The 113,356-nt window shown below is 56.7% G+C and carries 111 protein-coding genes, 3 tRNA genes, 1 pseudogene and 1 other annotated feature (1 of these 116 cut by a window edge); of the genes and pseudogenes, 52 read left to right on the forward strand and 63 right to left on the reverse strand.

Annotated features, from left to right (window positions below; all coding sequences use genetic code 11):
* From UTO39_RS09740 to hpaG, 14 genes are all read right to left on the reverse strand, one after another.
* Positions 1-191, reverse strand: a 191-nt coding sequence (locus UTO39_RS09740; protein WP_316045185.1) for a GTP-binding protein, incomplete at its 3' end; no start/stop codon positions are given.
* A 10-nt stretch (positions 192-201) separates the two neighbouring features.
* On the reverse strand, positions 202-405 hold the full coding sequence (locus tag UTO39_RS09745) for a YbdD/YjiX family protein (RefSeq protein WP_003856610.1): 204 nt from the start codon (positions 403-405) through the stop codon (positions 202-204).
* Between the two features lie 77 nt (positions 406-482).
* Positions 483-2,636: a carbon starvation CstA family protein gene (locus UTO39_RS09750; protein WP_061099346.1), complete on the reverse strand. Its 2,154-nt coding sequence runs from the start codon at positions 2,634-2,636 to the stop codon at positions 483-485.
* 191 nt (positions 2,637-2,827) lie between these two features.
* On the reverse strand, positions 2,828-3,745 hold the full coding sequence (locus UTO39_RS09755; RefSeq protein WP_320727077.1) for a WYL domain-containing protein: 918 nt from the start codon (positions 3,743-3,745) through the stop codon (positions 2,828-2,830).
* Between the two features lie 177 nt (positions 3,746-3,922).
* A complete protein-coding gene (locus UTO39_RS09760; RefSeq protein WP_320727078.1) occupies positions 3,923-4,435 on the reverse strand; it encodes a 4-hydroxyphenylacetate 3-monooxygenase reductase subunit in 513 nt (170 codons plus the stop codon).
* 17 nt (positions 4,436-4,452) lie between these two features.
* Entirely contained in the window at positions 4,453-6,015 is a 1,563-nt protein-coding gene (gene hpaB / locus UTO39_RS09765; RefSeq protein ID WP_058678933.1) for a 4-hydroxyphenylacetate 3-monooxygenase, oxygenase component, read from the reverse strand.
* Between the two features lie 178 nt (positions 6,016-6,193).
* Positions 6,194-7,126, reverse strand: a complete 933-nt coding sequence (hpaA, locus tag UTO39_RS09770; protein ID WP_266179343.1) for a 4-hydroxyphenylacetate catabolism regulatory protein HpaA — start codon at positions 7,124-7,126, stop codon at positions 6,194-6,196.
* A complete protein-coding gene (gene hpaX, locus UTO39_RS09775; protein WP_320727079.1) occupies positions 7,098-8,444 on the reverse strand; it encodes a 4-hydroxyphenylacetate permease in 1,347 nt (448 codons plus the stop codon). Before hpaX ends, hpaA begins: the two co-directional genes overlap by 29 nt.
* Before the next feature lie 21 nt (positions 8,445-8,465).
* Positions 8,466-9,263, reverse strand: coding sequence for a 4-hydroxy-2-oxoheptanedioate aldolase (gene hpaI / locus UTO39_RS09780; protein WP_320727080.1), 798 nt, complete (start codon positions 9,261-9,263; stop codon positions 8,466-8,468).
* A 10-nt stretch (positions 9,264-9,273) separates the two neighbouring features.
* Positions 9,274-10,077 carry a 2-oxo-hept-4-ene-1,7-dioate hydratase gene (gene hpaH, locus UTO39_RS09785; protein ID WP_061099339.1) on the reverse strand — a complete coding sequence of 268 codons (804 nt, stop codon included), beginning with the start codon at positions 10,075-10,077 and terminating at the stop codon, positions 9,274-9,276.
* Between the two features lie 130 nt (positions 10,078-10,207).
* On the reverse strand, positions 10,208-10,588 hold the full coding sequence (locus UTO39_RS09790; protein WP_320727081.1) for a 5-carboxymethyl-2-hydroxymuconate Delta-isomerase: 381 nt from the start codon (positions 10,586-10,588) through the stop codon (positions 10,208-10,210).
* A 9-nt stretch (positions 10,589-10,597) separates the two neighbouring features.
* Positions 10,598-11,449 carry a 3,4-dihydroxyphenylacetate 2,3-dioxygenase gene (gene hpaD, locus UTO39_RS09795; protein ID WP_061099337.1) on the reverse strand — a complete coding sequence of 284 codons (852 nt, stop codon included), beginning with the start codon at positions 11,447-11,449 and terminating at the stop codon, positions 10,598-10,600.
* Between the two features lie 2 nt (positions 11,450-11,451).
* On the reverse strand, positions 11,452-12,918 hold the full coding sequence (gene hpaE, locus UTO39_RS09800) for a 5-carboxymethyl-2-hydroxymuconate semialdehyde dehydrogenase (RefSeq protein ID WP_320727082.1): 1,467 nt from the start codon (positions 12,916-12,918) through the stop codon (positions 11,452-11,454).
* Positions 12,915-14,192 (reverse strand): 4-hydroxyphenylacetate degradation bifunctional isomerase/decarboxylase, encoded by a 1,278-nt coding sequence (gene hpaG, locus UTO39_RS09805; RefSeq protein ID WP_320727083.1) that lies wholly within the window; start codon positions 14,190-14,192, stop codon positions 12,915-12,917. Before hpaG ends, hpaE begins: the two co-directional genes overlap by 4 nt.
* 271 nt (positions 14,193-14,463) lie before the next feature.
* On the opposite strand from hpaG, the gene hpaR reads away from it, so the two are divergent.
* Both hpaR and tsr read left to right on the forward strand, forming a co-directional pair.
* Positions 14,464-14,904: a homoprotocatechuate degradation operon regulator HpaR gene (hpaR, locus tag UTO39_RS09810; protein WP_023334396.1), complete on the forward strand. Its 441-nt coding sequence runs from the start codon at positions 14,464-14,466 to the stop codon at positions 14,902-14,904.
* A gap of 83 nt (positions 14,905-14,987) precedes the next feature.
* Positions 14,988-16,652, forward strand: coding sequence for a methyl-accepting chemotaxis protein (tsr, locus tag UTO39_RS09815; protein ID WP_266179336.1), 1,665 nt, complete (start codon positions 14,988-14,990; stop codon positions 16,650-16,652).
* Positions 16,653-16,677: 25 nt separating this feature from the next.
* On the opposite strand, the gene UTO39_RS09820 is transcribed toward tsr, so the two are convergent.
* The 18 genes from UTO39_RS09820 to UTO39_RS09905 form a co-directional block, all read right to left on the reverse strand.
* Positions 16,678-17,205: a GNAT family N-acetyltransferase gene (locus UTO39_RS09820; RefSeq protein ID WP_320727084.1), complete on the reverse strand. Its 528-nt coding sequence runs from the start codon at positions 17,203-17,205 to the stop codon at positions 16,678-16,680.
* Positions 17,206-17,234: 29 nt separating this feature from the next.
* On the reverse strand, positions 17,235-17,708 hold the full coding sequence (locus UTO39_RS09825) for a hypothetical protein (RefSeq protein WP_061099332.1): 474 nt from the start codon (positions 17,706-17,708) through the stop codon (positions 17,235-17,237).
* Between the two features lies 1 nt (position 17,709).
* The gene (locus tag UTO39_RS09830) at positions 17,710-18,450 is read right to left on the reverse strand and encodes a winged helix-turn-helix domain-containing protein (protein ID WP_320727085.1); all 741 of its coding nucleotides are present in this window, start codon (positions 18,448-18,450) and stop codon (positions 17,710-17,712) included.
* Between the two features lie 127 nt (positions 18,451-18,577).
* Positions 18,578-19,534, reverse strand: a complete 957-nt coding sequence (locus tag UTO39_RS09835) for a spore coat U domain-containing protein (RefSeq protein ID WP_320727086.1) — start codon at positions 19,532-19,534, stop codon at positions 18,578-18,580.
* Positions 19,525-21,816 (reverse strand): fimbria/pilus outer membrane usher protein, encoded by a 2,292-nt coding sequence (locus UTO39_RS09840; RefSeq protein ID WP_320727087.1) that lies wholly within the window; start codon positions 21,814-21,816, stop codon positions 19,525-19,527. Before UTO39_RS09840 ends, UTO39_RS09835 begins: the two co-directional genes overlap by 10 nt.
* On the reverse strand, positions 21,737-22,513 hold the full coding sequence (locus tag UTO39_RS09845) for a fimbria/pilus periplasmic chaperone (protein ID WP_320727088.1): 777 nt from the start codon (positions 22,511-22,513) through the stop codon (positions 21,737-21,739). Before UTO39_RS09845 ends, UTO39_RS09840 begins: the two co-directional genes overlap by 80 nt.
* A gap of 2 nt (positions 22,514-22,515) precedes the next feature.
* The gene (locus UTO39_RS09850) at positions 22,516-23,013 is read right to left on the reverse strand and encodes a spore coat protein U domain-containing protein (RefSeq protein WP_320727089.1); all 498 of its coding nucleotides are present in this window, start codon (positions 23,011-23,013) and stop codon (positions 22,516-22,518) included.
* 32 nt (positions 23,014-23,045) lie between these two features.
* A complete protein-coding gene (locus UTO39_RS09855; protein ID WP_320727090.1) occupies positions 23,046-23,585 on the reverse strand; it encodes a helix-turn-helix transcriptional regulator in 540 nt (179 codons plus the stop codon).
* Entirely contained in the window at positions 23,582-24,220 is a 639-nt protein-coding gene (locus tag UTO39_RS09860; RefSeq protein WP_320727091.1) for an EAL domain-containing protein, read from the reverse strand. Before UTO39_RS09860 ends, UTO39_RS09855 begins: the two co-directional genes overlap by 4 nt.
* Before the next feature lie 180 nt (positions 24,221-24,400).
* Positions 24,401-26,692, reverse strand: coding sequence for a phosphatidylglycerol--membrane-oligosaccharide glycerophosphotransferase (gene opgB, locus UTO39_RS09865; protein WP_320727092.1), 2,292 nt, complete (start codon positions 26,690-26,692; stop codon positions 24,401-24,403).
* A 268-nt stretch (positions 26,693-26,960) separates the two neighbouring features.
* Entirely contained in the window at positions 26,961-27,443 is a 483-nt protein-coding gene (locus tag UTO39_RS09870; protein ID WP_061099324.1) for a DUF2501 domain-containing protein, read from the reverse strand.
* Between the two features lie 84 nt (positions 27,444-27,527).
* Entirely contained in the window at positions 27,528-28,265 is a 738-nt protein-coding gene (gene dnaC, locus UTO39_RS09875) for a DNA replication protein DnaC (RefSeq protein ID WP_061099323.1), read from the reverse strand.
* Positions 28,262-28,807 carry a primosomal protein DnaT gene (gene dnaT, locus UTO39_RS09880; RefSeq protein WP_061099322.1) on the reverse strand — a complete coding sequence of 182 codons (546 nt, stop codon included), beginning with the start codon at positions 28,805-28,807 and terminating at the stop codon, positions 28,262-28,264. Before dnaT ends, dnaC begins: the two co-directional genes overlap by 4 nt.
* A 148-nt stretch (positions 28,808-28,955) precedes the next feature.
* Positions 28,956-29,384 (reverse strand): organic hydroperoxide resistance protein, encoded by a 429-nt coding sequence (locus UTO39_RS09885; RefSeq protein WP_013095463.1) that lies wholly within the window; start codon positions 29,382-29,384, stop codon positions 28,956-28,958.
* 84 nt (positions 29,385-29,468) lie between these two features.
* Positions 29,469-29,921 carry a MarR family winged helix-turn-helix transcriptional regulator gene (locus UTO39_RS09890; RefSeq protein ID WP_028015419.1) on the reverse strand — a complete coding sequence of 151 codons (453 nt, stop codon included), beginning with the start codon at positions 29,919-29,921 and terminating at the stop codon, positions 29,469-29,471.
* A gap of 41 nt (positions 29,922-29,962) precedes the next feature.
* Positions 29,963-30,604, reverse strand: a complete 642-nt coding sequence (locus UTO39_RS09895) for a TetR family transcriptional regulator (RefSeq protein ID WP_266179327.1) — start codon at positions 30,602-30,604, stop codon at positions 29,963-29,965.
* Positions 30,605-30,671: 67 nt separating this feature from the next.
* A complete protein-coding gene (locus UTO39_RS09900; RefSeq protein WP_020885295.1) occupies positions 30,672-31,145 on the reverse strand; it encodes a threonine/serine exporter in 474 nt (157 codons plus the stop codon).
* Positions 31,136-31,912 carry a threonine/serine exporter ThrE family protein gene (locus UTO39_RS09905; protein ID WP_061099320.1) on the reverse strand — a complete coding sequence of 259 codons (777 nt, stop codon included), beginning with the start codon at positions 31,910-31,912 and terminating at the stop codon, positions 31,136-31,138. Before UTO39_RS09905 ends, UTO39_RS09900 begins: the two co-directional genes overlap by 10 nt.
* Positions 31,913-32,323: 411 nt before the next feature.
* Between UTO39_RS09905 and UTO39_RS09910 the strand changes: the two genes are divergently transcribed.
* Together UTO39_RS09910 and bglJ are read left to right on the forward strand one after the other, a co-directional pair.
* Positions 32,324-33,061 (forward strand): LuxR C-terminal-related transcriptional regulator, encoded by a 738-nt coding sequence (locus tag UTO39_RS09910; RefSeq protein WP_061099319.1) that lies wholly within the window; start codon positions 32,324-32,326, stop codon positions 33,059-33,061.
* The gene (gene bglJ / locus UTO39_RS09915; protein ID WP_061099318.1) at positions 33,058-33,693 is read left to right on the forward strand and encodes a DNA-binding transcriptional activator BglJ; all 636 of its coding nucleotides are present in this window, start codon (positions 33,058-33,060) and stop codon (positions 33,691-33,693) included. Before UTO39_RS09910 ends, bglJ begins: the two co-directional genes overlap by 4 nt.
* A 38-nt stretch (positions 33,694-33,731) precedes the next feature.
* Here the strand turns inward: bglJ and UTO39_RS09920 are convergent, their stop codons facing one another.
* Positions 33,732-34,190 (reverse strand): YbaK/EbsC family protein, encoded by a 459-nt coding sequence (locus UTO39_RS09920; RefSeq protein WP_023331967.1) that lies wholly within the window; start codon positions 34,188-34,190, stop codon positions 33,732-33,734.
* A 328-nt stretch (positions 34,191-34,518) separates the two neighbouring features.
* Here UTO39_RS09920 and UTO39_RS09925 point away from each other — a divergent pair, with 328 nt between their 5' ends.
* Entirely contained in the window at positions 34,519-35,865 is a 1,347-nt protein-coding gene (locus tag UTO39_RS09925; RefSeq protein ID WP_061099317.1) for a PTS sugar transporter subunit IIC, read from the forward strand.
* Between the two features lie 97 nt (positions 35,866-35,962).
* On the opposite strand, the gene fhuF is transcribed toward UTO39_RS09925, so the two are convergent.
* Together fhuF and UTO39_RS09935 are read right to left on the reverse strand one after the other, a co-directional pair.
* A complete protein-coding gene (fhuF, locus tag UTO39_RS09930) occupies positions 35,963-36,751 on the reverse strand; it encodes a siderophore-iron reductase FhuF (RefSeq protein ID WP_320727093.1) in 789 nt (262 codons plus the stop codon).
* Positions 36,752-36,845: 94 nt separating this feature from the next.
* Positions 36,846-37,910, reverse strand: a complete 1,065-nt coding sequence (locus UTO39_RS09935; protein WP_061099315.1) for a GGDEF domain-containing protein — start codon at positions 37,908-37,910, stop codon at positions 36,846-36,848.
* A gap of 216 nt (positions 37,911-38,126) precedes the next feature.
* Between UTO39_RS09935 and UTO39_RS09940 the strand changes: the two genes are divergently transcribed.
* Positions 38,127-38,396: a DUF1435 domain-containing protein gene (locus tag UTO39_RS09940; protein WP_266179324.1), complete on the forward strand. Its 270-nt coding sequence runs from the start codon at positions 38,127-38,129 to the stop codon at positions 38,394-38,396.
* Between the two features lie 41 nt (positions 38,397-38,437).
* Here the strand turns inward: UTO39_RS09940 and UTO39_RS09945 are convergent.
* The 4 genes from UTO39_RS09945 to rsmC form a co-directional block, all read right to left on the reverse strand.
* Positions 38,438-38,524, reverse strand: a tRNA-Leu gene (locus UTO39_RS09945).
* Between the two features lie 33 nt (positions 38,525-38,557).
* Positions 38,558-38,644 (reverse strand) — tRNA-Leu (locus UTO39_RS09950).
* Between the two features lie 28 nt (positions 38,645-38,672).
* Positions 38,673-38,759: transfer RNA gene (locus UTO39_RS09955), tRNA-Leu, on the reverse strand.
* Between the two features lie 174 nt (positions 38,760-38,933).
* Positions 38,934-39,962 carry a 16S rRNA (guanine(1207)-N(2))-methyltransferase RsmC gene (gene rsmC / locus UTO39_RS09960; protein WP_320727094.1) on the reverse strand — a complete coding sequence of 343 codons (1,029 nt, stop codon included), beginning with the start codon at positions 39,960-39,962 and terminating at the stop codon, positions 38,934-38,936.
* 102 nt (positions 39,963-40,064) lie between these two features.
* Here rsmC and UTO39_RS09965 point away from each other — a divergent pair, with 102 nt between their 5' ends.
* From UTO39_RS09965 to UTO39_RS10000, 8 genes are all read left to right on the forward strand, one after another.
* A complete protein-coding gene (locus tag UTO39_RS09965) occupies positions 40,065-40,478 on the forward strand; it encodes a DNA polymerase III subunit psi (protein ID WP_041911296.1) in 414 nt (137 codons plus the stop codon).
* Complete coding sequence (gene rimI / locus UTO39_RS09970) at positions 40,447-40,890, forward strand: ribosomal protein S18-alanine N-acetyltransferase (RefSeq protein WP_320727095.1); 444 nt, start codon at positions 40,447-40,449, stop codon at positions 40,888-40,890. Before UTO39_RS09965 ends, rimI begins: the two co-directional genes overlap by 32 nt.
* A 19-nt stretch (positions 40,891-40,909) precedes the next feature.
* Positions 40,910-41,587: a pyrimidine 5'-nucleotidase gene (gene yjjG / locus UTO39_RS09975; protein WP_061099311.1), complete on the forward strand. Its 678-nt coding sequence runs from the start codon at positions 40,910-40,912 to the stop codon at positions 41,585-41,587.
* A 91-nt stretch (positions 41,588-41,678) separates the two neighbouring features.
* Positions 41,679-43,268, forward strand: coding sequence for a peptide chain release factor 3 (gene prfC, locus UTO39_RS09980; protein ID WP_320727096.1), 1,590 nt, complete (start codon positions 41,679-41,681; stop codon positions 43,266-43,268).
* Between the two features lie 300 nt (positions 43,269-43,568).
* The gene (gene osmY, locus UTO39_RS09985; RefSeq protein ID WP_028015434.1) at positions 43,569-44,186 is read left to right on the forward strand and encodes a molecular chaperone OsmY; all 618 of its coding nucleotides are present in this window, start codon (positions 43,569-43,571) and stop codon (positions 44,184-44,186) included.
* Between the two features lie 127 nt (positions 44,187-44,313).
* The gene (locus UTO39_RS09990; RefSeq protein WP_003856556.1) at positions 44,314-44,475 is read left to right on the forward strand and encodes a DUF1328 domain-containing protein; all 162 of its coding nucleotides are present in this window, start codon (positions 44,314-44,316) and stop codon (positions 44,473-44,475) included.
* Positions 44,476-44,595: 120 nt separating this feature from the next.
* The gene (locus UTO39_RS09995) at positions 44,596-45,648 is read left to right on the forward strand and encodes a patatin family protein (protein WP_151413465.1); all 1,053 of its coding nucleotides are present in this window, start codon (positions 44,596-44,598) and stop codon (positions 45,646-45,648) included.
* A complete protein-coding gene (locus UTO39_RS10000) occupies positions 45,645-46,427 on the forward strand; it encodes a TatD family hydrolase (RefSeq protein WP_320727097.1) in 783 nt (260 codons plus the stop codon). Before UTO39_RS09995 ends, UTO39_RS10000 begins: the two co-directional genes overlap by 4 nt.
* Here the strand turns inward: UTO39_RS10000 and UTO39_RS10005 are convergent.
* Both UTO39_RS10005 and UTO39_RS10010 read right to left on the reverse strand, forming a co-directional pair.
* Complete coding sequence (locus UTO39_RS10005) at positions 46,422-47,282, reverse strand: YjjW family glycine radical enzyme activase (RefSeq protein ID WP_320727098.1); 861 nt, start codon at positions 47,280-47,282, stop codon at positions 46,422-46,424. The genes UTO39_RS10000 and UTO39_RS10005 overlap by 6 nt on opposite strands.
* Positions 47,257-48,792 carry a YjjI family glycine radical enzyme gene (locus tag UTO39_RS10010; protein WP_320727099.1) on the reverse strand — a complete coding sequence of 512 codons (1,536 nt, stop codon included), beginning with the start codon at positions 48,790-48,792 and terminating at the stop codon, positions 47,257-47,259. The genes UTO39_RS10005 and UTO39_RS10010 overlap by 26 nt, the downstream gene beginning before the upstream one ends.
* Before the next feature lie 262 nt (positions 48,793-49,054).
* Here UTO39_RS10010 and deoC point away from each other — a divergent pair, with 262 nt between their 5' ends.
* From deoC to deoD, 4 genes are all read left to right on the forward strand, one after another.
* Entirely contained in the window at positions 49,055-49,834 is a 780-nt protein-coding gene (deoC, locus tag UTO39_RS10015; RefSeq protein WP_061099306.1) for a deoxyribose-phosphate aldolase, read from the forward strand.
* A gap of 109 nt (positions 49,835-49,943) precedes the next feature.
* Entirely contained in the window at positions 49,944-51,266 is a 1,323-nt protein-coding gene (gene deoA, locus UTO39_RS10020; RefSeq protein ID WP_320727100.1) for a thymidine phosphorylase, read from the forward strand.
* 53 nt (positions 51,267-51,319) lie between these two features.
* A complete protein-coding gene (deoB, locus tag UTO39_RS10025; RefSeq protein WP_028015441.1) occupies positions 51,320-52,543 on the forward strand; it encodes a phosphopentomutase in 1,224 nt (407 codons plus the stop codon).
* A 135-nt stretch (positions 52,544-52,678) separates the two neighbouring features.
* Positions 52,679-53,401, forward strand: coding sequence for a purine-nucleoside phosphorylase (gene deoD / locus UTO39_RS10030; RefSeq protein ID WP_010427122.1), 723 nt, complete (start codon positions 52,679-52,681; stop codon positions 53,399-53,401).
* A 42-nt stretch (positions 53,402-53,443) separates the two neighbouring features.
* Here the strand turns inward: deoD and UTO39_RS10035 are convergent, their stop codons facing one another.
* The 8 genes from UTO39_RS10035 to UTO39_RS10070 form a co-directional block, all read right to left on the reverse strand.
* Positions 53,444-54,148, reverse strand: a complete 705-nt coding sequence (locus UTO39_RS10035) for a DUF1120 domain-containing protein (RefSeq protein ID WP_320727101.1) — start codon at positions 54,146-54,148, stop codon at positions 53,444-53,446.
* 115 nt (positions 54,149-54,263) lie between these two features.
* Positions 54,264-54,821, reverse strand: coding sequence for a hypothetical protein (locus UTO39_RS10040; RefSeq protein ID WP_320727102.1), 558 nt, complete (start codon positions 54,819-54,821; stop codon positions 54,264-54,266).
* Positions 54,818-57,214, reverse strand: coding sequence for a fimbrial biogenesis usher protein (locus UTO39_RS10045; RefSeq protein ID WP_407065105.1), 2,397 nt, complete (start codon positions 57,212-57,214; stop codon positions 54,818-54,820). Before UTO39_RS10045 ends, UTO39_RS10040 begins: the two co-directional genes overlap by 4 nt.
* 33 nt (positions 57,215-57,247) lie before the next feature.
* Entirely contained in the window at positions 57,248-57,937 is a 690-nt protein-coding gene (locus UTO39_RS10050) for a fimbria/pilus chaperone family protein (RefSeq protein WP_320727103.1), read from the reverse strand.
* An 84-nt stretch (positions 57,938-58,021) separates the two neighbouring features.
* On the reverse strand, positions 58,022-58,738 hold the full coding sequence (locus tag UTO39_RS10055) for a DUF1120 domain-containing protein (RefSeq protein WP_320727104.1): 717 nt from the start codon (positions 58,736-58,738) through the stop codon (positions 58,022-58,024).
* A 244-nt stretch (positions 58,739-58,982) separates the two neighbouring features.
* Entirely contained in the window at positions 58,983-59,693 is a 711-nt protein-coding gene (locus UTO39_RS10060) for a DUF1120 domain-containing protein (protein WP_253540638.1), read from the reverse strand.
* Between the two features lie 229 nt (positions 59,694-59,922).
* Positions 59,923-60,939, reverse strand: a complete 1,017-nt coding sequence (lplA, locus tag UTO39_RS10065) for a lipoate--protein ligase LplA (RefSeq protein ID WP_151413471.1) — start codon at positions 60,937-60,939, stop codon at positions 59,923-59,925.
* Between the two features lie 39 nt (positions 60,940-60,978).
* Positions 60,979-61,623 carry a YtjB family periplasmic protein gene (locus UTO39_RS10070; RefSeq protein ID WP_061099298.1) on the reverse strand — a complete coding sequence of 215 codons (645 nt, stop codon included), beginning with the start codon at positions 61,621-61,623 and terminating at the stop codon, positions 60,979-60,981.
* A 117-nt stretch (positions 61,624-61,740) separates the two neighbouring features.
* On the opposite strand from UTO39_RS10070, the gene serB reads away from it, so the two are divergent.
* From serB to nadR, 3 genes are read left to right on the forward strand one after another with little or no spacing between them, the layout of a single operon-like run.
* Positions 61,741-62,709, forward strand: a complete 969-nt coding sequence (gene serB / locus UTO39_RS10075) for a phosphoserine phosphatase (protein WP_151413472.1) — start codon at positions 61,741-61,743, stop codon at positions 62,707-62,709.
* 11 nt (positions 62,710-62,720) lie between these two features.
* Positions 62,721-64,106 (forward strand): DNA repair protein RadA, encoded by a 1,386-nt coding sequence (gene radA / locus UTO39_RS10080; protein ID WP_003856523.1) that lies wholly within the window; start codon positions 62,721-62,723, stop codon positions 64,104-64,106.
* A gap of 35 nt (positions 64,107-64,141) precedes the next feature.
* Entirely contained in the window at positions 64,142-65,374 is a 1,233-nt protein-coding gene (nadR, locus tag UTO39_RS10085) for a multifunctional transcriptional regulator/nicotinamide-nucleotide adenylyltransferase/ribosylnicotinamide kinase NadR (RefSeq protein ID WP_045259507.1), read from the forward strand.
* Between the two features lie 100 nt (positions 65,375-65,474).
* Here the strand turns inward: nadR and UTO39_RS10090 are convergent, their stop codons facing one another.
* Positions 65,475-66,476, reverse strand: a complete 1,002-nt coding sequence (locus UTO39_RS10090) for a zinc-binding alcohol dehydrogenase family protein (protein WP_320727105.1) — start codon at positions 66,474-66,476, stop codon at positions 65,475-65,477.
* Between the two features lie 108 nt (positions 66,477-66,584).
* On the opposite strand from UTO39_RS10090, the gene UTO39_RS10095 reads away from it, so the two are divergent.
* Positions 66,585-67,484, forward strand: coding sequence for a LysR family transcriptional regulator (locus UTO39_RS10095; protein ID WP_320727106.1), 900 nt, complete (start codon positions 66,585-66,587; stop codon positions 67,482-67,484).
* A 90-nt stretch (positions 67,485-67,574) separates the two neighbouring features.
* Here UTO39_RS10095 and ettA read toward each other — a convergent pair whose 3' ends face one another.
* Positions 67,575-69,242, reverse strand: coding sequence for an energy-dependent translational throttle protein EttA (gene ettA, locus UTO39_RS10100; RefSeq protein ID WP_061099293.1), 1,668 nt, complete (start codon positions 69,240-69,242; stop codon positions 67,575-67,577).
* 226 nt (positions 69,243-69,468) lie between these two features.
* Between ettA and sltY the strand changes: the two genes are divergently transcribed.
* Both sltY and trpR read left to right on the forward strand, forming a co-directional pair.
* The gene (sltY, locus tag UTO39_RS10105; protein ID WP_320727107.1) at positions 69,469-71,406 is read left to right on the forward strand and encodes a murein transglycosylase; all 1,938 of its coding nucleotides are present in this window, start codon (positions 69,469-69,471) and stop codon (positions 71,404-71,406) included.
* A 55-nt stretch (positions 71,407-71,461) separates the two neighbouring features.
* Positions 71,462-71,791, forward strand: a complete 330-nt coding sequence (trpR, locus tag UTO39_RS10110) for a trp operon repressor (RefSeq protein ID WP_061099291.1) — start codon at positions 71,462-71,464, stop codon at positions 71,789-71,791.
* Here trpR and yjjX read toward each other — a convergent pair.
* Positions 71,782-72,297 (reverse strand): inosine/xanthosine triphosphatase, encoded by a 516-nt coding sequence (gene yjjX / locus UTO39_RS10115; protein WP_041911281.1) that lies wholly within the window; start codon positions 72,295-72,297, stop codon positions 71,782-71,784. The two genes, trpR and yjjX, sit on opposite strands and share 10 nt — an antisense overlap.
* A gap of 49 nt (positions 72,298-72,346) precedes the next feature.
* Between yjjX and gpmB the strand changes: the two genes are divergently transcribed.
* Entirely contained in the window at positions 72,347-72,994 is a 648-nt protein-coding gene (gene gpmB, locus UTO39_RS10120; protein WP_008502057.1) for a 2,3-diphosphoglycerate-dependent phosphoglycerate mutase GpmB, read from the forward strand.
* On the opposite strand, the gene robA is transcribed toward gpmB, so the two are convergent.
* The gene (gene robA, locus UTO39_RS10125) at positions 72,991-73,860 is read right to left on the reverse strand and encodes an MDR efflux pump AcrAB transcriptional activator RobA (protein WP_061099290.1); all 870 of its coding nucleotides are present in this window, start codon (positions 73,858-73,860) and stop codon (positions 72,991-72,993) included. The two genes, gpmB and robA, sit on opposite strands and share 4 nt — an antisense overlap.
* A 211-nt stretch (positions 73,861-74,071) precedes the next feature.
* On the opposite strand from robA, the gene creA reads away from it, so the two are divergent.
* Positions 74,072-74,542, forward strand: coding sequence for a protein CreA (gene creA / locus UTO39_RS10130; protein ID WP_014882476.1), 471 nt, complete (start codon positions 74,072-74,074; stop codon positions 74,540-74,542).
* 51 nt (positions 74,543-74,593) lie between these two features.
* Here creA and arcA read toward each other — a convergent pair whose 3' ends face one another.
* Positions 74,594-75,310: a two-component system response regulator ArcA gene (gene arcA, locus UTO39_RS10135; protein WP_003856501.1), complete on the reverse strand. Its 717-nt coding sequence runs from the start codon at positions 75,308-75,310 to the stop codon at positions 74,594-74,596.
* A 95-nt stretch (positions 75,311-75,405) separates the two neighbouring features.
* On the opposite strand from arcA, the gene yjjY reads away from it, so the two are divergent.
* The 7 genes from yjjY to UTO39_RS10170 all read left to right on the forward strand — a co-directional run bounded on the left by yjjY (position 75,406) and on the right by UTO39_RS10170 (position 82,217).
* A complete protein-coding gene (gene yjjY, locus UTO39_RS10140) occupies positions 75,406-75,546 on the forward strand; it encodes a protein YjjY (RefSeq protein WP_085928893.1) in 141 nt (46 codons plus the stop codon).
* Positions 75,547-75,945: 399 nt separating this feature from the next.
* Positions 75,946-76,632: a tRNA/rRNA methyltransferase gene (locus tag UTO39_RS10145; protein ID WP_320727108.1), complete on the forward strand. Its 687-nt coding sequence runs from the start codon at positions 75,946-75,948 to the stop codon at positions 76,630-76,632.
* Positions 76,633-76,842: 210 nt separating this feature from the next.
* Positions 76,843-76,911, forward strand: coding sequence for a thr operon leader peptide (gene thrL, locus UTO39_RS10150; protein ID WP_015572623.1), 69 nt, complete (start codon positions 76,843-76,845; stop codon positions 76,909-76,911).
* Positions 76,850-76,967, forward strand: a sequence feature (Thr leader region). It overlaps the preceding gene by 62 nt.
* A 24-nt stretch (positions 76,968-76,991) precedes the next feature.
* Positions 76,992-79,454 (forward strand): bifunctional aspartate kinase/homoserine dehydrogenase I, encoded by a 2,463-nt coding sequence (gene thrA / locus UTO39_RS10155; protein WP_320727109.1) that lies wholly within the window; start codon positions 76,992-76,994, stop codon positions 79,452-79,454.
* Position 79,455: 1 nt separating this feature from the next.
* A complete protein-coding gene (thrB, locus tag UTO39_RS10160) occupies positions 79,456-80,385 on the forward strand; it encodes a homoserine kinase (RefSeq protein ID WP_061099287.1) in 930 nt (309 codons plus the stop codon).
* A gap of 3 nt (positions 80,386-80,388) precedes the next feature.
* On the forward strand, positions 80,389-81,675 hold the full coding sequence (thrC, locus tag UTO39_RS10165) for a threonine synthase (RefSeq protein ID WP_266179303.1): 1,287 nt from the start codon (positions 80,389-80,391) through the stop codon (positions 81,673-81,675).
* A gap of 248 nt (positions 81,676-81,923) precedes the next feature.
* Positions 81,924-82,217, forward strand: coding sequence for a DUF2502 domain-containing protein (locus tag UTO39_RS10170; protein ID WP_061099285.1), 294 nt, complete (start codon positions 81,924-81,926; stop codon positions 82,215-82,217).
* 32 nt (positions 82,218-82,249) lie between these two features.
* Here the strand turns inward: UTO39_RS10170 and yaaA are convergent, their stop codons facing one another.
* Both yaaA and UTO39_RS10180 read right to left on the reverse strand, forming a co-directional pair.
* Complete coding sequence (yaaA, locus tag UTO39_RS10175; RefSeq protein ID WP_061099284.1) at positions 82,250-83,023, reverse strand: peroxide stress protein YaaA; 774 nt, start codon at positions 83,021-83,023, stop codon at positions 82,250-82,252.
* A 66-nt stretch (positions 83,024-83,089) separates the two neighbouring features.
* On the reverse strand, positions 83,090-84,520 hold the full coding sequence (locus tag UTO39_RS10180) for a sodium:alanine symporter family protein (RefSeq protein WP_061099283.1): 1,431 nt from the start codon (positions 84,518-84,520) through the stop codon (positions 83,090-83,092).
* A 262-nt stretch (positions 84,521-84,782) separates the two neighbouring features.
* Between UTO39_RS10180 and tal the strand changes: the two genes are divergently transcribed.
* From tal to UTO39_RS10195, 3 genes are all read left to right on the forward strand, one after another.
* Complete coding sequence (gene tal / locus UTO39_RS10185; RefSeq protein WP_003856481.1) at positions 84,783-85,736, forward strand: transaldolase; 954 nt, start codon at positions 84,783-84,785, stop codon at positions 85,734-85,736.
* 110 nt (positions 85,737-85,846) lie between these two features.
* Positions 85,847-86,434 carry a molybdopterin adenylyltransferase gene (gene mog, locus UTO39_RS10190; RefSeq protein WP_320727110.1) on the forward strand — a complete coding sequence of 196 codons (588 nt, stop codon included), beginning with the start codon at positions 85,847-85,849 and terminating at the stop codon, positions 86,432-86,434.
* 122 nt (positions 86,435-86,556) lie between these two features.
* Entirely contained in the window at positions 86,557-87,879 is a 1,323-nt protein-coding gene (locus UTO39_RS10195; protein WP_116342423.1) for an MFS transporter, read from the forward strand.
* On the opposite strand, the gene satP is transcribed toward UTO39_RS10195, so the two are convergent.
* The gene (satP, locus tag UTO39_RS10200) at positions 87,856-88,422 is read right to left on the reverse strand and encodes an acetate uptake transporter (protein WP_320727111.1); all 567 of its coding nucleotides are present in this window, start codon (positions 88,420-88,422) and stop codon (positions 87,856-87,858) included. The two genes, UTO39_RS10195 and satP, sit on opposite strands and share 24 nt — an antisense overlap.
* A 296-nt stretch (positions 88,423-88,718) precedes the next feature.
* On the opposite strand from satP, the gene dnaK reads away from it, so the two are divergent.
* The 4 genes from dnaK to nhaR all read left to right on the forward strand — a co-directional run bounded on the left by dnaK (position 88,719) and on the right by nhaR (position 94,171).
* A complete protein-coding gene (dnaK, locus tag UTO39_RS10205; protein WP_028015465.1) occupies positions 88,719-90,632 on the forward strand; it encodes a molecular chaperone DnaK in 1,914 nt (637 codons plus the stop codon).
* A gap of 87 nt (positions 90,633-90,719) precedes the next feature.
* Entirely contained in the window at positions 90,720-91,865 is a 1,146-nt protein-coding gene (dnaJ, locus tag UTO39_RS10210) for a molecular chaperone DnaJ (RefSeq protein ID WP_061099278.1), read from the forward strand.
* A gap of 172 nt (positions 91,866-92,037) precedes the next feature.
* A complete protein-coding gene (nhaA, locus tag UTO39_RS10215; RefSeq protein ID WP_061099277.1) occupies positions 92,038-93,213 on the forward strand; it encodes a Na+/H+ antiporter NhaA in 1,176 nt (391 codons plus the stop codon).
* Positions 93,214-93,271: 58 nt separating this feature from the next.
* Positions 93,272-94,171, forward strand: coding sequence for a transcriptional activator NhaR (gene nhaR, locus UTO39_RS10220; protein WP_028015467.1), 900 nt, complete (start codon positions 93,272-93,274; stop codon positions 94,169-94,171).
* Between the two features lie 57 nt (positions 94,172-94,228).
* Here nhaR and rpsT read toward each other — a convergent pair whose 3' ends face one another.
* The gene (gene rpsT, locus UTO39_RS10225; RefSeq protein WP_003856458.1) at positions 94,229-94,492 is read right to left on the reverse strand and encodes a 30S ribosomal protein S20; all 264 of its coding nucleotides are present in this window, start codon (positions 94,490-94,492) and stop codon (positions 94,229-94,231) included.
* Positions 94,493-94,605: 113 nt separating this feature from the next.
* On the opposite strand from rpsT, the pseudogene UTO39_RS10230 reads away from it, so the two are divergent.
* The 8 genes and pseudogenes from UTO39_RS10230 to UTO39_RS10265 all read left to right on the forward strand — a co-directional run.
* Positions 94,606-94,812: pseudogene (locus tag UTO39_RS10230) on the forward strand (DUF2575 domain-containing protein); the annotation flags it as partial.
* Positions 94,813-94,819: 7 nt separating this feature from the next.
* Positions 94,820-95,746 (forward strand): bifunctional riboflavin kinase/FAD synthetase, encoded by a 927-nt coding sequence (ribF, locus tag UTO39_RS10235; protein WP_266179296.1) that lies wholly within the window; start codon positions 94,820-94,822, stop codon positions 95,744-95,746.
* Positions 95,747-95,791: 45 nt separating this feature from the next.
* Positions 95,792-98,608: an isoleucine--tRNA ligase gene (ileS, locus tag UTO39_RS10240; protein ID WP_266179295.1), complete on the forward strand. Its 2,817-nt coding sequence runs from the start codon at positions 95,792-95,794 to the stop codon at positions 98,606-98,608.
* The gene (gene lspA / locus UTO39_RS10245; RefSeq protein WP_061099274.1) at positions 98,608-99,108 is read left to right on the forward strand and encodes a signal peptidase II; all 501 of its coding nucleotides are present in this window, start codon (positions 98,608-98,610) and stop codon (positions 99,106-99,108) included. The genes ileS and lspA overlap by 1 nt, the downstream gene beginning before the upstream one ends.
* A gap of 57 nt (positions 99,109-99,165) precedes the next feature.
* A complete protein-coding gene (fkpB, locus tag UTO39_RS10250; RefSeq protein WP_003856450.1) occupies positions 99,166-99,615 on the forward strand; it encodes an FKBP-type peptidyl-prolyl cis-trans isomerase in 450 nt (149 codons plus the stop codon).
* A 1-nt stretch (position 99,616) separates the two neighbouring features.
* On the forward strand, positions 99,617-100,567 hold the full coding sequence (ispH, locus tag UTO39_RS10255; protein ID WP_061099273.1) for a 4-hydroxy-3-methylbut-2-enyl diphosphate reductase: 951 nt from the start codon (positions 99,617-99,619) through the stop codon (positions 100,565-100,567).
* A 158-nt stretch (positions 100,568-100,725) separates the two neighbouring features.
* Entirely contained in the window at positions 100,726-101,280 is a 555-nt protein-coding gene (locus tag UTO39_RS10260; protein WP_320727112.1) for a glucose-6-phosphate isomerase family protein, read from the forward strand.
* Positions 101,273-102,043, forward strand: coding sequence for a glucose-6-phosphate isomerase family protein (locus UTO39_RS10265; protein WP_320727113.1), 771 nt, complete (start codon positions 101,273-101,275; stop codon positions 102,041-102,043). Before UTO39_RS10260 ends, UTO39_RS10265 begins: the two co-directional genes overlap by 8 nt.
* A gap of 27 nt (positions 102,044-102,070) precedes the next feature.
* Here UTO39_RS10265 and UTO39_RS10270 read toward each other — a convergent pair whose 3' ends face one another.
* From UTO39_RS10270 to UTO39_RS10290, 5 genes are read right to left on the reverse strand one after another with little or no spacing between them, the layout of a single operon-like run.
* Positions 102,071-102,889: a PTS system mannose/fructose/sorbose family transporter subunit IID gene (locus UTO39_RS10270; protein ID WP_061099270.1), complete on the reverse strand. Its 819-nt coding sequence runs from the start codon at positions 102,887-102,889 to the stop codon at positions 102,071-102,073.
* On the reverse strand, positions 102,889-103,686 hold the full coding sequence (locus UTO39_RS10275; protein ID WP_320727114.1) for a PTS sugar transporter subunit IIC: 798 nt from the start codon (positions 103,684-103,686) through the stop codon (positions 102,889-102,891). Before UTO39_RS10275 ends, UTO39_RS10270 begins: the two co-directional genes overlap by 1 nt.
* 10 nt (positions 103,687-103,696) lie before the next feature.
* A complete protein-coding gene (locus tag UTO39_RS10280) occupies positions 103,697-104,191 on the reverse strand; it encodes a PTS sugar transporter subunit IIB (protein WP_320727115.1) in 495 nt (164 codons plus the stop codon).
* 10 nt (positions 104,192-104,201) lie between these two features.
* Positions 104,202-104,630 carry a PTS sugar transporter subunit IIA gene (locus UTO39_RS10285; protein WP_266179292.1) on the reverse strand — a complete coding sequence of 143 codons (429 nt, stop codon included), beginning with the start codon at positions 104,628-104,630 and terminating at the stop codon, positions 104,202-104,204.
* Between the two features lie 2 nt (positions 104,631-104,632).
* The gene (locus UTO39_RS10290) at positions 104,633-106,375 is read right to left on the reverse strand and encodes a class I mannose-6-phosphate isomerase (RefSeq protein WP_320727116.1); all 1,743 of its coding nucleotides are present in this window, start codon (positions 106,373-106,375) and stop codon (positions 104,633-104,635) included.
* Positions 106,376-106,562: 187 nt separating this feature from the next.
* Between UTO39_RS10290 and UTO39_RS10295 the strand changes: the two genes are divergently transcribed.
* From UTO39_RS10295 to carB, 4 genes are all read left to right on the forward strand, one after another.
* Complete coding sequence (locus UTO39_RS10295) at positions 106,563-107,570, forward strand: LacI family DNA-binding transcriptional regulator (RefSeq protein WP_320727117.1); 1,008 nt, start codon at positions 106,563-106,565, stop codon at positions 107,568-107,570.
* A gap of 132 nt (positions 107,571-107,702) precedes the next feature.
* Entirely contained in the window at positions 107,703-108,524 is an 822-nt protein-coding gene (dapB, locus tag UTO39_RS10300) for a 4-hydroxy-tetrahydrodipicolinate reductase (RefSeq protein WP_320727118.1), read from the forward strand.
* Positions 108,525-108,978: 454 nt separating this feature from the next.
* Positions 108,979-110,127, forward strand: coding sequence for a glutamine-hydrolyzing carbamoyl-phosphate synthase small subunit (gene carA / locus UTO39_RS10305; protein WP_061099263.1), 1,149 nt, complete (start codon positions 108,979-108,981; stop codon positions 110,125-110,127).
* Positions 110,128-110,145: 18 nt separating this feature from the next.
* Positions 110,146-113,356: the 5' portion of a carbamoyl-phosphate synthase large subunit gene (gene carB, locus UTO39_RS10310; RefSeq protein ID WP_008502028.1), read on the forward strand. The gene runs 14 nt beyond the window's last position; 3,211 of the gene's 3,225 nt are visible here — the first part of the coding sequence; the start codon lies at positions 110,146-110,148; its stop codon lies beyond the right edge, outside the window.

Here is a 113,356-nt window from a genome sequence, read left to right on the forward strand (position 1 = left end):
CAGCCGTTGGTCAGGGTTTTGATCTGCGTGGCGCGGTCGCCGATTAATTGATCGTCAACGGAGACTTCGCCAAATTCGTTTTCGATGACGGCGATTTTGAAGCCGTGCTGTTCATTCAGGATGTGGCGCAGCAGGGTGGTCTTACCGGCGCCGAGGAAACCGGTCAGCAGGGTAACGGCAATCGGGGTCATGGTCTCTCCTTTAGCAGCAGCGGACGCCGCCTTCTCCACTTCCGCCGTAGCGCGCTTCCTGCCGCTCGCGGAAGAATTCGGTGTAGGTCATGTACGGCTTATCCGGATGGTTGGTCTTCATATGCTCAACGTAGTTGTCATAGTCCGGAATGCCAATCAGCATTTTCGCCGCCTGACCGAGGTATTTTTTCGCTTCGCCTAAGTTACCAAACATTGAGGGTTCCAGACAGGAAAAGCCCCTCACCCCTGCCCTCTCCCCAAAGGGGAGAGGGATAGGGTGAGGGGGGGGGATTAATGGTGTGAAGAGGTCTTCACGCCGCCTTCCGGTACCGGCACGTACGGGGTTTCTTTATCCGTACGGCCTTCGGTGTTGCGCACTTTCATCCAGGTTTTGATGCCGTAGAAAATAATGCTGTACACCACCACCAGGAACAGAATGCTCAGACCCGCGTTGGTGTAGTTGTTCACCACGATATGGTTCATGTTGGCAATCTGCTGCGCGGTGAGGTCCGCGCCGCCTGCGGCAATCTTCTCTTTGTACTGGTTAGCCATGAAGAAGAAGCCTTCCAGCTGCGGGTTGGTGCTGAACAGCTTCAGGCCCAGCGCCCAGGTGGTGCAGAGCAGCAGCCACAGTGCAGGCACCACGGTCACCCAGATGTATTTGGTGCGTTTCATCTTCACGAGGACGACGGTGCCCAGCACCAGGGCGACGGCTGCCAGCATCTGGTTAGAGATACCGAACAGCGGCCACAGGCTCTTCACGCCGCCGAGCGGGTCGACAACGCCCTGATACAGCAGGTAGCCCCACAGGCCTACGCAGCCGGCAGTACCCAGAACGCCCGCTACCAGAGAGTCGGTTTTCTTCAGGAACGGCACGAAGTTGCCCAGCAGATCCTGCAGCATGAAGCGGCCCGCACGGGTACCGGCATCCAGCGCGGTGAGGATGAACAGCGCTTCAAACAGAATACCGAAGTGGTACCAGAAGCCCATGTCCGCCCACGGCAGCACTTTGTGGAACACGTGTGCAATACCCACGGCCAGCGTCGGTGCGCCACCTGCGCGGTTCAGCACGGACGGTTCGCCAATGTCTTTCGCGGTCTGCATGATCTGCTCAGGCGAGATCACGAAGCCCCAGGAGCTAACGGTCGCCGCCGCGTGTGCGCTGGCCTCTTTCAGCTGCGCCATGATCAGCGCGGTATTTTCCCCGCCCATCTCATGCAGGTTTGGCATGGTGATGCCCAGACCCGCCGGCGGCGTGTTCATCGCGAAGTAGAGGCCTGGCTCGATAATTGAGGCCGCAACCAGCGCCATGATCGCCACGAAGGACTCCATCAGCATTGCGCCGTAACCGATAAAGCGCGCGTCGGTTTCGTTAGCCATCAGCTTCGGCGTGGTGCCGGAGGAGATCAGGGCGTGGAAGCCGGACACGGCACCGCAGGCGATGGTGATAAACAGGAACGGGAACAGGGCGCCTTTCCACAGCGGACCGGTGCCGTCAATGTACTGAGTCACCGCCGGCATTTTCAGCTCAGGGTTGATGATCACAATCCCGATCGCCAGCCCGACGATGACGCCGATTTTCAGGAAGGTCGCCAGGTAGTCGCGCGGAGCCAGAATCAGCCACACCGGCAGCAGGGCGGAAACGAACGCGTAACCGATCAGCGCGAAGGTGATGGTGGTGTCTTTAAAGGTCAGCGCCGGGCCCCAGTACGGGTCGTGCGCAATCACGCCGCCGAAGTAGATGGAGGCGACCAGCAGCACGATACCAATAACCGACACTTCACCCACGCGGCCAGGGCGCAGGAAGCGCATGTAGATGCCCATGAACAGCGCAATCGGTACGGTGGAGCAGACGGTAAAGACGCCCCACGGACTTTCGGCCAGCGCTTTCACCACGATCAGCGCCAGCACCGCCAGGATGATGATCATAATCAGGAAGCAGCCAAACAGGGCGATAGTGCCCGGCACGCGGCCCATCTCTTCTTTGATCATCTCGCCCAGCGACGAGCCGTTACGGCGCGAGGAGATAAACAGCACCATAAAGTCCTGCACCGCACCCGCCAGCACCACGCCCGCCAGCAGCCAGAGCGTACCCGGCAGGTAGCCCATCTGCGCGGCCAGCACCGGGCCGACCAGCGGGCCCGCGCCTGCAATGGCGGCAAAGTGGTGACCAAACAGCACGTAGCGGTTGGTTGGCACGTAGTTCAGGCCGTCGTTGTTAATGACCGCCGGGGTGGCGCGCGTCGGGTCGAGCTTCATGACCTTTTGCGCGATGTACAAGCTGTAGTAGCGATAAGCCACAAGATAGACGGAGACCGACGCGACCACGATCCACAGGGCGCTTACGTGTTCGCCCCGGCGCAATGCGACAACCGCCAGACAGAAAGCACCGAGGATCCCGAGTAAGGCCCAGGGCACGTGCTTAAGTAGTTTTTTAGTATCCATAGTAAGACCTGGTTTTTTATGTAAAGAAAAAAGGGTCAGGGTTCGTTGTGAGGAGGTATTGATTAATGCTGGAGCGATCGTGCCAGATCCGCGCGCGCGTAAAGGACGGTAAATGCGTGAGTGGTTGAAAGTGACGGGTGAGCGGTCAAAGAACGCGGCGAGTGGTTCAGGCTCGCCGCTGGCGGGGGCAATTATGTGATTGAGATCACGTGATTTTCCGGGCTGCGCTCCATCGACAGGTAGCTTTCCAGCGTCTTGATGAGCTTCTCCTTCAGCCAGCTCGGCTCCAGGATCTGAATGTTCGGCAGCCAGTAGAACAGCAGCGGCAGGATCTGGTTTTCGTGTGCCGCCTGGCAGCGCAGCGTGACGCCGCCGCGTTGTTCCTCCAGCAGCTCCTGTTCCGGCAGAAGATCGCGGCGCAGGAAGTAATGTGAAATATTATCCTTAATGAATATTTTCACGGTGAAAGTATTTTCTGACACCCACGGGTCGAGGCTTTTTTCCAGCAGTTCCCGAACATTTTCATCAGGGGTGAAAAAGGTTTTTTGAATATCAAACCAGCTAATCTGGCTTAATGAAAAGGATTTCAACCGGCTATTTTCGGTAGCTTGTAAATACCATATATTTTTTTTGTTAATGAGTTTATAGGGATTAATCAGACGGGTTTTACCCTTATAAACGATCTGACAGACATTTTGGTTCTTAATCGATTTCTCGATTTTCGCTAAATGGCGGCGGATATCACGCTGCACCGTGTGCTCTGCGTCATTACTAAGGATAAGAATATGGTTTTCGTCGACGCGCGCCTCCAGCTTTTGCCAGAAGTCCGTATTTCTCTCAGGGAAAAAATTATCGGCATTCAGGAAGTTAGCCAGAGCGTGATGTAATCCCTGCCCGCCGGGAGATTGGGCGGAGTGGATCAGTCGATATAGCCCGTTACCGGTATGTTCAACAATGGGCGAGAGCGCATTTAAATCCCGGTAGACGGTACGCTCGGTAATTTTAAATTTCTCCATTAGCGCACTGCGGTTTACCACGCCGTGTAAATGTAGCTCAAGGAGAATATCGACCAGACGTTCAGCCGAGCGGCTCCGCGTCGTTTTAGCCATAAGGTCTTCCTGTATATTGGGTATGCGCTGAACAATGCAAAAAGCGCTGACCGGAGATGTCAGTATTCAGGCACAGAAAATTTCTCTTATGGATGTATAACGGCGTGATTTAGCGGAAACCTTAGGAATTTTTGTAGAAAGCGGCGCTGGCCCGAAAAAAGGCCAGCGCGAGGGGGATCACTCGACGGCTTCCACCTCCATCATGACCGGGTGGAAACGGCGCTTAAAGTAGATCAGGCCGTGTCCCGCGTCACTCAGGATGATGTTTTTCACTTCGACAAGATAAACCAGATGGGTGCCGATGGTTTGCACCTGGCTAATCTCGCCTTCCAGGCTCGCCAGCGCGCCTTTCAGCACCGGCTGCCCCAGCGGGCCTTTCTGCCAGCAGGAGAGGGCAAAGCGCTCCTCCATTGCCATCCCCGTCATCCCGGCGAAGTGGCGGGCCATGATCTCCTGCTCGTGGTTCAGCACGTTGACGCACAGCCTGCCGTTGCCCTGAAAGACCGGGTTCATGGCGCTGTTGGCGTTGATGCAGACCATTACCGACGGCGGGGTATCCGTCACCGAGCAGACGGCGGTGGCGGTAATGCCGCAGCGTCCGGCGTCGCCCTCGGTGGTGACCACATTGACCGCCGCCGACAGGCTGCTCATTGCGTCGCGAAAACGCAGGCGTTGTTCATCTGAATGCATTGCAACCTCCCGCTGCGCTATTTCAGCAGCTTGTCGAGCATGTTGATATCGCTGTTGTTGTGCAGGTGCGGCACCGTCCAGCCGTGCTGGTCGTACTCGGACATGCAGCGGTCGACCATTGCCATCATCTTGTCCATGTTGCCGGAGCTTTGTGCCTGACGCAGACACTGCAGGCGGATCTCGTCCTGGCTGCCGGAGTAGTTGATTTCGTACAGCTCGTGGCGGCCGCCAAACTCGCTGCCGATGGCGTCCCACATCAGTTTTAAGATCTTGATGCGTTCGACGTGATCCATGCCGTTGGAGCCGCGCACGTATTTCGCCAGATACTGGTCGATCTGCGGGTTGTTCAGATCCCGCGCGCTGGACGGGAGGTAGATCAGCCCGGACGTCACGTTACGCTCGATGATGTTCTTGATCTTCGCGTAGGCCATCGGGGCCATCACGCGGTAGGTCTGCAGCGCCGCGTGGTCCGGCAGGTACGCGCCGTTGACCCACGGGGTGGCTTCGGAGCACATGGAGTCGCTCAGCGCCCAGAACATGTTGCGCCAGGCCACCACTTCGCCGAGATCCGCCTGCACGCCGCGGAACTCCAGGGTGCCGGTGCATTCAAGGGACTTTTTCAGCAGGGCGGTGATGAAGTCGAGCTTCACCGCCAGACGCACGCAGGCCTGCAGCGGGTACATGCGGGCGAAGCCGCCCTCCATCGTCCAGCGACGGCAGCGGTCGAAATCGCGGTATATCAGCACGTTTTCCCACGGGATCAGCACGTTATCCATCACCAGGATCGCGTCGTTCTCGTCGAAGCGGCTGGAGAGCGGGTAGTCGTACGGGGAGCCGGTGGCGCCTGCCACCATCTCATAAGAGGCGCGGGAGATGAGCTTCACGCCTTCGGCATCCATCGGCGCGACGAACATCAGCGCGAAGTCCGGGTTTTCGCCCATCACCTGCGCGGAGCCGAAGCCGATCATGTTGTAGTGGGTCAGCGCCGAGTTGGTTGCGACGACTTTCGCACCGCTGACGATAATCCCGGCGTCGGTCTCTTTCTCCAGCTTGATATAGACGTCCTTCACCTCGTCCGCTGGCTTGTGGCGGTCGATCGGCGGGTTCACGATGGCGTGGTTGAAGTACAGGCCGGTTTCCTGGATGCGGGTGTACCAGTTACGGGCGTTCTGCTCGAACTGGCCGTAGAAGGCCGGGTTAGCGCCGAGCGCGCAGCCGAACGCGGCCTTGTAGTCCGGCGTGCGGCCCATCCAGCCGTAGCTCAGGCGCGACCACTCGGCGATGGCGTCGCGCTGCTGGCGCAGATCGTCGGCGCTTTTCGCCACGCGGAAGAACTTATGGGTGTAGCCGCCGCTGCCGGTGTCGGTGCCCCAGCACAGCGTGTCCTGCATGTCCGGCTTGTGCAGGGCGTCGTACATCTGCGCGATGGAGGCCGCCGCGTTGCGAAACGCCGGATGGGTGGTGACGTCTTTAACGCGCTCGCCGTAGATATAAATCTCACGACCGTCCTGCAGGCTTTTTAAATACTCTTCACCGGTTAACGGACGTTTGGCATCAGCGCGGAACTCTTCAGGCTTCATAGGGACCTCGTATCGGAAAATGGTTTGTTAAATTTATGTTTTGTTTTTGTTGTTTAATTGAAGCCTGAGAGGGGCGTAACGTGAAGGGACGATTAGGACAACGGCGGGTACTTTTCGCGAGAGATCGCAGAGTGTGATTTCCCTCACCCTAACCCTCTCCCAAAGGGAGAGGGGACGGTTACTCCCTCTCCCTTTGGGAGAGGGCAGGGGTGAGGGGAACAGGCGACACCGGTACTTTCTGCGCCCGATACGCGCTGGGCGAGCAGCCCGTCAGGCGATTGAAAAAGCGGGCAAAGTAGGCCGGATCCTTAAACCCCAGCTGCCACGCGATCTCGCTGACCGTACTGTCGGAGAAGAGCAGCAGCCGTCTGGCTTCCCGCAGCTGGCGGTCGAAGATAATCCGCTTCGGCGGGCGGTTGGCGAAGCGGCGGCAGATATCGGTCAAGCGGGATTCGGTCAGGTGCAGCTCGCTGGCGTATTCCGGCACCGTCCAGTGCTGGTGGTAATGCTCGTCAATCAGCTGGGTAAACCGCTGGAACAGCTTCAGCTCGCCGCGCATACCGCTGGCAGCGTGGTCGTCGAGCTTCGCGTTGCGCAGCAGCAGGGTAAACACCGCCTGCGCCAGCAGAACCAGCGTGTGCTCGCGCCCCGGCAGCTGCTCCGTGGATTCCCGGGCGATCAGCTGCCAGTAGTGCTTCAGCGCCGCCAGCTCGTCCGGCTTGTCGGCAAGCGACAGACAGATCCCCGGCAGGCCAAACGCTTCCCGCGTGCCGGGGTAGAGCACCTCAAGCAGCGGCCAGATCAGATCCTCGCGCACCGTCAGCACGTGGCCGTCGCTGTCGGATTCGGTGATAAAGGCGTGCGGCACCGACGGCGGCGTCAGCACAAACAGCGGCGCCTGCACCGAATAGCGGTGGTCGTCGAGCTGGAGCTCAATCTGCCCGGTGTCGAGAAAGTGCATCTGAAAATACTGGTCGTGACGATGCGCCTGCATGTCGCGGCCAAAAAAGGCCGCCATGCGCGCGAACGACTGGTAGTGCACGTCGTCGGTGCCCAGACTTTCGTCGTACTCCTTGCTGATATCAATGTTGGCGATGGGGCTCTGGCACATGGCCGCTCCTCTGCCGATCCCGCTGCGTCATCGGAATGCGCGTCAGCACCAGCGCGCCGACCACCAATAGCCCGGCCACAAACCACAGCCCGGAGCTGAAGCTGCCGGTCGCGTCGCGCAGGATCCCAATAAGCAGCGGGCTGACGGCGGATCCGACGTTACCGATGGCGTTGATCACCGCCAGCGCCACCGCGCGGGACTGGAGGCTAATAACCTGGTCCGGCGTGGTCCAGAATATCGCCATGGCGGTAAACGATCCGGTTGAGGCCATGATGATGCCAAGCAGCTGGATCAGGCTGTGATCCGTCGCGGAGGCCAGCATCCATCCCGCCGCCGCGAACAGGTACGGCAGGATGGTGTGCTTTTTTCGCTCTTTCAGCCTGTCGGAGCGTCGGCTCCACCAGATCATCCCGAGGATGGTGCAAAACTGCGGGATCGCCGCCAGCAGGCCGATGACGATATTGCTGCTTCCCGTGTTGAAGCTTTGCAGGATCTGCGGCGTCCAGATGTTGATGGCGCTCAGCGTGTTGGTCAGGCAGAAGTAGGCCAGCGTGTAGAGCAGCACCGCAGGGGTCAGCACCTCGCGCAGCGTCGACCGCGGCGTGACGGGCTGGGCAATGGCGATCTCCTGCTCGCGGGCGATCATCGTTTTCAGCGCCTGCTTTTCATCGTCGTCCAGCCAGGTGGCCTGATCCGGCGTGTCGTTGAGGTAGAACCAGGTCACCACGCCGAGCACTACCGACGGCAGCCCTTCCAGCAGGAACAGCCACTGCCAGCCCTTCAGGTTCCACAGGCCGTCCATCGCCAGAATATACCCGGAGAGGATCGAGCCGAGCATCATGGTTACCGGCATGGCGATCATAAACAGCGCGTTGGCGCGGGCGCGGTGATAGGCGGGGAACCACCAGGTGAGGTAGACCAGGATCCCAGGCAGAAAGCCAGCTTCGGCGATGCCCACCAGCATACGCAGCACGTAAAGCGTTTCCGGACTGGTGGCGAACATGGTGCAGGTGGAGGCGATGCCCCACACCACCATGATCCCGGCGATCCAGCGCCGTGCGCCGATCTTCGCCAGCATGATGTTGCTCGGGATCCCGCACAGCACGTAGGTGACGTAAAACAGCGTCGCGGCCAGGCCAAACATGGTCGACGTGAGGCCCAGATCTTTGCCCATCGTCAGCCCGGCAAAGCCGATATTGATGCGATCGAGAAACGAGAAAACAAACAGGATAAAGAGGAATACGATCAAACGACGGAACAGCTTGTTGATCGCGCGATGTTCTATAGCTTTCTTATCTTGCAGGGTAGAGGTCGTCATGCTGCGCTCCAGATCTTACGTTTAGTAGACGGATTTATTGTTATTCACTGACGTAACCGGTTGTTCGATAAAGCGCGCCGCCAGCGCTTCGGCGCCGCGGGCGAGCAGGGTAGTGTCGACGCCGACGGCGACAAACAGCGCGCCGAGCTCAAGATAGCGTTTTGCCATCTGCTCGTTCGCCATCAGGATGCCGGGGGCTTTGCCCGCCGCACGGATCTGCGCGATCGCCTGCTCAATGGCGGCCTGCACCTCCGGGTGCTGCGGGTTGCCCGCAAAACCCATGTCGGCGCTCAGATCCGCCGGGCCGATAAACACGCCGTCGACGCCCTCCACGTCCAGGATCTGCGGCAGGTTTTTCAATGCCTCGCGGGTTTCGATTTGCACCAGCACGCACATGGCGTCGTTAGCCTGATGCAGGTAGTCCGGAATGCGGTTCCAGCGCGACGCTCTTGCCAGGGCGCTGCCGACGCCGCGAATGCCCGCAGGCGGATAGCGCGTGGCGCTCACCGCCAGCCGCGCTTCGTCGGCGTTTTGCACCATCGGCACCAGCAGGGTTTGCGCGCCCACGTCCAGCAGCTGTTTGATCTGCACCGGATCGTTCCACGACGGGCGCACCACCGGCTGGCTGGGATAGGGGGCGATGGCCTGTAATTGAGTTAACACGGTCTGCACGCTGTTCGGCGCATGCTCGCCGTCGATCAGCAGCCAGTCGAAGCCTGCTCCGGCCAGCAGTTCGGCGCTGTAGCTGCTGGTCAGCCCCAGCCATAGCCCGATTTGCGGACGGCCCGCCTTCAGCGCCGCTTTGAATGCGTTTTGCATGGTTGTCTCCTTACACAAAGCGGCAGCTGATGGAGCCCATACTGCCGTAGTCGACGTGGAAGGTGTCGCCTCTGCTGGCGGGCACCGGGCGGGTAAAGGAGCCGCCGAGGATGATTTGGCCGGGCTCAAGCTGCACGTCGTACGGGGCCAGCTTGTTCGCCAGCCACGCTACGCCGTTCGCCGGGTGGTTAAGCACGCCTGCCGCAACGCCGGTCTCTTCAATCACGCCGTTGCGGTAGAGCAGGGCGGAGATCCAGCGCAGATCCAGCTCGTCGGGCTTAATCGGACGGCCGCCGAGGATCACTCCGGCGTTGGCGGCGTTATCGGAGATGGTGTCGAACACCTTGCGCGGGCGCTGGGTCTCCGGGTCGACGTTGTGGCAGCGGGCGTCGATTAGCTCCAGCGCGGGGATGACGTAGTCCGTGGCGTTGTAAACGTCGAAGATCGTGCAGTTCGGGCCGCGCAGCGGTTTTGCCAGCACGAAGGCCAGCTCCACTTCGATACGCGGAACGATAAAGCGATCGACGGGGATGTCGCTGCCGTCGTGGAAGAACATGTCGTCCAGCAGCGCGCCGTAGTCCGGCTCGCTGATCTGCGAGCTGGCCTGCATCGCCTTCGAGGTGAGGCCAATCTTGTGGCCTTTCAGCACGCGGCCTTCGGCAATCTTCAGACTCACCCATTCGCGCTGGACGGCGTAGGCGTCTTCAATGGTGATCTCCGGGTACTCAAGGGAGATCGCGCGGATCTGCTCCCGGGATTGTTCGGCCTGATGCAGGCGATGGGCGATCAGGGTATGGGTGTGTTTATCGAGCATGGCGATATCCTGTTGTACGTTTGTTTTCTCCCTCTCCCTGTGGGAGAGGGTCGGGGTGAGGGCATCAGGCCGCAGAGATTTCCCCTCACCCTAACCCTCTCCCAAAGGGAGAGGGGACAGACCGTGCGCGTTACTTAAACAACGCGTGCACGTTGTTTTGTTTGTAGTTGAGCGTCGGGTGCAGCTCGTCGAGCTCGAAAGACAGCGCCAGATAGCGGCTCGCCATCAGCTCTGCAAAATGCGCTTTGATCAGCGCAAACAGCATCTCACCCACGGCTTCCCGGCTCTCCAGGCTGCGCCCGGCGCCGATCTTCAGCGTCATGTGCACAAAGGCGTAATCGTGCCTGCCGTCGGCCATCTGCCAGGTATCCAGCCAGTGGGCGCGGCTGCGGATGCCGCCGAGCGGGAAGATGCCCGTGGCGGCCAGCGCGTCGTTAACTTTGGCGAACAGCCCCGGCAGGTCGGCCTGCTCGCGGATGTTGTCGGTGCATTCAGCTATAAAGTGCGGCATGGTGGCTCCTTATGCGGGCAGCGGGAAAACGGCGTTAACCTGGCCGGTGCCGGAGCTGGCGAACAGATCGGTGAGAAACTCCACCTTGCCGTCGTATTTGTCCCAGCCGAGCATCCCCAGCAGCATCACCGTGTCGTGCATGTTTCCCTCGCCATAGCAGTAGTCGGCGTACTCTGGCAGCATGCTGCAAAACTCTTTGAACTGGCCCTCGCGCCACAGCTTCACCACCCGTTCGTCCATCTGGCGGTCGAACTCGCGGGTGTAGCTGTTCATCCCCTCTTCCGCGCGCTGGTCGTCGATGAAGCGGTGCGACAGCGAGCCGCTGGCGAGTACCGCCACGGTGCCGTCGTATTTTTCGATAGCGCTGACGATGGCCTCGCCCAGCCTGCGGCTGTCGGCGAAGTCGTGAACCGTGCAGAACGCCGAGATGGAGACCACTTTGAAGTGTTTATCCGCGTTCATGTAGCGCATCGGTACCAGCGTGCCGTACTCCAGCTTGAGGCTCGGGATGTTGTGCGCTTTGGCGCGCACGCCGAGCTTCACCGCCTCGTCGGCGATCAGCTGGCCGAGTTCGGGGTTGCCGTCGTAGTCGTAGGTCATGTCGCGGATAAAGTGCGGCAGCTCGTTGCTGGTGTAGACGCCTGAAAAATGGTCCGCACAGTTAATGTGGTACGCGCTGTTCACCAGCCAGTGGGTGTCGAACACGATAATGGTGTCCACGCCCAGCTCCCGGCAGCGCTTGCTGATTTCTTTATGCCCGTCGATGGCCGACTGCCGACAGCCGTGGTTTTTGCCCGGCAGCTCGGAGAGGTACATCGACGGGACGTGGGTGATTTTTGCCGCTAACGCTAATTTTCCCATGATCAGATCCCCCATTTTGGAATCGGATGGTCGCCCATGGAGATGCAGACGTTCTTCATCTCCGCGAACACCTCAAAGCTGTACTCGCCGCCCTCGCGCCCGGTGCCGGAGGCCTTCACGCCGCCAAACGGCTGGCGCAGGTCGCGCACGTTCTGGGTGTTGACGAACACCATGCCCGCTTCGATGCTGTGCGCCAGGCGCAGCACCTTGCTGACGTCCTGGGTCCAGATGTACGACGCCAGGCCGTACTCCACATCGTTCGCCAGGCGCAGGCCTTCCGCCTCGTCCTTAAACGGCAGCAGGCAGGCCACCGGCCCGAAGATTTCCTCCTGCGCGACGCGCATGCGGTTGTCGACGTCCGCCAGTACGGTCGGGCGCAGGAAGTTGCCGCCCTTCAGGTGTGCAGGCAGATCGGTCGGTTTGTCCGGCCCGCCCGCCAGCAGGGTTGCGCCTTCCTCAATGCCGAGGCGGATATAGCCGGAGACTTTCTCCCAGTGCTGCTTGCTGATGAGCGCGCCAATCTGGGTGTTCGGATCGGTCGGATCGCCCACGCGCAGGCGGTTGGCGCGCTCGGCGAAGCGCTTGACGAATTCCGGGTAGATGCTCTGCTGGATGAAGATGCGCGAGCCCGCGGTGCAGCGCTCGCCGTTGATGGAGAAGATGGTGAACAGGGCGGCGTCCAGCGCGCGCTCGATGTCGGCATCTTCAAAAATCAGCACCGGGGATTTGCCGCCCAGCTCCATGGAGTATTTCTTCAGCCCGGCGTTTTTCATGATGTTGCGCCCGGTGGCGGTGCCGCCGGTGAAGGAGACGGCGCGCACGTCGTGGTGGCGCACCAGCGCGTCGCCTGCCGTCGCCCCGTAGCCCTGCACCACGTTGAGCACGCCCGCCGGAATGCCCGCCTCCAGCGCCAGCTCGCCCAGACGGTCGGCGGTCAGCGGGGAGAGTTCAGACATCTTCAGCACCGCGGTGTTGCCCAGCGCCAGGCAGGGCGCGACCTTCCAGGTAGCGGTCATAAACGGCACGTTCCACGGCGAGACCAGCGCGCAGACGCCCACCGGCTGCACCAGCGTGTAGTTGAGCATCTTGTCGTCGACCGGGTAGGTTTTGCCGTTCATCTGCTGGCACACCTCGGCGAAGAACTCGAAGTTGTGCGAGGCGCGCGGGATGAGCACGTTTTTGGTCTGGTGGATTGGCAGGCCGGTGTCGGCGGTCTCCATGGCGGCGATCTCGGGCACGTTCTGGTCGATCAGATCCCCCAGGCGACGCATCAGGCGCGCGCGCTTCTTCATCGGCAGGTTGGCCCATTTCGGGAACGCTTCTTTAGCGGCGGCAACGGCCTGATGAACCTCGGCTTCACCGCCGGAGGCGACTTCCGCTAATACCTCGCCGGAGGCCGGGTTAGTGGTGTGGAAGTACTCGCTTCCGGCGACGTTTTTACCGTTGATCCAGTGGTTAATCTTTTTCATTTTGCAGTCTCCTCGCTGACAATCCGGTTCACCAGGCGGCCCACGCCCTCCACTTCCACCACCACTTCGTCCCCCGGCACCACGTCAGACAGCCCCTTCGGCGTGCCGGTGGCGATCATGTCGCCCGGCTGCAGGGTCATAAAATCGCTCAGGTACGCAATCAGGTACGGAATGCTGAAGATCAGATCCGCCGTGGTCCCTTCCTGGCGCAGCTCGCCGTTGACGAAGGTGCGAAGACGAAGGTTGTGCGGGTCGGGGATGGCTTCTTTTGGCACGATGTTCGGGCTGATGGGCGTTAGCCCGTCGCGGCTTTTTACCCGCAGGTTCGGGCGATAGTAGTTTTCGAGATAGTCGCGGATGGCGTAGTCATTGCAGACCGTGTAGCCCGCCACATACTCCATCGCCTCGGCTTCGCTCACCTTATGCGCGGTTTTACCGATGACCACTACCAGCTCCGCCTCGTAGTGCATGTATTCGATATTGTTCGGGCGCACCGAGGTCTGGCTGTCACCGTTGAAGGTGTTCGGCGCTTTGATAAACACCAGCGGCTCGGTGGGCGGCTTGAAGTCCAGCTCGCTGGCGTGGTCCGCATAGTTCAGGCCGAGGGCGAACAGCGTGGCGTGCGCAGGCGTGCGGTGGGCAAGGGCTACGTCGTGCTCGTTCACCACCGGGTTTTCCAGCGGCGGGAAACCTTCCGCCAGGATCCGCACGCTATCGCCCGGGCGGATCTCAACCCGGCTTTGCGGGGTGCCGAGCAGGATCGCATCGCCGGGATTGAGGGTGGCGAATTCGCTCAGGGCGCTCAGCAGTTCGGCGGCGCTGCGCTGCAGGTCGGCGGTGTTCCAGTGGTCCGCTTCGCGGCCGTTGATCTCGGTGATGATGGTCAGGTTGTCGACGTTATCAACGGCGGCGAGTTCGCCAAGCGGGCAAAAGCCGTCCCGGCATTTGGCCTTGATGGCCGGGCGGTAGAAGCTCTCTTCCGGCAGGCTCACTTCGTTGGCCAGCGCATATCCCGCGATGTATTCCGCTGCCTCCTCCACGCGCACCCTGCTGGCGGTTTTCCCCACGACCAGCGCCAACGTCGCGCCGCTTAACACCGTTTCCCCTTGAGGGAAGGGAATCGGTTCGCCCGCGCGGATCGCCGTGTTGTGCGGTTTGATAAACCACACCGGCGTTTTTGGCGGCGTGTTGTAAGGGGCTTTTTTAAACGCCTCAGCCCAGGCTTCTCGCTGGCTTTGGTGGTTCAGCGCGACGGCAAAAACGGTACCTTTCATTCACCTACTCCTCACCCCGACGGTCCGGGTTATGATTTCATTAATATGTTAATGATCTGTTTTTATGCTTTTGCTGTTTATTTCGCAATCAGAAGTGAAGAATTTGTGATATGAATAACAATAAATTTACATATTGTTTTTTATTACTATGTAAATCAGATGGTTAATAAAATTGATGGGTTTCTGTTAGACTTTCTGGCAGAAAACATGTTGTTTATAAAAACATCTTTTATGAATTGTTTACTTGTTAATGATGTTAAGGGGAGAGGCTATGCATGATTCATTAACCATCGCGCTATTGCAGGCGCGGGAAGCGGCGATGTCCTACTTCCGTCCGATTGTGAAACGGCATAACCTCACCGAGCAGCAGTGGCGCATCGTGCGCGTGCTGGCTGAACATCCGTCGATGGATTTTCACGATCTGGCGTTTCGCACCTGCATTTTGCGCCCGAGCCTGACCGGCATTCTGACGCGCATGGAGCGCGACGGCCTGGTGCTGCGCTTAAAGCCGGTGAACGACCAGCGCAAGCTGTACGTGTCGCTGACCAAAGAGGGGAATGCGCTGTACGAGCACGCCCAGGCGCAGGTGGAAGAGGCGTATCAGCAGATTGAGGCGGAATACACGCCGGAGAAGATGAAGCAGCTGACGGCGCTGCTGGAAGAGTTTATTGAACTCGGAAACCGGCATAACGCAGCGCGGGAAGAAGAGTAAAAACCACAAATTCCAGGATGATTTTCGTAAAGTTTTCCCTTGCCAGGCCGAAAATTCTGTATCTGTCTGAGGAAAGAGAAAACATGTTAAACCGTATCAAGATTGTCACCAGCTTAATGCTGGTTTTAGCTATATTTGGCCTTTTACAACTCACATCCGGTGGTCTTTTCTTTAATGCTCTGAAGAATGACAAAGAGAATTTCACCGTTCTGCAAACCATTCGTCAGCAACAATCCACCCTTAACGGGAGCTGGGTTGCGCTGCTGCAAACCCGTAATACCCTGAACCGCGCGGGCATCCGCTACATGATGGATCAGAACAACATCGGCAGCGGCGCGACCGTTAACGATCTGATGCAGATTGCGTCTGCCTCGCTGAAACAGGCGGAAAAAAACTGGGCTGACTATGAAGCCCTGCCGCGCGATCCGCGTCAGAGCGACGCCGCTGCGCTGGAAATCAAACGTAACTACGATATCTACCACGGTGCGCTGGCTGAGCTGATTCAGCTGCTGGGGGCGGGCAAAATCAACGCCTTCTTCGACCAGCCGACCCAGAGTTACCAGGATGGATTCGAGAAGCAGTACGTGAGCTACCTGCAGCAGAACGACAGGCTGTACCAGATGGCGGTTGAAGACAGCAACAGCTCCTTCAGCCAGGCGATCTGGGTGCTGATCAGCGTGCTGGTTGCCGTGCTGGTGGTGATCGTGGCCGTCTGGCTGGGTATCAAGCAGGCGCTGATCTCTCCGCTGACGCGCCTCATCGACAATATTCGTCACATCGCCAGCGGCGACCTGGTGAAGCGCATTGACGTGGAAGGTTCTAACGAGATGGGCGAACTGGCCGACTCGCTGCGTCATATGCAGGGCGAGCTGGTGCGTACCGTGGGCGACGTGCGTAACGGCGCGAACGCTATCTACAGCGGCGCGAGCGAAATCGCGATGGGCAATAACGACCTCTCTTCCCGTACTGAACAGCAGGCCGCTTCCCTGGAAGAGACCGCTGCCAGCATGGAGCAGCTGACGGCAACCGTTAAGCAGAACGCCGAAAACGCCCGTCAGGCGAGCCACCTGGCGCTGAGCGCGTCTGAAACCGCGCAGAAGGGCGGCAAGGTGGTGGACAACGTGGTGCAGACCATGCGTGACATCGCGGGCAGTTCGCAGAAAATTGCCGATATTATCAGCGTGATCGACGGCATTGCCTTCCAGACCAACATCCTGGCGCTGAACGCGGCGGTAGAAGCGGCGCGTGCGGGCGAGCAGGGCCGCGGTTTTGCGGTGGTAGCAGGGGAAGTGCGTAACCTGGCCCAGCGCAGCGCCCAGGCAGCACGTGAGATCAAGAGCCTGATTGAAGACTCCGTGGGACGCGTGGAAGTGGGCTCTACGCTGGTGGAAAGCGCCGGTGAAACCATGGGCGAGATCGTGAATGCGGTGACCCGCGTGACCGATATCATGGGCGAGATTGCGTCTGCGTCCGACGAGCAGAGCCGCGGTATTGACCAGGTGGGTCTGGCGGTGGCAGAGATGGACCGCGTGACCCAGCAGAACGCCTCGCTGGTGGAAGAGTCAGCCGCGGCGGCGGCGGCGCTGGAAGAGCAGGCGAGCCGCCTGACGCAGGCCGTGGCGGTGTTCCGCATTCAGCAGGAGCAGATGAAGGCGCGCGAGTTCGCTGCCGCGAAAAGCGTTGCCGCGCCGGCGATGTCGCGTAAAGTCGCGACGGCGGACGCGGGCGATAACTGGGAAACGTTCTGATCCAGCGCGTTGTGCCGGGTGGCGGCTACGCCTTACCCGGCCTACGGTTAAGAGGCAGGCGCATGGCACAGCGCGATTCATACGCTAAACCGTGCGCCGTCTCTTCTTCGCGTTTTTCACGCAATTCAGGCGTCAGCGTCGTCATTATTTCAAACCCCATCCGCGCATAGAAGGGCGCATTCCACGGCACGTTGCGGAACGTCGTCAGCGTCAGCGATGTCAGCCCCAATTTACGGGCATGGTCAGCCGCACGGGCGATGAGCTGCCGACCAATCCCTTTTCCCTGCCAGGCCAGATCGACCGAGAGCTCCACAATAAACAGCGACGAAGGGTGCGCTTCAGTGAGGATAAACCCCACCGGACGGTCGTTCGCCAGCGCCAGCCAGCTTAGCCCCCGTTCGGCATAGTCGAGGTGCTGTTCAGCGGAAATGACCTCGCCATCGGCAAGCCAGGCGAGATCCGGGTCGTCACGAAAACGCTCACCCGCCGCGCGTTCTATGGCGGGCAGAGCGGCAACGTCGTCGCTGGTGGTAGGGCGGATGTAAATGTTCATGGCGGGAAGTATAGCCTGACCTCCCGGCATTATTCCGAACAGACCAGCACCGGCGAGTAAAAGTTGCTAATCACCAGCGCATCCTGCGGCGTGCGCTCTATCGTCAGGAGCCTTTTTTTCCCCAGCGTCAGGCCGGCCACGTATTTTTCAAATACGCCGGGCGGCATCGCGTCGTGGCTAAAACGCTCCACTTTTTGAATGACGATCTCATACAGTTCCCCCTCCACGTGCCGCCATTTAAACATCTCCTGCCGGGACACTTCCCATTTTTGCGGGGCGTTCTCGACGTTGCCGTTCAGCGTGATGTAACCGGTTTTGTCGGGGTGAAACCGCATGATGATCTCCCCATCAAAGGTGAAATCGTGATTGTCGCGCCTGTCGGAGAAGGTAAGGTTACCGTCGCACGCCACCGACAGCGGCGGCGTGTAGAAGTACCACGCCAGCGCGGCGCCGGCCAGCATCAGGTTAAAGATCAGAATGAGCCAAATTTTTATCTGTCGCATATCACCACTCATAATAGTAAAGCGTACGACAGGCGCTCGCTTTGCCCTGCGTGAGGGAACACTGGGAAAGCACCAGCCGCCCTTCGTGGCCGTAGAAAAGTGTTCTCTGGATGTGCATATAGAAAATGGAATTTTTCAGACACGGGAGATGACCGTCCTGCTGAAGGGTTTGCGCCAGGGTAATCGCCTTTTCATGAAACACATCCGCCAGCGGCGTAAAGGTGTAGACCGGACAGGTGCCGATATGGGTCAGCAGATGGATTTCCCGCTGCGGGTTTTCCGGCTTGATCGCCGTTATCCAGAGGCATAGCGTCACTATCGCCAGGGTAAGCGCGCCGCAGAACAGCAGTTCCGGTCGAACGCGCCATGCCGGTTTCGCCGTTTTGGCGGCCGGGGGCGATTCCTCCAGAGAAGTTACCGTGACGTCGGCGCTGAGCATAAAGCCCGTCTTAGGGACGGTGACGATAAACAGCGCGTCGGGAAGCAGGCTTGCCAGCATTTTGCGCAAAATACTGATGTACTGGTTTAACGAATTGTTCGAACCCTGGAGCCCACGCCGATCCCAGACCTCATGGAGAAAGGTGTCCCGTTCAACCACGTTCCCATGATGCTGGACCAGCAGCTTTAAGAGGGTATTGGCCGTACAGGTGAGGATCTGCGCATCCTCATCCGGCGCATTGATAAGAGAAACAGAACCGTCCTCGTCGTTGTAGACGATGGCGTCAGCAAGCAGGTATTTCATAAGTTGTTGTAAAACAGACAGAGATAATGAAAAAAGAGAAGGTGTTTACATCTTCTAAGCAGAGCCTGCTGGCTATTTTAACGCCATTGTTACCGATAACATTGATCCAGACGGGATTTTGAGTGGTTTAATAAGTCAGCGTAATTATCACGTCGTCAATAAATTCCCCGGTACCACTCAGCGGCTGCGCCGGGACTTCTCCGTAAACGGTGAAGCTCTGAGTGCCGCCTGTAGGGTTGGTGACGTGCAGCGCATCGCCGCTGCGCCAGTCGCCCCAGCGTTGCGTGGCAGCGGCATCCTGCCAGAGCCCGTAGCGCAGGCACTGGCCTTCATCGTTGCAAAGCTGCCGCTGAGTGCCGCTGGCATGGTTGCCGTTGCCCATGGCAAGGGTAAACGCCGTGCCGGCCGGACAGCGCGTGGTGAGCGTTGCCGTGGAACGCGTCGGGCGCAGCGTGGCGGTGCTGTTCAGCGTGCCAAAGTTAAGCGGCGTGACGCGTTCTATGAAGCAACCCTGGCCGATCTCGGCCTGCGCGTTGGTGCCACCCTGCACCTGCTCTCCCTCCGCGGATCCGTCCGAGCAGTTTTGCAGCGCCTCCTGACGGGTGGCGCTGTGCCAGGCAATGCGCAGATTCATGTTGTAGTTGTAATAGTGGTACGCCGGCAGCTGGTTTTGCCCGGCCGGGAGGATGGCGATAAGCGGAAAGCTACCGCTGACGCTGGCATTGCTTTCCGCAGTCAGGGTCTGCTGAATGAGGTCCCCTCTGCTGGCGGGGCCCAGCTCCTGAGAACGCGCGACGCCGTTAAGCAGGCGAAAGAGCAGAATGTACTGTTTCCCCTCCTGGTCCCCGTTCGAGAGCATCTGAAAGGGCGGCGTATCAATGCTGCTCAGGCAGACGTTGATATATTCCATCGTGCCGTTATTGTCGGCCTGACAGCTAAATTTTACCTCGGTGTTGGTCGAGGCGGCATTGCCCGCTATGACGCTGCCAAAGTTGATAACGGCGGGTGAGGTTATCCAGCATGCTGCCGCCATCGCCTTCATGGACAGCACGAGCAGCAGCAATAACGGTGCTCTTAATGACACAGTTGTTCTCCGATATTCTGAATTGATGACGCGGTGCGCGGGGCCGGAAGCGTGACCCGGCACTCCCCCTCGCCGGTTTTTACCACCAGCTCACCCGGCAGGGGCGGATCTTCAAGCCAGATAAAACCGTCGCGTCCGACGATGGTCGCGCCGCGTGGCGTTGAAACGATGCTGCCCAGCGGGAGCGGCTTGTGGCGGCTGTCAACCAGCCGGGCCTGAACCGTCACGGCGTGATGGACGTTAAAATCGACCTTTACCGCGCTGCCGTTGCCCGGTATGGCATTCATGTCGGTGACGGGGGCCATCACGTCGGCCGGAAGAGCCAGCGGATTGATGCTGACTTTGCTGCTGTGGTATTGCGGCAGGTCGGTCAGCAGCAGATAACCGTTTTCATCGGTTTCGCCTGCCGGGCGGTTTTCCAGCATCACCGGCACGTGTCCAATGCCGTGAGTGGAGACCAGCGCCAGCCCCTGCTGGCTATAGCGGAGGGCGTGAAGGCTGCCGTCCAGCAGAGTCAGGCTGCCTTCGGCGGAGGCGTACTGGTTGCCAAGCTTAGCGCCTTGCTCCAGCCCGACGTGCCACTCGCCTGCATGGCCCAGATAGCCCACGTCCGCATAGGTGTCCCGGCGCCCACCAACGCTTTGCCCCAGCTGCCATGACCAGCCGCCGAGCCGATCGTCCGGCTGGTGGCGATAATCCATGCGCGACGTCTCGCGGCTGGTCTGAACGGAGAGGGTATCCGCACGACCTAACGGTACCGATAGCATAAGCTGAACGTTACTCGACGAATCCGTAAACGAACGGGTATAGCTCAGCGTGGTGGAGAGGTGGGCCGGCAGCGAGACGGACCAGGAGGCGTTGAGGTAGCGCTGCCTGCTGCCCTGAATGTTTTGCTGCACCCAGCCTGCGCCTACGGTACCGAAATGGGGAACGGAGCGGCTTAGCCAGACGCTATCGCTGCGTCTGACCGGCAGGGCACCGATCGTGCGGGCGTTATCGGCAAAGTCGGCATCGGTACGGACGGTGCTGGCAGAGATGCCCGTTCCGCCGCCGTTCCATTGCCAGCCAAGGCCCCACTGTTTTCCCAGACCGTAGGGGCTGTCGCTGAAAGCAACATGCTGGCTAACAATCCCTATGTCGGGCGAGATCAGCCAGTCGACGCCTGTCCCGACATTGTGCAGTTTGCTCTGCTGTTCCGTATGCAGCGTCAGCGTCAGCCGGTTATTCACCCCATAGCGCCAGCCCGCGTCGAGCACGGGCGAGGGGGCATAGTCATTGGAGCGCAGGGCGTAGTTTTGCCGCATCCAGCCGATATCCAGCGAGCCGCTGCTAAGCCCTTCCGCCAGCATCCCCGGCGCGCCGTAGAGATCGAGCTGTACGGTACGACGCTGACCGTTGATGTCGGTAATGACCACCTGCGCCTGTCCGCTTCCGGTGAAGGAGGGCAAGGTATCCAGCAGAAAATCCCCTGGCGTCACGCGCTGGCTGCTCTGCTTCAGCCCGTCGATGTAAAGATCGACCGTTGAAGGCAGGACGGCAGTGTCGCTGTAGCGGCTGCGCGGTTCGGTGTTGAGCTGCGGATTGAGCTCAAAATTCCGCGCCCAGTGCAGGCCGCCAAAACGTACCTGCCGGCTCCAGCGGGTGCCCGTAGTGATGCTGTCGCCCAGCGCCAGGCTGGTCAGCGAGTCGGTGTTGTCCCACTGCCAGCGGGTTTCAAGACGCGTGTGGCTGGGGCGACCCGCGCTGTTTTCCTCTCCGACATGGCTTGAAAAGCTGCTGCTGAAGGTGCCGGGAAGCGCCCCGGATGCGGTCAGCGAGGTCTGGGCGTTAAGCTGGCGGTTTCCTTGGGAATTGCTGGCATAGAGGGCATACCCGAGCGTAAACGCGCTGATGGGCTGCGCCTCGGGATAGCGGTACTGCGCGGTCGGCCTCTCAGTAGTCAGGTGCTGCTGGCCGTCGAGCGCCTTTGCGTCGGCGGTCAGGGAGACCTGCTGGGCATGTAAATTAAGACTAACCTTCAGGCCCGGCAGGGACGTCAGTTCAACCCACTCGCTGTGGTCATCCGGGGCGTGAAGCCCCAGCTTTTTGAGATCGTCCCGGTCAATCCACAGCGCCTCATCCACTACCCGGCAGGCCCACAGCTCTCCTCGGGGAGCGTGATTCACCGTGATGGCCAGCCATTGTACGGTGTCTGCGGCGGGTTCAGCCCGGGCTGACAGCATGAGCGGTAGCCAAAGCAGGAGCGCGAGTAGCGAGCGGGCGCAGGGGGATCTGGCTGGCATGGTGGTCATCATTGAGAAAGGCGCGCAGCGCGCTGAGCGTGTGGTGTGAGGCCTGCTTAAGTGTCACAAGCGCGGTCTGTCCCGGCAGCACGTAGCCCGCCAGCCCTTTCACCGATCCCACAACCTGCCCGCTGGCCGTCAGGGCCTGCAGGTGGCTCAGGCGAATATGGCTGTTTCCGGCGTTAAAGCAGCGGATCGTTCCCGGGGTCTCCGCCTGTTCGCAGCTCAGGGCATCGCGGCTGACGGGCGTATTCTGGTTTCCGGCAATAAAGACGGGAATCGAGTAGCGCAGCAGAAAGTGCACCCCGTTGGGATTGGCCGCACGGGCCGGTGCATCCGGCAGCTCATCAATGACCAGCCGGTAACTTTGCTCCTGTTCACGGATGCCGGGCTCCATAACGATGATTCGCACCAGCTGCTGCTGGCCCGGCGCCAGGGAGGTCATCGCCGGGCTGCTGACCACCTCGTCGGTGGTCGTTAACACATCTTTGCCGTTTTGCTGGGTCCATTCGTAAACCCGAATCTGGGCATGGATGGCCGCTTTACCGCTGTTAGTGAGGTAGACCGCGGATGCTCTTTGGCCGCTCTGGAGATCGAGCGTCACGGGGGCCACCTGAAGCGTGGCGGCCAGCGCGTAGCGCGACAGCAGCGTCAGCATCACTAGCCACAGAATGAAGCAGGGAAGACAGCGTCGCATGATCAATACACCAGATTTAAGGTGACATCATCGCTGTAGGCGCCCGCCTGCGCGGTCGTCAGCGCCCCTGCGTCAATCACGCCATACAGCGTCTCTTCCTGCTCCATACCGTTGCCGGTATCGGTCAGCCCATCGGTGCTGGTGATCTGCGTCTGTTTGCCCTCATCGGCAAAAAGTTTCCATGCAATCTTCTGTGCGCCCGTTTCACCGTTTTCAGGCTTCAGCCAGAAGGTGCCGTTTTCGCTGTTATCGTTGCTGGTGGCGGAGAGGGTGAACGGCGTACCGTTGGTACAGACAATATCGACCTGCGTTTTGGCCTGAATTTCGCTTGATTCATCCGAGCCGTGGCGTGAGAAATTAAGGTCGTTGGCTTTGAGGGTGCAGGATTTTACCACCTCAAGTGAAACGTGCATCGTCGCGCTTGCGGTGCTGTCTGCGGCGATCGCAGCGGCAGGAAGCAGGAGAGCGGAGCAACATACGATAGTTGAGATAATTTTCATAAGCTTATTTCCTGACGTGAATAACAGTGCAATTACAAAGAAGTGGCCAGAGCGTCCAGCAGGCAGAGTTTTCGATGGAATTCCGCAAGGCTATGGCAGCAAAATTTGTTCATCGCGTTACGCTTGTGGGTGTAGATCGTTTTCGGTGACTTATTGAGGATTTGTGCGATACGCACCTGGCTGAAACCTTTGTGAAACAGCATGCAAACCCGCATTTCCTGGTACGTGAGCGTGGCGGTATTGTCGAAAGAGAAGGTCATGTCGCTAAAGCAGTGGCTCAGCTGGGCAAGGGAAACATTGCCCGGGACCACTCTGACCCGCTCACTGCTCGGCAAGGCGTTAATGTCGTTGACCCAGGCCGTGTCCGTAAATAACAGCCAGCTCTGCCCGACGTGCGCGTTGAGCAGCTCCTGCAGGCGCAGCAGCCCTTCTGGCGTGACGTTGTTGATCCAGTACGCTTCAGGACGAGGGGACACGGCCGTCGCTATTATCGAATGGAGGCCGAGCCAAAAAAACGCGTTGCTGCTCAGAACGATGACCTGATAGCCCGCATTCCGGATGAAAGGCGTCATTTCATACCCCACAGATAACCCTGGCCGTAGTCGGCCACGCTGGCGCGGGCCAGCGCGAAATCGCCCGCGGTTTCGATGCCCTCTATGAGTACCTTACTGGCGACACGCTTGTACTGACGGGTGAGATGCAGGAACTTCGCCTGCTCGGTACGTCCGCTCCAGAAGGTATGTTTGTCTATCTTGACGCCGCAGAAGCGGATCTGGCTGGCAAGCAGCTCGGGGAGAATGTCTTCGCAGACGTCGTCGGCCCACACTTCTATGCCCCACTGATGGAGCATCGCGATGCTTGTTCGCAGAGATCGGCTTTGCATTTCGTCGAGTTGTACCATCGTATGGAGGTCGGTAACTTCGATAGCCAGCCTCTCCGGGCAGGAGGTTTCTTCTTTCAGCCTGTCGAGGAAGTCCGGTTCCAGCAGTAAATCCGATGTCGCGTTGAGGTAAAACTTGTCGCCTTCTTCGCAAGACAGGGTATGGCGAAGCTGCGCAAAGAAGTGTTCTTTACGCTGCGTAGAGGGCATTGAGCTAAAGTAGTCTTCAAGATTGACGTGGGGCTTTGCCGTGGACAATACCTCCCAGGCAATCACATTTTCACTGCGCAATGCCCGGATGGACTCGAACTTATAGCCGGTTAGCATGATAAAAGTGTGTAACGCTCCGTGGTGATTTCAGGAGCTGTGAATTTTATAGAGTGGGCTTTTGGCGGGATATTTATAAATAAAAATGCATTATATAAAGCGTTTTTATCTAATTTATAATCTTTATATAGAATTTTTTATTTTCATAACCGCCCGGCAGAACGCCGGGCGGGAAATGCGTTAGCCTTGTTTGCCGACGATTTTAATTTCAACCATACCTATCCCGAGCTGGCGCGGTGAATGGCCGAGAATATTCCCTTCATTGGTGGACTGCGGGTCAGGCGGCACAATCACCAGGGTATTGCTGCGCGATGGATTGGTGAAATGCAGCGTGTGAGTGCTTACGTCATTTCCAAGCGTCAGCGTCTGCTCCTCATCGCCCACGCGCACCGGCACGGGCTTATTCGCGTTGGGTCCGTACGCTCTTGCTGTGATCACCAGATCGAATTGCTCTGGCAGCGGATGGGTGTACTCAATTTTCACCTCGTTGCCCAGCTGCGCGTTTGACCAGCGTCCCCAGGACTCCGGACGGGAGATGCCGCTAAACTGCTTCACTTCTTCAGGCGCGCCGGCCACGTTAAAGATGAAGCTGTCCGCTTTATAGCGAATGTCGTTGTCGACGATTTTCAGCATGTCGATGTTGTGCTGATAGCGCGCCGTATCAATCACCGTATCTTTAAAGGCGGTTTTGCCTTGCCACTGGGCTTTGTCGACATGCTGCACGGTTTGCTCCCCGCCAAGCTGGCCCTGAGAGACGCACCAGTCTGTAGAGAGCGCCAGCGGCTGCGACCAGAGCTGACCCATTTTGTAACACTGGTCAATCCAGACGAAGTTATCGCGAGGGGCGAAATCGGCCAGCTGGAAGCGCAGCGGCGCGGAATATTCGCTCTCCGGCAGCGGTTCGACGCGGCTATCCGACACCCGCACCAGCAGCGGCAGGCGGAAGTTGCTGCCGGAGAAGGCAACGGTGTTTTTATCCCGATCGACGGTGAAGTCTTTCATCTCTTTCGGGAAGTTCCACAGGCGGATGATGTCGGGCTTCCAGGCGAGGATTTTCTCCTTCATGTTGAGGAACACTTCCGACAGGGATTGCCCGGACAGGGTGCTGCGCCCAAGGCCAATAAAGTTGTCGCCGCCCAGAATATCCAGCACCGTCGCGCCGTTATCCATGGAGTTGCGTTTGGTGGCGATTAACTCCTGCTGCGGCTGGTCTCCGCGCAGAACGAAGAACAGATTGCTGCGGTCCTGCTTGTTGAGCCGATCCCACGCGCTGTTTTTCATCGCCAGGTGATCGGACGAGACCACGATGACGGTGTTTTTAAACCAGGGCGAGGCTTTGATTTTTTCGACCAGCGCGGCGATATGCTCCTGGCTACAGGTCACGGCGCTGAAAGACTTGTTGTTTTTGCCGTCCACGTCATAGCTTTTACGCTTACAGGTGCGCGAGACGAACCCGTCCGGATGGTGCGTATCTACCGTCAGCGCAAAGAGAGAAAAACGCTTCCCGGCGCGGGAAAGTTCCTCGAATTTCTTCCAGGTTTCGTCCAGCACCGTATCGTCATAGAAGCCCCAGTCGTTGCGGTAGGTCGGATCGGCAACCGTGGTTTTTAACTCTTCTGAGCCGTACAGGTGGTCGAAACCGTGGGATTTCAGGAACACGTCTTTTCCGGCAAAGCGCAGGTTTGCTCCCTGCATAAAGTAGTTTTCATAGCCGGAGTTTTTCAGGATATCGCCCAGGCAAATATTCTGCGGGAAGAACGTCGACATCGAGGCGGAGGCGTTGCCTTCAAAAGGCGCGAACAGCGGGATACCGCACTGGGAAGCCACCATTCCGGCGATAGTGTAATCCGTGCCGGGCAGCTGCATGGTGTGGCTGAAATCGAGACCTTCGTTTTTCAGCGCGCCCAGTTCCGGCGTGAGGTTCGGAAACGCCTCGTTATCAAAGTAGGTGCGCTCCAGGCTTTCACCGTAAATGTAGACAAGATTGAGCTTCGGGTTGGCGATCGTTTTCGACGGCTCTTTGTAGTAGGCCACGAAGTCCGGATCGCCGTCGCGCGACTGGGATTTTACAAGCTCGGTGATCTGATGAAACGCGGGGCTGGCGTCGACGGAGGCCAGCGCCAGGAAAAGCGCCAGCAGGCTGTAGCCATGATGGTGAGGAAGATGTCGGCGGCGGCGCAGCACCCAGGCGAGCGCGCCGAAAATCGTCACCAGCGCCACGATCAGTCCCAGCCCCGGCAGGATGTATTTACCCACCCCCGCGCCCGTCAGGCTGTTCGTCAGGGTGTAGAGCACAGCATCGTTAATGCCGTCGCCGGTGAAGTAATCGCTGGCGTATAAGGTAATGTTTAAAATGATAAAAATGCCGAGTACCACCAGCGTGGCGATAAACCACCAGGTGTTGCGGCCGGCTTTCCAGGCATAAACGCCGATGGAGGCCAGAAAAAGGATAAGAGAGATGAATTCTGACAACAGCATATCCTCATGACGCCAGGTGCTTCGCTGGCTAACCGTTTATTTTTGGTAAGACAATGTAATGGCGATGTCGTTTAGCTGCAATTTTAGTGTCACGAAAGTGTGCTGTTGTTAGGATTTGGTTTATAAAATCGTTTTTATGAGGGTGGTCGCATCCTGACAAACGGACGCTGAGACGGTGGCAGGTAGGAAAAACGCTCGTTTAACGCCGCGATGCAAGCCTATCGCATTAAACGCGGCGTGTTGTGGCAGAAAATGGGGCGGATCAGGAGATGAAATTAACGCCTTGTTTCAGCACCAGATCGCAGGCTTTGGTTTTCACCTGTTTTGCCAGAGAGGAGTTGCCGAGGGTGCTCAGGTTAAGCTGTTGGCCGTTTTGCGCGTTAAGCAGGCCCTGAATGCCGTCCATATAGCTGGTATCCGCTTTTTGCTCCTGCGTGTCGAGGCCCAGTTTACCCAGCACCTGGTTTTTCACGTTTTGCGCATCGGTCACCGAGGCCAGCTTTTGCTTCGCGCAATATTCCAGAATCCCCGCCGCGTTGTTCATCGTGCCCGCGCTCAGGCTCTGGGAGCTGTTGCTAAGCAGGCTGGTGAGAGAAGAGGCCGAGAGCCCGCCCTGGGCGCTGCCGCTCTCTTTGGTCAGCTCATTTGCTGCGCTTGACAGGGACTCCTGCCACGAAGCCGCTTGCGCTGCGCCGGTAACCAGCAGCGCGCCTAAAAAGGTGCTGATAAGAATCTGTTTTTTCATAATGGCTTTCTCAAAAAGGTCCGTTTTGGGCCGGAAGGGGTTCCAGTATATACCTGCGCCCTGCTGGCGATTCCTGGAACTGTCTTAATACTCTTTGCCGGTAACGCGGCTGCGGTAACTGTCCCAGTCGAAGATGACGTACAGACTGTTGCCCAGCTTCATGCGGTCCATGACGCGTTCGCCCAGTAGGCGGGTCATCTCGTCAATGTTGTGGTTCGTCAGCATGCCGGTGGGACGTTTGGACGAAGAGCGGCGATCGACAATCTGGTTAATGATGACCTTTTCATAACGGGATTCCGTCTGAACGCCAATCTCGTCGATGACCAGGAGATCCACATTGCTCAGATCGTTAAGCAGCTGCTCTTCGCTGGTTTCACGGTTGCTGAAGGTGTCTTTCATGGCGGACATGATGTCGGCCACGGTGATGATGAGAACTGATTTACCGCGCAGAAGCAGCTCGTTGCAGATGGCGGCTGCGAGGTGGTTTTTTCCGGTGCCGGGCTTGCCGCTAAAAATGAAGCTCGCGATATTGCCGTCAAATTCATCCACGTACTGACGCGCGGCGGCAAGCGCGTTCATCTGCCCGCTGGTCTCAATTTTATAGTTATCAAACGAGCAGTTCTGGTGCAGGGGACGAATACCGGAGCGGTTAAAGGTGCGCTGCATTTTCATCGCCCGGTTTTCGCGGGCGAGCGCGGCGGCACGAATTTCACCTTGCTCCTTTTGCCACGCCAGCAGCTCTTCACCCGTAGTGAAAGCGGGCTTCACGTTGGCTGGCATCATTTTTTGCAGACGTTTCATCAGGTCGCCGACGTTCTTCATTTCGCACCTCGGAATCCGCTGGGGATCTGTTTATCCGGTTCTGAAAACGCGTTGATGTCGCGCTTTGGCTGCCCATTGTTGCTGGCGCGGGTAATTTGAAGATGACGCGCGAGCTTTTGCTGCCACTGAACGTGGGTGAACACTTTGCCTTCCGCCTGCCACCAGGCGATAAACGCGGCGAGCTCTTCCGCGGTGGCTGGCTGGGTTAACGCAATGCCCCACAATGCAGCCTGCCGCTGGAAATCCACATCAGGCTGCCAGCCCGCGTAAAGGGCAAATTTGCCCATCGGAACGGTCAGTGGGGTATTAACCGGTTCTTCAAAGAACTGGTTATCCAGCGTGACGTCGCTCGCCGGGCGTGACAACTGCGCTTCGATCTCCAGAAGCTGCGCCAGACGTTCCGGCGTGATTGCGTAAAACGCCGGCGCGTTGTCGGCAAAAACCGCAACCGTGCCGCCTTCGGCGTGGGTCAACACACCGCGTGGGTCGCGCATAAAGGCATCAATGCCAGCAATGCTGGTGGTCAGAATTCTGGAGGACATAACGCTTACTCAACTGATTACTACGGGCGTGATATGGGCTTATGGTAGCACAGAGAGGGGGAGGGGATGGAGGGGATTTCCCCGGTGGCGCTGCGCTTACCGGGACTAGAGTCGTAGACCTGAAAAGCGCAGCGCCATCAGGCAGTTATCATGCGATGATATTCAGGGTCACGTCGATGTTGCCGCGGGTCGCGTTAGAGTAAGGGCAAACGATATGCGCCGCGTCGACCAGCTTTTTGGCTTCCGCAGGATCCATACCTTCAACGTGGATATTCAGTTTTGCTTCGATACCAAAACCGGTTGGCAGCGGGCCGATACCCACTTCGCCTTCAATAAACGCCTCTTTTGGCAGGGTAAATTTGTCGCGCGCCGCCACAAACTTCATCGCGCCCAGGAAGCAGGCAGAGTAACCCGCGGCAAACAGCTGCTCAGGATTCGTGACTTCTCCACCCATGCCGCCCATCTCTTTCGGCACGCCCAGTTTAACGTCCAGAACACCATCGGAAGAGGTCGCGCGGCCGTCACGGCCCCCGGTGGCTTTTGCTTTGGCGGTATAAACAACTTTTTCTAAAGACATGGCAGGTTCCTCATCTTACTTTTGTATGTGCTATTAAATAGCGTGCGATATATGTGGCTAAATAAAGACGCGTAAAGTATAGCCTTACGCGCGTTGAATCTGTTGCCGCAAAAGTTCCAGCTGCTGCTTGAGCGCTAGCATGGTGTCGGTGTCACACTGTGCGGCGCACCCCACCGCATGTGGGATACCCAATGCCTGCTGCTGAAGTTCACGTCCGGCTTCAGTCAGCGTGACGGCGACCTGACGTTCATCTTTACGCGAGCGGTGGCGGTTGATTAGCCCGGCGCTTTCCAGACGCTTCAGCAGCGGCGTCAGCGTTGCGGAGTCAAGGAAAAGCCGTTCACCGATGTCCGACACCGTCACGTCATCCTGCTCCCACAGCACCAGCATCACCAGATATTGCGGGTAAGTCAGGTTCAGCGGCGCCAGCAGTTGCCGGTATAGCTTATTAAGCGCCAGATTTGCCGAATAGAGGGCAAAACAGAGCTGGTTATCCAGCAGGAGCGCAGCGGTCGTGTCGTTCGTTTTTGCGTTCATGATATGAATATAGATTGTGTGCAATTTAATTGCAAGCAATTTTATGGGCAGGTATAACGCAGCGCCACCTGAACGGCCATTTTACGGTAGTGCTGGCGCTGGGCCTGCTCGTCTGCACCCTCTTCAAACAGCAGGGTGAAGGTGTAGCTGTTGGCAACGTAGTGAAAGCTAAAGCTGCTGATCAGACGGTGAAGGTCGCGGGCGTCAACCGTCTGGCTGAATAGCTGTTTTTCTTTGCCCCGGCGCAGGATCCCTTCCAGCAGGTCGAGCGCGCTGCGGTTGACCTGACGCAGATAGTTTGACTGCTGCATAAAACGGCCGCGCTGCATGTTTTCCATGCAGATAATGCGGATGTAATCCGGGTGGTCGGCGTGATAGTCAAAGGTGGCTTCAACCAGATGGACCAGCGCTTCGACGGGAGGCATATCCGCCAGGCTAAGCGCCTTTTCACTGGCGCGAATTTGGGTGTAAACGTATTCCAGGACGAGAAGGTAGAGGTTTTCTTTGTTTTTAAAATGGTAAACCACCATGCGTTTGGTGGTACCCGCTTTCTCCGCGATCTGCTCCATGCGGGCGCCGTTCAGTCCAAATTCGGCAAACAGCGCGATAGCGCTCTGAAAAATCTTCTCCTTCAGGCTCGATTCTTCACTGTGTTCTGGGTTTTCGCTGCCAGGATTAGCCACAACCTTTCCTTATTTTTACCAAACGGACCAGAAAGATTATCTCCACGGCAGCGAAATAACACAAATATCAAACGCGCGGGCGTTTGCGGTAGAGCCATAGCCCGGGTATCGACAGCCCGATAGAGAGCGCGCCGACGATGGAGGACGCCTTAAGAAAGTTGCTCAGGAGAAGAATCATCTGCGGCTCGGTGTAGCCAAAATGGCTGATTTTCACCGCGGAAATCATTGCCGTATAGGCAGATATGCCGGGGAACATCGGGATAACGGCGGCGACGGTGAACACTTTCGGATGCGCCAGATACCAGCGCGACCACTGAATACCGATGCTGCCGACCAGCATAGAGGCCATAAACGTCGACCATTCGATGTTAAAGCCCGCCGTCATCATCACCATTCGCGAGCCGTGGCCAATTGCGCCCAGCAGCGCACACCACGGCAGAGCGCGTTGCGGAACGTTAAATACCATCGCAAAGCCGACGGCAGGAATGGCGGCCAGGAGCATGTCCTGTGCCAGCGCCAGCAGAAAATCTATCACGCCCATCCGCGTAGCCCCCACAGCGTCATCGCCATCACCACGCCGATGCAGGTCGCCAGCGTCAGCAGGCTGGCGATAGCCCAGCGTGCCAGCCCGGTATTGATGTGCCCTTTAAACATGTCGGCGACGGCGTTAATCAGCGGGAAGCCCGGCACCAGCAGAAGCACGCTGGCGGCCATCGCAATCGTCGGGGTCGCGGCAAACTGCGGCAGGCGCAGCAGCAGGCCGGACACCGTGGTGGCAACAAACGCGGTGATGCAGAAGTTAATTTGCGGGTGCAGCTGCCGGTGCGTCAGCAGCTGGCGCACGTACATGGCGATGCTGCTGGCGAAAAAGGTGACGATCGCGCCGTCCCAGCCGCCTTTGTTGAGCTTACAAAAACAGGCGCACGATAGCCCCACCATGAGGACGACCAGCCAGCGTGGGTAACGTAATGGCTTGATTTGATTAAAACGTTTTTCAATCTCCTTGAGATCGAGAAGTTTATGCTCAGCCAGGATGACGATGTGCTGGACCTCGGTTACAACGTGCATGTTAATGCCTCGGTCGTGGTTTTTACGGGTGGACGTCAGACACTGCCCGTCTTTAATGGTGGTCAGCACAATGGCGTTGGATGAGATAGCGCTCTCAACGCTGTCCATCCCCAGCGCCAGCCCCAGCCGGGTTGAAAGCTCCTCGACCAGCGCGCTTTCCGCGCCGTGCTGGAGCAGGAAAAGACCGCACTGAATACAGAGCCGCGTGATAGCACGCTGCGTTGACCGATCTGACTGCATGTATTGTCCCGAAGATAAGGTGGATGGTTGCCGGTTGGCCCGTAATGCCTACTTTTAGCACAAAGTGCGGTGACCTTTGCTGTGGACCAGATCAAGGTTTGTGCAAACAGTGGTAAACCCCGTCACGAAAGACTTTTGGTTTAATTTATTAATTCCGTGAATTATTAATCTAGAAATATAAAATATTTATATTAAGTTATTCTAACTTTATATTGTCGTTATTTTAATGGCTGCGGAATTAAATTTATTTGCGCTTTGTGAGATATTAGCGCTGTTTTAGGCGTTTCTTAAACTAAGAAAATATCTCATCTTCTGCTTGTATTAATCCGTTTTACACTCAGGGACGAAAATACTTCTACATTGATGCGTTTTAAGGTTACTCATCAAATGAAAAATGGACACGGAGGGTCTATGTTATCACTGCCTGGTAAGCATGGCGTTGTCATTAGCCGGATACCCGTAATGCAAAATGGGCTAGGGGACGTAATGGCACGTCATTTCCCCGATTTTGAATTGACCTACTGCCGCTCACTGCAGGAATTAACCCTGCTTCAGCTGCGCCGCGCAGACGTGATTATCGCTGATGTTTCAGGCGAATACAGAAACCCACGGGGTACGCTCGAAGAGTATTACCGCTTACTGAACCAATACCGGGATATCCACTGGATCTTTTTGGTTTCCCGGCCGTTTTACCCTATTGCCGTTGAGCTGCTTATGCGGCCGGAAAGCACGCTGCTTTCTGATATGGAACCTATCGAAGGTGTCGTTAACGCTATCCGGGCAGGGAGTGAACGCGCAGAGCGGATAAGCCAGACGTTATTAACCCCAGAACCCGAGGAAAGTGAGGATGACGACGAACACTTTATTGCGCTCACGCACTCAGAACGTAAGGTGCTTCGCCTGTTAGGCAAAGGGTGGGGGATTAACCAAATCGCTACGTTGCTTAAAAAGAGCAATAAAACGATCAGTGCGCAGAAAAACAGTGCGATGCGAAGGCTGTCATTGCGGAGTAATGCCGACATGTACGCCTGGATCAACAGTACACAGGGAATGAGAGAGCTGAGTTTAATGTCAGCCTATGGAGAGTTTGAGGAATGGAAAAAACCGATTCAACAAGACATATCGCCATCATCGAAAATTGCTCGATGAGTGCGGTCGGGCTGCAGCATCTTTTTACGCAGTCTGAACTCAGCCAATATCAACTGCACCTGTTTAATGATTTTGATGGCTTTAAGAAAGCACTGCATCACGTGAATTTTTTCTCGCTGATCTATTCGCTTTCCGACGCGCGAGAAGAACGACGTAACTGCCTGGCGCATCTGCGGGATCTCGCGTTTACGCATAGCCATATTCAGCGCATTATCCTGGTCTCGGATGAGATGGAGGCGCGGTTGATTAGCCATCTTTCGCCTTCACGTCTTCACGGTGTGGTCAGTAAATCCGTGACCCTTGAACACCTGCTGAAGGAGCTAGTGGTATTGTTGAGCGAAACGCTGCGCATTAATGACAATATGCTTAACCACTGGTACTGCAGTCAGAACCGAATGTTGAGCCCAACGGAAAGAGCAATTTTACGTTATATGTCATGCGGATATTCCATCCCTGAAATCGCGGCGCAGCTTGAACGCAATATCAAGACTATTCGCGCGCATAAGTTTAATGCGATGGTGAAGCTGGGGGTGAATTCTGACGTAGGGTTGCTTGATGCAGCGGATATTCTTACGCATCTCCCGGTTAGAGAACCGCGAACTGCCGGGCTAAGCAAACCGACATTTTTGTAACCCGCCTTTTGCGCGCCAGATACGCTCTGGCGCATCATTCAGATGCACACATCAACCCACTTTGCGGATGTCAGCTCTGCCATTCTGTCTGGAGAAATACGTACGGCACTGTGGATTGCGCCAGCGGCGGGGAGCACTTCAGCGTATTGTTTTAACGAGATATCGCAGTAAACCGCAAGTGGGTTTTCAAGCCCAAACGGGCAGACGCCACCAACGGGATGACCAGTAACGGTAACCACTTCATCACTGCTGAGCATGCGTGCTTTCGCGCCAAACGTGTCTTTCAGTTTTTTGTTATCCAGGCGTGCATCACCCTTCGCCACGACCAGAATCACCTCATTTTTAACCTTCAACGATAGGGTTTTGGCGATTTGTCCCGGCTCTACGCGGTGGGCGGCAGCAGCCAGCGCAACGGTAGCCGTACTCTGGCTAAGCTCAATTACCTCTATCTCCGGCGCGTTGTCGGCAAAAAACTGCTGTACGGACTGCAAACTCATTGTTTCCTCCTGACAAATATCCTGCGTAATCTGTCATAAGAATTTATGCTCTGTAAATATCTCTTAAGTAACAAATATCCAGGATGGCTGATTTCTGGATCCTCTTCACAATCACGGAAACCGGTTACAGTAACCGGTTGCAGAGCGTGATGCGTAGATTAATACTGAGTATGTAACGTCCCCTGTATCCAATAATAAGAGCCAATTATGAAACCATTTCGTCTGAGCAGTACCGCTGGTACGCAAGCCAGCAAGGTTGTGAAGCTGATTTATGGAACAACGTGCGGCGCGAGTGCGCCCGTAATAAACGTCTGACAGGAGATCAACCATGTCTGCCAACCATGCTGCGTTTAATCTGATATTCCGTTTCGTTGAAAATTACGTGAGCCCGATTGCCGGGCGGATCTCGTCCCAGCGTCATGTCATGGCTATCCGTGATGGGTTTATCTCCGCGATGCCGTTCATGATTGTGGGTTCATTTTTATTAGTGTTTGCTTACCCACCGTTTTCGCCTGATACCACCTGGGGTTTTGCGCGCGCCTGGCTGGATATGGCAAAGCAGTTTGAAGGCCAGATCCTGACGCCGTTTGATATGACCATGGGCATTATGTCCATTTATATCTGCGCGGCCATCGCCTACAACCTCGGCAAACATTATGTCAAAACGCACCAGCTGGATCCGTTCATGTGCGCCATGCTGTCGCTGATGGCGTTTCTGCTGGTTGCGGCCCCTAAAACTAAAGGCACGCTTCCCGTCGACAGCCTGGGTGGAACGGGTATTTTTACCGCCATTCTGGTGGCGATTTACTGCGTTGAGATGATGCGTTTCCTGAAAGCGCACAACATCGGTATTCGCCTGCCGGACCAGGTGCCGCCGATGATCAAAAACTCCTTTGACCTGCTGATCCCTGTGCTGGTGGTGGTATTAACGCTTTATCCGCTGAGCCTGTTGATTCAGTCTCAGTTTGACATGCTGATCCCACAGGCAATTATGTCCATCTTCAAGCCCCTGGTTTCCGCGGCGGATTCACTGCCCGCGATCCTGCTGGCGGTGTTGATTGGGCATCTGCTGTGGTTCGCCGGGATCCACGGGGCGGCCATTGTCTCCGGCATGCTGCAGATGTTCTGGTTAACTAACCTTGGTGCTAACCAGACCGCGCTGGCCGCCGGTCAGCCTCTGCCACATATTTTTATGGAAGCCTTCTGGACGTTCTTCATCGTGATTGGCGGGTCGGGTGCGACGATGGGGCTGGTAATTTGCTATCTGCGCAGTCGCTCAGCGCATTTACGCTCTATCGGCCGGTTGAGCGTGGTGCCCAGCTTCTTCAACATCAACGAACCCGTTATCTTCGGTACGCCGATTGTGATGAACCCGGTGTTCTTTATTCCGTTCCTGCTGGCCCCGATGGTTAACGCCGTGCTGGCCTGGGCGGCGATGACGTTTGATCTGATTGGCCGTGTTATTTCCGTCGTACCCTGGACGGCACCGGCGCCAATAGGCGCAGCATGGGCCCTGGGCTGGGATTTCCGCGCCGCTATTCTGGTGGTCGTTCTGGCCTGCGTATCGGCAATCATCTACTTCCCGTTCTTTAAAGTGTACGAGAAACAGCTGCTGGAGCAGGAAGCGGAAGAAGCGCAGCGTAACGCGGAAGAGGACAATCAGCAGGTGGCCTAGGTAAAAGCAAAACGGCAACTTTCAGGTTGCCGTTTTTGGTGTTTGTTCCCTCTCCCCGTGGGAGAGGGGCAGGGTGAGGGCATCGGGCCGCACCCTACTACTTCAGCGTGCAATCCCCGCACTGCTTAACGTCCGGCAAGCGATAGCGCTGACAGCAGGTGCGACGCACCAGAAGCCCGTCACGGAGCACAACGGTACGGAATAACGGGTTATCGCGGCCATCGGAAAGCTGTTTAGCAAAGAAGCAGGACTGGCGCAGGGCCTCCACTTTCTCATCGCCGAGCAGCGGCTTCATTTCCGTTAAATACCAGTGAATTAAATACCCGGTATTACTCCAGATAAGCTTCCCGTTGATCTCTCCCGTTGCTTCAAGTGCCTCTACCACTGGGATCAGGGCCTGGATGACAAGCTGTTCCAGACGTTCCTGAGCAAAGAACTGCTCTGCGCCGCGATCTTCGTGCAGATCGATCCAGAAACAGGCTGCTCGGCCGGTTTCGTGGAACTCGACGTGAAAATGATCCGGGGAGAGCGCCAGCATGCTCTTTTGGGTTAACACCGCCAGCATGAGCGGGGGAACCATCAGCCCGATATACCACTGTGCCCACAGGGAAAGCAGAGGTTTATTTTCCCGCGTTAGGGTCGGCTGATTGCGATAGATATGGTCGGAATAGGTTGCAAGCAGCGACTGCAGCGTAGAGGGCTGCTGCCACTCAGCGAGCGTCATGGCGTGGTGCGGGGGCGCTTCATCAAGCCTGATAAAGTCCAGCAGGTGGGCGCGCGTCTGAGCAATCTTATCCCGTATGGCATCCGCAAGCGACGCATTCCCGCTGGTGAGCGGCGCTCGCCAGAGGAGTGGTTCAACGATGTGTGCGGTATGCGTAGCCATAGTTGAGATAGAAATCTAAATGATAATGATTGCCAATCCTAACTATTGCTCATACCAATGGCAAGACTTTTGTCCTGATTAACCGACGACGCGCTTAAGCGGTTTGTAGCTCTTCACTCAGCAGAATGTTATTGCGACCTAAATGCTTTGCTTCATAGAGGGCTCTGTCCGCTCTCTCCAGCGCGCCTTCCACGTCCTCATTTTCGAAAATGGCAATACCGATACTGATGGTGACGTTGGTGGCGACGCTTTCGTTGAACAGATGGGGGATTTTCAAATCATAGACTTTCTGACGGATCCGCTCTGCCGTATGGCGGGCGTGTTCAAGTGAAATATTCGTCAGCAGCACCATGAACTCTTCCCCACCGAAACGCGCCACAATATCGCGCGAACGGACGGCATCACGAATTGCCGCAGAGACGCGTTTCAGAGCCTGGTCACCCATCATATGGCCGTAATGGTCGTTATAGGCTTTGAAGTGGTCGATATCCATCAAAAGGACAAAGTGTTCGCCGTTTTCTACCGCCGGCAGGTTCTCCAGACGGCTTTGCAGGCCGCGACGATTATAGAGCCCCGTTAGCGGGTCCATCATGCTGAGATCGGTCAGCGTTTCCCGTTCTTCAAGCAGGCGAGAGAGCAGCTCCTGGGCGAAGCGATCGTTGCGCCGTTGCAAAATGTTATGGATAGCAATAGCCACCACAGGAAGTGCGAAAGAATAGGACATTCTTAGCCATATATCCTGGTCGCTTAACCACAGGCAGACAATAAAGGCGGGGAGCGAGTGCAGCGTAAATGCTTTGATATTACTGGCGAAGGCCAGCGTTCCGATAAAAAGCACCGTGAGTAAAGCTATTATCAAATACATCGCCTGGTCATGGGTAATTAGCGAAAATTTCGAATCAATTTGCCAGGCCCACAAAATACCGAAGATTGCTGAAACGGCAGGAATATTTATCTTCCGCGCGCGCTTTTTCCAGTGCCAGACGAACAGGCCAGTACTGATCGCGAAAATAGCAATCAGAGGGGCAGAAAACACGCGTACAGAATAGAGCGGGTTGGTTACCGAGAACACGGCTGACGTTGCGTTCAGAAATAAAAATAAACGTAACGATAATTGATATTTTCTTTGAACCAAAGACCGCCAGGATTGTGATGTCATAGTCGTGCGTTTTTATTAAAATTTAATTAAAACAGATGAATAGGTGTGGTTTCGCACTAAAATATGCAAAAAACTCAAAGCGTAATTATAAGAAAAACTTTATGTGGAGTTAACAGGTGAGCAATTTATCACCTTAGGAAATTTCTGTCATTCTACATAAGGGTAAAGGGCGATCTTTTTTACTTCACTGCGCTGACAAATGATAATTTCTATCATATGATATTGTTTATCATTATCGTTATGAAAGGGCGATGTATGTTGAACAGGGCGCTGGGAAGTGCATGGGGAGTATTGCTGCCGGGCATAATCCTGGGCGGTTTGATGTTTGCCGATCTCTCCATCGAAAGCTGGAAGGCCATCATTGTGTCAGGGCTGCTGATGACGTCAGGCATGATCTGGCATAAGCACCTGCGCCACTATGTTTTACTGCCATCATGCGTCGCATTAGTCAGCGCAATTCTGGTGATAATGATGAGTTTGAAATAACAGGGAAAATAAGAGGCATTACAGAAGGGAAGCAAGATAATTGGTGCGAGGGGGGGGACTCGAACCCCCACATCCGTAAGGACACTAACACCTGAAGCTAGCGCGTCTACCAATTCCGCCACCTTCGCACAGTCATCTTACTATTTTTGATATCGCCTCGTTGGTGCGAGGGGGGGGACTCGAACCCCCACATCCGTAAGGACACTAACACCTGAAGCTAGCGCGTCTACCAATTCCGCCACCTTCGCCCAGTGCGAGCAATATCAACGTGATTTATGGTGCGAGGGGGGGGACTCGAACCCCCACATCCGTAAGGACACTAACACCTGAAGCTAGCGCGTCTACCAATTCCGCCACCTTCGCATACCATCGATACTGTAAAAGTATCGTAACCACGGAGGCGCATTCTAGATGTTTTCAGCTTTACGTCAACAGAAAAGTGCGCGCCTTTTATTGATTGCTGCAAAAATGGACGGAATTGAGACGCCTGCTTGCCGGATGGCGCTGGCGCTTATCCGGCCTGGATTGTATGGCGAATTATTTCTTTGCCTGACGCGTCATCACGGTGCGGTAGACCTTAAAGCGTCCCGTCTGGGCGATCACCTCGTGGAAGCCGAAGGTTTCGTCCAGCACTTTCGGGTACGCCAGGAAGGCGTTCGCGACGATGCGCAGCTCGCCGCCGCTGTTGAGGTGGCGAGTCGCGCCACGGATCAGAGTTTGCGCAGCTTCGAGGCTGGTTTCCATCCCGTCGTGGAACGGCGGGTTGGAGATGATCATGTCAAAGCGGCCGGTGACGTCAGAGAAGACGTTGCTGGCAATCACCTCGCCTTCAATGCCGTTGGCCGCAAGCGTTGCGCGGCTGGCTTCTACCGCCGGGGCGCTCACGTCGCACAGGGTTAAACGCACTTTTGGTGAATGGCTGGCAAGCACCGTTGAAAGCACGCCCGCGCCGCAGCCCACGTCCAGCACTTTGCCTTTGGTGTGCGGCGTCAGGGTGGAGAGCAGCAGCTTGCTGCCAGTATCCAGCGCGTCACGGCTGAAGACGCCCGGCAGGGTTTTGATGGTCAGGCCGTCAAGCTGGTATTCGTCCCAATAAGCCTGAGCATCAAAGGTTGTCTGCTTTTCCAGACGGCCATGATACAGGCCGCAGCGACGCGCGCTGTCGACTTTGGTCAGCGGCGCGTAGGCTTCCAGCATCTGTTCGGCGCTACGGACACCGCTGCGGTTTTCACCGACCACGAAAATATCGCAGCCAACCGGCAGCAGGGAGAGCAGGTTCATCAGCTGGAACTGGGCTTCCGGCTTGTTCTTCGGCCAGTAGTAGATCAGGGTATCGCAGTCGGCAATATCGCTCTGCTCCGCCACCAGGCTGAAGCGCGCGCGCTCGCCCATCTGGCGGCTTAGCACCTGCCAGTGGTGGTAGTATTGGGTGTGGGCACGGCTTTCAGCACAGTCGAAACGCGCGGGCAGGTCATCCTGCATATCTCCGGCAAACAGAATACGGCTTTCTTCGAAATCATCACTGTGACGCAGCAAGACTTCACTTGCCGGGGTAAATGCAGACATGAATTGTTCCTCAATAAACTCAGGCGGGGATTATAGTAGGTAGATGGCGCAGTTTCGACACATTTGCTATATTTGCGCGCCTGAGAGACAGGAGTTATCCCTATGACATCCCGACGAGACTGGCAGTTGCAGCAGCTGGGCATTACCCAGTGGGCTTTGCGTCGCCCGACGGCGTTGCAGGGCGAAATCGCCATCTCCATCCCTGCCCACGTTCGGCTGGTGATGGTGGCGGAAGAACTGCCTGCCCTGAATGAGCCCCTGATCGGTGATGTCCTTCGCAGCCTGAAGCTGACGCCCGACCAGGTCTTACAGCTGACGCCAGAGCGTGTCGCGATGCTTCCTCCTGATAGCCGCTGTAACAGCTGGCGCATCGGAGAGACAAACGACATCTCTCTTCAGGGGAGTCAAATCAGCTCGCCAGCGCTGGACGAGCTGAAAGCCAATCCGAAGGCGCGCAGCGCGCTATGGCAACAAATCTGCGAATATGAACACGATTTCTTCCCTCACGACGCCTGACCTGACCGCAGCGTTCGCGATTGAAACACGCGCCCACGCCTTTCCGTGGAGCGAAAAAACGTTTGCCAGCAATCAGGGCGAGCGCTATCTGAACTACCGTCTGGACGTTGACGGCACCATGGCCGCGTTTGCCATCACGCAGGTGGTTCTTGACGAGGCGACGCTGTTTAACATCGCCGTCGACCCGGCGTTTCAGCGCCGTGGGCTGGGCAGAGAACTGCTTGAGCATCTCATTCGTGAGCTCGAAACCCGTGACGTTTTCACCCTGTGGCTGGAGGTGCGCGCGTCGAATATCGCCGCCATCGCGCTCTATGAAAGCTTAGGCTTTAACGAGGCGACAGTTCGCCGTAACTACTACCCCACCGCAGAGGGACGTGAAGACGCCATTATCATGGCTCTGCCGATTGGATAACGAATATAAGGTTGTAACGATGAAATGGGACTGGATTTTCTTTGATGCCGACGAAACGCTGTTTACGTTTGACTCGTTCGGCGGCCTACAGCGGATGTTTCTCGACTATAGCGTGACCTTCACCGCTGAAGATTTTCAGGACTATCAGGCGGTGAATAAGCCGCTGTGGGTGGATTACCAGAACGGTGCCATCACTGCGTTACAGCTTCAGCACCAGCGATTTGACGTTTGGGCGGAGCGCTTAAACGTCAGTCCAGGCTTGCTGAACGAGGCGTTTCTCAATGCGATGGCGGATATTTGCGCGCCGCTGCCGGGTGCGGTTTCTCTGTTGAATGCGTTGAAAGGGAAAGTGAAACTGGGAATCATCACTAACGGCTTCACCGCGCTGCAGCAAATTCGCCTGGAGCGCACCGGCCTGCGCGATCATTTCGACGCGCTGGTGATCTCCGAAGAGGTTGGGGTGCCAAAACCAGATCCGCGAATCTTCGATTATGCGCTGGCGCAGGCCGGTAATCCCGACCGCGATCGCGTGCTGATGGTGGGTGATACCGCAGAGTCTGATATTCTTGGCGGTATGAAGTCAGGTTTGTCCACCGTCTGGCTGAATGCGCATGGCCGCGTGAAGCCTGAAGGCATTGAGCCAACCTGGACCGTCACGTCATTGACCGAACTGGAGCAACTCCTGTGTAAACAATGATTGCCTGCCCCCCGTTGATGGGTAAAATAGCCGCAATTTTGTATTCCATGATGCGTGGCGTGCTGCCGCGCTTATAAAAGAAGATTTAATTATGACGTTGTCTCCTTATCTGCAAGAGGTGGCCAAGCGCCGTACTTTTGCCATTATCTCGCACCCGGATGCCGGTAAAACGACCATCACCGAGAAGGTGTTGCTGTTCGGACAGGCGATCCAGACTGCGGGTACCGTTAAAGGCCGTGGCTCCAGCCAGCATGCAAAATCTGACTGGATGGAGATGGAAAAGCAGCGTGGTATTTCGATTACCACCTCCGTGATGCAGTTCCCGTATCACGACTGCCTGGTGAACCTGCTGGACACCCCGGGCCACGAAGACTTCTCCGAAGATACCTACCGTACCCTGACGGCGGTGGACTGCTGTCTGATGGTGATCGACGCCGCGAAAGGTGTAGAAGATCGTACCCGCAAGCTGATGGAAGTTACCCGCCTGCGCGATACGCCGATCCTCACCTTTATGAACAAACTCGACCGTGACATCCGTGACCCGATGGAGCTGATGGATGAAGTGGAAAACGAGCTGAAGATCGCCTGTGCGCCAATCACCTGGCCAATTGGCTGCGGTAAGCTGTTTAAAGGCGTTTACCACCTCTATAAAGACGAAACCTACCTGTACCAGACCGGTAAAGGCCACACCATTCAGGAAGTGCGCATTGTCAAAGGTCTGGACAACCCGGATCTGGACGCCGCAGTTGGCGAAGAGCTGGCCGTGCAGCTGCGCGACGAGCTGGAGCTGGTGAAGGGGGCGTCTCACGAGTTCGACAAAGAGCTGTTCCTGAGCGGCGAAATTACTCCGGTCTTCTTCGGTACCGCGCTGGGTAACTTCGGCGTAGACCACATGCTGGACGGTCTGGTGGAGTGGGCTCCGCAGCCGATGCCGCGCAAAACCGACACCCGCGAAGTGGAAGCAAAAGAAGAGAAGTTCACCGGCTTCGTCTTTAAAATTCAGGCCAACATGGACCCGAAACACCGCGACCGCGTGGCCTTCATGCGCGTGGTGTCCGGTAAGTATGAGAAGGGCATGAAGCTGCGCCAGGTGCGTATCGGCAAAGACGTGGTGATCTCCGACGCGCTGACCTTTATGGCGGGCGATCGCTCGCACGTTGAGGAAGCGTATCCGGGCGACATCATCGGCCTGCACAACCACGGTACGATCCAGATCGGCGATACCTTCACCCAGGGCGAGATGATGAAGTTCACGGGTATTCCGAACTTCGCACCGGAGCTGTTCCGTCGCATTCGCCTGCGCGATCCGCTTAAGCAGAAACAGCTGCTGAAAGGCCTGGTTCAGCTCTCCGAAGAGGGCGCCGTGCAGGTGTTCCGTCCAATCGCCAACAACGATCTGATCGTCGGCGCGGTGGGCGTGCTGCAGTTCGACGTGGTAGTTGCGCGCCTGAAGAGCGAGTACAACGTGGAAGCGATTTACGAATCGGTCAACGTGGCGACCGCGCGCTGGGTTGAGTGTTCAGACGTGAAGAAATTCGAAGAATTTAAGCGTAAGAACGAAATTCAGCTGGCGCTGGATGGCGGCGACAACCTGACCTATATCGCGCCAACGATGGTCAACCTGAACCTGACGCAGGAACGTTATCCAGACGTTCAGTTTCGCAAAACGCGCGAACACTAATCCCCTCTCAGAGCACGGCAATCGCCGTGCTCTTCTTTTATTCCTGTCTTATTAGTCCCTTGCGGAATGTTCTTAATTCACCGCAAATTCACGCTATTCGCGCGTTTTTTACTCAATTCTGAAAGCGGCATTGTGAGAGTGATCTATATTTAACTCAGTGTTTAGCACCGGGCGTGGATGAATTAACTGTTCAATGCATGTCGATTGGTTCTCCATTTCACCCGTGTGTTTATTCGCGATATATAAAACTACTAAGGAAGTATTTAGCCCGAATAACGGGTAAAACACAGGAATACATCGATGAATATGACAAGACTGAAGATTTCTAAAACTCTGCTGGCTGTAACACTGGGTAGCGTTCTGGTTAGCGGTTCCGCCCTGGCGGAAAGCAGCACCATGGATAAAGCACAGTCCACGGCCGATACCGCAGGGCAAAAAATCGATAGCTCTATGAATAAAGTCGGTAATTTCATGGACGACAGCTCTATCACAGCAAAAGTGAAAGCCGCACTGGTGGATGATGAAGCCATCAAGAGCACCGATATTTCCGTTAAGACCGACAAAAAGGTCGTTACCCTGAGTGGCTTCGTTGAAAGCCAGGCCCAGGCCGAACAGGCCGTGAAGGTGGCGAAGGGTGTCGAGGGTGTCGCATCCGTGAGCGATAAACTCCACGTTCGCGACGGTAAAAACGCGTCGGTGAAAGGTTATGCCGGTGATGCCGCTACTACCAGCGAAATCAAAGCTAAACTTTTAGCAGATGACATCGTGCCGTCTCGTAAGGTGAAAGTGGAAACCACCGATGGCGTGGTTCAGCTTTCCGGTACGGTTGATTCACAGGCGCAAAGTGAACGTGCCGAGTCAATTGCGAAAGCCATTGATGGTGTGAAAAGCGTTAAAAACGATCTGAAAACGAAGTAATTCTGGACCATTCGCCCGACAGGCTAAATCCTGCGGGCGAAATAAGAACGACTCTGGAAAAACGCCGGTGAGTGACCTGAGCGCTCACGTTTAGCGGCCGACATTAACTATGGTAAAGGAGAAGCTTATGTTTCGTTGGGGCATTATATTTCTGGTTATCGCGTTAATTGCCGCCGCATTGGGCTTTGGTGGACTGGCAGGTACAGCGGCATGGGCAGCTAAAATTGTCTTCGTCGTCGGTATTATTCTGTTCCTGGTCAGCCTGTTTACGGGGCGTCGACGTCCATAGCAAACGCAATATTCCTTCAACAAAATAAAGCCAGTCACTGCGACTGGCTTTTTCTTATTTGCGTTACAGGTCGGGTGCGTTACTGTGGAGTGATAAAATAATCAAAACAGGAAAGCAGAGGTGGGGCAACGAATTCCCGTTACGCTCGGCAATATTGCGCCGCTGACGTTAAAACCGTTTCGCGCGGGTCAACTCGCACTGGTCTGCGAGGGGGGAGGGCAGCGCGGCATTTTCACCGCCGGCGTGCTGGATGAATTTATGCGCGCGCAGTTCAACCCGTTTGACCTCTACTTCGGCACGTCCGCCGGGGCGCAGAATCTCTCTGCCTACGTCTGTAACCAGCCCGGCTACGCGCGAAAAGTGATCATGCGCTACACCACGGCGAAAGAATTTTTTAACCCGGTGCGCTTCGTGCGCGGCGGCAACCTGATCGATCTCGACTGGCTGCTGGAGTCGACCTCCAGCCAGATGCCGCTGGCCATGGATACTGCCGCCCGCCTGTTTGATAGCGGCAAAGAATTCTGGATGTGCGCCAGCCGGGGCGATGACTACTCGCCGGGCTATTTCTCACCGCAGAAGGAGAACTGGCTGGACATCATCCGCGCCTCCAGCGCCATTCCCGGTTTTTATCGTACCGGCGCGCTGCTGGATGGCATCAGCTATCTGGACGGCGGCATCAGCGACGCGGTGCCGGTGCAGGAAGCCGCGCGGCGCGGGGCGAAAACCATTGTGGTGATCCGTACCGTTCCGTCGCAAATGTATTACACCCCCCAGTGGTTTAAGCGGATGGAGCGCTGGCTGGGCGACAGCAGCCTGCAGCCGCTGGTGAACATCGCGAAGCAGCATGAAACCACCTACGGCGCGATGCAGCGTTTCATTGAGAAACCGCCGGGTAAGCTGCGTATTTTCGAGATCTACCCGCCTAAGCCGCTGGTCAGCATGGCGCTGGGCAGCCGCGTCCCTGCGCTGCGCATGGATTACAAAACGGGGCGGCTGTGCGGGCGTTACTTCCTGGCGACGGTCGGCAAAATGCTGGCGGAGCAACCGCCTCTGTATCGGCATAAACGCATTATTACGCCACCTGCAATTGTCGCCAACGACGCCCTGACCATGCCGCTGGTGGATATCCCACAGGCGAATGACGCTTTACTGGATAACGAGGATCTGGCGTGACGCACCGCTTTGTTGATACCCATTGCCACTTTGATTTTCCGCCGTTTACCGGGGATGAAGCGCAAAGCATTGCGAAAGCTGCCGACGCCGGCGTGCAGGCCATCATTGTGCCGTCGGTTGAGGCTGCCTATTTTTCCCGCGTGCTGGATCTTTCCACGCGATACCCCGCGCTTTATGCCGCGCTCGGCCTGCATCCGATTGTCATTGAGCGCCATCGTGATGAGCATCTTGTAGAGCTGGATCGGGTGCTGCAAAGTGCGGGAGAGAAACTTGTCGCCATCGGCGAGATCGGCCTCGATCTCTATCGCGAAGATCCGCAGTTTGAACGCCAGCAGACGATCCTCGACGCGCAGCTTCGGCTGGCAAAGCGCCACGATCTGCCGGTGATCCTCCACTCCCGACGCACCCACGACAAACTGGCGATGCACCTGAAGCGCATCGACCTGCCGCGAAGAGGCGTAGTGCACGGTTTTTCCGGCAGCCTGCAGCAGGCGCAGCGTTTTATTGAGCTGGGCTATAAAATTGGCGTCGGTGGCACCATCACCTATCCACGCGCCAGTAAAACCCGTGACGTGATGGCGCAGCTGCCGCTGTCGGCGCTCCTGCTGGAAACCGACGCGCCGGATATGCCGCTGAATGGTTTTCAGGGGCAGCCGAATCGCCCGGAACAGGCGGCACGGGTGTTTGACGTGCTGTGCGAACTGCGTCAGGAACCTGAAGAGGCCATTGCCGGCGCGCTGCTCGAAAATACCCGTTCGGTTTTTGGCATCACGCTATAGATAAAGCGCCGGACGAATCACCGTTATCTTCTGTTTTTCCAGCGCTCGCGCCAGCGGCTCAATATCCTCCGGCGTGGCGCTGCGCCATGACGCCGCCTCGCCGTAAACCCCGTGCGCATGAAACGCGTTAATACGCACCGGAACATTCCCCAGCCCGTGGATGAACGCGATCAACGGTTTGATATGTTCCAGATAATCACACTGTTCCGGGATGACCAGCAGGCGGAGCTCCGTCAAACGGTGACGGTCTGCCAGCCAGCGAATGCTCTCCTTAATCTGCGGGTTATCGCGTCCGGTCAGAAAGCGGTGATGTTCATTCCCCCACGCTTTGAGATCCAGCATTGCGCCATCCAGCACCGGCAGCAGTTTTTGCCAGCCGGTTGCGCTTAGCAGACCGTTGCTGTCTACCAGGCAGGTGAGGTGATGCAAGGCGGGATCGGCTTTGATCGCGGTGAACAGGGCGATCAAAAACGGCAGCTGCGTGGTGGCCTCGCCCCCGCTGACGGTAATGCCCTCAATAAAGGGGGCGGCTTTTCGGATCTGCGTGAGGATCTCCTCCACGCTCAGGCGGTGCGCCATGGGCGTGGCCTGCTGCTGGCACAGGCGCAGGCAGGTGTCGCACTGCTGGCAGTGACTTTCCTGCCACCAGACGCGCCCGGCCTGAATGGTCAGCGCGTCGTGCGGGCAGCGGGGGACGCAGTCCCCGCAGTCGTTGCAGCGCCCGATGGTCCACGGGTTGTGGCAGGTTTTGCAGCGCAGGTTGCAGCCCTGAAGGAACAGCGCCAGGCGGCTGCCCGGCCCGTCCACGCAGGAGAAGGGGATGACCTGACTAACTAAAGCGCATCTGCTGTTCATGGCTTATCACGCGCGGCTGACGTTCCAGAATACGGGTATTGCGCGCGGCCTCTTCCCCCAGCCACGTGGTGTTAGTTCTCGAACCCGCTTCCCGGTATTTCTCCAGATCCGACAAGCGAACCATATAGCCGGTCACGCGCACCAGATCGTTACCGGCCACATTTGCGGTGAACTCACGCATACCGGCCCTGAACGCGCCCAGGCAAAGCTGAACCACCGCCTGCGGATTGCGTTTTACCGTCTCATCCAGCGTTAAAATATCGCTGATCCCGGAGTGATAGTGTTTATGGTGCGGCGCTACGGCCAGCAGATGACTGATAGGATCCGGCTCGTCGCCGTAGGGCAGGCGAGCGCCCGGCGTTGTGCCCGAATCGGAGCTGATGCCTGACTGGGCGTGCAGCATCGCGCGATGTTTCCAGCCGTGCTTCACCGGCGTATTTTCAACAAACGCCGCAAGCTGTTCGCTGATGCGATAGCCCAGCGCGTTGGCCTGCTCGTCTTTACCGTAACGCCCCGCCATGCCTGCTTTCTCGCACAGCAGGTTCACCGCTTCGGCAAGACCGTACATGCCAAACATCGGCGCAAACCGATCGGCATCAATCAGCCCCTCTTTCACCAGAAAGCTATTCTCAAAGAAGCCGGATTGCTCATACAGGAACTCGCAGCGAGCATCGATGATGGCGATTTGCTGCTGGCAGTAGTGCGGTAGCGTGCGGGTGAAGAAGTCGTCAACGGATGTGCTGTGTTCGGCGATTGCCTTGAGGTTAAGGCGCACCAGGGTGCTGCCACCGCCCGCCAGCGGCAGAGAGTTGTAACAGCTCACCACCCCAAAACGGCCTTTTGTGAAAATTTTATCATTCACCGGACCGTTTGAAATATGCGGCTTGCTGCATTCACAAATATTTTTTGCCACCTCAAGCAGCAGATCGTCCGGGGTGATCTCAGGATCGTAGATAAAGGTCAGATTGGGCGCAACCTGCTTCAGTTCGGTATCTGCACGCAGAATGGCACGGGTGACAGGGCCGTCGGCGGGCCCGATGTTGGCGTGCATAAACGCATCGGGCAGCGTTCTGTCGAGATAGCGCCAGAAACGTTTTATTCGGCTATCGATTTCTTCTTGTGTTAGAATTCTAACATACGGGTTCAGAATCGCGTCGAGCTGGCCGAGATACACCGGCATTGATGTCACTGAAGGAACATGGTGGTAGAGAATGGTTAACAGCGAGAGGGCGTCATCAAGATCTTTCGCGCCTTCCAGCTCCAGCCATTCCGAACCGTTAGCCAGGAATTTTTCATAATCCGGCAGCACGTAGCGCGGTTTGTAGGGCGCATGGCCTTCGAACATGTCGCAGATAAACCCCTCGTCCAGCGCGGCGCGTGCCGCCTCTGGCAGAGCGGGATAGGGCAGATTGTTTTCCGCCTCCAGCGCCAGAAAATGACGTTTTTGCTCCGGGGTTAACACCGGGCTTGTCACAATGTGCTGGCAACGTTGTTGCAGGGCGTCGGGCATGTTCACTTCCTTGAATGTTCTGCGGATGATGAACGAATTGTAGAAAGCCAGCCTGCCGGCGCTTTTGATCCAACTAGGGGTATCGCTGCTTTAGCCAGCAATTTGCACGCTAAAGTTTGAATAAGATCTCATTACAGTAATGCAAATTTGTACGCAGCTTTCATTAACTGTGATGAATGTCGAAGTGTGGATGCGGGTGAATGTTAGAATACTCACAGACCCGCAAGGTAAAATTTATACGGCACTGCCGTTGGAGAATGTTATGACCGATTTAACTGCAAGCAGCCTGCGCGCGTTGAAGCTGATGGACCTGACCACCCTGAACGATGACGACACCAATGAAAAAGTCATCGCCCTGTGCCATCAGGCGAAAACGCCAGTGGGCAACACCGCCGCTGTCTGCATCTACCCGCGCTTTATCCCAATTGCCCGCAAAACGCTGAAAGAGCAGGGCACCCCGGACGTGCGCATTGCAACCGTCACTAACTTCCCGCACGGCAACGACGATATCGAGATCGCGCTGGCTGAAACCCGCGCGGCCATTGCCTACGGTGCAGACGAAGTTGACGTGGTGTTCCCTTACCGCGCGCTGATCGCCGGCAACGAGCAGGTCGGTTTTGACCTGGTGAAAGCCTGTAAAGACGCGTGTGCGGCGGCAAACGTTTGGCTTAAAGTGATCATCGAAACCGGCGAGCTGAAAGAAGAGGCGCTGATTCGTAAGGCGTCTGAAATCTCCATCAAAGCCGGTGCGGATTTCATCAAAACCTCTACTGGTAAAGTGCCGGTCAATGCTACCCCGGAAAGCGCGCGCATCATGATGGAAGTCATCCGCGATATGGGCGTGTCCAAAACCGTTGGCTTCAAGCCTGCGGGCGGCGTGCGTACCGCAGAAGACGCGCAGCAGTTCCTGGCGATTGCCGACGAGCTGTTTGGCGCAGAGTGGGCGGACTCCCGCCACTACCGCTTCGGTGCGTCCAGCCTGCTGGCAAGCCTGCTGAAGGCGCTGGGTCACGGCGACGGTAAGAGCGCAAGCAGCTACTGATTGCCAGACAACGCCGGATGACGCTTCGCTTATCCGGCCTATAGGATCGCAGGGCGGGTAAGCGTAGCGCCACCCGCCACAACTCCCCCGATTCCGCATGGAGGTTACCGTGTTTCTCGCACAAGAAATTATTCGTAAAAAACGTGATGGTCATGCATTAAGCGACGAAGAAATTCGCTTCTTTATCAACGGCATTCGTGATAACACCATCTCTGAAGGGCAGATTGCGGCTCTGGCGATGACCATTTTCTTCCACGATATGTCGATGCCCGAGCGCGTGTCGCTGACCATGGCGATGCGAGATTCAGGAACCGTTCTGGACTGGAAAAGCCTTAACCTCAACGGCCCGATCGTGGACAAACACTCCACCGGCGGCGTGGGCGACGTGACCTCCCTGATGCTTGGCCCAATGGTGGCAGCCTGCGGCGGTTACATCCCAATGATCTCCGGGCGCGGCCTGGGCCACACCGGCGGTACGCTCGACAAACTGGAAGCCATTCCGGGCTTCGATATCTTCCCGGATGACAACCGCTTCCGCGACATTATTAAAGACGTTGGCGTGGCGATTATCGGCCAGACCAGCTCTCTTGCGCCGGCAGACAAGCGTTTTTACGCGACGCGCGATATCACCGCAACTGTCGATTCTATCCCACTGATCACCGCCTCGATCCTCGCTAAAAAGCTGGCAGAAGGGCTGGACGCGCTGGTGATGGATGTGAAGGTAGGCAGCGGCGCGTTTATGCCGACCTATGAACTCTCTGCTCAGCTTGCCGAAGCGATCGTTGGCGTCTCCAACGGCGCGGGCGTGCGCACCACCGCGCTGCTGACCGACATGAACCAGGTGCTGGCCTCCAGCGCCGGTAACGCGGTCGAAGTCCGCGAAGCCGTTCAGTTCCTCACGGGCGAATACCGCAATCCGCGTCTGTTCGACGTCACCATGGCGCTGTGCGTTGAGATGCTCATCTCCGGCAAGCTGGCCAAAGACGATGCGGAAGCCCGCGCGAAGCTGCAGGCGGTGCTGGACAACGGCAAAGCGGCGGAGATCTTCGGCCGCATGGTTGCGGCGCAGAAAGGCCCGACCGATTTCGTCGAAAATTACGCGAAGTACCTGCCAACCGCGATGCTCAGCAAAGCGGTCTATGCGGATAGCGAAGGCTTTGTCTCCGCCATGGACACCCGCGCGCTCGGCATGGCGGTCGTGTCTATGGGCGGCGGTCGTCGTCAGGCATCGGACACTATTGATTACAGCGTCGGCTTTACCGATATGGCCCGTCTGGGCGACAGCGTGGACGGCCAACGTCCGCTGGCGGTGATCCACGCCAAAGATGAAGCCAGCTGGCAGGACGCGGCGAAAGCGGTGAAAGCAGCCATTACGCTTGATGATAAAGCGCCGGAAAGGACTCCAACGGTCTATCGCCGTATCACCGAATAGCGGTATACTGATCAGATCGCATTTTTATGAAGCACTAAGTACGGAGAACAATTATGAAACGTGCATTTATTATGGTGCTGGACTCATTCGGCATCGGCGCAACCGAAGATGCAGAACGTTTTGGTGACGTGGGTTCCGATACCATGGGTCACATCGCGGAAGCCTGTGCCAAAGGCGAAGCGGACAACGGTCGTAAAGGCCCTCTGACTCTGCCAAACCTGACCCGCCTCGGTCTGGTGAAAGCGCATGAAGGTTCTACCGGTAAAATCGCAGCCGGTATGGACGGCAACGCGGAAGTGGTGGGCGCCTATGCCTGGGCGCACGAACTCTCTTCCGGTAAAGATACGCCGTCTGGCCACTGGGAAATTGCCGGCGTGCCGGTGCTGTTCGACTGGGGTTACTTCTCCGATCACGAGAACAGCTTCCCGCAGGAGTTGCTGGATAAGCTGGTGAAGCGTGCTAACCTGCCGGGCTACCTCGGTAACTGCCACTCTTCCGGTACCGTGATTCTGGATCAGCTCGGCGAAGAGCACATGAAAACCGGCAAGCCGATTTTCTACACCTCCGCTGACTCCGTGTTCCAGATTGCGTGCCACGAAGAGACGTTTGGTCTGGATAAACTCTACGAGCTGTGCGAAATCGCCCGTGAAGAGCTGACCGAAGGCGGCTACAACATTGGCCGCGTGATCGCGCGTCCGTTTATCGGCGACAAAGCGGGTAACTTCCAGCGTACCGGTAACCGTCACGACCTGGCCGTTGAGCCACCGGCGCCAACCGTGCTGCAGAAGCTGGTCGACGAGAAGGGCGGCCACGTGGTGTCCGTGGGCAAAATCGCGGATATCTACGCCAACTGCGGCATCACTAAAAAAGTGAAAGCCACCGGTCTGGATGCGCTGTTCGATGCCACCATCAAAGAGATGAAAGAAGCGGGCGACAAGACCATCGTCTTCACCAACTTCGTGGACTTCGACTCCTCCTGGGGCCACCGTCGCGACGTTGCGGGTTACGCGGCCGGTCTGGAGCTGTTCGACCGCCGTCTGCCCGAGCTGATGGAGCTGGTGGGTGAAGATGACATTCTGATCCTGACCGCTGACCACGGCTGTGACCCAACCTGGACCGGTACCGACCACACCCGTGAGCACATTCCGGTGCTGGTGTACGGCCCGAAAGTGAAGCCGGGCTCGCTGGGACACCGTGAAACCTTCGCGGACATCGGCCAGACCATTGCGAAATACTTTGGCACGTCTGACATGGAATATGGCAAGGCCATGTTCTAAACGGATTGGGTGCGGCCTGATGCCCTCACCCCAACCCTCTCCCACGAGAAACACGGGTGCGGTCTGATGCCCTCACCCCGGCCCTCTCCCACAGGGAGAGGGTGAAAAGAATAAACAATTTAAAAGGAACTGAAGATGGCAACTCCTCACATTAACGCAGAAATGGGTGATTTCGCTGACGTCGTATTGATGCCGGGCGACCCGCTGCGCGCGAAGCACATTGCAGAAACCTTCCTCGAAGACGTGCGTGAAGTGAACAACGTTCGCGGCATGCTGGGCTTCACCGGTACCTATAAAGGCCGCAAAATCTCCGTCATGGGCCACGGCATGGGTATCCCATCCTGCTCCATCTACACCAAAGAGCTGATCACTGACTTCGGCGTGAAGAAAATCATCCGCGTGGGCTCATGCGGCGCGGTGCGTATGGACGTTAAGCTGCGCGATATCGTTATCGGCATGGGTGCCTGCACCGATTCCAAAGTTAACCGTATGCGTTTCAAAGACCACGACTTCGCGGCGATTGCTGACTTCGGCATGGTGCGTGACGCGGTTGACGCGGCAAAAGCGCTGGGCGTTGAAGCGCGCGTGGGTAACATCTTCTCTGCCGATCTGTTCTATGCACCGGACGGCGGTGAGATGTTCGACGTGATGGAAAAATACGGCATTCTGGGCGTGGAAATGGAAGCGGCGGGTATCTACGGCGTCGCGGCTGAGTTTGGTGCGAAAGCGCTGACCATCTGCACCGTTTCTGACCACATCCGTACCCACGAGCAGACCACCGCTGCCGAGCGTCAGACCACCTTCAACGACATGATCAAAATCGCGCTGGAATCCGTTCTGCTGGGCGATAAAGAGTAATGTTGTCTGCCGGGCTGAGTTCGCAGCCCGGCATTTCTTCCCTTACAGATACACCACGCTAATGGTCGCCTGACCATCAAACTCGGTATCTTCCGTCAGTGACAGGTTCTTCAGGTTTTCAACCGCCAGCGAGACGTTCAGCGGGAAAGAGACGCTGGTCACCGCCATTGGCTCCGTTTTGCCCGTGGACGCTACGCTCATCAGGCCCAGGTTTTTATTCGCGATGGTGCCACCATTGGCTTTCTGCCAGCGACTCATTCCCACGCCTGCGGTCACCGCGGTACGAATGGGCTCAACCGCGGACCCGTTGGCCGTTACCTCTCCCGTGCTGGTGTAAATGGAATAGGCACCGATGTTTTTGCCATCATGGGTTTTACCGAGGCCAAAGGTAGCCATGCTGCCCCGCAGTTCGCCGCCGTTCGACGTGGCGTTCATCACCTTCAGATTTGAGCTGCTGCCCGTGCTGGCGTTAGAGTCAGTGCGGTTATCCGCAATGCTCCAGCCCACTTTCGTTGGCGTTGGGCAGGTGATGGTCAACGTCAGCCCCTTTTCACCCAGCTGCGTTGTCTGAGTCTGAGAGAGATCGCCAACCTGCACGGTGCCAAAATCAATCGTCCCATCGTTGCTGAGTTCTGGGGTGCAGGAGTTGCTGGTCAGCGAGGCTTTCACCTTCAGCACCGCCGTATCCCCCGCGTGAGCGCAGGTCATGGCCAGCGCCAGTGCGGCGACCAGGAGATTTTTTTTCATGGTTAATCCTTAACATAGATAAAATGAATATTAAACTGCATGGACGGAACCACGCGTTTTAATGGTTATTTTTTCTTTCTATTCATCTGGATAATTAATCCAGCAATGAATTCTTTTAGTCTGCCGTTAATAATTCCCATGAAAGGATGCTCTCCAGCTCCGTATTATCGGAGACCCGGCGCAGCAAAGTATCATTAAGGACAGGGGTAATTTTTATCGTCACGCTCATCTGCTTGCCGCGCACCGGTGCGGCATTCTGCCGGGCAACCAGGCCTTCGTTGCTTTTCAAAAAGACCTTTTCTTTGGGGCTATCCGTTGAGGTGAATCCCACCCGGTCAGTGGTTTTCACAACATCGTAGCGCTGACCATCAACCGTCATTTTGTCCGCCACAAGCGCCAGCCGGCCCTCATCACCAAACAGAACGCCGCCGTGGAGCCCTGACGTCGACTGCATGAAAAGCGCCATCACGCGGGGCCGTGGGCAAAACACGTTCACCATGACCTCCCTGGCGGGCATGCGGTTCCAGTTTTTTCGCGAGGCGGCAATATCATCCTGCTTAAACCGCCCAAACGAGACCGTAGGCTGGGAGAGGGCAATCTGGCATTCCTCGCTCAATGCTCCGGAGGAAAAGAGTAATGCCAGACCGCAGAGCATCACGTTGATTATTTTCACTGGCACGTTCCTTCTGCTTTTTCGTAATAGGCGTCTTTGTCTTTCTCTTCATTCAGTGAATAGCTGATTTGGCAGATTCGGGTCATATTGTCGTCCACGACATAGAGTGCGGGCGTCTCTGACGCATCGGGAATAAATACGCTGCCGTTATCCATTACGCTGACAATATAATTGCTCTCCTTATCCACGATACTCAGCCCTCTTTCGAGCCAGCTCCCGCCGGGACGTTTAACCTGCAGCATGACGCGACGGGTGTTCAGCACCTGGAAATCAACCTGCGCGAAGGAGCCATACGCCGCGGAAACGGTCTGAATGCCGTTGGATAAATCCATGCCCTGCGGCAGCGAGCTGGCGTTGATAACGATCTGCGATTTTTGCCACTCCCGCAGGCCGGGGACCACCGCCTGCCCCCAGTAGTCGGTCCAGACGGTGCCGTCTGGCGTGGCGATCTCAATCCCGCTTTCCGGCTCGCTCAAACGCGCAATGCCGAAGGTCTCTTTGATCGGATAGGGCGCAAAGGTGACGCCATGACGATGTAGCGCAATACCGCCGCTCAGGGAGGCGCTGTAGTTATGCTGATTCCCGTCGCTGAGCCCGGCAGATAGGCCAAGCTGGGTGTAGTGCAGGTTGGTGCTGATGTTGCCGTTGAAGGCGTTGCTCTTATCGTCGTTATCGCGATCGGCAGAGATGTTGTAATTGAAGTTCGAGCCGATGGCGCCGCTGTCCTGAACGCCATAGTTCTGTTTTTCGCCCTGCCTGCGCATATACGTGCTGACGCGATCTTCACCCAGCGGGACGATCAGGCTGACATAAAAGAGATCGTCATTATTGCCGGCGTTGTTCTCAGCATCGCTGCTGTTCATGGCGTGCTGCCAGTTTACGGACAGTGAGCTTCGCCCCAGGCTCTTACTCCACGAGGCCATCAGATAACGGGTGTCGCTGCTGCTTTCGTCACCCGAATTCGCGCTGTACTGCAACGATAAAGAACCGATGTACTCGTTATTCCAGCTCAGGCTCGCGTTCCAGGAATTCTCATAGCTTTGCACCTCTTCATCCATGGCTTCAGTAAGCTCGCGAAAGCCGCCGTTGAACTGGGATGCACTCAGCCCCAGCGTAAGCTGTGCGGGGAGGAGAAGGTTGCTGCTGAGCTCAACCTTACTGCCCTTTTGCGGGTCGTAGAATTGGGACTGGCTCAGCAATACGCTTGGCGAAATAAGCCAGTTTTCGTTTACCGTCCAGTCAAGCTTCGCACCTGTCGCCTGATACTTTTCAGCCAAAACGCCTGCGGCCAGCGCCGTCAGATAGGAGGTTACGCTCGTCCCGTCGGAAATATTGAACACCCACGGCGAGCTATTTTCATCACCGCTGTCGCGAACCTGCCCAAAGGACAGGCTTAACCCCTCGGCGCGGTTGCTGCCGGTGACGTTAAGCGAGGAGGAGGGCACGGTAAATTGCGTTGTCGTCCCATCGGTTTCAACGACGCTGACGTTCAGGTCAACGTTACCGCGCACAATGGGCACGTCCGAGAGGGTAAACGGCCCCGCGTTGACCAGCGACGAGTAGATCACCTGGCCCGACTGGCGCACCTCAACGCGGGCCTGATGCGTACGGGCAATGCCCGAAACCTGAGTCACCTGAAAATTAGGTTGAAGGCTCGTCTCCGGCATAAGCTGCGCCCCGGTGATTTGTGCGCCGCTAAAGAGTGCTGAACTGGCGTTAATTTGCCCTACCTGAACGCGCATCTTCCGCTCTTCAAAAACGTGCTCTGCGTAGGTATAGAGATTCTCGGCGGTGCGGGTGCCGTTATCATCCGTGAGGATGTAATTGCTGCGCAGCGTCCAGTTCGCAAGGTTGATGCCGGCGCCAATATTTCCCTGTGAAAAGGTACTGTTTGCGCCGCTACCGTATTCGTTGTAGTTGCTGAAAACGCTGTAGTTAATTAAGCCCGCGGTACCGCCGTGGGCGTAGTATTTGGCGGCATAGAATCCGGTATCCATCGCCTCCGCCGGGACAAAAATTTCCAGCGACTCGGTATTTGGTAATAAGGTGACCGTGGCGGTGGGGTAGTCCGTACGCAGATCGTGGCACTTTTCTTTTTCGCTGACGTTCAACGGTAAAAGACCCGCTGCGCTGGTGAAATCATTATCTACGCAAAGCTGCCCCTCGTCGCCAATCCGAACGGCCAGACTGCCTTTTTCAATACCGTTGATGCTGACCCGCACGGCATGTTTTCCCGGCAGATAGCGCTGAGCCTCAGAAAAATAGTGGGCGAGGTTGGTACTGATACCGCGCGTCGCCAGAATATCGGTATTGAAATCTAAATCGGACGCATAGAGCGCCGAAGACGGCAGTAATGCCGCTACGACTACCGTTTGGCGCATCCTGTTGCGCAAAGAGTGCTCCATCACTGCTGCATCCCTGACGTATCAGCGGTTGAGAGGGGCGGTGTAGTCGTCCACCTCAATCCCATAGCGGCTTGCAGGGCTGAACTTCACGGCGTTATCGGTACATGCAATCGGCTTGTCCGTCTGCACTTTCATCGTTTCACCCGGCAGGATAAAGGTCTTGTTGACCAGCCCCGCGGTTTGCGACGGCAGCAGCGTAATGGCGGTAGAGAAGCGCACCACGTAGGCCGAAGTATTACGCACCTGCACCTCTTTTCCCTCTACTGTCCAGGTCAGCAGTTTCCAGGCATCTGTAACAACCGGCAGGTTTTTCGGATGGATCAATACCGGCAGATCCTGACGGAGGTTAATACCAACTTTGACGTTTTTATCTTTGCTCCTGGGAGGAATACCCTCAAATACCACGCGCTTATAGTGCTCAACGGTAAGGGGTTCTGTGGTTTCAAGAATAAAACGAACCTGCTGTTCCTGACCCGGTTCAAGTCGTACAACAGGCTGCGTCACGTTGAGCTTCACCCCGTTGTCTCCTTCAATATCATTGATGGAGGTGTAGAGCAGCGCCGGAGTGGCGTCGGTATTTTTCACGCTCATTACGCCGCCGTGGTTTGCTTCATCAATCATCAGCAGGGTGGTTTCAGGCACCATGCCAGCAGCGAACAGTGTGGTCGGGACGGCGAGCGCAAGAATGGAAAACAGAAAGGGGTTTTTCATTATTCTGGTCATGATTTTATATGCGTTATGAAAATGAATTAAAACTCTCCATTTCCATGGAGAGTTTTGGATGGGGCGTCTGAATTACAGATACACCAGCGTAATGGTGGACTGACCGTCGAGGTCGGTCTTGTCAGTCAGCGTCAGGTTTTGGCTTGGCGCAATCGCCAGCGCGATTTTCAGCGGGAATGCCGCAGTGGTGAAGGCCAGTGGAGCGCGTTCACCGGTTTTGGAAACGGTCATCACATCCGTACCGTCGTTCATAATGATTCCGCTGGTCCACAGGTTGATCCAGCTTCTGCTGCTAATGGTACCGCCGGTGTACATAGTGGCGGCAATAGGCTGGGCCGTTACGCCGTCTGCGGTAACAGCAGTTGAATAGGTAGAAACCGCATAAGCACCGATATTTTCACCCGCGCTGGTTTTACCTACACCGTTAAGCTGATATGAACCATATGCCTGTGAGCCGCTTGCGGTACCGTTTTCGATATGGAATTCGCTGGCAGATTTATTCGCGCCCGCGTTTGAATCCGCGCGGTCATCTTTGATGGACCAGCCTACACGGGTAGCGGACTGGCATTTGATGGTCAGCGTAACGTCTTTATGACCCGCCTGGTAGGCAACGCTTGAAGAGAGTGAATCCAGACCGATTTCACCGAAATCGACCAGACCGCCATTGGTGATTTCCGGCACGCAGCCAGCACTGGTCAGCGTACCCTGAACTTTCAGCATCGCGGTTGGTTCAGCATAGACGGCGGTCGCCGCTATGGATAAAACGGTAGCAAGAAGAAGCTTTTTCATTGTTTTTCCTTAACCATATAAAGAACGAAAAACGGAGATTTTTTTAATCTAATTACAGCTTGCTAATTGATAAGTATCAGATTTACAAGCGCTGCCGATTCTAGTAATGATTGATGTAATTAAATAATTAGTTTTTCTTACACCGCTTTTGAGATTAATTCATGTTTGTATTAACGCTTCTGGCTACATGTAATAATAAAGAAACGGCGGAAAGATCCGCCGTTAAATACAATGCTGGTTACTCTTAGAGATAAACCAGGGTGATAGTTGTTTCACCGCTCAGCTGTGCTTCGTCGGTAGTGGTCAGACGGTCGGTATTGACAATTGCCAGCGAAACTTTGAATGGGAAGACCACGTTTGTGATGGCCAGCGGGGAGTTATAACCCGGTTTGGTGACGGTCTGAATTTCGGCGTTACCGTTAGCAATCACGCCTGAACTCAGGTTACGCCACATATATTCGCCGTTGCTGTTGGTGTAGGCCGGTGCATAAATAGCCTGAACCGGCATACCGTTGGCGGTGATGTCGTTGATGCGGGTGCTGATGGCATATGCTCCGATTTTATCGCCTGCCGCCGTGGTGCCCACGCCGTACGTTGTCCCTGCACCAAACACATCACCGCCGTTGTCTTTGGCATCGCGAATGTAAAACTCGCTAGAGCTCAGGTCGTTAGCCGCATTAGAGTCTTCTTTATTATCCGCAATACTCCACGCTACTTTTGTCGCTGACGGGCAGTTAATGGTCAGAGACATGTCTTTGTGGCCCATCTGGTTGGTCTGGGTAGGAGACAGTTGGTCGAGAGCAATCGTTCCGAAATCAATTGATCCGCCGTTGCTTAACTGCGGCGTACATGAAGGGTTGTTCATCTTGCCCTGAACTTTCATTACCACGCTGGAGTCTGCCAGGGCTGCCGACGAGGCCATGGCAATTAGCGTTGCGAGAAGAATTTTTTTCATTGTTATTCCTTAACCAATAATAGATAAATTGTATAAATTATCGAGAAGTCATTAACTTGCGGGTCTGCAAGTGCTCGAATTCTATTAAGGGTTGTTGTTATTTCCGCAATGAGAATTTCTAATCTTTGTTTTGAGTTTTATTAAAGACTGTAAATACATTTATGAATGTATTTACATTTTGAGCGGCGAAATGAAAAAGGCGGTAGACTATTACCGCCTGCAAATATAATTACTTCACTGCCTGCGCAATCCACGCCGATAATTCCCGTAATTCTTTTTCCTGCCCGGGGAAATCGCCAATTAACGCGTCGCACTCCTGCTGCAGCATATCCGCCCGATACAAACAGCCCTGCAACCTGGCCGCCAGCGCTTCCAGCGGTGCCGGGTTGAGGCTGTCCGTAAACACCTGCGTACGGGTGATATGGCCTTTCTCGACGTCAAAATGCAGCTCCACGCCGCCCCAGGTAAAACGTTCGTCCAGCAGGTGAGAAAACGCCGGTGCCTGGCCGAAGTTCCACTCCCAGCTGCTCTGGCGGGCAAAGGTTTCGGCGAAGTTGGGCAGGTCCGGGGTTTTATCCGGCGAAATCACTTCCGCATCCACGCGCTCGCCGTAATGTTCAAAGAACGCTTCACGGATCGCCTCGCAAATCTGCTCGTGCGTAATCCCCGGCAGCAGCTCCACCAGATTCGCCACGCGTCCACGCACGGAGGTGATCCCTTTGGCCTGCAGCTTTTTCTTGTCCGGGTTCAGGTAGTTAGCAAGACGGCTGAGATCGGCGTTCAGCAGCAGGGTGCCGTGGTGGAACCCGCGATCCATGGTTTCGCGGTAGGCGGAGCCGGAGACCTTTCGGTCGCCCTCGGGGGTTTTCACCACCAGATCGTTCCGTCCGGACGCCTCCGCCGTTACGCCGAGCGAATTCAGCGCGTTGAGCACAATCGAGGTGGAGATGGTTTTGTCGTATTCAGGTTTGCCCGCCATAAAGGTAAAGCAGGTATTGCCCAGATCGTGAAACACCGCGCCGCCGCCGCTGCTGCGGCGCGCCAGACGGACGTTGTCCTCTTCCATACGCCGCGTATTGCACTCTTTCCACGGGTTTTGCGCGCGGCCAATGACCACCGTATCGGCGTTGCGCCAGAGAAACAGCACGCGCTGGGTGGCGGGCATCTGGCGGAAGATGCACTCTTCCACCGCGAGATTAAACCAGGGATCGTAGGAGTCAGAGATAAGCAGGCGTAACGTCGTCATGGCAGAGTTCCTTTTCCGAATCGTTCGCCTACTTTATCACTATTCCTTCTTCTCGCTCTCTTCGTCTTCGGGAACCGACCTGCTGGCGGTCAGCAGGAACGGCGACTGCTGCCAGCGGGTGCGCTTGCCCTGCAGCAACGTGCGCGCCAGCACGACGCCAATCGCCAGCGAGAGCAACAGCATCAGGCGCAGAATATTGGTGGTGTTATCCACCTGCTTGGCTTCGGTCGGCAGGGTGTGAGTATCCAGCGTCAGGCGCAGATAGCCCAGCGGGCCGTTTTTGCCCTGAACAGGTTCGACGATCTGCTGGTTGAAGTAGCCTCCGGCTTTTTTGCCGTCCAGCGCCAGCCTGTCGCGCACGTCGACGTGCTCACCGGCGCGGGCAATCAGGTCACCTTTTTCATCGTACACGCCCGCATCCAGAATGCGGCTGTTTTCCGTGAGCTGACGTAAGACCTGGCCTATCCGCTTATCGTCCGGCGTCTCGGTGCGCATCAGGGGCGCAACGTTAAGCGTCACCTGACGCGCCAGCGTGCGGGCCAGTTCTTCAAACTGCGGGTTGCGCTGCCGCTGATGGTTCTGACTAAACCACGATGCCCCCTGCATCAACGCCACTAACAGTGCGAGACAGGAAAGGACAATCACGGCGCGATGAAGCCGGAATTTCAGTTTTGCGCGAGCCATATTCCACCTGCTGAAAATTTAGGGCTTAATGTTGCCAGAAGTGATGGTTACAGGGTAGCCTCATGCGTTATTTTCCCTCTGGAACCTTCCGGCGCGAACGAATTTACAGGAGCTTTAATGCCGAACATTACCTGGTGTGACCTGCCAACGGATGTCTCTTTATGGCCAGGATTGCCGCTCTCGTTAAGTGGCGATGAGGTGATGCCTCTGGATTACCACGCTGGCCGTAGCGGCTGGCTGCTGTACGGACGCGGCCTGGATAAGCAACGCCTGACCCAGTATCAAGCGCGGCTGGGGGCGGCGATGGTCATCGTCGCGGCCTGGTGCGTGGAAGATTACCAGGTCATCCGCCTGGCGGGTTCCCTGACGCAGCGCGCAACGCGTCTGGCGCATGACGCCGGGCTGGACGTTGCGCCTCTCGGCAAAATTCCGCACCTGAAAACGCCGGGTCTGCTGGTGATGGACATGGACTCCACCGCTATCCAGATCGAATGTATTGACGAGATTGCTAAACTGGCAGGCAGCGGCGAGCTGGTGGCGGAAGTCACCGAGCGCGCGATGCGCGGCGAGCTGGACTTCACCGCCAGCCTGCGCCAGCGCGTGGCGACCCTGAAAGGGGCTGATGCCAACATCCTGCGCCAGGTGCGCGACGTGCTGCCGCTGATGCCGGGGCTGACGCAGCTGGTGCTGAAGCTCCAGTCCCTCGGCTGGAAAGTGGCAATCGCCTCCGGCGGCTTCACTTTCTTCGCGGATTATCTGCGCGAGAAACTGCATCTGACCACCGTGGTCGCTAACGAGCTGGAAATCATGGACGGCAAGCTGACCGGCCAGGTCATCGGCGATATCGTGGATGCCCAGTACAAAGCCAACACCCTGACGCGCCTGGCGGAGAAATATGACATTCCTGTCGAACAGACCGTCGGCATTGGCGATGGCGCAAACGATCTGCCGATGATCAAAGTTGCTGGCCTTGGCATTGCCTACCATGCCAAACCAAAAGTGAATGAAAAGACGGAAGTCACTATCCGTCACGCTGACCTGATGGGGGTGTTCTGCATTCTCTCCGGCAGCCTTAATCAGAAATAACGAGGTAAACCGTGGCGAAAGCTCCAAAACGCGCATTTGTCTGTAATGAATGTGGTGCGGATTATCCGCGCTGGCAGGGGCAATGCAGCGCCTGTCATGCCTGGAACACCATCACCGAAGTGCGTGGTGTGGCGGCTTCGCCGAGCGTGGCCCGCAATGAGCGCCTGAGCGGCTATGCGGGCAATGCAGGCGTGTCGAAGGTCCAAAAACTTTCTGATATCAGCCTGGAAGCGCTGCCGCGCTTTTCCACCGGCTTCAAAGAGTTTGACCGCGTGCTCGGCGGCGGCGTGGTGCCGGGCAGCGCGATCCTGATCGGCGGTAACCCGGGCGCGGGGAAATCGACCCTGCTGCTGCAAACGCTTTGCAAGCTCGCCGAGCAGATGAAAACCCTCTACGTCACGGGGGAAGAGTCACTCCAGCAGGTAGCGATGCGCGCGCACCGTCTGGGCCTGCCGACGGGCAACCTGAACATGCTGTCGGAAACCAGCATCGAGCAGATCTGCATGATCGCCGAAGAAGAGCAGCCGAAGCTGATGGTGATCGACTCCATCCAGGTGATGCACATGGCGGACATTCAGTCCTCGCCGGGCAGCGTGGCGCAGGTGCGTGAAACCGCCGCTTACCTGACGCGCTTTGCCAAAACGCGCGGCGTGGCGATTGTGATGGTCGGCCACGTGACCAAAGACGGCTCGCTGGCGGGGCCGAAGGTGCTCGAACACTGTATCGACTGCTCCGTGATGCTCGACGGCGACGCGGATTCCCGCTTTCGCACCCTGCGCAGCCATAAAAACCGCTTTGGCGCGGTGAACGAACTGGGCGTGTTTGCCATGACCGAGCAGGGGCTGCGCGAGGTCAGCAACCCGTCGGCCATCTTCCTGAGCCGCGGCGATGAGATCACCTCCGGCAGTTCGGTAATGGTGCTGTGGGAAGGGACGCGTCCGCTGCTCGTCGAAATTCAGGCGCTGGTGGATCACTCGATGATGGGCAACCCGCGGCGCGTGGCGGTCGGTCTGGAGCAGAACCGACTGGCGATCCTGCTGGCGGTGCTGCACCGTCACGGCGGCCTGCAGATGGCGGATCAGGATGTGTTCGTCAACGTGGTTGGCGGGGTGAAAGTCACTGAGACCAGCGCAGACCTGGCGCTGCTGCTGGCGATGGTCTCCAGCCTGCGCGACAGGCCGCTGCCGCAGGATCTGGTGGTGTTTGGTGAAGTGGGGCTGGCCGGGGAAATCCGTCCGGTGCCGAGCGGGCAGGAACGTATCTCCGAGGCGGCAAAACACGGCTTCCGCCGGGCTATCGTTCCGGCAGCTAACGTGCCGAAAAAAATCCCTGAAGGGATGCAGGTCTTTGGCGTTAAGAAACTCGCAGATGCGTTAAATGTCTTTGACGACTTATAATTACGTATTCGATTTTGCAGGAGGCACCGTAATTTATGTCATCATTTGACTACATCAAAACCGCCATTCGTCAGAAGGGCTGCACGCTGCAGCAGGTGGCTGACGCCAGCGGCATGACCAAAGGCTACCTGAGCCAACTGCTGAACGCCAAAATCAAAAGCCCCAGCGCGCAGAAGCTCGAAGCGCTGCACCGTTTTCTGGGGCTCGAATTCCCGCGTATGCAAAAGAACATCGGCGTGGTGTTCGGCAAGTTTTACCCGCTGCATACCGGGCATATCTATCTCATCCAGCGCGCCTGTAGCCAGGTGGACGAACTGCACATCATCATGGGTTACGACGAAACCCGCGATCGCCAGCTGTTTGAAGACAGCGCCATGTCGCAGCAGCCCACCGTGCCGGACCGCCTGCGCTGGCTGCTGCAGACCTTTAAGTACCAGAAAAACATTCGCATTCATGCCTTTAACGAAGAGGGGATGGAGCCGTACCCGCACGGCTGGGACGTGTGGAGCAACGGCATCAAAGCGTTTATGGAAGAGAAGGGCATTACCCCTAACTGGATCTACACCTCTGAAGAGTCCGACGCGCCGCAGTTCCGCGAGCATCTGGGCATCGAGACGGTGCTGATCGATCCGAAACGCACCTTCATGAACATCAGCGGGGCGCAGATCCGCGAGAACCCGTTCCGCTACTGGGATTACATCCCGACCGAAGTGAAGCCGTTCTTCGTGCGCACGGTGGCTATTCTGGGCGGCGAGTCGAGCGGTAAATCAACGCTGGTCAACAAGCTGGCGAACATCTTCAACACCACCAGCGCGTGGGAGTATGGACGCGATTACGTCTTCTCCCACCTCGGCGGCGACGAGATGGCGTTGCAGTATTCTGACTACGATAAAATTGCCCTCGGACACGCCCAGTACATTGATTTTGCGGTGAAATACGCCAACAAAGTGGCGTTTATCGATACCGATTTCGTCACTACGCAGGCGTTCTGTAAAAAGTACGAGGGGCGCGAGCACCCTTTCGTGCAGGCGCTGATTGACGAATACCGCTTTGACCTGGTGATCCTGCTGGAAAACAACACGCCATGGGTAGCGGACGGCATGCGCAGCCTCGGCAGCTCCGTGGACAGGAGAGAGTTCCAGACCATGCTGGTGGAGATGCTCAATGAGAACAACGTTGAGTTTGTGCATGTGGAAGAGTCGGATTACGACACCCGCTTCCTGCGCTGCGTCGAGCTGGTGAAGGAGATGATGGGGGAGCAGGGTTAAGAATTCCCCCCTCACCCCGGCCCTCTCCCCAAAGGGGCGAGGGGGTAATCGTTCCCTCTCCCCTATGGGGAGAGGGTTAGGGTGAGGGGGAACAAACCACTCAAAACTCAACCACCACTTTCCCCCGCATATGCCCTTCCAGCACCTTGCGGTGCGCTTCGGTAATGCTTTCCACGCTCAGCCCGTGCAGCGTTTCGCTGAGCGAGCTTTCCACCACGCCATTTTCCACCAGCTTCGCCACCTCATTTAAAATCTCACCCTGACGCGCCATATCGTCAGTCTTGTACATGCTGCGGGTGTACATAAATTCCCAGTGCAGGGCGGCAGATTTCGATTTCAGCTTGTCCTGGTTCAGCGGATGGGCGTTCTCAACGATGGAACAGATATGCCCCTGCGGCGCAATCAGTTCGCTGACCGCATCCCAGTGCCCGTCGGTGTCGTTGAGGATGAAAATGTAATCCACAAAGGTGAGCCCCTGCTTCGCCATCTCGCCTTTTAGATCGCGGTAGTTGACCACTACGTCAGCACCGCGATCGCGGCACCACCGGGCGGAATCTTCTCGTGAAGCGGTTGCGATAATCTTCACCTTGCTGTTGTGCTTCGCAAAGGGGATCGCCAGCGATCCCACGCCGCCCGCGCCGCCGATGATCAGCAGCGTTTTGTCCGCGTCGGCATCCTGAATGTTCAGCCGTTCAAACAGGCCTTCCCACGCGGTGAGCGCGGTTAAGGGCAGTGCAGCGGCAGCCGCCCAGCCGAGGCTGGCAGGCTTGTGCCCGACAATGCGCGCATCGATTAACTGATGCGTGGTATTGCTGCCCGGGCGGGTGATATCGCCCGCGTACCATACCTCATCACCCGGCTTGAAGCCGGTCACGCCAGCCCCCACGGCTTTGACGACCCCGCTGGCATCCCACCCCAGAATTCGCGGCTCGTTCAGCCCATTTTTGGCGATGCCTGCATGCACTTTGGTATCAACCGGGTTAATAGATACGGCTTTCACCTCTACCAGCAGATCGTGTTCACCAGGAGTCGGCATCGGCGGGGTGATTTCAATGAAGCTGGACGGATTTTCTGGGTTAACGGCAACGGCTTTCACTGACATGGTGTGCTCCTCATTGGAATACGTTTTGTTGAGGCTAGTCTATAAAGTGGCCAGCTGCATGATAAGATGGACAATCATGAACTCAGCGTTCGTACAGGGTGAACAATCATGTTTAAACAGCTGCAGGATATGGCGCTGTTCGCGCTGGTGGCGGAGATGGGCAGCTTTACCGCGGCGGCGCAGAAGGCCGAACTGCCGAAATCCAGCGTTAGCCAGCGGATCAGCCAGCTGGAGCAGCAGGTGGGGATCCGCCTGCTAAACCGCACCACGCGCAGGATCAGCCTCACGTTTGCGGGCGAGCACTATCTGGTGCACTGTCGCGAGATGCTGGCGGCCAGCGAGCGTGCAGAGTATGCCATTCAGCGGCTGCGCGAAAACCCGAGCGGGCGTCTGCGGATCACCTGTCCGGCGGGCATTGGGGCGACGCTGCTGGCGCATATGAACGCCGAGTTCCAGCTTCGTTATCCAGACGTTTCGCTGGACGTGTCGATCTCTGACGACGTGGTGGATCTGGTCGAGTCCGGTTTTGACGTGGCGCTGCGCACCGGCAAGCCGCAGGACTCCTCTCTGATTGGCAGAATGATCGGACACTGCCCGCGCTATATGCTGGCCTCGCCGGACTATCTGGCGCGTCGGGAGCCGTTAATCCATCCCCGTCAGCTGGTGGAGCACCGCTGCATTACGCACCGGGCGTGGTCGGAGTGGCTGCTGCGAAGCGAGGGTGAGGATTACCGCTACCTGCCGGATAACGCTCATTTAACCGATAACCTGGTGTACGCCCGCGAATGCGCGATTGCCGGGGCGGGGATCACGCTGTTACCCGCCTTCCTGCTGGAAGATAAGGTTGAAAAGGGCGCGCTGGTTCAGGTGCTGCCGGAGTGGAGCGTTGAAGGTAACGATCTCTGGCTGGCCTATCCGAGCCGGAAGCTGAATTCGCCTGCGCTAATGAGCTATATCGACTTTGCGATGCAGTTTGATGAGGTGAAGCGGTATTACGTGGGAGGGTGATTATGTGCGGCCTGATGCCCTCACCCTGGCCCTCTCCCAGGGGAGAGGGGACAAACATAAAAAACGGCAACCGAGATTGCCGTTTTGCTTTTATTTCGCAATACGCTTGTACTTAATACGCTTCGGCTCCAGCGCGTCTGCGCCCAGCGTGCGTTTTTTGTACTCTTCGTATTCGGTGAAGTTACCTTCGAAGAACTCCACTTTACCTTCGTCCTGGTAGTCCAGGATGTGGGTCGCGATACGGTCCAGGAACCAGCGGTCGTGCGAGATAACCATCGCGCAGCCCGGGAACTCCAGCAGGGCGTTTTCCAGCGCGCGCAGGGTTTCGATGTCCAGGTCGTTGGTTGGTTCATCGAGCAGCAGAACGTTACCGCCCACCTGCAGCAGCTTCGCCAGGTGCAGACGACCGCGCTCACCGCCGGACAGCTCGCCCACGCGTTTGCCCTGGTCGGTGCCCTTGAAGTTAAAGCGGCCAACGTAGGCGCGGCTTGGCATCTCGGTGTTGCCGATACGCATGATATCCAGACCGCCGGAGACTTCTTCCCACACGGTTTTGCTGTTGTCCATCGCGTCACGGAACTGGTCAACGGACGCCAGCTTCACGGTCTCACCCAGGGTGATAGAGCCGCTGTCAGGCTGTTCCTGACCGGACATCATGCGGAACAGGGTGGATTTACCCGCGCCGTTCGGACCGATGATGCCGACGATAGCGCCTTTCGGTACGGAGAAGCTCAGGTCGTCGATCAGCACACGGTCGCCGTAGGACTTACGCAGGTTGCTGACTTCAACCACTTTATCCCCCAGACGTGCTCCAGGTGGAATAAACAGTTCGTTGGTTTCGTTACGTTTCTGGTATTCGGTGTTGTTCAGCTCTTCAAAGCGTGCCAGACGGGCTTTGCCCTTGGACTGACGGCCTTTCGCGCCTTGACGCACCCACTCCAGCTCTTTCTCGATAGACTTACGGCGGGCCGCTTCCTGAGAAGCTTCCTGCGCCAGACGCTGATCTTTCTGCTCCAGCCAGGAAGAGTAGTTACCTTCCCACGGAATACCTTCACCGCGGTCCAGCTCCAGGATCCAGCCTGCGACGTTGTCGAGGAAGTAACGGTCGTGGGTAATTGCCACCACGGTGCCTTCGAAGTCGTGCAGGAAGCGCTCCAACCAAGCCACGGATTCCGCATCCAGGTGGTTGGTAGGTTCGTCGAGCAGCAGCATGTCTGGCTTTTCCAGCAGCAGGCGGCACAGCGCCACGCGGCGGCGCTCACCACCGGAGAGATTCGCGATTTTCGCATCCCAGTCCGGCAGACGCAGGGCATCAGCCGCGCGCTCCAGCTGCACGTTCAGGTTGTGACCGTCGTGCGCCTGGATAATCTCTTCATATTTGCCCTGCTGAGCGGCCAGTTTGTCGAAGTCCGCATCCGGCTCGGCGTATTTGGCATACACTTCATCCAGACCTTTCAGCGCGTTAACCACTTCGGACACCGCTTCTTCAACGGATTCACGCACGGTGTGTTCCGGGTTCAGCTGAGGTTCCTGCGGCAGGTAGCCGATCTTGATGCCTGGCTGCGGACGGGCTTCACCTTCGATGTCTGTATCGATGCCGGCCATGATGCGCAGCAGGGTGGACTTACCGGCACCGTTGAGACCCAGGACACCGATTTTTGCGCCCGGGAAGAAGCTCAGCGAGATATTTTTAAGAATATGACGTTTCGGCGGGACAACTTTGCCGACACGATGCATGGTATAAACGAATTGAGCCACGTGGACTTCGCCTCTTTTATCGTAATGAGAAGGAATTTCAGCCTCGAAGTGTAGCCTTTTTCACGCCCTAATCCCAGCCAGGAACATCGGGAGTGTTAAAACGCGCAAGAAAGGTAAAAAAGTGTCCATGACGTGGCGCGTTGCAGGATGCCTGGTTAGCATAAGTTGTTGTGACTTTGACGTGGCAAGACGCTGCAATTGACGAAAAAACAATGAGGAAGAGCTTGTGGAAAAAGCCAAACGGGTGGTCTGGCGTCTGCTGGCTGCCAGCATATGCGTAATGGCGGTAAGCCAGGCGGTGCATGCCGATTCACTGGATGAACAACGTAACCGCTACGCCCAGATTAAACAGGCGTGGGACAACAAGCAGATGGATACCGTCCAGGCGCTGATGCCGACGCTGAAGGATTATCCGCTGTATCCGTACCTGGAGTATCGCCAGATTACCGACGATCTGATGAACCAGCCGACCGTCACCGTGAATAATTTCATTCAGGCGAACCCGACCCTGCCGCCTGCCCGAAATCTCCAGTCTCGTTTTGTGAATGAGCTGGCGCGGCGTGAAGACTGGCGCGGTCTGCTGGCGTTTAGCCCCGACAAGCCGAATACCACCGAAGCGCAGTGTAATTACTACTATGCGAAATGGGCGACCGGACAGCAGGAAGAGGCCTGGGCCGGAGCGAAAGATCTGTGGCTGACCGGCAAAAGCCAGCCGAACGCCTGTGATTCCCTGTTCGGCGCATGGCGCGCTTCCGGCAAGCAGGATCCGCTGGCCTACCTTGAGCGCATCCGCCTGGCAATGAAAGCCGGCAACACGCGTCTGGTGACCGCGCTGGCAGGGCAGATGCCGTCCGATTACCAGACGATCTCCTCGGCGGTTATCGCGCTGGCAAACGATCCGAACAGCGTCCTGACCTTTGCCCGCAGCACGGGCTCGACCGATTTTACCCGCCAGATGGCGGCGGTGGCTTTTGCCAGCGTGGCGCGTGACGATGTCGAAAACGCGCGGCTGATGATCCCGCAGCTGGTGCAGGCGCAGCAGCTGAATGAAGATCAAACCCAGGAGCTGCGCGACATCGTGGCGTGGCGACTGATGGGCACGGACGTGACCGACGAACAGGCCCGCTGGCGAGACGATGCCATTATGCGCTCTAACTCCACGTCGCTGGTGGAACGCCGCGTGCGCATGGCGCTGGGCACCGGCGACCGCCGTGGCCTCAACACCTGGCTCGCGCGTTTGCCGATGGATGCCAAAGAGAAAGACGAATGGCGCTACTGGCAGGCGGATCTGCTGCTGGAGCGCGGTCGTGAAGATGAAGCCAAAGATATTCTTCACTCGCTGATGCAGCAGCGTGGGTTCTACCCGATGGCGGCGGCGCAACGGCTGGGCGAGGAGTACACGCTTAAGATCGACAAAGCGCCCGCTAATGCGAACCCGGCGCTGACGCAGGGGCCAGAGATGGCGCGCGTTCGCGAGCTGATGTACTGGAACATGGATAACACCGCGCGCAGCGAGTGGGCCAACCTGGTGACCAGCCGCACCACGGATGAAAAAGCGCAGCTTGCCCGCTATGCGTTTGATAATCGCTGGTGGGATCTGAGCGTGCAGGCGACGATTTCAGGGAAGCTGTGGGACCATCTCGAAGAGCGTTTCCCGCTGGCGTATAAAGATCTGTTTGACCGCTACACCAGCGGCAAAGATATCCCGCAAAGCTACGCCATGGCGATTGCTCGTCAGGAGAGCGCCTGGAACCCGAAAGTTCGTTCCCCGGTGGGGGCCAGCGGTCTGATGCAGATTATGCCGGGCACGGCTACGCACACGGTGAAGATGTTTAACATCCCTGGGTACAGCAGCCCGTCACAGCTGTTGGATCCGGATACCAACATCAACATCGGCACCAGCTATTTGCAGTACGTCTATCAGCAGTTCGGCAATAACCGCATCTTCGCGTCAGCGGCGTATAACGCCGGTCCGGGCCGCGTGCGCACCTGGCTTGGCAACAGCGCCGGACGCATTGACGCGGTGGCGTTCGTCGAGAGCATTCCGTTCTCGGAAACGCGCGGCTACGTGAAGAACGTGCTGGCCTATGACGCCTACTATCGCTACTTCATGGGGCAGAAAGATACCCTGATGAGCGATGCCGAGTGGCAGAGACGTTACTGATCGGCATGGGTTGTGTTATGCTGTACTCGCTAATGAGTACAAGAGGCAGCATAACATGACCCAGCATTCCCCGTATTCCTCGGCAATGGCCGAACAGCGTCACCAGGAGTGGCTTCGTTTTGTGGAGCTGCTTCGCCAGTCTTACGAGCAGGATTTGCACCTGCCCCTCATGCAGCTAATGCTTACGCCGGACGAGCGTGAGGCGCTGGGCACGCGCGTGCGGATTATTGAAGAGCTTTTGCGCGGTGAGATGAGCCAGCGTGAGCTGAAAAACGAGCTGGGCGCGGGCATCGCGACGATCACCCGCGGATCGAACAGCCTGAAGTCTGCGCCGGTTGAGCTGCGACAGTGGCTCGAGTCAGTCTTATTGGGCGATCAACGATAAATCGCGTTATGAAACGGGCTCAGCGCCAGGATCACCGCCTGATGGTAAACTCCTGAACGCGTGAGCTTACCCGCCGTAAAGACGCCAATCGCCCCTTCTTTACGCCCAATCTCATCAATGCCGGTGTACTGTGACATCACCGGCCCGAGCGCTTCACCTGCGCGGACTTTTTCCAGAATGATCTCCGGCAGCGGCAGGGTGGCTGAGCGCGCTTCGCCGCGCTGCTCGCGGCTTTCAATCACCACCCAGCTAAAGGTTGCGCCTTCGTCGATACCTGCTTCAATGGCGACCCAGAAGTCAGCCTTCGGGGCCGCGGCTTTGGCATTTGCCACGCGATTTCGTGCGCCAGCGCGCGTTTCCTCGCTGCCAAACGGCTGTTCAGGAACGCCACTCTCGACGCCGATGGCCTCAATATGGCAGGATCCTTCGCCGAAAATCTCTTCAAAAGCCTTTAGAATTGCCTGAATTTTGGCAGGATTGGTGGTAGCAGAGACAACATGGTGCATAATTAAGCTCGATTCAAAAAAACTCATCGCAGTATAACGGAAAAAAAGCATGTTACAGGTATACCTTGTTCGCCACGGTGAAACGCAGTGGAACGCCGAGCGACGTATTCAAGGCCAGTCAGACAGTCCTCTCACCGAGAAGGGTGTGCAGCAAGCGTGGCAGGTGGCAGAGCGTGCCAGAACGCTGGGCATTACCCACGTTATCACCAGCGATTTAGGTCGCACACAGCAGACGGCACGCATCATCGCAGACGCCTGCGGCTGCGACGTGATGCTTGAGCCGCGCCTGCGCGAGCTGGATATGGGCGTGCTGGAAAAGCGCCATATTGACACGCTAACGGAAACGGAAGAGGGCTGGCGCCGCACGCTGGTGAACGGTACCGAAGATGGCCGTATCCCTGAAGGGGAATCCATGCAGGAGCTGAGCGTGCGTATGCATGCCGCACTGGCGGAATGCCTCAAGCTTCCGGCAGGCAGCCGTCCGCTGCTGGTGAGTCACGGTATCGCCCTGGGCTGCCTGGTGAGCACCATTCTGGGGTTACCGGCTTACGCCGAGCGTCGGTTGCGCCTGCGCAACTGCTCCATTTCCCGGATTGATTACCAGGAAAGCGCATGGCTGGCGTCGGGTTGGGTCGTGGAGATGGCAGGGGACATTTCGCATCTCGATGCCCCTGCGCTTGATGAACTGCAGCGTTAGCGACGGATCGGAATCAAGAATTCCATACGCAGATTGATTGGGCCTTCTTCCGGTTTGGCGTCCTGCGCCGGATAGTAGCGCTCGATATCCTGACCTTTACGGCGATTCAGATTCAGCATTGGCATGCAGGTCCCGTAAACGGTCAGGATAAACTCCTGGACGCCCGTTCCTAAACCTTCGTATGAGAACATCACATACTCGCCGCCTTCCAGTACGACAGATTTAGAGCCCTGAATGTAGCCGTTGGCCATGTCTGGAGTGAGGGCGGTGGTGTAAAACACCTCCTGCTCGTCGTCTTTTTCCTGGCTTGGATGCGTTTCGTTGAGGCCATACAGGATCGGCGGGATGGCCGGCGCATGGCTCAGGAAATCGCGCCAGAACTGGACGCGCATCTGATGACGGAACTCAGAAATCTGCTCCAGAGAGCAGGAGTAGCTCTGGGTTGTACCGATCAGATGGGTTTCTGGCAGAGTGACCATTTCGTATTTCGGCATCGCGAACTCGCCCAGACGCAGCGGCGGACGCATACCAAACGAGCTCCAGTCAGGCGAGCGGCGATAGAGCGCTGGCGTCAACGAGAACTGTTTTTTAAAGGCGCGGGTGAAGGTCTGCTGCGAATCAAAACGGTACTGCAGGGCAATATCCAGAATTGGCCGCGCGGTCAGGCGCAATGCCACCGCAGATTTTGATAAACGACGTGCGCGAATATAGGCCCCGATAGCATGACCGGTGACATCCTTGAACATCCTTTGCAGATGCCACTTGGAATAGCCCGCTTTAGCCGCCACATTATCCAGTGACAAAGGCTGGTCGAGATGACCTTCCAGCCAGGTGAGCAGGTCGCGAATAATTCCAGCCTGATCCATATACTATCCTCATCCTTAAAACAGCAGGTGCCTGATAACAGGTTAGCGGATAATAGCATTTTTTGATGTTTTAGCATTCAGTGTTTTTTTTGCGCATTAATGCCTTTTCTCCCTCGTTTTGGGTGAATATATTCTAATCCTGTGATCTTGCTACATTTTTGACTAACGTGTTGAATAATTGCTCAGTGCAATTTTAAAGAATGGTAACAATATGAAATACAAGACTTTGCTTCTTACTGCCCTGTTGCTGGTAGCGGGACGTGCGGCGCAGGCGGAACAGATTGGTTCTGTCGATACCGTGTTCAAAATGTTCGGTCCGGACCACAAAATCGTGGTGGAGGCGTTTGACGACCCGGACGTGAAAAACGTCACCTGCTACGTCAGCCGCGCGAAGACGGGCGGTATTAAAGGCGGCCTGGGGCTGGCGGAAGACACTTCCGATGCGGCAATCTCCTGTCAGCAGGTGGGGCCGGTTGAGCTGAGCGATAAAATCAAAAACGGCAAAGCGCAGGGCGACGTGGTATTCCAGAAACGGACCTCGCTGGTGTTTAAAAAGCTACAGGTGGTGCGTTTCTATGATGCCAAACGCAACACCCTGGCCTACCTGGCGTATTCCGACAAAGTGGTGGAAGGGTCGCCGAAAAACGCGATCAGCGCGGTGCCGATTATGCCGTGGCATTAATAAAAAAAAAACGGCGCAAATGCGCCGTTTTTTCATGCGTTAACTGCGGGATTACTCCTGCAGGTCACCGCAGAAACGGTACCCTTCGCCGTGGATGGTGGCGATGATTTCCGGCGTATCAGGCGTCGATTCGAAATGCTTACGAATGCGACGGATGGTCACGTCTACGGTACGGTCATGAGGCTTCAGCTCACGGCCGGTCATTTTCTTCAGCAGCTCTGCACGGGACTGAATTTTGCCCGGGTTTTCGCAGAAGTGCAGCATCGCGCGGAATTCACTGCGCGGCAGTTTATACTGCTCACCGTTCGGGCTAATCAGCGAACGGCTATTGATATCAAGTTCCCAGCCGTTGAATTTGTAGCTGTCGACGCTACGACGCTCTTCGCTGACCGTGCCCAGGTTCATTGTGCGGGACAGCAGGTTGCGTGCACGAATGGTTAACTCGCGAGGGTTAAACGGTTTGGTGATGTAGTCATCCGCACCGATTTCCAGACCAAGAATTTTATCAACTTCGTTATCACGACCCGTCAGGAACATTAACGCGACGTTCGCCTGTTCACGCAGTTCGCGCGCCAGCAGAAGACCGTTTTTGCCCGGCAGGTTGATATCCATGATCACCAGGTTGATATCATTTTCAGAAAGGATCTGATGCATCTCTGCGCCATCGGTCGCTTCAAAGACATCGTAGCCTTCTGCTTCGAAAATGCTCTTTAACGTGTTGCGTGTTACCAACTCGTCTTCAACGATAAGAATGTGCGGGGTCTGCATGTTTGCTACCTAAATTGCCAACTAAATCGAAACAGGAAGTACAAAAGTCCCTGACCTGCCTGATACATGTCGCAAATTAACATGATCGGCTTAACGTGACTAAAGTACGTAATTGCGTTCTTGATGCACTTTCCATCAACGTCAACAACATCATTAGCTTGGTCTTGGGTACTTTCCCTTTGGACCCGACAGTGTCAAAAACGGCTGTCATCCTAACCATTTTAACAGCAACATAACAGGCTAAGTGACACCAGACACCCAATAAAACTACGCTTCGTTGACATATATCAAGTTCAATTGTAGCACGTTAACAGTTTGATGAAATCATCGTAGCCGAATGCTAGCCTTTGTCACAATTTTTCAATAAACCAACTAGTTGCGGAGATTGATTTATAAACGAAGCGAATCCAATCAGAATAGGGTATTCATGTTGCCATTATCATTATAAAACATAGGGATAATAGGCTTCTGTTAACATTCTAACTGATTGTTCAGACACAAAATAGTTTAGCGTCTTTAATTTGTTATGAAACGCTATTTCGGTGATTTGTGTTGCAAATTTGTAAATTCGTGCCGCGTAATATGTTGAAGTGCATCACATTTTTACCCGCTAACTGATTAAAAAGAGAGCATAAATGCATCTGTCGATTGTACTGGTCGCCCCAGCCAGAGCCGAAAATATAGGCGCTGCGGCGCGTGCCATGAAGACCATGGGTTTTACCGATTTACGTATTGTGGACAGCACTGCGCACCTGGAGCCTGCCGCCCGCTGGGTGGCGCACGGTTCGGGGGATATTCTCGATAATATAACGACTTACGCTACGCTTGCCGACGCGCTGCACGACATTTCATTTACCGTTGCCACCACAGCACGCAGCCGGGCGAAGTTCCACTACTACGCCACGCCTGCTGAACTGGTGCCCATGCTGGAAGAGAAAAGCCAGTGGCTGGAGAAAGCCGCGCTGGTATTTGGTCGCGAAGATTCCGGGCTCACCAACGAAGAGCTTGAGCTGGCGGACGTACTTACCGGGGCGCCGATGGTAGCCGATTATCCTTCCCTGAATTTAGGCCAGGCGGTCATGGTCTATTGCTATCAATTAGCTTCCCTAATGCAAATCCCCCAACCCCAGGCTGAAGCCGCCAATGAAAATCAGCTGGCCGCGCTTCGTGCTCGCGTGGAGAGTCTGTTATCGAGCCTTGGCGTTGCGGACGATCAAAAAATGGCCGACTGGCTTCAGCAGCGCCTTGGACGTCTTGAGCAGCGGGACACCGCCATGTTGCACCGTTTGCTGCACGATATTGAAAAAAAATTGGCCGAATAAAATGCTGCCATAAGTTTTTACTATGGCGAAATGGCCTGTCGTGGGGGGGGCAGCTGGGGGATTCGGATGAAAATAAAACGACACGCAGCGTGACGTGAACGTCCGCGGAATTGTGATCAAATTAAAAATTCATTGACTTAAGGTGCCCGATCCTTTAACCCTAAAAGAATACAGCACAGACAGATAATAATGACAGAGTACACAACATCCATGAAACGCATCAGCATCACCACCATTACCACAACCATCATCATTACCACAGGTAACGATGCGGGCTGACGCGTACAGGAAAAACAGAAAAAAGCCCGCACCTGAACAGTGCGGGCTTTTTTTTCGGCTAAAGGAAACGAGGTAGAACCATGCGAGTGTTGAAGTTCGGCGGTACATCAGTGGCAAATGCAGAACGTTTTCTGCGTGTTGCCGATATCCTGGAGAGCAACGCCAGGCAGGGGCAGGTTGCGACCGTGCTCTCTGCCCCGGCAAAAATTACAAACCATCTGGTGGCGATGATTGAAAAGACCATCGGTGGCCAGGATGCACTCCCGAACATCAGCGATGCCGAGCGTATCTTCGCCGAGCTGCTGCAGGGGCTGGCAGAGGCGCTGCCTGGTTTCCCGCTCGCGCAGCTGAAGTCCTTCGTTGAGCAGGAATTTGCTCAAATTAAACATGTGCTGCACGGCATCAGCCTGCTGGGCCAGTGCCCGGACAGCGTCAACGCGGCGCTGATCTGCCGGGGCGAAAAACTCTCCATCGCCATCATGGCGGGCGTGCTGGAAGCGCGCGGGCATAGCGTGACCGTTATCAACCCGGTTGAGAAACTGCTGGCGGTGGGCCACTACCTCGAATCTACCGTTGATATTGCCGAATCAACCCGCCGTATTGCCGCGAGCAAAATCCCCTCTGACCATATGATCCTGATGGCGGGCTTTACCGCCGGAAATGAGAAGGGTGAACTGGTGGTGCTGGGCCGTAACGGCTCCGACTACTCTGCCGCCGTGCTGGCCGCCTGTTTACGCGCGGACTGTTGTGAGATCTGGACTGACGTCGACGGCGTCTATACCTGTGACCCGCGTCAGGTGCCGGACGCCAGGCTGCTGAAGTCGATGTCGTATCAGGAGGCGATGGAGCTTTCCTACTTCGGCGCCAAAGTGCTTCACCCTCGTACCATCTCCCCAATTGCCCAGTTCCAGATCCCTTGCCTGATTAAAAACACCGGTAACCCGCAGGCGCCGGGCACGCTGATTGGCGCCAGCTCTGATGAAGATGGCCTGCCGGTAAAAGGCATTTCCAACCTGAACAATATGGCGATGTTCAGCGTCTCCGGTCCGGGGATGAAGGGGATGGTCGGCATGGCGGCGCGCGTTTTTGCGGCCATGTCACGCAACGGTATCTCGGTGGTGCTGATCACCCAGTCCTCTTCCGAGTACAGCATCAGCTTCTGCGTGCCGCAGGTCGACTGCCTGCGCGCCCGCCGCGCGCTGGAAGAAGAGTTCTATCTGGAGTTGAAAGAGGAACTGCTGGAGCCGCTCTCCATTCAGGAGCGCCTGGCCGTGATCTCCGTGGTCGGCGACGGTATGCGCACCCTGCGCGGTATCTCCGCCAAATTCTTTGCCGCGCTGGCGCGGGCCAATATCAATATCGTGGCGATTGCCCAGGGCTCGTCCGAGCGTTCAATCTCCGTGGTGGTGGACAACGATGACGCCACTACCGGCGTGCGCGTGGTTCACCAGATGCTGTTCAACACCGATCAGGTCATCGAGCTGTTCCTGATTGGCGTAGGCGGCGTCGGTGGCGCATTGCTGGAGCAGGTGAAGCGCCAGCAGGAGTGGCTTAAGAAAAAGCATATCGACCTGCGCGTCTGCGGGATTGCCAACTCCAGAGCGCTGCTGACCAACGTTCACGGCCTTAACCTGGAGAACTGGCAGGCGGAGCTGGAAGAGGCGAAAGAGCCGTTCAACCTGGGGCGCCTGATCCGTCTGGTGAAAGAGTATCACCTGCTTAACCCGGTGATCGTCGACTGTACCTCGAACCAGGTGGTGGCCGACCAGTACGCCGATTTCCTGCGCGAAGGCTTCCACGTGGTGACGCCGAACAAAAAGGCCAATACCTCGTCGATGGACTACTATCACCAGCTGCGCCTGGCGGCGAGCAAGTCGCGCCGCAAGTTCCTGTACGATACTAACGTCGGCGCCGGCCTGCCGGTTATCGAAAACCTGCAAAACCTGCTGAACGCGGGTGACGAACTGCAGCGTTTCTCCGGCATTCTCTCCGGCTCCCTGTCGTTTATCTTTGGCAAGCTGGATGAGGGCATGAGCCTCTCGGAAGCCACCCGCGCCGCGCGCGAGCTGGGCTACACCGAGCCGGACCCGCGCGACGATCTCTCCGGTATGGACGTGGCGCGTAAGCTGCTGATCCTGGTGCGTGAGACGGGGCGCGAGCTGGAGCTTTCCGACATCGTGATTGAACCCGTGCTGCCAGCCGAGTTTGACAGCAGCGGCGATGTCAGCACCTTTATGGCGAATTTGCCCCAGCTTGACGATGCCTTTGCCGCACGCGTAGCGAAAGCCCGTGATGAAGGTAAGGTATTGCGCTATGTTGGCAACATTGAAGAAGATGGCGTGTGCCGGGTGAAGATTGCCGAAGTCGATGGCAACGACCCGCTGTACAAAGTCAAAAACGGCGAAAACGCCCTCGCGTTTTACAGCCACTATTATCAGCCATTGCCGCTGGTGCTTCGCGGCTATGGCGCAGGGAACGATGTTACGGCGGCGGGCGTGTTTGCCGATCTGCTGCGTACCCTGTCATGGAAGTTAGGAGTTTAACATGGTCAAAGTTTATGCCCCGGCTTCCAGCGCCAATATGAGCGTCGGATTTGACGTGCTGGGTGCGGCGGTGACGCCGGTGGACGGTTCACTATTGGGCGATACGGTCACGGTGGAAGCGGCAGAGAGCTTCAGCCTGAATAACGTGGGTCGTTTCGCCAGCAAGCTGCCGTCCGACCCGCGCGAGAACATCGTCTATCAGTGCTGGGAACGCTTCTGTCAGGAGATCGGCAAAAAGGTGCCGGTTTCCATGACGCTGGAAAAAAGTATGCCGATTGGCTCGGGCCTGGGCTCCAGCGCCTGCTCGGTGGTCGCCGCGCTGGTGGCGATGAACGAACACTGCGGCAAGCCGCTGAACAACAGCCGCCTGCTGGGGCTGATGGGCGAGCTGGAAGGGCGCATCTCCGGCAGTATTCATTACGATAACGTGGCGCCGTGCTTCCTTGGCGGTATGCAGCTGATGATCGAAGAAAATGGCATCATCAGCCAGCAGGTGCCAGGGTTTGATGAGTGGCTGTGGGTGCTGGCGTATCCGGGCATCAAGGTTTCTACCGCGGAAGCGCGTGCGATCCTGCCTGCGCAGTATCGTCGCCAGGACTGTATCGCCCACGGGCGTCATCTGGCGGGCTTTATCCACGCCTGCTACACCCGTCAGCCGCAGCTGGCGGCGAAGCTGATGAAAGACGTCATTGCCGAGCCGTACCGCACGAAACTGCTGCCCGGCTTCAACGAGGCGCGACAGGCTTCAATGGATATCGGCGCGCAGGCGTGCGGCATCTCCGGCTCCGGCCCGACGCTGTTCGCCCTGTGCGATAAGCCAGACACCGCGCAGCGCGTGGCGGACTGGCTCTCTAAACACTACCTGCAAAATCAGGAAGGCTTTGTTCATATTTGCCGTCTGGACACGGCTGGCGCACGAGTACTGGGATAATTAATGAAACTCTACAACCTTAAAGATCATAACGAGCAGGTCAGCTTCGCGCAGGCGGTGACTCAGGGGCTGGGCAAAAATCAGGGGCTGTTTTTCCCGCACGACCTGCCGGAATTTCAGCTGACCGAAATTGATGAACTGCTGAAGCAGGATTTTGTCACCCGCAGCACCAAAATTCTTTCTGCATTTATCGGCGACGAAATCCCGCAGGAGCTGCTGGAAGAGCGCGTGCGCGCGGCGTTTGCTTTCCCGGCTCCGGTTAAGCAGGTGGAGCCTGACGTCGGCTGTCTGGAGCTGTTCCACGGCCCGACCCTGGCGTTCAAAGATTTCGGCGGCCGCTTTATGGCGCAGATGCTGACCCACATCAGCGGCGACAAGCCGGTAACCATCCTGACCGCCACCTCCGGCGATACCGGCGCGGCGGTGGCCCATGCGTTCTACGGCCTGAAAAACGTCCGCGTGGTGATCCTCTATCCGAAAGGCAAGATCAGTCCGCTGCAGGAAAAACTGTTCTGCACCCTCGGCGGCAACATTGAAACCGTGGCGATCGACGGCGATTTCGATGCCTGCCAGGCGCTGGTCAAGCAGGCGTTCGATGATGAAGAGCTGAAGGCTGCGCTGGGGCTGAACTCGGCGAACTCCATCAACATCAGCCGCCTGCTGGCGCAGATCTGCTACTACTTCGAAGCGGTGGCTCAGCTGCCGCAGGAAGCACGCAATCAGCTGGTGGTTTCCGTACCAAGCGGTAACTTTGGCGACCTGACGGCGGGCCTGCTGGCGAAATCTCTCGGTCTCCCGGTAAAACGCTTTATCGCCGCCACTAACGCCAACGACACCGTGCCGCGCTTCCTGAAAGACGGCAAATGGGCACCTAACGCCACGCAGGCGACGCTCTCCAATGCCATGGACGTGTCACAGCCGAACAACTGGCCGCGCGTGGAAGAGCTGTTCCGCCGCAAGGTGTGGCGTCTGGGTGACCTGGGCTACGCTGCGGTGACGGACGAAACCACCAAAGCCACCATGCGCGAGCTGAAAGCGGTGGGCTACACCTCTGAGCCGCACGCGGCAATTGCGTACCGCGCGCTGCGCGACCAGCTTAACCCGGGTGAATATGGCCTGTTCCTGGGCACCGCGCATCCGGCGAAGTTCAAAGAGAGCGTGGAAGAGATTCTGGGCGAAACGCTGCCGCTGCCAAAAGAGCTGGCCGAGCGCGCCGACCTGCCGCTGCTGTCTCATGAGCTGCCGGCGGATTTTGCCGCGCTGCGTAAGCTGATGATGACCCGCGCGTGATTGTGTTGCCCGGTGGCGGCTTCGCCTTACCGGGCCTACAACGACGAACTCATCGTAAGCCGGGTAAGCGCAGCGCTACCCGGCTTTTTTGTGAAGAAATTAAGGAGAAATAGAGCAGGGAAAAAGCAGAAATTCCCAATAAATGCGGTCACTTAGCGTTTAGGATTGCAGAGAATAACATCCACGGTTCCCCTCGCGTAATCTCCTTACATCGGCCCACGTTGGGCAAGAATCATAAGGAGTCACCGATGTCTAAACTGAAACCTGCGCTGATTGCGCTTTCACTGATGCTGGTCGCTCCCATGGCGGTACAGGCATCTGAAATTACTCTCGTACCTGCGGTCAAGCTGCAGATTGGCGATCGGGATAATAATGGGCATTACTGGGACGGCGGCCGCTGGCGCGACCACGACTGGTGGAAGGCACATTATGACTGGCGCGATAACCACTGGCGCCCGCACGATGAACGTCGCGATCGTGATGACCGACACGACCATCATCACGACGACCACCGTCCGGGACCGGACTGGAAGCACCATTAACGCAAAACCCCGCCAGCAGGCGGGGTTGTGTTTTACTGCTCGTGGCGCTTAAACACCAGCTCGCCTTTCCCCGACGCCTCTTCGTCAAAGAAATACCCTTCACTGTTAAACCCGGTCAGCTGCTCCGGCTTCGTCAGGCGGTTCTGTATGATGTAGCGGCTCATCAGGCCACGCGCTTTTTTAGCGTAGAAGCTGATGACCTTGAACTTGCCGTTCTTCTCATCAAGGAAGACCGGCTTAACGATCTCCGCGTTCAGCTTTTTCGGCTTCACCGACTTGTAGTACTCATCGGATGCCAGGTTAACCACCACGTTATCGCCCTGAGCGTGCAGCGCCGCGTTCAGCTTGTCGGTAATGATATCGCCCCAGAAATGGTACAGGTCCTTGCCTTTGGCGTTTTCCAGGCGAATCCCCATCTCCAGACGATATGGCTGCATCAGATCCAGCGGGCGCAACACGCCATACAGACCCGACAGCATGCGCAGGTGCTGCTGGGCAAAATCAAAGTCGGCTTCACTAAAATCTTCCGCCTGCAGGCCGGTGTAGACGTCGCCCTTAAACGCCAGGATCGCCTGGCGCGCGTTGGCGGGGGTGAAATCCGGGTGCCACTCGTGGAATCGGGTCGCGTTCAGGTCCGCCAGCTTGTCGCTGATGCTCATCAGCGAGGCGATTTGCGGCGCAGAGAGCTTGCGCGCTTCGCGGATCAGTTGTTGCGAATAGTCCAGCAGTTCTGGCTGGGTATAACGCTCGGTGGCGAGCGGGCTCTGGTAGTCGAGCGTCTTTGCAGGTGAAATCAGAATCAGCATATCCAGTCCTTGCAGGAAATTTAGAGCGACTTTAACAAAAAATCGCCCTGAATTGATCGATAGCTGTTATCGCCGGGGCAAATCATCCCAGGTGCCGGGGGCAAGCTGGGACTGAATTTCGGGATAGCGTGCGGCATCAAAAACCGGGGGAACGCCCAGCTTGCGCTGGCGAAGATAATCCCTGGCAATCAGGTTCACAACGGGCGAGAGCAGCAGGATCGCCGTCAGGTTAGTGATTGCCATTAGCGCCATAATGACATCCGCCAGCTGCCAGACCAGCGGCATATTCAGAAGGGAGCCCGCGATCACCATCAGTATCACGCCCAGGCGAAGCAAAAGGATGGCCGGACGAGAGTCGAATTTCAGGAAGATGAGGTTGTTTTCGGCGTACAGGTAATTCACCACAATCGAACTGAAGGCGAACAGCATCAGAATGAGCGAGACAAACCCCGCCCCCCAGCCGCCGGTAAGGTTCACCAGCGCCTGCTGGAGAAATTGGATCCCGACGGCGTCCGAGGCATGAGGCACCGGGCCGGCCAGCAGAAGGATCATGGCGCTGGCGGAACAGATAATAACGGTGTCCATAAAAACGCCTATCATCTGCACGATACCCTGCGCTGCGGGGTGCGGTGGCCAGGAGGAGGCGGCCGCGGCGGCGTTGGGAGTGGAGCCCATCCCGGCTTCATTGGAGAACATGCCTCGCTGAAAACCTGCCATCAGCGCCTGGCTCAGGGTGTAGCCCAGCGCGCCTGACGCTACCTCACGCCAGCCAAAGGCGCTTTTAAAGATGGTCGCAATCACGCCCGGAACCTGGTCGACATGCAGCGCAGCGACGACCAGGCTCGCGGCAACCCAGAGCAGCGCCATGATGGGAACCAGCCACTGCATCAGGCGGGCAACGCCTTTCAGGCCGGCAGAAATGGTGAACAAAACAAAGAGGGCTAAAACGATGCCGGTGATCCACTCCGGGCAGGAGAAGGTATAGCGCAGGGCGTGGGCGACGGAGTTTGACTGCACGGTATTAAAGATAAGACCGTACGCGAGCAGTAAAAAAAGCGAGAAGAGAACGCCCATCCAGCGCATTCCTAAGCCACGCGCCATATACCAGGCCGGACCGCCGCGGAACTGCCCGTTTCTGTCTTTCTCTTTATAGAGCTGTGCCAGCGAACTTTCGGCAAAAGAGGTCGCCATTCCGAGAAGCGCCGTGACCCACATCCAGAACACCGCGCCTGGCCCACCGGCGCTGATGGCCAGCGCAACGCCCGCCAGGTTTCCGCTACCGAGGCGGGCAGCCAGGCTGGTACACAGCGCCTGAAACGACGTTAATCCGCCCGGCTGGGGCGTGACGCTGTTTTTCAGACTTCTGCCAAATTTGCGAATATAGCGAAACTGGATAAACCCACTGCGTAGCGTAAACCAGATACCTGCTCCCAGAAGCAGGTAGATCATAATCGAACCCCAGAGGACTTCGTTTATAAAGAAAAAGAAATCAGGCATTAACGTCCCTCTTGTTGATGCCAACGTGAATATGTAAGCGCTACCACTGATTGGGCATGCTGTTGCTTAGCAGCCTGTTAATATTCTGAGTTTATCATACTCTGCCTAAGCGCACTGTCTGCGGTTGCGCTACCCCTCCGTCGTGTTATCATCAGGGCAGACCGGTTACATCCCCCTAACAAGTAAACCTGTCATTTTTCCGCTGCAGGCATGCTGTCGGTAGCGTGAATTATCCAGGGCACGTTAAAAGAGAAACACTATCATGACGGATAAATTGACCTCCCTTCGTCAGTTCACCACTGTCGTAGCTGACACCGGAGATATCGCGGCAATGAAGCTGTACCAGCCGCAGGATGCCACAACTAACCCTTCTCTGATCCTTAACGCCGCACAGATCCCTGAGTATCGCAAACTGATTGACGAGGCTGTGACCTGGGCGAAAGCGCAGAGCAATGACCGCGCGCAGCAGGTTGTGGATGCTACTGATAAACTGGCAGTGAACATCGGTCTGGAAATTCTGAAACTGGTTCCGGGCCGCATCTCTACCGAAGTGGATGCACGTCTCTCCTACGACACCGAAGCGTCAATCGCGAAAGCAAAACGCCTGATCAAACTGTACAACGATGCGGGCATCAGCAACGACCGTATCCTGATCAAACTGGCGTCGACCTGGCAGGGCATTCGCGCTGCAGAGCAGCTGGAAAAAGAAGGCATCAACTGTAACCTGACCCTGCTGTTCTCCTTCGCGCAGGCGCGTGCGTGTGCGGAAGCAGGCGTGTACCTGATTTCTCCGTTCGTGGGCCGTATTCTGGACTGGTACAAAGCCAACACCGACAAGAAAGAGTACGCGGCGTCTGAAGATCCAGGCGTGATTTCCGTGACTGAAATCTACGAATACTACAAACAGCACGGCTATGAGACCGTGGTTATGGGCGCAAGCTTCCGTAACGTGGGTGAAATCATCGAGCTGGCCGGCTGTGACCGTCTGACCATCGCCCCTGCGCTGCTGAAAGAGCTGGCAGAAAGCGAAGGTGCTATCGAGCGTAAGCTGTCTTACACCGGTGAAGTGAAGGCGCGCCCGGAGCGCATCACCGAATCCGAGTTCCTGTGGCAGCACAACCAGGATCCAATGGCTGTAGACAAACTGGCGGACGGTATCCGTAAGTTTGCTATCGACCAGGAAAAACTGGAAAAAATGATCGGCGACCTGCTGTAATCATTCTGCGTGACCGGGCTCCCGGTCACGCGTCTTCTTCTGATCTCTGTCTGAATTTTCCCTCTGCGTGTATCATTCCCTTTAATCAGTACTTTTTGAATGGAATGGATATGAATACCTTACGCATCGGCTTAGTGTCGATTTCTGACCGCGCCTCCAGCGGCGTTTACCAGGATAAAGGCATCCCCGCTCTGGAAGCGTGGCTGGCAAGCGCGCTGACCACCCCGTTTGAGATCCAGACTCGCCTTATCCCCGACGAACAGCCGATCATCGAGCAGACCCTGTGTGAGCTGGTGGATGAGATGAGCTGTCACCTTGTGCTGACCACGGGCGGAACCGGCCCCGCGCGCCGCGACGTGACGCCGGACGCGACGCTGGCTATTGCCGATCGTGAAATGCCGGGCTTCGGCGAACAGATGCGCCAGATCAGTCTACACTTTGTCCCGACGGCAATCCTTTCCCGCCAGGTGGGTGTGATCCGCAAACAGGCGCTGATACTGAACCTGCCGGGGCAGCCAAAGTCGATCAAAGAGACGCTGGAAGGATTAAAAGCCGAGGACGGTAGGGTCATCGTGCACGGCATATTTGCAAGTGTACCGTATTGTATACAGTTGCTTGACGGGCCCTACGTGGAAACTGACGACAAAGTGGTAGCAGCATTTCGTCCTAAAAGCGCACGCCGCGAGACAATCTCCTGAAATTAACTAAAATGTGACATTAGCGCCAGCCGCAATAGCGTGTAAATGGATTTACGATATAGTAATTTTTTATTTACGATTGCTGTAAAAAATAATCCACAACACATGCACAATGGTTCGCTATGTCACATAACACCCGACCTCTGAATCGACAGGACTACAAAACCCTTACGCTCGCCGCCTTAGGCGGCGCGCTGGAGTTTTATGACTTCATCATCTTTGTCTTCTTCGCCGCCGTGGTGGGGGCGCTCTTCTTCCCGGCGGATATTCCTGAATGGCTGCGTCAGGTGCAAACCTTCGGCATTTTTGCTGCCGGGTATCTGGCGCGTCCGCTGGGCGGCATCATCATGGCCCACTTTGGCGATCTTGTCGGGCGTAAGAAGATGTTTACCCTGAGCATCCTGCTGATGGCGGTGCCGACGCTGGCCATCGGCCTGCTGCCAACCTATGCCTCGATGGGCATTCTCGCCCCGCTATTGCTGCTGCTGATGCGCATTCTTCAGGGCGCGGCCATCGGCGGGGAAGTGCCGGGGGCCTGGGTGTTTGTGGCGGAGCACGTTCCTGCCCGCCGCATCGGTATCGCCTGCGGAACGTTAACGGCGGGGCTGACCGTCGGGATCCTGCTGGGGTCGGTGGTGGCGACGATAGTCAACACCAGCATGACGCAGCAGGCCGTGCATGACTGGGGCTGGCGTATTCCGTTCCTGCTGGGCGGGGCGTTTGGTCTGGTGGCAATGTACCTTCGCCGCTGGCTGCAGGAGACGCCGATTTTCCTCGAAATGCAGCAGCGCAAGGCGCTGGCGCAGGAGCTGCCGGTCAAAGCCGTCGTGGTGCGTCATAAAAAAGCGGTGGTGGTGTCGATGCTGCTCACCTGGCTGCTGTCGGCGGGCATCGTGGTGGTGATTTTGATGTCGCCGGTGTGGCTGCAGAAGCAGTACGGTTTCGCCCCTGCCGTAACCTTACAGGCAAACAGTATCGCGACAATCATGCTCTGCTTTGGCTGTCTGGCCGCCGGGCTGGCGGCGGATCGTTTCGGTGCCAGCCTGACCTTCATCGTCGGCAGCCTGCTGCTGGCCGCGTCGAGCTGGGCGTTCTACCATCTGGCGGGCACGCATCCTGAACAGCTATTCCTGCTGTACGGCATCGTGGGGCTGTGCGTGGGCGTAGTGGGTGCTGTGCCTTACGTCATGGTGCGCGCCTTCCCGCCGGAGGTTCGCTTCACCGGGATCTCGTTCTCTTATAACGTCGCGTATGCCATTTTCGGCGGGCTGACGCCGATTGTGGTCACGGTGATGATGGGAGTGTCGCCGATGGCGCCTGCCTGGTATGTACTCGCGCTCTCGCTGATGGGGCTGGGATTAGGCGTTTGGCTTCGTCAGGCGGGGGAATATCGTGCCCGCGAGGCGGGCACGACAGAGGGATCAGTGTTTTTCACCAATAGGTAAAATGGTGCGGTCAAACTGTTCGTTCAGCACTTCACCCATTGCCAGGTAGATAGCGCTTGCGCCGCACACCAGGCCAATCCAGCCTGCTACGTGAACGATGCCTTCGTTATCCGCCAGGTGGCCAATCGCCAGCAGGGCGAACAGCACGGTCAGGCTCAGGAAGACGAACTGCAGCGCGCGGTTGCCTTTCAGGGTGCCGAAGAACATGAACAGGGTGAAGACGCCCCACAGGCCCAGGTAGACGCCCAGGAAGTGGGCGTTTGCCGCGTCTGCCAGGCCCATTTTCGGCATCAGCAGGATGGCGACCAGGGTCAGCCAGAACGAGCCGTAAGAGGTGAGGGCGGTTAAGCCGAAGGTGTTGCCTTTCTTATATTCCAGCAGGCCCGCGAAGATTTGCGCGATACCGCCGTAAAAAATGCCCATCGCCAGGATGATGCCGTCCATCGGGAACATCCCGATGTTGTGCAGGTTCAGCAGAATGGTGGTCATGCCAAAACCCATCAGGCCCAGCGGAGCCGGATTAGCCAACTTAGTGTTGCCCATAAGTCCTCAAAAAAATCATCATTAATATGGTGAAATGGTTAAACCCGCGTCAATTCTCCCTGACGGGGCGCGGCATCATAATGGGCGGCATCGACGCCGTCTATGATCTCATCAGGGTGAAATTAAAATTTTTTTTATGCTTGCCCCTTGATGGATGCCGTCGCGACCCCATCTTGTAGTCAACCGCAGTGTGTGGACCTGAAAAAAATCAAATCTGGGCAGTTGAAAAAGCACGTTCTGCCCTTATTACAGGTACACAACCACATGTTGACTGAATTTTTAGTGGAGACGTTTAGATGGGTAAAATTATTGGTATCGACCTGGGTACTACCAACTCTTGTGTAGCGATTATGGACGGCACTACTGCACGCGTGCTGGAGAACGCCGAGGGCGATCGCACCACGCCTTCTATCATTGCTTATACCCAGGATGGTGAAACTCTGGTTGGTCAGCCGGCTAAACGTCAGGCAGTGACAAACCCGCAAAACACCCTGTTTGCGATCAAACGCCTGATTGGCCGCCGCTTCCAGGACGAAGAAGTTCAGCGTGACGTTTCTATCATGCCTTACAAAATCATCGCGGCAGATAACGGCGATGCGTGGCTTGATGTGAAAGGCACCAAAACGGCACCACCGCAGATCTCTGCTGAAGTGCTGAAAAAAATGAAGAAAACCGCTGAAGATTACCTGGGTGAGCCGGTAACTGAAGCTGTTATTACCGTTCCTGCCTACTTCAACGATGCTCAGCGTCAGGCAACCAAAGATGCTGGCCGTATCGCAGGTCTGGAAGTAAAACGTATCATCAACGAACCAACCGCTGCTGCACTGGCTTACGGTCTGGATAAAGAAGTTGGCAACCGTACTATCGCGGTTTACGACCTGGGTGGTGGTACCTTCGATATCTCTATTATCGAAATCGACGAAGTTGACGGCGAAAAAACCTTCGAAGTTCTGGCAACCAACGGTGATACCCACCTGGGTGGTGAAGACTTCGATACCCGTCTGATCAACTACCTCGTTGACGAGTTCAAGAAAGATCAGGGCATTGACCTGCGTAACGACCCGCTGGCGATGCAGCGCCTGAAAGAAGCCGCTGAGAAAGCGAAGATCGAACTGTCTTCCGCTCAGCAGACCGACGTGAACCTGCCGTACATCACCGCAGACGCGACCGGTCCTAAACACATGAACATCAAAGTGACCCGTGCGAAACTGGAAAGCCTGGTAGAAGACCTGGTGAACCGTTCTATCGAGCCGCTGAAGGTTGCACTTCAGGATGCTGGCCTGTCCGTATCTGACATTCAGGACGTTATCCTGGTAGGTGGTCAGACTCGTATGCCAATGGTTCAGAAGAAAGTGGCTGAATTCTTTGGTAAAGAGCCACGTAAAGACGTGAACCCGGACGAAGCTGTGGCAATCGGTGCGGCGGTTCAGGGCGGCGTTCTGACCGGTGAAGTGAAAGACGTACTGCTGCTGGACGTTACCCCGCTGTCTCTGGGTATCGAAACCATGGGCGGTGTGATGACTGCGCTCATCAACAAAAACACCACCATCCCAACCAAGCACAGCCAGGTGTTCTCTACCGCTGAAGACAACCAGTCTGCGGTAACCATCCATGTGCTGCAGGGTGAGCGTAAGCGTGCGTCTGATAACAAGTCTCTGGGTCAGTTTAACCTGGACGGCATCAACCCGGCACCGCGCGGCATGCCGCAGATCGAAGTCACCTTCGACATCGATGCTGACGGTATCCTGCACGTGTCTGCGAAAGATAAAAACAGCGGTAAAGAGCAGAAGATCACCATCAAGGCATCTTCTGGCCTGAACGAAGCGGAAATCGAAAAAATGGTTCGCGATGCCGAAGCTAACGCGGAATCCGACCGTAAGTTCGAAGAGCTGGTTCAGACCCGTAACCAGGGTGACCATCTGCTGCACAGCACCCGTAAGCAGGTTGAAGAAGCAGGCGATAAACTGCCAGCGGAAGACAAAACTGCTATCGAAGCTGCACTGACCGCGCTGGAAACGTCTCTGAAAGGCGAAGACAAAGCGGATATCGAAGCGAAGATGCAGGAGCTGGCACAGGCTTCCCAGAAGCTGATGGAAATCGCTCAGCAGCAGCACGCACAGCAGCAGGCAGGCGCTGACGCTTCTGCGAACAACGCGAAAGACGACGACGTTGTCGACGCTGAGTTCGAAGAAGTTAAAGACAAAAAATAATCGCCCTGATGCAGGGTAATTAATCGGCACGGGCGTAGGAGAACTCTCCACGCCCGTGCTCGCATGTTAAGGGGCTTAAAAAAACCAATGGCAAAGCAAGACTATTACGAGATTTTAGGCGTTCCGAAAACTGCGGAAGAGCGTGAAATCAAAAAGGCGTATAAGCGCCTGGCCATGAAATTCCACCCGGACCGTAACCAGGGTGACAAAGAGGCTGAAGCAAAATTTAAAGAGATCAAAGAAGCCTACGAAGTCCTGACCGATTCACAAAAACGTGCGGCCTATGACCAGTACGGCCACGCAGCCTTTGAACAGGGCGGCATGGGCGGCGGTGGATTCGGTGGCGGCGGCTTTGGCGGCGGTGCGGATTTCAGCGACATCTTTGGCGATGTGTTCGGCGATATCTTCGGCGGCGGTCGTGGTCGTCAGCGCGCGGCGCGCGGCGCAGACCTGCGCTACAACATGGATCTCACTCTTGAAGAGGCCGTTCGTGGCGTCACCAAAGAGATCCGTATCCCGACGCTGGAAGAGTGTGACGTTTGCCACGGCAGCGGCGCGAAGGCGGGTACCCAGCCACAGACCTGTCCAACCTGTCACGGCTCCGGCCAGGTACAGATGCGCCAGGGCTTCTTCGCGGTACAGCAGGCCTGTCCGCACTGTCACGGTCGCGGAACGCTGATTAAAGATCCGTGCACCAAGTGTCACGGCCACGGTCGCGTTGAGAAAACCAAGACCCTGTCCGTTAAGATCCCGGCTGGCGTTGATACGGGCGACCGCATCCGTCTGGCGGGTGAGGGCGAAGCAGGCGAGCACGGCGCGCCGGCAGGCGATCTGTACGTTCAGGTTCAGGTGAAGCAGCACGCCATCTTCGAGCGTGAAGGCAATAACCTGTACTGTGAAGTGCCGATCAACTTCGCGATGGCGGCTCTTGGCGGTGAAATCGAAGTGCCGACGCTGGACGGTCGCGTCAATCTGAAAATTCCTGGCGAAACCCAGACCGGCAAGCTGTTCCGCATGCGCGGCAAAGGCGTGAAATCCGTTCGCGGTGGTGCGCAGGGCGACCTGCTGTGCCGCGTCGTCGTGGAAACGCCGGTTGGCCTGAACGACAAGCAGAAACAGCTGTTGAAAGAGCTTCAGGAGAGCTTTGGCGGCCCAACGGGTGAGAAAAACAGCCCGCGCTCCAAAAGCTTCTTTGATGGCGTCAAAAAATTCTTCGATGATTTGACCCGCTAATTCGTTAGCAGGTACCTATCTTCAAAAAGCCCGGAAGTGATTCCGGGCTTTTTTATTTGCGGTTATAGATCGGTAAAACTGAGTCTATACTCAATATTAATCTGTTTTTGCCGAGCTATTTGGCTTGGTATTATGGTTTTATCGAGGTATGGTTGTAAAAGAGAGAACATAAATGAAATTACTACACCGTTTCTTTAGCAGTGAGGCGTCCGGTGGTGTGATCCTGATTATTGCCGCTGCGGCCGCGATGGCGCTGGCTAACCTGGGCATGACGCGCGATCTCTATCACGCATTTCTGGAAACGCCCGTCGAGCTGAAGGTCGGGGCTCTGGAAATCAACAAGAACATGCTGCTGTGGATCAACGATGCGCTGATGGCGGTGTTCTTCCTGCTGGTGGGGCTTGAGGTCAAGCGGGAACTGGTGCTCGGTTCGCTTGCCAGCCGTCAGCGCGCGGCGTTTCCGGTGATCGCTGCCATTGGCGGGATGGTCGTTCCGGCGCTGCTCTTCCTCGCATTTACCTGGCAGGATCCTGTCGCGCGTGACGGCTGGGCGATCCCGGCCGCAACGGATATCGCCTTTGCGCTCGGTGTCTTAGCCCTGCTCGGCAGCCGCGTGCCGGTTGCGCTGAAAATCTTCCTGATGGCGCTGGCGATTATCGATGACCTGGGCGCCATCGTGATTATCGCGCTGTTCTACACCAGCGACCTGTCGATCCTCTCCCTGAGCGTAGCCGCCGGGGCGATTGCGGTGCTGGCGCTGCTGAACATCTTCAACGTCCGTCGCATCGGCATTTATATCCTGGTGGGGATGGTGCTGTGGACGGCGGTGCTGAAATCCGGCGTGCACGCCACGCTGGCCGGGGTAATTGTCGGCTTCTTCGTGCCGCTTAAGCCGCAGGACGGTAAGTCACCCGCTAAACAGCTGGAACACGTGCTGCATCCGTGGGTCGCCTTTATGATCCTGCCGCTGTTTGCGTTTGCCAATGCGGGCGTTTCCCTGCAGGGCGTTACGCTGGACGGGCTGACGTCTGTTCTGCCGCTGGGCATTATTGCCGGGCTGTTTATCGGTAAGCCGCTGGGGATCAGCCTCTTCTGCTGGCTGGCGCTGAAGATGAAGCTGGCGTCGTTGCCGAACGGCACAACCTTTGGTCAGATTATGGCCGTCGGCATACTGTGCGGTATTGGATTTACCATGTCGATCTTTATCTCGACGCTGGCGTTTGGTGCAAACGCGCCGGAGCTCATCGTCTGGGCGAAGCTCGGCATTCTCATCGGGTCATTACTGGCCGCAGTGATTGGGTATACCTTGTTGAAGGTGAAGTTGTCCGGACAGGCCGTCCAGGCATAACGGAAAACCGGGAGAAGGTCACTCTTCTCCCGATACACACTCAGGGAGCGAAGACGCGATGCCTCATTTAAATTACAACCATCTTTACTACTTCTGGCACGTTTACAAACAGGGCTCGGTCGTGGGGGCGGCAGAGGCGCTTTACCTGACGCCGCAGACCATCACCGGGCAAATTAAGGCCCTGGAAGAACGGCTGCAGGGGAAGCTTTTCAAGCGCAAAGGCCGTGGGATTGAGCCGAGCGAGCTGGGCGAACTGGTTTTCCGCTATGCGGATAAAATGTTCACCCTGAGCCAGGAGATGCTGGATATCGTCAACTACCGCAAAGAGTCGAACCTGCTCTTTGACGTGGGGGTGGCGGATGCGCTGTCCAAACGGCTGGTGAGCGGCGTGCTGGATGCCGCCGTGGTAGAGGATGAACAAATCCATCTGCGCTGCTTTGAATCCACCCACGAGATGCTGCTGGAGCAGCTGAGCCAGCACAAGCTGGACATGATTATCTCGGATTGCCCCATCGACTCCACGCAGCAGGAGGGACTGTTCTCGGTGAAGATTGGCGAATGTGGCGTCAGCTTCTGGTGCATCAATCCGCCGCCGGAGAAACCTTTCCCGGCCTGTCTGGAAGAGCGTCGCCTGCTGGTGCCGGGAAGGCGTTCCATGCTCGGACGCAAGCTTCTGAACTGGTTTAACTCACAGGGGCTGAACGTGGAGATCCTCGGCGAGTTCGACGATGCGGCGCTGATGAAAGCCTTTGGCGAAGCGCATAATGCGATCTTCGTGGCGCCAACGCTCTACGCGCACGATCTCTATTCAGACGATAAGATTACGGAGATTGGCAGGGTAGATAACGTGATGGAGGAGTACCACGCCATATTCGCCGAAAGGATGATTCAGCACCCGGCGGTGCAGCGAATCTGCAACCGTGACTACTCGGCGCTGTTTACGCCACCGGCATTCTGAAGACATAAAAAAACCCGCGTTAAGCGGGTTCTTTAAACAAGCAACAACAGATGGCGATTAAGCCAGTTTGTTGATCTGCGCGGTCAGGTTTGCTTTATGACGCGCTGCTTTGTTTTTGTGGATCAGACCTTTAGCAGCCTGACGATCCACGATTGGTTGCATTTCGTTAAATGCGTTCTGCGCTGCAGCTTTGTCGCCAGCTTCGATTGCTGCGTATACTTTCTTGATGAAAGTACGCATCATAGAGCGACGGCTTGCGTTGTGCTTACGAGCCTTTTCAGACTGAACGGCACGTTTCTTAGCTGATTTGATATTAGCCAAGTCCAACTCCCAAATATGTTCTATGTGGACAATTCAAAGGCCGAGGAATATGCCCTCTTTGCCTTCTTTTGTCAATGGATTTGTGCAAATAAGCGCCGTTAGTTAGCGACGCTACGTTACGTAGTGATGGCGCAGGATTCTACCAGCTTGTCTTTCGTGAATACAGCCTTTCGGCGTAAAAATCGCAGTTCACGGGCAGATTTTTTCGCTGTGAAAGGTCAGCCTGATGAAATCATTACGGCTTTCTGTTTTGCGCGAACAATCGCCGGTTAACCTTAACCGCTGTACAAGGTATACTTTGGCGATTTTCACTGTTTTGAGCCAGACATGAAGCTGATACGCGGCATACATAATCTCAGCAGAGCGCCACACGGGTGCGTGCTGACTATTGGTAATTTCGACGGCGTGCATCGTGGTCATCAGGCGCTGTTGCAGGGATTGCGTAAAGAAGGGGAGGCCCGAGGCCTGCCCGTTGTGGTAATGATTTTCGAGCCACAGCCGCTGGAGTTGTTCGCGGGCGATAAATCTCCCGCTCGCCTTACTCGCCTGCGCGAAAAGTTGCGCTACCTGGCAGAGTCCGGCGTGGACTACGTATTGTGCGTGCGTTTCGATCGCCGCTTTGCCGCACTGACAGCACAAAATTTCGTCAGCGACCTGCTGGTCAAGCGTCTTGGCGTTCAGTTTCTCGCCGTGGGGGATGATTTCCGCTTTGGCGCTGGTCGTCAGGGCGATTTCTTGCTATTACAGAAGGCTGGTCTGGAGTACGGTTTTGACGTCACCAGCGCGATGACCTTCTGTGAAGGCGGCGTGCGCGTCAGCAGTACGGCGGTGCGTCAGGCGCTGGCTAATGATGAACTGGACACGGCAGAAAATTTGCTGGGGCATCCGTTCACTATCTCTGGCCGCGTGGTCCACGGCGATGCGCTGGGCCGCACGATTGGTTTCCCGACGGCGAATATACCGCTGCGTCGTCAGGTTTCCCCGGTTAAAGGGGTCTATGCGGTGGAAGTGGCAGGACTGGGCGATCGGCCGTTTTACGGCGTTGCCAACATTGGCACGCGTCCTACCGTTGCCGGTGTGCGTCAACAGCTAGAAGTGCACCTGCTGGACGTTGTAATGGACCTTTATGGTCGCCATATAGATGTAATACTGCGTAAAAAAATACGCAACGAGCAGCGATTTGCTTCGCTGGATGAACTTAAGGCGCAAATCGCGCGAGATGAATTAACGGCCCGCGAGTTTTTTGGGCTTTAGAACCGGCTTAACTGCCTACGTGATAAATACGGAACCGAGAATCTGATGAGTGACTATAAATCAACCCTGAATTTGCCGGAAACAGGGTTCCCGATGCGCGGCGATCTCGCCAAGCGTGAACCGGGAATGCTGGCGCGTTGGACCGATGATGACCTGTACGGCATCATTCGTGCAGCCAAAAAAGGCAAAAAAACCTTCATTCTGCATGATGGCCCTCCATATGCGAATGGCAGCATTCATATTGGTCACTCTGTAAACAAGATTCTGAAAGACATTATCGTGAAGTCCAAAGGACTCGCGGGATTTGACTCGCCTTACGTTCCGGGCTGGGACTGCCACGGTCTGCCGATCGAGCTGAAAGTGGAGCAAGAGTTTGGTAAGCCAGGCGAGAAGTTCACCGCTGCAGAGTTCCGCGCGAAGTGCCGCGAATACGCAGCCACCCAGGTTGAAGGCCAGCGCGCTGACTTTATCCGTCTGGGCGTGCTGGGCGACTGGTCGCACCCGTACCTGACCATGGACTTCAAAACCGAAGCCAACATCATCCGTGCGCTGGGCAAAATCATCGGTAACGGTCACCTGCACAAAGGCGCGAAGCCGGTGCACTGGTGCGTGGACTGCCGTTCTGCGCTGGCTGAAGCGGAAGTGGAATATTACGACAAAACGTCACCTTCTATCGACGTGGCCTTCGAAGCGGTCGATCAGGATGCCATCAAAGGCAAATTCGGTCTGCCTGGCGTTAGCGGCCCGATCTCTCTGGTGATCTGGACCACTACCCCGTGGACGCTGCCAGCCAACCGCGCAATCTCTCTCTCCGGCGAGTTCGAATACGCGCTGGTGCAGATTGATGGCCGCGCGGTTATCCTGGCGAAAGATCTGGTTGAAAGCGTGCTGAAACGCGCGAATATCACCGACTACACCGTGCTGGGCACCGTAAAAGGCGACGCGCTGGAGCTGATGCGCTTCAAACACCCGTTCCTGGACTTCGACGTTCCGGCGATCCTGGGCGACCACGTGACGCTGGACGCGGGTACTGGTGCGGTACATACCGCCGGTGGCCACGGTCCTGACGACTACAACATCAGCCTGAAATACGGTCTGGAAATCGCCAACCCGGTTGGCCCGGACGGTTCTTACCTGCCTGGCACTTACCCGGCGCTGGACGGTATCAACGTCTTTAAAGCCAACGACATCATCGTTGACATGCTGCGCACCAGCGGCGCGCTGCTGCACGTTGAGAAAATGCAGCACAGCTATCCATGCTGCTGGCGCCACAAGACGCCGATCATCTTCCGTGCGACCCCGCAGTGGTTCGTCAGCATGGATCAGAAAGGCCTGCGCGAGCAGTCTCTGAAAGAGATCAAAGGCGTGCAGTGGATCCCTGACTGGGGCCAGGCGCGTATCGAATCCATGGTGGCTAACCGTCCTGACTGGTGTATCTCCCGTCAGCGTACCTGGGGCGTGCCTATGTCTCTGTTCGTGCATAAAGAGACGCAGGAACTGCATCCGAACACCCTGGAACTGATGGAAGAAGTGGCGAAGCGCGTCGAAGTTGACGGCATTCAGGCGTGGTGGGATCTCGACGCTCGCGACATCCTGGGCGCGGACGCGGACAGCTACGAGAAAGTGCCGGACACCCTGGACGTGTGGTTCGACTCCGGGTCTACTCACGCCTCCGTGGTTGACGTGCGCCCTGAGTTTGCCGGTCACGCTGCCGACATGTATCTGGAAGGTTCCGACCAACACCGCGGCTGGTTCATGTCATCCCTGATGATCTCCACCGCGATGAAGGGCAAAGCACCTTACCGTCAGGTACTGACCCACGGCTTCACCGTGGATGGTCAGGGCCGTAAGATGTCCAAATCCATCGGTAACACCGTTTCTCCGCAGGACGTGATGAACAAGCTGGGCGCGGACATCCTGCGTCTGTGGGTGGCCTCTACCGACTACACCGGCGAAATGGCGGTGTCTGACGAGATCCTGAAGCGTGCTGCCGACAGCTATCGTCGTATCCGTAACACCGCGCGCTTCCTGCTGGCGAACCTGAACGGTTTTGATCCAGTGAAAGACATGGTGAAACCGGAAGAGATGGTCGTGCTGGACCGCTGGGCGGTAGGCTGCGCGAAAGCGGCGCAGGAAGACATCGTTAAGGCGTATGAGTCCTACGACTTCCACGAAGTGGTGCAGCGCCTGATGCGCTTCTGCTCCATCGAGATGGGCTCGTTCTACCTCGATATCATCAAAGATCGCCAGTACACCGCGAAGGCGGACAGCGTGGCGCGCCGTAGCTGCCAGTCCGCGCTGTTCCACATCGCAGAAGCGCTGGTGCGCTGGATGGCGCCGATCATGTCCTTCACCGCAGATGAAATCTGGGGCTATCTGCCGGGCGACCGTGAGAAGTACGTCTTCACCGGCGAGTGGTATGAAGGTCTGTTCGATCTCTCCAGCACCGAAGCAATGAACGACGCCTTCTGGGACGAGCTGCTGAAAGTGCGTGGCGAAGTGAACAAGGTGATTGAGCAGGCGCGTGCTGACAAGAAAGTTGGCGGCTCTCTGGAAGCGGCAGTAACCCTGTACGCCGAACCTGAGCTGGCGGCGAAGCTGACCGCGCTGGGCGATGAATTGCGATTTGTCCTGTTGACCTCCGGTGCAAAAGTTGCGGATTATGCCGAGGCTTCTGCTGACGCTCAGCAGAGCGAGTTGCTCAAAGGCCTGAAAATCGCGCTGAGCAAAGCCGAAGGTGAGAAATGCCCGCGCTGCTGGCATTACACGACCGATATCGGCCAGGTGGCGGAACACGCAGACATCTGCGGACGCTGTGTAAGCAACGTCGCCGGTGACGGCGAAAAACGTAAGTTTGCCTGATGAGTAAAACTCTCTGTTCAACAGGACTGCGCTGGCTGTGGCTGGTTGTGGTGGTGCTGATTATCGATCTGGGCAGTAAGTTCCTGATCCTCCAGAATTTCGCTCTGGGGGAGACGGTTCCGCTGTTCCCGTCGCTTAACCTGCACTATGCGCGCAACTACGGCGCGGCGTTTAGCTTCCTTGCCGACAGCGGTGGCTGGCAGCGCTGGTTCTTTGCGGGTATCGCTCTTGGTATCTGCGTGGTGCTGGCCGTGCTGATGTACCGCTCGAAGGCCACGCAAAAGCTGAATAACATCGCCTACGCGCTGATCATTGGCGGCGCGCTGGGCAACCTGTTTGACCGCCTGTGGCACGGCTTTGTGGTCGATATGATCGACTTCTACGTTGGCGACTGGCACTTCGCGACCTTTAACCTGGCCGACACCGCAATTTGCATCGGTGCGGCGTTAATCGTGCTGGAAGGCTTCTTGCCTAAACCGGCGGCGAAAGAGCAGGCGTAATTGTCAATGCCGGGTGACGCGCTGCGCCACCCGGCACAACATTAAAGAGCAATGTGTATGTCTAAATCCGTACAGAGCAACAGCGCGGTTCTCGTTCACTTCACGCTGAAGCTGGATGACGGCTCCACGGCTGAATCCACCCGCAATAACGGCAAACCTGCCCTGTTTCGTCTCGGCGATACCTCCCTGTCTGAAGGTCTTGAGCAGCAGCTTCTGGGCCTGAAAGAGGGCGAGAAAAAAGCGTTTTCGCTGGAGCCGGATGCCGCGTTTGGCGTGCCAAGCCCAGACCTGATTCAGTATTTCTCGCGCCGCGAGTTTATGGACGCGGGCGAACCGGAAATCGGGGCGATTATGCTCTTTACCGCTATGGACGGCAGCGAAATGCCTGGCGTGATCCGCGAGATTAACGGCGACTCTATCACCGTTGACTTCAACCATCCGCTTGCCGGGCGTACCGTTCATTTTGATGTTGAAGTGCTGGAGATCGATCCGGCACTGGAGGCCTGAAATGCAGATCCTGTTGGCTAACCCGCGCGGCTTCTGCGCCGGTGTAGACCGCGCTATCAGCATTGTTGAAAACGCGCTGGAGATTTACGGCGCGCCGATTTACGTGCGTCACGAAGTGGTGCATAACCGCTACGTGGTGGACAGCCTGCGCGAGCGCGGCGCTATTTTCATCGAGCAGATCAGCGAAGTGCCGGACGGTGCGATCCTGATCTTCTCCGCGCACGGCGTCTCTCAGGCGGTCCGTAACGAAGCGAAAAGCCGCGATTTAACCGTTTTCGACGCAACCTGCCCATTAGTGACGAAAGTGCATATGGAAGTGGCGCGCGCAAGCCGTCGCGGTGAAGAGTCGATTCTGATTGGCCACGCCGGTCATCCGGAAGTCGAAGGCACCATGGGCCAGTACAGCAACCCGGAAGGGGGGATGTATCTGGTTGAATCGCCGGATGATGTCTTTACGCTGAACGTGAAAAACGAAGCGCGTCTGTCGTTTATGACCCAGACCACGCTCTCCGTGGACGATACGTCAGACGTGATTGACGCCCTGCGCCAGCGCTTCCCGAAAATCGTCGGGCCGCGTAAGGATGACATCTGCTATGCAACCACCAACCGTCAGGAAGCGGTGCGCGCGCTGGCTGAACAGGCGGACGTGGTGCTGGTGGTCGGCTCTAAAAACTCCTCTAACTCCAACCGTCTGGCCGAACTGGCGCAGCGCATGGGGAAAGCGGCGTTCCTGATCGACGACGCGACGGACATCCAGGAAGCGTGGGTTAAAAATGCGGCCTGCGTAGGCGTTACCGCAGGCGCTTCCGCGCCGGATATCCTGGTACAGAACGTGATTGCGCGCCTGCAGGAGCTGGGCGGTGGCGAAGCGGTTCCGCTGGAAGGACGCGAAGAGAACATCGTCTTCGAAGTGCCGAAAGAGCTGCGCATCGACGCCCGCGAAGTGGAATAATCTCCTCTCTGATTTGAAAAATGCCGGTGGCGAAAGCTTCCGGCATTTTTGTTTCTGGTTAACTGTGATTAACCATCAGCATTAATGCCTTTATCGGGAGGTTAATCGTTTAATCTGCCAGAATGAAGTGGCTGTTCTCCTCGGGCCGGAGACTGAAAATGAACTCAGATATCTTTCTGCCACCTCAGGTGGCATGGGCTACCGGCGCGCTAGCCGGTGGGCCTCTTATCCGTAAAACGACCCGCCTTACCGATCTCCCCGGCATCTTCGCGGACGGTGAGGCGTGGAGGCGTGGTAATCCTCAACAAAGCGTGTATGACGTGGATGTCCTGGGTTCCCCCGCGGGCGAGGGGGCGCTTTGCGTCGGTGTGACTCACCTGTATACGGGGAACGTGGGCGATGAGTTCTTTATGACGCGCGGCCATTTTCACGCGCGCCGTGAACAGGGGGAAGTCTATTTTGGTCTGCGCGGCGTTGGGTTGCTGCTGCTGCAAACAGAGGCGGGGGACGCGCGGCTGGAGGAGGTGACGGCAGGCTCCGTGCATATTATTCCGCCTTTTACGGCGCATCGCTTGATTAACACGGGCAAGGAGACGCTATCTTCGTTTGCCGTCTGGCCAGTCATCGCGGGACACGACTATGCGGCGCTGGCAGAAGGTTTTGCCCTGCGGGTCTTTACCTCGGGGCAGGGCTTCGAGGTGCGCCATGGCTAACTATGGGCTTGATATGACCATTACCCATCAGCCGCTCGGTTTCAGCTACGGAGATGACGTGACTGGACCGATGCCGGAGATCAGGACCCTCGATCAGATCCGCCCGTCGCTGCGCAACCCGGATTGCGAAGGGCCAGAGCAGGTGTACGCCATCGCGATGGACGTGGCGCGCCTGTCGGACAGGCAAGAGCTTGAAAAGCGGATGCTGCTTTTTGGCGTGGTGACCTACGCCGCCGGTACGCTCGGCGATGAGCCGGTCCGTAGCCAGGGTCATATCCACCGCATCAGCCAGCACAGCGGATGGTCGCCGCCCGAGCTGTATGAAATCTGGCAGGGTAAAGCGATTATCTACATGCAGGAGTATGTTGACGACGATCCGGGCCGCTGTTTTGCGGTGCTCGCGGGGCCGGGTGAAAAGGTACTGGTCCCTCCGGGATGGGGACACGCGACGATTTCCGCCTCGCCCAGCGAGCCGCTGACGTTTGGGGCATGGTGCGATCGAGAATACGGCTTTGAGTATGACGCCGTTCGCGCGCGAAAAGGGTTGGCCTGGTACCCGTTAGTTCAGGGCGATCATATTATCTGGCAGCACAACGGTCACTACAGACCGGGGCGATTGCAGATAATTACGCCGCGTAATTATCCGGAGTTCGGCATTACCGATGCGCCTGTTTATCAGCAGTTTATCGACGATCCGGCGCGGTTCCAGTTTATTTCACGTCCGGATAAAGCGGCGGAACTGTGGGATAACTTCCATCCGTAGAGAAACCGGGGCAATGCCCCGGCTTTCTTATCCTGCAAACAATCCAGACGCCACGCCAAGCGCGGCGAGGATCAGCAGCAATATCATGGCTTTTACCGGCGACACGCCGCGCTTCGCCATCAGATACCATGTCCCCAGCACCACGGCCAGAGGAAGCAGCTGCGGGAAAATACCGTCCAGCATCTGCTGCACGTGGATGTTAACCCCATCCCGGGTGATGAACTCCAGCCCGGTCCCCAGCTTCACGTAGCTGGCCGCCACGCCCCCCATGACGAAAACGCCCAGCAGCGAAAGCGCTTCCCGCAGTCGGGTGGACTTGCTGCTGACCAGCATCTCAACGGAGCCTGAACCCATCTGGTAGCCTTTAAGAAACAGGAACCAGGAGCCCGGAATAATAATGGCCAGCCAGGCGACGGTGTAAAACAGCGGGCCCAGGATATTCCCGCCTGCCGCCAGCGCCATCCCGATACTGAGGAGGATCGGGATCAGCATGCCGGGGATCATCGAATCCCCGATCCCGGCGATCGGACCCATCAGGCCCACCTTCAGGGTGTTTATGGTTTCACCATCGATCGGCTCGCCGTTGGCTTTCTTCTCCTCCAGGCCCAGCGCCATGCCGTTAACGATCGCGCCAATCTGTGGCTCAGTATTGTAGAACGACGCGTGACGGCGCAGCATCTCGGTGCGCTGAACCGCGTCGGGGTAGAGCTTTTTCGCCACCGGCAGCATGCTCAGGCAAAAGCCGAAGGATTCCAGACGCTCAAAGCTCATTGAGGAGAGGTTGTGCATCATCCACGCCCGCCAGCAGCGGCGCAGATCCTTGCGGGTAAGTTTACGTTCTTCCATCAGAATTCATCCTCGTCGTCGGGTACTGGGGCTGAAGTCGCGGCCTGCGGTGCTTCGGGTTTATAGTTGTAATGAATCAGCGCCAGCAGGGCACCCACGATCACCAGCGCAACCATATTGAGCTTCAGGAACACGATGCAGACGAAGCCCACCAGGAAGTAGATGAGCATGGTGTAGCTTTTAATGATCTGCTTAAGCAGGATGGCAATACCGACGGCGGGCAGGATGCCGCCCAGCACGTTCATGGTGGAGAGCACGATACGCGGCAGGCTGTCCATAAAGCCGCTGATGTACTGCGCGCCGAAAAAGACGGCGATGAAGGTAGGCACAAAGCGCAGAACAAAGTTCATCGCCTGCGGCCAGATGGCGCTGTTGAGGTAGATCCCGCGCTCGTCGCCTTTTTCCAGCGCCACATCCGCACGATGGTTCCAGAACGAGTTCAGCACCATCATCGCATTAAAGAGAATGGTTCCGGCAATACCGATGGTTGCTGCCAGCGCGACGGCGACTTCAGGTCCTTTACCGGAAAGTATCCCGAGCGCAATGGCCGGATACGCCACAAAGTTTAAATCTGCCGGCATCGAGCCGCCGGGGGTCACCATCGCGATATACACCGCCTGCACCGCTACGCCGATCATAATCCCGGTTTTGATATCGCCCAGTATCAGGCCAACCAGCATTCCTGAGATGAGCGGGCGGGAAATAAGATACCATCCGCCAGTCAGCCCTAAGAGCCACGGGCTGCTGAGGGCGCCCAGATAGCAGAGCAGGCCAATTAAAGCCGCTTCGATAATCATGATCTGCTCCTTATTTCAGCTTCTGTCTGACGTCCTGCCAGCTATAAAAACTGGCATCGGGAACCAGGCGAAATTCAATCGCGTGCCCCTGCCCGGTTAGCCACTCGAAGGCCGAGGCTTCCTCGGCCGTTACTGACTGATTCGGGCCTATGGTGACCGTGTTCCCCCGGGCGCTCATCGGCCCTACGTTTATTTTCCCGTTGCTGTTTTTCAGGCTAATTCCTGCCTGCTCTATGCGCTGCAGCGCGACGGGCGATTTGCCAATCACAAAATAGCGCTTTTCGCTGGCAATCACTTTTGGCAGTTTTTCAATGGCCGTTAGCGTATCGAACAGCCACACTCTGGTGTCAGAAACAGCGCCTTTCATGACCGACGACAGCAGCGGATCGGCCGCGACGGCATCGTCAATGGCAACGATACCGTCACAGGGCAACTCCCTGGCCCAGCGCGTGATGAGCTGCCCGTGGATCACGCGGTCGTCAATGCGTACAAAAGAAATACTCATATGCGGCTCCTTAAAAATCGTCTGTCTGTGCGGTATCTACCGGTTTCGCCTGTACCAGCGTCGGCAGGGTGAGATTGATAAGCTTTGCGGCAGCATGATGAACGTCGCATGCCGTCATTACCTCGTCGGTTTGCAGCAGCATCGGGAAATTGACGCCCGCCACCGCGGCGACCGGCGGCTGCGTGAGTGGATTAAATGCAGACTCGCAGGCCACGTTCCACGGCGTGCCGCTTTGCATATCGCACAGCACCAGCACGCCGTCGGCATCCACGCTTGCGGCTTCCAGCGCGGCGCTGAAGTCGCGCCGGAAGCCCTCAATCCCCGCCTGCTCGGTCAGACACACGGCCTGTACGCCGGGAAGGTCGCCGTACACCATCCGGCCGCTTTCCAGCAGCGCGGCGGCAAGCGGGCCGTGGGTCGCGACAATAAAATGAATCATCGTTAGCTCCTTACCCAGGCTTTGATGGTCGCCAGCGCCTGCCCGGAAACATTGGTTGAGGGGGAAATACGGTATTCCCCCACGTTTGCCGGAATGATGAAGGTTTCGGCGTAATGGACGACAAATGGTTCGAAAGCGCCGGTAGGGCTGTCGACGATTGCTTCGTCGCCCTCTACCAGATTCAGCACGTTCACGCCGCCATTGGTGTGATGCACAACGGGCTCGCTAAACCAGTGGCGGCGGGTTTCGATAAATTCACGCTCGTGCAGGCCGGTGCGTTCTTCACGCCAGCCGTTTCCTTCCGCGATAGGTTCGAACTGATTCACCAGATGTTGATGGACCCACTGCGTGTCTCGTTGCCAGTCGATCACCTTCTCGCCATGGTTCAGATGGACCGGACGCGGCAGGCCATCCAGCCCCAGACGGCCCCAGTCCCAAAGCTTGAAGGTGAAGATATACGGCGTGGCGCTGATCTCCAGCACCATGGTGCCCGCGCCAGAACAGTGCACCGTACCGGCGGGGATCAGGAAGTGGTCGTGTTTTTTCGCCGGGATCTGATTAACGAAGCGGGCGTCATCAAAGTTTTTTTCACCACGGCCCGCGCGCCTGAGATCGTCCATCATGGCCTCCGGTTCGGTGCCGGTTTTGGTGCCCAGATAGACCACGGCGCCCGGCTCGGCTTCCAGAATGTAATAGCTCTCATCCTGGGTGTAGTGCATCCCGAACTGCTGCTGGATGTATTCCGTAACCGGATGGACCTGGAAACTCAGGTTCTGGCCGCCAATGGTATCGAGGAAATCAAAACGGATCGGGAACTCCGCGCCGAAACGCGCGTGAACCTTCTCGCCCAGCAGAGCGCGAGGCTCAAGCAAGACCAGATCCTGAGAGGGGATCTCGATCCGCACTGCGCCAAAACGCAATAACAGGCTGTTCTCCTCGGGCACGCAGTCAAAACACCATGCGTAATTGGGTGCAGAGGGATCGAGATCGAATTGCTGTTTCATCCACTGGCCGCCCCAGACGCCGGGATCGAAAAATGGCGCTACGCGAAAAGGCTGAGTGGTGGTCTGCTTAAGCCCGGCACGAAGGGCCTCGCCGCTGACCATCGCGGGCTGGTTTGCCTGTGTCGTATCCAGTAAAAAGTCGGTGCGCCTGAGCAGCGGTGTTTTGTGACGGTCGAAGACGCGCCATTCAACAAAAAAAGCCCGCTTGTAGCGACGAAGCATATCCTCATGCTGATTCTCTGCCCCCCAGTTCCCCATCTCACCGCTGCGCATACGCTGTTGGATCTCCCAGCGCGGAAGATCGGCGTATACCAGCACATCACCAGGGTGAATAAGCGCAGCGCCGGGGCCGTAAATCACAATCAGCCCCTCGGCACACTGGCTTACCTGAGTTTGCTGTGCCTCCAGACGCGCGGGGTCAAAAAATTCAGCGAGCTGGTGGCAGGAGAGTACGCCAAAAACGCGATCGTCGGTGAGGTTGCGCGCCAGCATTTCATGGATGGCGGGCTCATCCTGTCGCGCCTGCCCGGCATTGACCGTTAGCGCCGGGCGTAACCGCGGCAGCACATTCTCTTCAAGCTCGTTCAGGCGCACGCCCGGATAGCAGTCAATCACCAGGACAGTGCGGCTTCGCTGCTGAGTTTTGGCGGCAAGAACGCGGGTAATATCCTCCCAACCTTGCCAGGCGCTGTCGTCATAACCCTCTATCGTCACCGTGGGGAATTTGTCGTAAGTTGTCATTTCATCCTCCAGAATCGTTATTTAAGGTTATTCGATTAACCGTGTTTGAGAAGTGTGGTTAACGCGATTAACCCGCCATAAATAGCAATGCAATCCCGATCGGTAGCGGTAATGTGAAGAGACTCACAGGGAAAAATGCAAAAAACAGGTTATTCGATTAATCTGTAATGAAATGGAAGGAGACAGCATGACGGGAATTACACTCGCAGACGTCGCGAAACGCGCTGGCGTGTCAACGGCAACGGTCTCAATGGTGCTGTGTAATAAAGGCCGCATTTCGCAAAATACGCGTGCGCGCGTGCTCAAGGCGCTGGATGAAACGGGCTATGTCTATAACCAGACGGCAGCCAATTTACGTAACCGCAGAAGCAATCAGGTCGGACTGCTATTGCACGATATCACCAACCCTTTTTACGGGGAGATGACGGCAGGGCTCAGTCATGAAATGGAGCGCCACGAGCTGATGCTTTTTCTGGCGAACAGTGAGGAGTCCGCAGAGCGACAGCAAAAATTTGTCGATTCGCTGATGCGCAATAACGTTGGCGGCATGGTGCTTTGTGCGGCTCGTGAAACGCCACAGGCTTTTTTTGATGGGCTTAAGCGGCGCAATATTCCGGCGATCATGGTTGTGCGCCCGCTGGACGATGCGGATTTTGATTTTGTCGGCACGGACAACTTTTTAGGTACGCAGATGGCGACAGAGCACCTGCTCAGAATGGGGCATCGGAATATTGCGTTTATCGGAGGTAGCCAGAATTCGGGTTCGCGGGCGCAGCGTATCGGTGGCTTTACCAGCAAGCTGCTGGAATACGGCGTGACGCCGAATCCTGCCTGGATCAGGACTTCGCAGGCCAGCCAAAGCGACGGCGCTCGCGTTGCGGAGACGTTACTGCTTGAGCATCCAAACATCAGCGCTGCGATTTGCTATCAGGATATTGTGGCACTTGGGGTGATGCAGAGTTTACGCAAGATGGGGCGCGAACCGGGGCATGATTTCGCGCTGGTCGGCTTCGATGATATTACCGAAGCGGCTCTGGTGCAGCCGGCGCTGACCACCGTATCGGTGGCGGCTAAAGAGATTGGCCGTAAAGCGGGGGAGTTACTGTACAGCCGCATACAGGGCAATGACGAGCCCGCCAAACGGATCATACTGCCGCCTGCGCTGGTGGTGCGGGAATCATGCGGTTTTCGCTGACGATCATGTCTTTAACTGATATCTCTCCCTGTTTATCATTAAATTCTAATTATTGGCGTTTTCTGTGGCAGCCTTTGCAAAGGCTGGTTAATCTGAAAACGGTTTACATCATTTTAACGTAAGAGAATAACTATGCATGATGCACAGATCCGTGTCGCCATTGCGGGCGCGGGTGGACGTATGGGCCGCCAGCTGATTCAGGCGGCACTTCAGATGGATGGCGTGGGGCTGGGCGCGGCGCTGGAGCGTGAAGGCTCATCGCTTTTGGGTGCCGACGCAGGTGAGCTGGCGGGCGCGGGAAAGACGGGCGTTACCGTTCAGAGCAGCCTTGACGCGGTTAAAGATGACTTCGATGTGTTTATCGACTTTACCCGCCCGGAAGGGACGCTGACGCATCTGGCATTTTGCCGCCAGCACGGCAAGGGAATGGTCATCGGCACCACCGGTTTTGACGACGCGGGTAAGCAGGCCATCCAGGATGCATCAAAAGAGATCGCGATTGTCTTCGCGGCGAACTTTAGCGTGGGCGTTAACGTCATGCTCAAGCTGCTGGAGAAAGCAGCGAAGGTGATGGGCGACTATACCGACATTGAAATTGTCGAGGCCCACCACCGCTTTAAGGTTGATGCGCCATCAGGCACGGCGCTGGCAATGGGCGAAGCGATTGCTCATGCACTCGATAAAGATTTAAAAGACTGCGCGGTCTATGCCCGCGAAGGTCACACCGGCGAACGCGTACCGGGCACCATTGGTTTCGCAACGGTGCGTGCGGGTGACATCGTCGGCGAACATACGGCGATGTTCGCCGATATTGGCGAACGCGTTGAGATTACACATAAAGCCTCAAGCCGAATGACGTTCGCCAACGGCGCCGTACGCTCCGCTTTGTGGTTAAAAAACAAGGAAAACGGTCTTTTTGATATGCGAGATGTGCTGAATCTCAACGATTTGTAAGCATTATTACCCATCGTGATGTGGTTATTGCAGTCGTAATTGTTTGATTGCATAGGGCAATATTTTATTGCCCTTTTATTTTAGCCTCTTTATTGCGTTTTTAGTTTAAAAAAGATTAAAACTTCACTCTTATCACGATTATCCGTTGCTGAAATGTAAATTTTGACCATACGGTCCACTTTTTAAAGCTCCTGCGCCGTATTTACCATTAAACCAGGCGCGCAAGCGATTTCTGCAGTGATTTACCTGATCTTTTTGTCGGTTAAGCTTCATTCTTCTCGCCAGACTTGCAAAAGACTAAACAAAATATCCGTTTTAAGTTGACTTTTACCCACCAAATCTCCAGAATGCCGCCGTTTGCCAAAAATCCGCTGGCAACACATTTGCATTGATCTATGACATAGTCATGAATTAATATGCAAATAAAGTGAGTGAATATTCTCTGGAGGGTGTTTTGATTAAGTCAGCGCTATTGGTTCTGGAAGACGGAACCCAGTTTATCGGTCGGGCCATAGGGGCAACGGGTTCGGCGGTTGGGGAAGTCGTTTTCAATACTTCAATGACCGGTTATCAAGAAATCCTCACTGATCCTTCCTATTCTCGCCAAATCGTTACTCTTACTTATCCTCATATCGGCAATGTCGGCACCAACGCGGCTGACGAAGAATCCTCTCAGGTACATGCGCAAGGCCTGGTCATTCGCGACCTGCCGCTGATTGCCAGCAACTTCCGCAATACTGAAGACCTCTCTTCTTACCTGAAGCGCCATAACATCGTGGCGATTGCCGATATCGATACCCGTAAGCTGACGCGTCTGCTGCGCGAGAAGGGTGCACAGAACGGCTGCATTATCGCAGGTGATAACCTCGATGCGACGCTGGCGCTGGAAAAAGCGAAAGCCTTCCCGGGCCTGAACGGCATGGACCTGGCGAAAGAAGTGACTACCGCGGAAGCCTACAGCTGGACGCAGGGGAGCTGGACGCTGGAAGGCGACCTGCCGGAAGCGAAAAAAGAGAGCGAGCTGCCTTTTCACGTGGTGGCCTACGATTTCGGCGCCAAGCGCAACATTCTGCGCATGCTGGTTGATCGCGGCTGCCGCCTGACGGTGGTACCGGCGAAAACCTCCGCCGAAGAGGTGCTGAAGATGAACCCGGATGGCATCTTCCTCTCTAACGGCCCGGGCGACCCGGCACCGTGCGATTACGCCATCGCCGCCATCAAGTCCTTCCTGGAAACCGACATCCCGGTATTCGGCATCTGCCTCGGCCATCAGCTGCTGGCGCTGGCGAGCGGTGCGAACACCGTCAAGATGAAGTTCGGCCACCACGGTGGGAACCACCCGGTGAAAGACATCGATAACAACACGGTGATGATTACCGCGCAGAACCACGGCTTTGCCGTCGATGAAGCCTCTATGCCGGCTAACCTGCGCGTGACGCACAAATCACTGTTCGATGGCACCCTGCAGGGTATCCACCGTACCGATAAGCCAGCGTTCAGCTTCCAGGGTCACCCGGAAGCCAGCCCGGGCCCGCACGACGCCGCGCCGCTGTTCGATCACTTTATCGAACTTATCGAGCAATACCGTAAGACCGCTAAATAATCAGGAGCCGAGAAGACAATGCCAAAACGTACAGACATAAAAAGCATCCTGATCCTTGGCGCTGGCCCGATCGTCATCGGCCAGGCCTGCGAATTCGACTACTCCGGCGCGCAGGCGTGTAAAGCCCTGCGCGAAGAGGGTTACCGCGTTATCCTGGTAAACTCTAATCCGGCAACCATCATGACCGACCCGGAAATGGCCGATGCGACCTACATCGAGCCGATTCACTGGGAAGTGGTGCGTAAAATCATCGAGAAAGAGCGCCCGGATGCGGTACTGCCGACCATGGGCGGCCAGACGGCGCTGAACTGTGCGCTGGAACTGGAGCGTCAGGGCGTGCTGGCCGAGTTCGGCGTGACCATGATTGGTGCGACCGCCGACGCGATTGATAAAGCAGAAGACCGTCGCCGCTTTGACGTGGCGATGAAGAAAATCGGCCTCGACACCGCGCGTTCCGGTATCGCGCACAACATGGAAGAGGCGCTGGCCGTTGCGGCTGAAGTGGGTTATCCGTGCATCATCCGTCCATCGTTCACCATGGGCGGCACCGGTGGCGGTATCGCCTACAACCGCGAAGAGTTCGAAGAAATTTGCGAGCGCGGTCTGGATCTCTCCCCAACCAAAGAGCTGCTGATTGATGAATCGCTGATTGGCTGGAAAGAGTACGAGATGGAAGTGGTGCGTGATAAAAACGACAACTGCATCATCGTCTGCTCCATCGAAAACTTCGATGCGATGGGTATCCACACCGGCGACTCCATCACCGTTGCGCCAGCCCAGACGCTGACCGACAAAGAGTATCAAATCATGCGTAACGCCTCGATGGCGGTACTGCGTGAAATCGGCGTGGAAACCGGCGGTTCTAACGTGCAGTTCTCCGTGAACCCGAAAACCGGCCGTCTGATTGTTATCGAAATGAACCCGCGCGTGTCCCGTTCCTCCGCGCTGGCCTCTAAAGCGACCGGCTTCCCGATTGCGAAAGTGGCGGCGAAGCTGGCGGTGGGTTATACCCTCGACGAGCTGATGAACGACATCACCGGCGGGCGCACCCCTGCGTCCTTCGAGCCGTCCATCGACTACGTTGTGACCAAAATTCCTCGCTTTAACTTCGAGAAATTCGCCGGCGCGAACGACCGTCTGACCACCCAGATGAAATCCGTCGGGGAAGTGATGGCGATTGGCCGCACGCAGCAGGAATCCCTGCAGAAAGCGCTGCGCGGCCTCGAAGTGGGCGCGACCGGCTTTGACCCGAAAGTGAGCCTGGACGACCCGGAAGCGCTGACCAAAATCCGCCGCGAGCTGAAAGACGCGGGCGCAGAGCGCATCTGGTACATCGCCGATGCCTTCCGTGCTGGCCTGTCCGTCGACGGCGTGTTCAACCTGACCAACATCGACCGCTGGTTCCTGGTGCAGATTGAAGAGCTGGTGCGTCTGGAAGAGAAAGTGGCAGAGCTGGGCATCAACGGCCTGGACGCAGACTTCCTGCGCATGCTGAAGCGCAAAGGCTTTGCCGATGCGCGTCTGGCTAAGCTGGCGGGCGTGCGCGAAGCGGAAATCCGCAAGCTGCGCGACCAGTATGACCTGCACCCGGTTTACAAGCGCGTGGACACCTGTGCGGCAGAGTTCTCAACCGACACCGCGTACATGTACTCCACCTATGAAGACGAGTGTGAAGCGAACCCGTCCGTCGACCGCGACAAGATTATGGTGCTGGGCGGCGGTCCAAACCGTATCGGCCAGGGTATCGAGTTCGACTATTGCTGCGTGCACGCCTCGCTGGCGCTGCGCGAAGACGGGTACGAGACCATCATGGTCAACTGTAACCCGGAAACCGTTTCTACCGACTACGACACCTCTGACCGCCTCTACTTCGAGCCGGTTACCCTGGAAGACGTGCTGGAAATCGTGCGCATCGAGAAGCCAAAAGGCGTTATCGTGCAGTACGGCGGCCAGACCCCGCTGAAGCTGGCGCGCGCGCTGGAAGCGGCAGGCGTGCCGGTTATCGGCACCAGCCCGGATGCGATTGACCGTGCGGAAGACCGCGAGCGTTTCCAGCAGGCGGTTGACCGTCTGAAGCTGAAGCAGCCCGCGAACGCCACCGTGACCGCCATCGAACAGGCTGTCGAGAAGGCGAAAGAGATTGGCTATCCGCTGGTGGTGCGTCCATCCTACGTGCTGGGCGGCCGCGCGATGGAAATCGTCTATGACGAAGCCGACCTGCGTCGCTACTTCCAGACGGCGGTGAGCGTCTCCAACGATGCGCCAGTGCTGCTCGACCGCTTCCTCGATGACGCGGTAGAAGTGGACGTAGACGCCATCTGCGACGGCGAAATGGTGCTGATTGGCGGCATCATGGAGCACATCGAGCAGGCGGGCGTTCACTCCGGTGACTCCGCGTGTTCTCTGCCGGCGTACACCCTGAGCCAGGAAATCCAGGACGTGATGCGCCAGCAGGTGCAGAAGCTGGCCTTCGAGCTGCAGGTTCGCGGCCTGATGAACGTCCAGTTCGCGGTGAAAGACAACGAAGTCTACCTGATTGAGGTGAACCCGCGTGCGGCGCGTACCGTACCGTTCGTCTCCAAAGCGACCGGTATTCCGCTGGCGAAAGTGGCGGCGCGCGTGATGGCGGGCCAGACGCTGGCGCAGCAGGGCGTGACCAAAGAGATCATCCCGCCGTACTACTCGGTGAAAGAAGTGGTGCTGCCGTTCAACAAATTCCCGGGCGTTGACCCGCTGTTAGGGCCAGAAATGCGCTCTACCGGGGAAGTGATGGGCGTAGGCCGCACCTTCGCCGAAGCGTTTGCGAAGGCGCAGTTGGGCAGCAGCTCTACCATGAGAAAATCGGGCCGTGCGCTGCTCTCCGTTCGCGAAGGCGACAAAGAGCGCGTGGTTGACCTCGCCGCCAAGCTGCTGAAACAGGGCTTCGAGCTGGACGCAACCCACGGTACGGCGATTGTGCTGGGTGAAGCCGGTATCAACCCGCGCCTGGTGAACAAGGTGCATGAAGGCCGTCCGCACATTCAGGATCGTATCAAGAATGGCGAGTACACCTACATCATCAACACCACCGCAGGCCGCCAGGCGATTGAAGATTCCAAGCTGATTCGCCGCAGCGCGCTGCAGTACAAAGTGCACTACGATACCACCCTGAACGGCGGTTTCGCGACGGCCATGGCGCTGAACGCGGACGCCACCGAGAAGGTGATTTCAGTGCAGGAAATGCACGCGC

The organism is Enterobacter sp. 118C5, assembly GCF_034107645.1.
In the GTDB taxonomy this organism is placed as follows: Bacteria; Pseudomonadota; Gammaproteobacteria; order Enterobacterales; family Enterobacteriaceae; genus Enterobacter; species Enterobacter nematophilus.

Coding starts and splice junctions, on each gene's coding strand:
- UTO39_RS09745 (WP_003856610.1), bottom strand. CDS start 405: ATGTTTGGTAACTTAGGCGAAGCGAAAAAATACCTCGGTCAGGCGGCG.
- UTO39_RS09750 (WP_061099346.1), bottom strand. CDS start 2,636: ATGGATACTAAAAAACTACTTAAGCACGTGCCCTGGGCCTTACTCGGG.
- UTO39_RS09755 (WP_320727077.1), bottom strand. CDS start 3,745: ATGGCTAAAACGACGCGGAGCCGCTCGGCTGAACGTCTGGTCGATATT.
- UTO39_RS09760 (WP_320727078.1), bottom strand. CDS start 4,435: ATGCATTCAGATGAACAACGCCTGCGTTTTCGCGACGCAATGAGCAGC.
- hpaB (WP_058678933.1), bottom strand. CDS start 6,015: ATGAAGCCTGAAGAGTTCCGCGCTGATGCCAAACGTCCGTTAACCGGT.
- hpaA (WP_266179343.1), bottom strand. CDS start 7,126: ATGTGCCAGAGCCCCATCGCCAACATTGATATCAGCAAGGAGTACGAC.
- hpaX (WP_320727079.1), bottom strand. CDS start 8,444: ATGACGACCTCTACCCTGCAAGATAAGAAAGCTATAGAACATCGCGCG.
- hpaI (WP_320727080.1), bottom strand. CDS start 9,263: ATGCAAAACGCATTCAAAGCGGCGCTGAAGGCGGGCCGTCCGCAAATC.
- hpaH (WP_061099339.1), bottom strand. CDS start 10,077: ATGCTCGATAAACACACCCATACCCTGATCGCCCATCGCCTGCATCAG.
- UTO39_RS09790 (WP_320727081.1), bottom strand. CDS start 10,588: ATGCCGCACTTTATAGCTGAATGCACCGACAACATCCGCGAGCAGGCC.
- hpaD (WP_061099337.1), bottom strand. CDS start 11,449: ATGGGAAAATTAGCGTTAGCGGCAAAAATCACCCACGTCCCGTCGATG.
- hpaE (WP_320727082.1), bottom strand. CDS start 12,918: ATGAAAAAGATTAACCACTGGATCAACGGTAAAAACGTCGCCGGAAGC.
- hpaG (WP_320727083.1), bottom strand. CDS start 14,192: ATGAAAGGTACCGTTTTTGCCGTCGCGCTGAACCACCAAAGCCAGCGA.
- hpaR (WP_023334396.1), top strand. CDS start 14,464: ATGCATGATTCATTAACCATCGCGCTATTGCAGGCGCGGGAAGCGGCG.
- tsr (WP_266179336.1), top strand. CDS start 14,988: ATGTTAAACCGTATCAAGATTGTCACCAGCTTAATGCTGGTTTTAGCT.
- UTO39_RS09820 (WP_320727084.1), bottom strand. CDS start 17,205: ATGAACATTTACATCCGCCCTACCACCAGCGACGACGTTGCCGCTCTG.
- UTO39_RS09825 (WP_061099332.1), bottom strand. CDS start 17,708: ATGCGACAGATAAAAATTTGGCTCATTCTGATCTTTAACCTGATGCTG.
- UTO39_RS09830 (WP_320727085.1), bottom strand. CDS start 18,450: ATGAAATACCTGCTTGCTGACGCCATCGTCTACAACGACGAGGACGGT.
- UTO39_RS09840 (WP_320727087.1), bottom strand. CDS start 21,816: ATGCCAGCCAGATCCCCCTGCGCCCGCTCGCTACTCGCGCTCCTGCTT.
- UTO39_RS09845 (WP_320727088.1), bottom strand. CDS start 22,513: ATGCGACGCTGTCTTCCCTGCTTCATTCTGTGGCTAGTGATGCTGACG.
- UTO39_RS09850 (WP_320727089.1), bottom strand. CDS start 23,013: ATGAAAATTATCTCAACTATCGTATGTTGCTCCGCTCTCCTGCTTCCT.
- UTO39_RS09855 (WP_320727090.1), bottom strand. CDS start 23,585: ATGACGCCTTTCATCCGGAATGCGGGCTATCAGGTCATCGTTCTGAGC.
- UTO39_RS09860 (WP_320727091.1), bottom strand. CDS start 24,220: ATGCTAACCGGCTATAAGTTCGAGTCCATCCGGGCATTGCGCAGTGAA.
- UTO39_RS09870 (WP_061099324.1), bottom strand. CDS start 27,443: ATGAAAAAACAGATTCTTATCAGCACCTTTTTAGGCGCGCTGCTGGTT.
- dnaC (WP_061099323.1), bottom strand. CDS start 28,265: ATGAAGAACGTCGGCGACCTGATGAAACGTCTGCAAAAAATGATGCCA.
- dnaT (WP_061099322.1), bottom strand. CDS start 28,807: ATGTCCTCCAGAATTCTGACCACCAGCATTGCTGGCATTGATGCCTTT.
- UTO39_RS09885 (WP_013095463.1), bottom strand. CDS start 29,384: ATGTCTTTAGAAAAAGTTGTTTATACCGCCAAAGCAAAAGCCACCGGG.
- UTO39_RS09890 (WP_028015419.1), bottom strand. CDS start 29,921: ATGAACGCAAAAACGAACGACACGACCGCTGCGCTCCTGCTGGATAAC.
- UTO39_RS09900 (WP_020885295.1), bottom strand. CDS start 31,145: ATGGGCGTGATAGATTTTCTGCTGGCGCTGGCACAGGACATGCTCCTG.
- UTO39_RS09905 (WP_061099320.1), bottom strand. CDS start 31,912: ATGCAGTCAGATCGGTCAACGCAGCGTGCTATCACGCGGCTCTGTATT.
- UTO39_RS09910 (WP_061099319.1), top strand. CDS start 32,324: ATGTTATCACTGCCTGGTAAGCATGGCGTTGTCATTAGCCGGATACCC.
- bglJ (WP_061099318.1), top strand. CDS start 33,058: ATGAGTGCGGTCGGGCTGCAGCATCTTTTTACGCAGTCTGAACTCAGC.
- UTO39_RS09920 (WP_023331967.1), bottom strand. CDS start 34,190: ATGAGTTTGCAGTCCGTACAGCAGTTTTTTGCCGACAACGCGCCGGAG.
- UTO39_RS09925 (WP_061099317.1), top strand. CDS start 34,519: ATGTCTGCCAACCATGCTGCGTTTAATCTGATATTCCGTTTCGTTGAA.
- fhuF (WP_320727093.1), bottom strand. CDS start 36,751: ATGGCTACGCATACCGCACACATCGTTGAACCACTCCTCTGGCGAGCG.
- UTO39_RS09935 (WP_061099315.1), bottom strand. CDS start 37,910: ATGACATCACAATCCTGGCGGTCTTTGGTTCAAAGAAAATATCAATTA.
- UTO39_RS09940 (WP_266179324.1), top strand. CDS start 38,127: ATGATATTGTTTATCATTATCGTTATGAAAGGGCGATGTATGTTGAAC.
- rsmC (WP_320727094.1), bottom strand. CDS start 39,962: ATGTCTGCATTTACCCCGGCAAGTGAAGTCTTGCTGCGTCACAGTGAT.
- UTO39_RS09965 (WP_041911296.1), top strand. CDS start 40,065: ATGACATCCCGACGAGACTGGCAGTTGCAGCAGCTGGGCATTACCCAG.
- rimI (WP_320727095.1), top strand. CDS start 40,447: ATGAACACGATTTCTTCCCTCACGACGCCTGACCTGACCGCAGCGTTC.
- yjjG (WP_061099311.1), top strand. CDS start 40,910: ATGAAATGGGACTGGATTTTCTTTGATGCCGACGAAACGCTGTTTACG.
- prfC (WP_320727096.1), top strand. CDS start 41,679: ATGACGTTGTCTCCTTATCTGCAAGAGGTGGCCAAGCGCCGTACTTTT.
- osmY (WP_028015434.1), top strand. CDS start 43,569: ATGAATATGACAAGACTGAAGATTTCTAAAACTCTGCTGGCTGTAACA.
- UTO39_RS09990 (WP_003856556.1), top strand. CDS start 44,314: ATGTTTCGTTGGGGCATTATATTTCTGGTTATCGCGTTAATTGCCGCC.
- UTO39_RS10005 (WP_320727098.1), bottom strand. CDS start 47,282: ATGAACAGCAGATGCGCTTTAGTTAGTCAGGTCATCCCCTTCTCCTGC.
- UTO39_RS10010 (WP_320727099.1), bottom strand. CDS start 48,792: ATGCCCGACGCCCTGCAACAACGTTGCCAGCACATTGTGACAAGCCCG.
- deoC (WP_061099306.1), top strand. CDS start 49,055: ATGACCGATTTAACTGCAAGCAGCCTGCGCGCGTTGAAGCTGATGGAC.
- deoB (WP_028015441.1), top strand. CDS start 51,320: ATGAAACGTGCATTTATTATGGTGCTGGACTCATTCGGCATCGGCGCA.
- deoD (WP_010427122.1), top strand. CDS start 52,679: ATGGCAACTCCTCACATTAACGCAGAAATGGGTGATTTCGCTGACGTC.
- UTO39_RS10035 (WP_320727101.1), bottom strand. CDS start 54,148: ATGAAAAAAAATCTCCTGGTCGCCGCACTGGCGCTGGCCATGACCTGC.
- UTO39_RS10050 (WP_320727103.1), bottom strand. CDS start 57,937: ATGAAAAACCCCTTTCTGTTTTCCATTCTTGCGCTCGCCGTCCCGACC.
- UTO39_RS10055 (WP_320727104.1), bottom strand. CDS start 58,738: ATGAAAAAGCTTCTTCTTGCTACCGTTTTATCCATAGCGGCGACCGCC.
- UTO39_RS10060 (WP_253540638.1), bottom strand. CDS start 59,693: ATGAAAAAAATTCTTCTCGCAACGCTAATTGCCATGGCCTCGTCGGCA.
- lplA (WP_151413471.1), bottom strand. CDS start 60,939: ATGACGACGTTACGCCTGCTTATCTCTGACTCCTACGATCCCTGGTTT.
- UTO39_RS10070 (WP_061099298.1), bottom strand. CDS start 61,623: ATGGCTCGCGCAAAACTGAAATTCCGGCTTCATCGCGCCGTGATTGTC.
- serB (WP_151413472.1), top strand. CDS start 61,741: ATGCCGAACATTACCTGGTGTGACCTGCCAACGGATGTCTCTTTATGG.
- nadR (WP_045259507.1), top strand. CDS start 64,142: ATGTCATCATTTGACTACATCAAAACCGCCATTCGTCAGAAGGGCTGC.
- UTO39_RS10090 (WP_320727105.1), bottom strand. CDS start 66,476: ATGTCAGTGAAAGCCGTTGCCGTTAACCCAGAAAATCCGTCCAGCTTC.
- UTO39_RS10095 (WP_320727106.1), top strand. CDS start 66,585: ATGTTTAAACAGCTGCAGGATATGGCGCTGTTCGCGCTGGTGGCGGAG.
- trpR (WP_061099291.1), top strand. CDS start 71,462: ATGACCCAGCATTCCCCGTATTCCTCGGCAATGGCCGAACAGCGTCAC.
- yjjX (WP_041911281.1), bottom strand. CDS start 72,297: ATGCACCATGTTGTCTCTGCTACCACCAATCCTGCCAAAATTCAGGCA.
- gpmB (WP_008502057.1), top strand. CDS start 72,347: ATGTTACAGGTATACCTTGTTCGCCACGGTGAAACGCAGTGGAACGCC.
- robA (WP_061099290.1), bottom strand. CDS start 73,860: ATGGATCAGGCTGGAATTATTCGCGACCTGCTCACCTGGCTGGAAGGT.
- creA (WP_014882476.1), top strand. CDS start 74,072: ATGAAATACAAGACTTTGCTTCTTACTGCCCTGTTGCTGGTAGCGGGA.
- arcA (WP_003856501.1), bottom strand. CDS start 75,310: ATGCAGACCCCGCACATTCTTATCGTTGAAGACGAGTTGGTAACACGC.
- UTO39_RS10145 (WP_320727108.1), top strand. CDS start 75,946: ATGCATCTGTCGATTGTACTGGTCGCCCCAGCCAGAGCCGAAAATATA.
- thrA (WP_320727109.1), top strand. CDS start 76,992: ATGCGAGTGTTGAAGTTCGGCGGTACATCAGTGGCAAATGCAGAACGT.
- thrB (WP_061099287.1), top strand. CDS start 79,456: ATGGTCAAAGTTTATGCCCCGGCTTCCAGCGCCAATATGAGCGTCGGA.
- thrC (WP_266179303.1), top strand. CDS start 80,389: ATGAAACTCTACAACCTTAAAGATCATAACGAGCAGGTCAGCTTCGCG.
- UTO39_RS10170 (WP_061099285.1), top strand. CDS start 81,924: ATGTCTAAACTGAAACCTGCGCTGATTGCGCTTTCACTGATGCTGGTC.
- yaaA (WP_061099284.1), bottom strand. CDS start 83,023: ATGCTGATTCTGATTTCACCTGCAAAGACGCTCGACTACCAGAGCCCG.
- UTO39_RS10180 (WP_061099283.1), bottom strand. CDS start 84,520: ATGCCTGATTTCTTTTTCTTTATAAACGAAGTCCTCTGGGGTTCGATT.
- tal (WP_003856481.1), top strand. CDS start 84,783: ATGACGGATAAATTGACCTCCCTTCGTCAGTTCACCACTGTCGTAGCT.
- mog (WP_320727110.1), top strand. CDS start 85,847: ATGAATACCTTACGCATCGGCTTAGTGTCGATTTCTGACCGCGCCTCC.
- UTO39_RS10195 (WP_116342423.1), top strand. CDS start 86,557: ATGTCACATAACACCCGACCTCTGAATCGACAGGACTACAAAACCCTT.
- satP (WP_320727111.1), bottom strand. CDS start 88,422: ATGGGCAACACTAAGTTGGCTAATCCGGCTCCGCTGGGCCTGATGGGT.
- dnaK (WP_028015465.1), top strand. CDS start 88,719: ATGGGTAAAATTATTGGTATCGACCTGGGTACTACCAACTCTTGTGTA.
- dnaJ (WP_061099278.1), top strand. CDS start 90,720: ATGGCAAAGCAAGACTATTACGAGATTTTAGGCGTTCCGAAAACTGCG.
- nhaA (WP_061099277.1), top strand. CDS start 92,038: ATGAAATTACTACACCGTTTCTTTAGCAGTGAGGCGTCCGGTGGTGTG.
- nhaR (WP_028015467.1), top strand. CDS start 93,272: ATGCCTCATTTAAATTACAACCATCTTTACTACTTCTGGCACGTTTAC.
- ribF (WP_266179296.1), top strand. CDS start 94,820: ATGAAGCTGATACGCGGCATACATAATCTCAGCAGAGCGCCACACGGG.
- ileS (WP_266179295.1), top strand. CDS start 95,792: ATGAGTGACTATAAATCAACCCTGAATTTGCCGGAAACAGGGTTCCCG.
- lspA (WP_061099274.1), top strand. CDS start 98,608: ATGAGTAAAACTCTCTGTTCAACAGGACTGCGCTGGCTGTGGCTGGTT.
- fkpB (WP_003856450.1), top strand. CDS start 99,166: ATGTCTAAATCCGTACAGAGCAACAGCGCGGTTCTCGTTCACTTCACG.
- ispH (WP_061099273.1), top strand. CDS start 99,617: ATGCAGATCCTGTTGGCTAACCCGCGCGGCTTCTGCGCCGGTGTAGAC.
- UTO39_RS10260 (WP_320727112.1), top strand. CDS start 100,726: ATGAACTCAGATATCTTTCTGCCACCTCAGGTGGCATGGGCTACCGGC.
- UTO39_RS10265 (WP_320727113.1), top strand. CDS start 101,273: ATGGCTAACTATGGGCTTGATATGACCATTACCCATCAGCCGCTCGGT.
- UTO39_RS10270 (WP_061099270.1), bottom strand. CDS start 102,889: ATGGAAGAACGTAAACTTACCCGCAAGGATCTGCGCCGCTGCTGGCGG.
- UTO39_RS10275 (WP_320727114.1), bottom strand. CDS start 103,686: ATGATTATCGAAGCGGCTTTAATTGGCCTGCTCTGCTATCTGGGCGCC.
- UTO39_RS10280 (WP_320727115.1), bottom strand. CDS start 104,191: ATGAGTATTTCTTTTGTACGCATTGACGACCGCGTGATCCACGGGCAG.
- UTO39_RS10285 (WP_266179292.1), bottom strand. CDS start 104,630: ATGATTCATTTTATTGTCGCGACCCACGGCCCGCTTGCCGCCGCGCTG.
- UTO39_RS10290 (WP_320727116.1), bottom strand. CDS start 106,375: ATGACAACTTACGACAAATTCCCCACGGTGACGATAGAGGGTTATGAC.
- UTO39_RS10295 (WP_320727117.1), top strand. CDS start 106,563: ATGACGGGAATTACACTCGCAGACGTCGCGAAACGCGCTGGCGTGTCA.
- dapB (WP_320727118.1), top strand. CDS start 107,703: ATGCATGATGCACAGATCCGTGTCGCCATTGCGGGCGCGGGTGGACGT.